General features: G+C 72.1%; 95 protein-coding genes and 2 pseudogenes (2 of these 97 running past the window's edge). 55 read left to right on the top strand and 42 right to left on the bottom strand.

The annotated features are described in order from the left end of the window. Positions 1 to 1,953 carry the 3' portion of an MGH1-like glycoside hydrolase domain-containing protein gene (locus tag NFU81_RS01345; protein WP_251483900.1) on the top strand. Its footprint begins 138 nt before the window's first position, so the window shows 1,953 of its 2,091 coding nt (coding positions 139–2,091); the start codon falls outside the window, past its left edge; its stop codon occupies positions 1,951 to 1,953. An 81-nt stretch (positions 1,954 to 2,034) separates the two neighbouring features. Here the strand turns inward: NFU81_RS01345 and NFU81_RS01340 are convergent, their stop codons facing one another. Then, positions 2,035 to 3,240, bottom strand: coding sequence for an ROK family protein (locus tag NFU81_RS01340; protein WP_251483899.1), 1,206 nt, complete (start codon positions 3,238 to 3,240; stop codon positions 2,035 to 2,037). Between the two features lie 144 nt (positions 3,241 to 3,384). Between NFU81_RS01340 and NFU81_RS01335 the strand changes: the two genes are divergently transcribed. After that, a complete protein-coding gene (locus tag NFU81_RS01335; protein WP_251483898.1) occupies positions 3,385 to 6,852 on the top strand; it encodes a glycoside hydrolase family 3 C-terminal domain-containing protein in 3,468 nt (1,155 codons plus the stop codon). A gap of 76 nt (positions 6,853 to 6,928) precedes the next feature. Beyond that, positions 6,929 to 7,300, top strand: a complete 372-nt coding sequence (locus NFU81_RS01330) for a VOC family protein (RefSeq protein WP_251483897.1) — start codon at positions 6,929 to 6,931, stop codon at positions 7,298 to 7,300. Between the two features lie 67 nt (positions 7,301 to 7,367). Here NFU81_RS01330 and NFU81_RS01325 read toward each other — a convergent pair whose 3' ends face one another. Further along, entirely contained in the window at positions 7,368 to 8,198 is an 831-nt protein-coding gene (locus NFU81_RS01325) for a glycoside hydrolase domain-containing protein (protein ID WP_251483896.1), read from the bottom strand. Positions 8,199 to 8,247: 49 nt separating this feature from the next. Further along, complete coding sequence (locus tag NFU81_RS01320) at positions 8,248 to 8,730, bottom strand: hypothetical protein (RefSeq protein WP_251483895.1); 483 nt, start codon at positions 8,728 to 8,730, stop codon at positions 8,248 to 8,250. Between the two features lie 319 nt (positions 8,731 to 9,049). Between NFU81_RS01320 and NFU81_RS01315 the strand changes: the two genes are divergently transcribed. Beyond that, entirely contained in the window at positions 9,050 to 10,066 is a 1,017-nt protein-coding gene (locus NFU81_RS01315) for a thaumatin family protein (protein WP_274037433.1), read from the top strand. 255 nt (positions 10,067 to 10,321) lie between these two features. On the opposite strand, the gene NFU81_RS01310 is transcribed toward NFU81_RS01315, so the two are convergent. The 7 genes from NFU81_RS01310 to NFU81_RS01280 all read right to left on the bottom strand — a co-directional run bounded on the left by NFU81_RS01310 (position 10,322) and on the right by NFU81_RS01280 (position 17,249). Continuing rightward, complete coding sequence (locus NFU81_RS01310; RefSeq protein ID WP_251483893.1) at positions 10,322 to 10,777, bottom strand: protein kilB; 456 nt, start codon at positions 10,775 to 10,777, stop codon at positions 10,322 to 10,324. A 173-nt stretch (positions 10,778 to 10,950) separates the two neighbouring features. Next, positions 10,951 to 11,970 (bottom strand): LLM class F420-dependent oxidoreductase, encoded by a 1,020-nt coding sequence (locus tag NFU81_RS01305; protein WP_251483891.1) that lies wholly within the window; start codon positions 11,968 to 11,970, stop codon positions 10,951 to 10,953. Between the two features lie 122 nt (positions 11,971 to 12,092). Then, positions 12,093 to 13,712, bottom strand: a complete 1,620-nt coding sequence (locus tag NFU81_RS01300) for an ABC transporter substrate-binding protein (RefSeq protein WP_251483889.1) — start codon at positions 13,710 to 13,712, stop codon at positions 12,093 to 12,095. Positions 13,713 to 13,766: 54 nt separating this feature from the next. Beyond that, entirely contained in the window at positions 13,767 to 14,627 is an 861-nt protein-coding gene (locus tag NFU81_RS01295; RefSeq protein WP_251483887.1) for an ABC transporter ATP-binding protein, read from the bottom strand. After that, complete coding sequence (locus NFU81_RS01290; RefSeq protein WP_251483886.1) at positions 14,624 to 15,424, bottom strand: ABC transporter ATP-binding protein; 801 nt, start codon at positions 15,422 to 15,424, stop codon at positions 14,624 to 14,626. Before NFU81_RS01290 ends, NFU81_RS01295 begins: the two co-directional genes overlap by 4 nt. Next, positions 15,421 to 16,305 (bottom strand): ABC transporter permease, encoded by an 885-nt coding sequence (locus tag NFU81_RS01285; protein ID WP_251483883.1) that lies wholly within the window; start codon positions 16,303 to 16,305, stop codon positions 15,421 to 15,423. The genes NFU81_RS01290 and NFU81_RS01285 overlap by 4 nt, the downstream gene beginning before the upstream one ends. Next, a complete protein-coding gene (locus tag NFU81_RS01280; RefSeq protein ID WP_251483880.1) occupies positions 16,302 to 17,249 on the bottom strand; it encodes an ABC transporter permease in 948 nt (315 codons plus the stop codon). The genes NFU81_RS01285 and NFU81_RS01280 overlap by 4 nt, the downstream gene beginning before the upstream one ends. 582 nt (positions 17,250 to 17,831) lie before the next feature. Between NFU81_RS01280 and NFU81_RS01275 the strand changes: the two genes are divergently transcribed. Further along, the gene (locus tag NFU81_RS01275) at positions 17,832 to 18,707 is read left to right on the top strand and encodes a helix-turn-helix transcriptional regulator (protein WP_251483877.1); all 876 of its coding nucleotides are present in this window, start codon (positions 17,832 to 17,834) and stop codon (positions 18,705 to 18,707) included. 71 nt (positions 18,708 to 18,778) lie between these two features. Here NFU81_RS01275 and NFU81_RS01270 read toward each other — a convergent pair whose 3' ends face one another. Both NFU81_RS01270 and NFU81_RS01265 read right to left on the bottom strand, forming a co-directional pair. Continuing rightward, entirely contained in the window at positions 18,779 to 19,588 is an 810-nt protein-coding gene (locus NFU81_RS01270; RefSeq protein ID WP_251483876.1) for an alpha/beta fold hydrolase, read from the bottom strand. Between the two features lie 32 nt (positions 19,589 to 19,620). Beyond that, positions 19,621 to 20,493, bottom strand: coding sequence for an SGNH/GDSL hydrolase family protein (locus NFU81_RS01265; RefSeq protein WP_251483873.1), 873 nt, complete (start codon positions 20,491 to 20,493; stop codon positions 19,621 to 19,623). Between the two features lie 464 nt (positions 20,494 to 20,957). On the opposite strand from NFU81_RS01265, the gene NFU81_RS01260 reads away from it, so the two are divergent. The 5 genes from NFU81_RS01260 to NFU81_RS01240 all read left to right on the top strand — a co-directional run bounded on the left by NFU81_RS01260 (position 20,958) and on the right by NFU81_RS01240 (position 32,440). Continuing rightward, on the top strand, positions 20,958 to 22,217 hold the full coding sequence (locus NFU81_RS01260) for a glycosyltransferase (RefSeq protein ID WP_251483870.1): 1,260 nt from the start codon (positions 20,958 to 20,960) through the stop codon (positions 22,215 to 22,217). 211 nt (positions 22,218 to 22,428) lie between these two features. Continuing rightward, the gene (locus NFU81_RS01255) at positions 22,429 to 25,785 is read left to right on the top strand and encodes a GH92 family glycosyl hydrolase (protein WP_251483868.1); all 3,357 of its coding nucleotides are present in this window, start codon (positions 22,429 to 22,431) and stop codon (positions 25,783 to 25,785) included. Between the two features lie 417 nt (positions 25,786 to 26,202). Continuing rightward, the gene (locus tag NFU81_RS01250) at positions 26,203 to 28,590 is read left to right on the top strand and encodes an ATP-binding SpoIIE family protein phosphatase (RefSeq protein ID WP_251483866.1); all 2,388 of its coding nucleotides are present in this window, start codon (positions 26,203 to 26,205) and stop codon (positions 28,588 to 28,590) included. A gap of 43 nt (positions 28,591 to 28,633) precedes the next feature. Continuing rightward, on the top strand, positions 28,634 to 29,557 hold the full coding sequence (locus NFU81_RS01245; protein WP_251483864.1) for a site-specific integrase: 924 nt from the start codon (positions 28,634 to 28,636) through the stop codon (positions 29,555 to 29,557). A 300-nt stretch (positions 29,558 to 29,857) separates the two neighbouring features. Then, a complete protein-coding gene (locus tag NFU81_RS01240; protein ID WP_251483862.1) occupies positions 29,858 to 32,440 on the top strand; it encodes a glycoside hydrolase family 9 protein in 2,583 nt (860 codons plus the stop codon). 78 nt (positions 32,441 to 32,518) lie between these two features. On the opposite strand, the gene NFU81_RS01235 is transcribed toward NFU81_RS01240, so the two are convergent. After that, complete coding sequence (locus NFU81_RS01235) at positions 32,519 to 32,758, bottom strand: hypothetical protein (protein ID WP_251484092.1); 240 nt, start codon at positions 32,756 to 32,758, stop codon at positions 32,519 to 32,521. 80 nt (positions 32,759 to 32,838) lie between these two features. Then, positions 32,839 to 34,674, bottom strand: coding sequence for a hydroxysqualene dehydroxylase (locus NFU81_RS01230; RefSeq protein WP_251483860.1), 1,836 nt, complete (start codon positions 34,672 to 34,674; stop codon positions 32,839 to 32,841). A gap of 143 nt (positions 34,675 to 34,817) precedes the next feature. Here NFU81_RS01230 and NFU81_RS01225 point away from each other — a divergent pair, with 143 nt between their 5' ends. Beyond that, a complete protein-coding gene (locus NFU81_RS01225; protein ID WP_251483858.1) occupies positions 34,818 to 35,549 on the top strand; it encodes a maleylpyruvate isomerase family mycothiol-dependent enzyme in 732 nt (243 codons plus the stop codon). A gap of 81 nt (positions 35,550 to 35,630) precedes the next feature. Here NFU81_RS01225 and NFU81_RS01220 read toward each other — a convergent pair whose 3' ends face one another. Together NFU81_RS01220 and NFU81_RS01215 are read right to left on the bottom strand one after the other, a co-directional pair. Then, positions 35,631 to 36,482 (bottom strand): alpha/beta fold hydrolase, encoded by an 852-nt coding sequence (locus NFU81_RS01220; protein WP_251483856.1) that lies wholly within the window; start codon positions 36,480 to 36,482, stop codon positions 35,631 to 35,633. A gap of 187 nt (positions 36,483 to 36,669) precedes the next feature. Beyond that, a complete protein-coding gene (locus tag NFU81_RS01215; RefSeq protein WP_251483854.1) occupies positions 36,670 to 37,728 on the bottom strand; it encodes an alpha/beta fold hydrolase in 1,059 nt (352 codons plus the stop codon). 532 nt (positions 37,729 to 38,260) lie between these two features. Between NFU81_RS01215 and NFU81_RS01210 the strand changes: the two genes are divergently transcribed. Then, positions 38,261 to 38,752: an SRPBCC family protein gene (locus NFU81_RS01210; RefSeq protein ID WP_251483851.1), complete on the top strand. Its 492-nt coding sequence runs from the start codon at positions 38,261 to 38,263 to the stop codon at positions 38,750 to 38,752. Between the two features lie 40 nt (positions 38,753 to 38,792). Here NFU81_RS01210 and NFU81_RS01205 read toward each other — a convergent pair whose 3' ends face one another. Continuing rightward, complete coding sequence (locus NFU81_RS01205) at positions 38,793 to 39,239, bottom strand: VOC family protein (protein WP_251483848.1); 447 nt, start codon at positions 39,237 to 39,239, stop codon at positions 38,793 to 38,795. A gap of 453 nt (positions 39,240 to 39,692) precedes the next feature. On the opposite strand from NFU81_RS01205, the gene NFU81_RS01200 reads away from it, so the two are divergent. Further along, positions 39,693 to 40,160 (top strand): SsgA family sporulation/cell division regulator, encoded by a 468-nt coding sequence (locus NFU81_RS01200; RefSeq protein WP_251483845.1) that lies wholly within the window; start codon positions 39,693 to 39,695, stop codon positions 40,158 to 40,160. 46 nt (positions 40,161 to 40,206) lie between these two features. Here the strand turns inward: NFU81_RS01200 and NFU81_RS01195 are convergent, their stop codons facing one another. Then, entirely contained in the window at positions 40,207 to 41,193 is a 987-nt protein-coding gene (locus tag NFU81_RS01195; RefSeq protein WP_251483842.1) for a class I SAM-dependent methyltransferase, read from the bottom strand. 343 nt (positions 41,194 to 41,536) lie between these two features. Between NFU81_RS01195 and NFU81_RS01190 the strand changes: the two genes are divergently transcribed. Then, positions 41,537 to 42,094 carry a hypothetical protein gene (locus NFU81_RS01190; protein ID WP_251483839.1) on the top strand — a complete coding sequence of 186 codons (558 nt, stop codon included), beginning with the start codon at positions 41,537 to 41,539 and terminating at the stop codon, positions 42,092 to 42,094. Between the two features lie 46 nt (positions 42,095 to 42,140). Here NFU81_RS01190 and NFU81_RS01185 read toward each other — a convergent pair whose 3' ends face one another. Continuing rightward, complete coding sequence (locus tag NFU81_RS01185; protein ID WP_251483836.1) at positions 42,141 to 43,580, bottom strand: dihydrolipoyl dehydrogenase family protein; 1,440 nt, start codon at positions 43,578 to 43,580, stop codon at positions 42,141 to 42,143. Between the two features lie 400 nt (positions 43,581 to 43,980). Here NFU81_RS01185 and NFU81_RS01180 point away from each other — a divergent pair, with 400 nt between their 5' ends. The 5 genes from NFU81_RS01180 (at position 43,981) to NFU81_RS01160 (ending at position 48,802) form a co-directional block, all read left to right on the top strand. Continuing rightward, on the top strand, positions 43,981 to 44,649 hold the full coding sequence (locus NFU81_RS01180) for a molybdopterin-dependent oxidoreductase (protein WP_251484091.1): 669 nt from the start codon (positions 43,981 to 43,983) through the stop codon (positions 44,647 to 44,649). Further along, on the top strand, positions 44,597 to 45,298 hold the full coding sequence (locus tag NFU81_RS01175; RefSeq protein ID WP_251483833.1) for a cytochrome b/b6 domain-containing protein: 702 nt from the start codon (positions 44,597 to 44,599) through the stop codon (positions 45,296 to 45,298). Before NFU81_RS01180 ends, NFU81_RS01175 begins: the two co-directional genes overlap by 53 nt. Before the next feature lie 223 nt (positions 45,299 to 45,521). Beyond that, positions 45,522 to 47,144, top strand: a complete 1,623-nt coding sequence (locus NFU81_RS01170) for a tannase/feruloyl esterase family alpha/beta hydrolase (protein ID WP_251483830.1) — start codon at positions 45,522 to 45,524, stop codon at positions 47,142 to 47,144. A gap of 44 nt (positions 47,145 to 47,188) precedes the next feature. Next, a complete protein-coding gene (locus NFU81_RS01165; protein WP_251483829.1) occupies positions 47,189 to 47,779 on the top strand; it encodes a DUF308 domain-containing protein in 591 nt (196 codons plus the stop codon). A gap of 96 nt (positions 47,780 to 47,875) precedes the next feature. Then, positions 47,876 to 48,802, top strand: a complete 927-nt coding sequence (locus NFU81_RS01160; protein WP_251483827.1) for an alpha/beta hydrolase — start codon at positions 47,876 to 47,878, stop codon at positions 48,800 to 48,802. Between the two features lie 73 nt (positions 48,803 to 48,875). Here the strand turns inward: NFU81_RS01160 and NFU81_RS01155 are convergent, their stop codons facing one another. The 3 genes and pseudogenes from NFU81_RS01155 to NFU81_RS01145 all read right to left on the bottom strand — a co-directional run bounded on the left by NFU81_RS01155 (position 48,876) and on the right by NFU81_RS01145 (position 52,991). Then, entirely contained in the window at positions 48,876 to 49,358 is a 483-nt protein-coding gene (locus NFU81_RS01155) for an SRPBCC family protein (RefSeq protein WP_251483825.1), read from the bottom strand. Positions 49,359 to 49,511: 153 nt separating this feature from the next. Then, positions 49,512 to 52,310, bottom strand: a pseudogene (locus NFU81_RS01150) (AAA family ATPase). A 225-nt stretch (positions 52,311 to 52,535) separates the two neighbouring features. Further along, entirely contained in the window at positions 52,536 to 52,991 is a 456-nt protein-coding gene (locus NFU81_RS01145; RefSeq protein ID WP_251483822.1) for a VOC family protein, read from the bottom strand. A gap of 93 nt (positions 52,992 to 53,084) precedes the next feature. Here NFU81_RS01145 and NFU81_RS01140 point away from each other — a divergent pair, with 93 nt between their 5' ends. After that, complete coding sequence (locus tag NFU81_RS01140; RefSeq protein WP_251483819.1) at positions 53,085 to 53,480, top strand: VOC family protein; 396 nt, start codon at positions 53,085 to 53,087, stop codon at positions 53,478 to 53,480. Positions 53,481 to 53,575: 95 nt separating this feature from the next. Here the strand turns inward: NFU81_RS01140 and NFU81_RS01135 are convergent, their stop codons facing one another. Beyond that, positions 53,576 to 57,418, bottom strand: coding sequence for a carboxypeptidase regulatory-like domain-containing protein (locus NFU81_RS01135; RefSeq protein ID WP_422665123.1), 3,843 nt, complete (start codon positions 57,416 to 57,418; stop codon positions 53,576 to 53,578). A 342-nt stretch (positions 57,419 to 57,760) separates the two neighbouring features. Between NFU81_RS01135 and NFU81_RS01130 the strand changes: the two genes are divergently transcribed. From NFU81_RS01130 to NFU81_RS01120, 3 genes are all read left to right on the top strand, one after another. After that, on the top strand, positions 57,761 to 58,729 hold the full coding sequence (locus tag NFU81_RS01130; protein WP_251483813.1) for a winged helix-turn-helix transcriptional regulator: 969 nt from the start codon (positions 57,761 to 57,763) through the stop codon (positions 58,727 to 58,729). A 116-nt stretch (positions 58,730 to 58,845) separates the two neighbouring features. Further along, complete coding sequence (locus NFU81_RS01125) at positions 58,846 to 59,850, top strand: YdcF family protein (RefSeq protein WP_251483811.1); 1,005 nt, start codon at positions 58,846 to 58,848, stop codon at positions 59,848 to 59,850. Positions 59,851 to 60,326: 476 nt separating this feature from the next. Then, positions 60,327 to 61,253: a hypothetical protein gene (locus tag NFU81_RS01120; RefSeq protein ID WP_308208250.1), complete on the top strand. Its 927-nt coding sequence runs from the start codon at positions 60,327 to 60,329 to the stop codon at positions 61,251 to 61,253. 117 nt (positions 61,254 to 61,370) lie between these two features. Here the strand turns inward: NFU81_RS01120 and NFU81_RS01115 are convergent, their stop codons facing one another. Continuing rightward, positions 61,371 to 61,928, bottom strand: a complete 558-nt coding sequence (locus NFU81_RS01115; protein ID WP_251483807.1) for an RICIN domain-containing protein — start codon at positions 61,926 to 61,928, stop codon at positions 61,371 to 61,373. A 258-nt stretch (positions 61,929 to 62,186) separates the two neighbouring features. Between NFU81_RS01115 and NFU81_RS01110 the strand changes: the two genes are divergently transcribed. Together NFU81_RS01110 and NFU81_RS01105 are read left to right on the top strand one after the other, a co-directional pair. After that, the gene (locus NFU81_RS01110) at positions 62,187 to 62,753 is read left to right on the top strand and encodes a fascin domain-containing protein (RefSeq protein ID WP_251483805.1); all 567 of its coding nucleotides are present in this window, start codon (positions 62,187 to 62,189) and stop codon (positions 62,751 to 62,753) included. Between the two features lie 388 nt (positions 62,754 to 63,141). Beyond that, the gene (locus tag NFU81_RS01105) at positions 63,142 to 66,432 is read left to right on the top strand and encodes a S8 family peptidase (RefSeq protein WP_251483803.1); all 3,291 of its coding nucleotides are present in this window, start codon (positions 63,142 to 63,144) and stop codon (positions 66,430 to 66,432) included. 112 nt (positions 66,433 to 66,544) lie between these two features. Here NFU81_RS01105 and NFU81_RS01100 read toward each other — a convergent pair whose 3' ends face one another. Further along, positions 66,545 to 67,150 carry a hypothetical protein gene (locus NFU81_RS01100; protein ID WP_251483801.1) on the bottom strand — a complete coding sequence of 202 codons (606 nt, stop codon included), beginning with the start codon at positions 67,148 to 67,150 and terminating at the stop codon, positions 66,545 to 66,547. A gap of 236 nt (positions 67,151 to 67,386) precedes the next feature. Between NFU81_RS01100 and NFU81_RS01095 the strand changes: the two genes are divergently transcribed. Then, a complete protein-coding gene (locus tag NFU81_RS01095; protein ID WP_251484105.1) occupies positions 67,387 to 68,304 on the top strand; it encodes a hypothetical protein in 918 nt (305 codons plus the stop codon). A 225-nt stretch (positions 68,305 to 68,529) separates the two neighbouring features. Further along, positions 68,530 to 69,186: a class F sortase gene (locus NFU81_RS01090; protein WP_422665122.1), complete on the top strand. Its 657-nt coding sequence runs from the start codon at positions 68,530 to 68,532 to the stop codon at positions 69,184 to 69,186. Between the two features lie 76 nt (positions 69,187 to 69,262). Here the strand turns inward: NFU81_RS01090 and NFU81_RS01085 are convergent, their stop codons facing one another. Beyond that, on the bottom strand, positions 69,263 to 69,472 hold the full coding sequence (locus tag NFU81_RS01085; protein ID WP_251483795.1) for a PASTA domain-containing protein: 210 nt from the start codon (positions 69,470 to 69,472) through the stop codon (positions 69,263 to 69,265). Positions 69,473 to 69,684: 212 nt separating this feature from the next. On the opposite strand from NFU81_RS01085, the gene NFU81_RS01080 reads away from it, so the two are divergent. Beyond that, entirely contained in the window at positions 69,685 to 70,044 is a 360-nt protein-coding gene (locus NFU81_RS01080) for an LppX_LprAFG lipoprotein (protein WP_251483792.1), read from the top strand. Between the two features lie 95 nt (positions 70,045 to 70,139). Here the strand turns inward: NFU81_RS01080 and NFU81_RS01075 are convergent, their stop codons facing one another. From NFU81_RS01075 to NFU81_RS01055, 5 genes are all read right to left on the bottom strand, one after another. Next, a complete protein-coding gene (locus NFU81_RS01075; protein ID WP_251483789.1) occupies positions 70,140 to 71,048 on the bottom strand; it encodes a class I SAM-dependent methyltransferase in 909 nt (302 codons plus the stop codon). A gap of 83 nt (positions 71,049 to 71,131) precedes the next feature. Continuing rightward, positions 71,132 to 72,235 (bottom strand): NAD(P)-dependent alcohol dehydrogenase, encoded by a 1,104-nt coding sequence (locus NFU81_RS01070; protein ID WP_251484090.1) that lies wholly within the window; start codon positions 72,233 to 72,235, stop codon positions 71,132 to 71,134. Beyond that, positions 72,232 to 73,794, bottom strand: a complete 1,563-nt coding sequence (locus NFU81_RS01065) for an aldehyde dehydrogenase family protein (protein ID WP_251483787.1) — start codon at positions 73,792 to 73,794, stop codon at positions 72,232 to 72,234. Before NFU81_RS01065 ends, NFU81_RS01070 begins: the two co-directional genes overlap by 4 nt. Positions 73,795 to 73,801: 7 nt before the next feature. Beyond that, positions 73,802 to 74,557, bottom strand: a complete 756-nt coding sequence (locus tag NFU81_RS01060; protein ID WP_251483786.1) for a (5-formylfuran-3-yl)methyl phosphate synthase — start codon at positions 74,555 to 74,557, stop codon at positions 73,802 to 73,804. A 202-nt stretch (positions 74,558 to 74,759) separates the two neighbouring features. Further along, positions 74,760 to 76,004, bottom strand: a complete 1,245-nt coding sequence (locus tag NFU81_RS01055; RefSeq protein WP_251483785.1) for an MFS transporter — start codon at positions 76,002 to 76,004, stop codon at positions 74,760 to 74,762. Between the two features lie 101 nt (positions 76,005 to 76,105). On the opposite strand from NFU81_RS01055, the gene NFU81_RS01050 reads away from it, so the two are divergent. The 3 genes from NFU81_RS01050 (at position 76,106) to NFU81_RS01035 (ending at position 84,364) form a co-directional block, all read left to right on the top strand. Beyond that, positions 76,106 to 77,191: a DUF5937 family protein gene (locus NFU81_RS01050; RefSeq protein ID WP_251483784.1), complete on the top strand. Its 1,086-nt coding sequence runs from the start codon at positions 76,106 to 76,108 to the stop codon at positions 77,189 to 77,191. Positions 77,192 to 77,395: 204 nt separating this feature from the next. After that, the gene (locus tag NFU81_RS01045) at positions 77,396 to 83,575 is read left to right on the top strand and encodes a S1 RNA-binding domain-containing protein (RefSeq protein ID WP_251483783.1); all 6,180 of its coding nucleotides are present in this window, start codon (positions 77,396 to 77,398) and stop codon (positions 83,573 to 83,575) included. 357 nt (positions 83,576 to 83,932) lie between these two features. Further along, positions 83,933 to 84,364, top strand: coding sequence for a hypothetical protein (locus tag NFU81_RS01035; protein ID WP_251483781.1), 432 nt, complete (start codon positions 83,933 to 83,935; stop codon positions 84,362 to 84,364). Here NFU81_RS01035 and NFU81_RS01030 read toward each other — a convergent pair. Next, positions 84,354 to 84,650 (bottom strand): hypothetical protein, encoded by a 297-nt coding sequence (locus tag NFU81_RS01030; RefSeq protein ID WP_251483780.1) that lies wholly within the window; start codon positions 84,648 to 84,650, stop codon positions 84,354 to 84,356. The genes NFU81_RS01035 and NFU81_RS01030 overlap by 11 nt on opposite strands. A gap of 215 nt (positions 84,651 to 84,865) precedes the next feature. Here NFU81_RS01030 and NFU81_RS40970 point away from each other — a divergent pair, with 215 nt between their 5' ends. Continuing rightward, positions 84,866 to 85,063 carry a hypothetical protein gene (locus NFU81_RS40970; protein ID WP_308208249.1) on the top strand — a complete coding sequence of 66 codons (198 nt, stop codon included), beginning with the start codon at positions 84,866 to 84,868 and terminating at the stop codon, positions 85,061 to 85,063. A gap of 281 nt (positions 85,064 to 85,344) precedes the next feature. Then, a complete protein-coding gene (locus tag NFU81_RS01025) occupies positions 85,345 to 86,235 on the top strand; it encodes an NsdA family TPR-like regulatory protein (protein ID WP_308208248.1) in 891 nt (296 codons plus the stop codon). 18 nt (positions 86,236 to 86,253) lie between these two features. Here NFU81_RS01025 and NFU81_RS01020 read toward each other — a convergent pair whose 3' ends face one another. Then, complete coding sequence (locus NFU81_RS01020; protein ID WP_308208256.1) at positions 86,254 to 87,093, bottom strand: aminoglycoside phosphotransferase family protein; 840 nt, start codon at positions 87,091 to 87,093, stop codon at positions 86,254 to 86,256. A 199-nt stretch (positions 87,094 to 87,292) separates the two neighbouring features. Between NFU81_RS01020 and NFU81_RS40715 the strand changes: the two genes are divergently transcribed. Together NFU81_RS40715 and NFU81_RS01015 are read left to right on the top strand one after the other, a co-directional pair. Next, a complete protein-coding gene (locus NFU81_RS40715; protein ID WP_274037418.1) occupies positions 87,293 to 87,427 on the top strand; it encodes a hypothetical protein in 135 nt (44 codons plus the stop codon). Then, a complete protein-coding gene (locus NFU81_RS01015; RefSeq protein ID WP_251483778.1) occupies positions 87,394 to 88,374 on the top strand; it encodes an alpha/beta hydrolase in 981 nt (326 codons plus the stop codon). The genes NFU81_RS40715 and NFU81_RS01015 overlap by 34 nt, the downstream gene beginning before the upstream one ends. A 238-nt stretch (positions 88,375 to 88,612) precedes the next feature. On the opposite strand, the gene NFU81_RS01010 is transcribed toward NFU81_RS01015, so the two are convergent. Beyond that, positions 88,613 to 89,614 carry a LacI family DNA-binding transcriptional regulator gene (locus tag NFU81_RS01010; protein WP_251483777.1) on the bottom strand — a complete coding sequence of 334 codons (1,002 nt, stop codon included), beginning with the start codon at positions 89,612 to 89,614 and terminating at the stop codon, positions 88,613 to 88,615. A gap of 188 nt (positions 89,615 to 89,802) precedes the next feature. Here NFU81_RS01010 and NFU81_RS01005 point away from each other — a divergent pair. Both NFU81_RS01005 and NFU81_RS01000 read left to right on the top strand, forming a co-directional pair. Then, positions 89,803 to 90,460 (top strand): annotated as a pseudogene (locus NFU81_RS01005) (ThuA domain-containing protein). Next, complete coding sequence (locus NFU81_RS01000; protein WP_251483776.1) at positions 90,445 to 91,533, top strand: Gfo/Idh/MocA family protein; 1,089 nt, start codon at positions 90,445 to 90,447, stop codon at positions 91,531 to 91,533. The pseudogene NFU81_RS01005 and the gene NFU81_RS01000 overlap by 16 nt, the downstream one beginning before the upstream one ends. Positions 91,534 to 91,743: 210 nt before the next feature. Here NFU81_RS01000 and NFU81_RS00995 read toward each other — a convergent pair whose 3' ends face one another. Next, a complete protein-coding gene (locus NFU81_RS00995) occupies positions 91,744 to 93,144 on the bottom strand; it encodes a hypothetical protein (RefSeq protein WP_251483775.1) in 1,401 nt (466 codons plus the stop codon). Positions 93,145 to 93,379: 235 nt separating this feature from the next. Here NFU81_RS00995 and NFU81_RS00990 point away from each other — a divergent pair, with 235 nt between their 5' ends. After that, entirely contained in the window at positions 93,380 to 93,940 is a 561-nt protein-coding gene (locus tag NFU81_RS00990; protein WP_251483774.1) for a nitroreductase family protein, read from the top strand. Between the two features lie 56 nt (positions 93,941 to 93,996). Here NFU81_RS00990 and NFU81_RS00985 read toward each other — a convergent pair whose 3' ends face one another. Further along, positions 93,997 to 94,701, bottom strand: coding sequence for a TetR/AcrR family transcriptional regulator (locus NFU81_RS00985; protein ID WP_251483773.1), 705 nt, complete (start codon positions 94,699 to 94,701; stop codon positions 93,997 to 93,999). 131 nt (positions 94,702 to 94,832) lie between these two features. On the opposite strand from NFU81_RS00985, the gene NFU81_RS00980 reads away from it, so the two are divergent. The 6 genes from NFU81_RS00980 (at position 94,833) to NFU81_RS00955 (ending at position 99,149) form a co-directional block, all read left to right on the top strand. After that, the gene (locus NFU81_RS00980) at positions 94,833 to 96,398 is read left to right on the top strand and encodes an alpha/beta fold hydrolase (protein WP_251483772.1); all 1,566 of its coding nucleotides are present in this window, start codon (positions 94,833 to 94,835) and stop codon (positions 96,396 to 96,398) included. 63 nt (positions 96,399 to 96,461) lie between these two features. Continuing rightward, complete coding sequence (locus tag NFU81_RS00975) at positions 96,462 to 96,971, top strand: carboxymuconolactone decarboxylase family protein (RefSeq protein WP_251484088.1); 510 nt, start codon at positions 96,462 to 96,464, stop codon at positions 96,969 to 96,971. Beyond that, the gene (locus NFU81_RS00970) at positions 96,968 to 97,180 is read left to right on the top strand and encodes a hypothetical protein (RefSeq protein WP_251483771.1); all 213 of its coding nucleotides are present in this window, start codon (positions 96,968 to 96,970) and stop codon (positions 97,178 to 97,180) included. Before NFU81_RS00975 ends, NFU81_RS00970 begins: the two co-directional genes overlap by 4 nt. A gap of 173 nt (positions 97,181 to 97,353) precedes the next feature. After that, entirely contained in the window at positions 97,354 to 97,923 is a 570-nt protein-coding gene (locus tag NFU81_RS00965) for a matrixin family metalloprotease (protein ID WP_251483769.1), read from the top strand. 16 nt (positions 97,924 to 97,939) lie between these two features. Beyond that, positions 97,940 to 98,473, top strand: coding sequence for a hypothetical protein (locus tag NFU81_RS00960; RefSeq protein ID WP_251483768.1), 534 nt, complete (start codon positions 97,940 to 97,942; stop codon positions 98,471 to 98,473). A gap of 322 nt (positions 98,474 to 98,795) precedes the next feature. Beyond that, entirely contained in the window at positions 98,796 to 99,149 is a 354-nt protein-coding gene (locus NFU81_RS00955) for a hypothetical protein (RefSeq protein ID WP_251483764.1), read from the top strand. A gap of 118 nt (positions 99,150 to 99,267) precedes the next feature. Here NFU81_RS00955 and NFU81_RS00950 read toward each other — a convergent pair whose 3' ends face one another. Next, positions 99,268 to 100,068 carry an SDR family NAD(P)-dependent oxidoreductase gene (locus tag NFU81_RS00950; protein ID WP_251483757.1) on the bottom strand — a complete coding sequence of 267 codons (801 nt, stop codon included), beginning with the start codon at positions 100,066 to 100,068 and terminating at the stop codon, positions 99,268 to 99,270. A 412-nt stretch (positions 100,069 to 100,480) separates the two neighbouring features. Between NFU81_RS00950 and NFU81_RS00945 the strand changes: the two genes are divergently transcribed. From NFU81_RS00945 to NFU81_RS00935, 3 genes are all read left to right on the top strand, one after another. After that, positions 100,481 to 101,233 carry an SDR family NAD(P)-dependent oxidoreductase gene (locus NFU81_RS00945; RefSeq protein ID WP_251483754.1) on the top strand — a complete coding sequence of 251 codons (753 nt, stop codon included), beginning with the start codon at positions 100,481 to 100,483 and terminating at the stop codon, positions 101,231 to 101,233. 68 nt (positions 101,234 to 101,301) lie between these two features. Further along, positions 101,302 to 101,715: a hypothetical protein gene (locus NFU81_RS00940; protein WP_251483751.1), complete on the top strand. Its 414-nt coding sequence runs from the start codon at positions 101,302 to 101,304 to the stop codon at positions 101,713 to 101,715. Continuing rightward, the gene (locus tag NFU81_RS00935) at positions 101,601 to 102,347 is read left to right on the top strand and encodes an MFS transporter (protein WP_251484087.1); all 747 of its coding nucleotides are present in this window, start codon (positions 101,601 to 101,603) and stop codon (positions 102,345 to 102,347) included. Before NFU81_RS00940 ends, NFU81_RS00935 begins: the two co-directional genes overlap by 115 nt. A 15-nt stretch (positions 102,348 to 102,362) precedes the next feature. Here NFU81_RS00935 and NFU81_RS00930 read toward each other — a convergent pair whose 3' ends face one another. Both NFU81_RS00930 and NFU81_RS00925 read right to left on the bottom strand, forming a co-directional pair. Beyond that, entirely contained in the window at positions 102,363 to 102,977 is a 615-nt protein-coding gene (locus NFU81_RS00930) for a TetR/AcrR family transcriptional regulator (RefSeq protein ID WP_251483748.1), read from the bottom strand. Between the two features lie 131 nt (positions 102,978 to 103,108). After that, the gene (locus NFU81_RS00925; RefSeq protein WP_251483745.1) at positions 103,109 to 103,654 is read right to left on the bottom strand and encodes an RICIN domain-containing protein; all 546 of its coding nucleotides are present in this window, start codon (positions 103,652 to 103,654) and stop codon (positions 103,109 to 103,111) included. Positions 103,655 to 103,996: 342 nt separating this feature from the next. Here NFU81_RS00925 and NFU81_RS00920 point away from each other — a divergent pair, with 342 nt between their 5' ends. After that, positions 103,997 to 104,332, top strand: a complete 336-nt coding sequence (locus NFU81_RS00920) for a hypothetical protein (RefSeq protein WP_251483743.1) — start codon at positions 103,997 to 103,999, stop codon at positions 104,330 to 104,332. 117 nt (positions 104,333 to 104,449) lie between these two features. On the opposite strand, the gene NFU81_RS00915 is transcribed toward NFU81_RS00920, so the two are convergent. Together NFU81_RS00915 and NFU81_RS00910 are read right to left on the bottom strand one after the other, a co-directional pair. Next, positions 104,450 to 104,992, bottom strand: a complete 543-nt coding sequence (locus tag NFU81_RS00915) for an RICIN domain-containing protein (protein ID WP_251483741.1) — start codon at positions 104,990 to 104,992, stop codon at positions 104,450 to 104,452. Between the two features lie 436 nt (positions 104,993 to 105,428). Then, positions 105,429 to 106,364: an aldo/keto reductase gene (locus NFU81_RS00910; RefSeq protein WP_251483739.1), complete on the bottom strand. Its 936-nt coding sequence runs from the start codon at positions 106,362 to 106,364 to the stop codon at positions 105,429 to 105,431. An 85-nt stretch (positions 106,365 to 106,449) separates the two neighbouring features. Here NFU81_RS00910 and NFU81_RS00905 point away from each other — a divergent pair, with 85 nt between their 5' ends. Further along, positions 106,450 to 107,073 carry a TetR/AcrR family transcriptional regulator gene (locus NFU81_RS00905; RefSeq protein WP_251483737.1) on the top strand — a complete coding sequence of 208 codons (624 nt, stop codon included), beginning with the start codon at positions 106,450 to 106,452 and terminating at the stop codon, positions 107,071 to 107,073. A 136-nt stretch (positions 107,074 to 107,209) separates the two neighbouring features. Here NFU81_RS00905 and NFU81_RS00900 read toward each other — a convergent pair whose 3' ends face one another. After that, positions 107,210 to 107,506: a ricin-type beta-trefoil lectin domain protein gene (locus NFU81_RS00900; protein ID WP_251483735.1), complete on the bottom strand. Its 297-nt coding sequence runs from the start codon at positions 107,504 to 107,506 to the stop codon at positions 107,210 to 107,212. Positions 107,507 to 107,711: 205 nt separating this feature from the next. Here NFU81_RS00900 and NFU81_RS00895 point away from each other — a divergent pair, with 205 nt between their 5' ends. The 6 genes from NFU81_RS00895 to NFU81_RS00870 all read left to right on the top strand — a co-directional run. Next, entirely contained in the window at positions 107,712 to 108,791 is a 1,080-nt protein-coding gene (locus NFU81_RS00895) for an MBL fold metallo-hydrolase (RefSeq protein ID WP_251483733.1), read from the top strand. 71 nt (positions 108,792 to 108,862) lie between these two features. Beyond that, positions 108,863 to 109,654 (top strand): SDR family NAD(P)-dependent oxidoreductase, encoded by a 792-nt coding sequence (locus tag NFU81_RS00890; RefSeq protein WP_251483730.1) that lies wholly within the window; start codon positions 108,863 to 108,865, stop codon positions 109,652 to 109,654. Positions 109,655 to 109,866: 212 nt separating this feature from the next. Next, complete coding sequence (locus NFU81_RS00885) at positions 109,867 to 110,859, top strand: alpha/beta fold hydrolase (protein WP_251483728.1); 993 nt, start codon at positions 109,867 to 109,869, stop codon at positions 110,857 to 110,859. Then, on the top strand, positions 110,856 to 111,335 hold the full coding sequence (locus NFU81_RS00880; protein ID WP_251483726.1) for a cupin domain-containing protein: 480 nt from the start codon (positions 110,856 to 110,858) through the stop codon (positions 111,333 to 111,335). The genes NFU81_RS00885 and NFU81_RS00880 overlap by 4 nt, the downstream gene beginning before the upstream one ends. 60 nt (positions 111,336 to 111,395) lie before the next feature. Continuing rightward, a complete protein-coding gene (locus tag NFU81_RS00875; protein ID WP_251483724.1) occupies positions 111,396 to 112,229 on the top strand; it encodes an alpha/beta fold hydrolase in 834 nt (277 codons plus the stop codon). 548 nt (positions 112,230 to 112,777) lie between these two features. Beyond that, positions 112,778 to 115,343, top strand: partial view of a LuxR C-terminal-related transcriptional regulator gene (locus NFU81_RS00870; RefSeq protein ID WP_251483722.1) — the 5' portion only. It continues 203 nt past the right edge of the window; the window shows 2,566 of its 2,769 coding nt (coding positions 1–2,566); it begins with the start codon at positions 112,778 to 112,780; its stop codon lies beyond the right edge, outside the window.

Raw genomic sequence — 115,343 nt, 5'->3', positions numbered from 1 at the left:
TCGCTTCCCTCGCTGGAGTTCGCCAATCCCAACAGCCAGGCGCTCTACGGCACCGCCTACCAGGCGGCGCTGAAGAACCTGCTGCAGACGAACACGATCACCTGGGACCCCGCCGTCTACGACAAGAGCGGGCTGATGGACCAGGACGTCGGCATCGTGCGCGCCGGCGGCGGCTATCCGCAGCCGTGGACCCGCGACGCCTCGGTGAACAGCTGGAACGCCGCGAGCCTGCTCGACCCGGCGCTGGCACGCAACACGCTCTGGTCGGCCGTCGACAAGGACGCGTCCGGCAACCTGCAGCTCCAGCAGGACGACCAGCAGTGGGACCAGGTCATCTGGGTCACCGCCGCGTGGAACCACTACCAGGTCACCGGGGACAAGACCTTCCTGAGCGAGGCCTACACGACCGCCGCGGACACCCTGGCGATCCGCGAGCACGCCGGCACGGCGGGCTATAACTCCACCTACGGCCTGTTCACCGGCGCCTCCTTCTTCAACGACGGCATCGCCGGCTACCCCGCGCCCCCCGCCGACGCCACCGAGTCGGTCAGCACCGGGTCCATGCCGTGGCCCGGCGTCTCGACCGGCATGTTCCTGAGCACGAACGAGGTCTACTACGCCGCCTACACCAACGCCGCCAACATGGCGGCGCGGATCGGCCGCCCCGCCGGGGAGGTCGCCGGGTACCGCGCCAAGGCCGCGGCGCTGAAGTCGGCGATCAACAAGCGCTTCTGGAACCCCGCGACGGGCTCGTACAACTACATGCTGCTCGCCGACGGCACCACCGGCGCGTACCAGGAGGGAACGGGGCTCGCCTTCGCGCTGATCTTCGGCATCGCCAACCCCGCACAGGCCAGGTCGATCCTCGCGCACGCCGACGAGATGACCTGGGGTATGCCTGACACCTACCCCAACTGGTCGCGCTACTCCGACGACCAGCCCGGCCGGCACAACGCCATCGTCTGGCCGGTGGTGCAGGGGCTGTGGGCCAAGGCCCTGGCACAGCAGGGGGCGCAGGAGGGCTTCGCCACGGAGACCGCGCACCTGGCGGCACTGGCCGACGGCAACAGCGGGTTCTGGGAGATCTACAACGGCAACACCGGCGTGGTCGACGGCGGCTACCAGCGCCTGGGCGACACGGTGAAGTTCCACTGGGGCTCGCAGCCCGACCAGACCTGGTCGGCCACCGCCTACCTCAACATGATCGACTCAGGGCTCTTCGGGCTCGGCTTCGGCGACCACGGCCTGACCGTCGCGCCCACCCTCCCCGCGGGCTGGGGCGACGCCACCCTGCGCGGACTGCACTACCGCGACGCCACCTTGACGATCGCGCTGCACGGCGCGGGAACGAAGATCCGCTCGCTCACGCTCGACGGCAGGCGGCTGCACGGTGACACCGTCCCGGCCTCCCTGAAGGGCGAGCACACCATCGAGGTGACCCTGACCGGCGCCGTCGACAAGGACCGCGACGCCGACGGCATCCGCGACTCCCACGACCTGTGCGCCGACACCGCCGGCACCGCCACGCTGCACGGCTGCCCCGACCCCGCCCGCATCGAGGCGGAGGACGCCCTCAACACCGGTGGCGCCAAGACGAACGTGAACCACACCGGCTACAGCGGCCGGGCTTTCATCGACGGCCTGTGGTCCCAGGGCACCGCCTCGTCCTACACCGTGCACCGCACCACGTCCGCCGCCGGGACGGAGAGCCTCACCCTGCGCTACGCCAACGCCAACAGCGACACCCGCACGATGACGCTGTCGGTCGACGGCCGCAAGGTCGGGCAGGTGAACTTCCCCCGGGTGTCCGACAGCTGGGACAGCTGGGGCACGGTGACGGTCGACGGCATCCCCGTCAGCGGCCGCGACCCGGTGGTCACCGTCTCCTACGAGGCCGGTGACAACGGCTCGATCAACCTGGACTGGGCGCAGTTCGGCAGCGGCGGCGCCTGACGCCACCGGCCGGGTCGCGGTGGCAGGTCCCCCGGGTCGCAGGTAGCGGATCCCCGATCGAGAGGAACGAGGCGCCTCGTGTCAGGAAACGGCGGTGAGCCGCTGCCGGGTGGCGGCGACGGCGGCCGCGACGGCGCCTCGTACCTCGGCCTCGGCTCCGAGCTGCCCGGTGATCACCTCGGCGGCCTGCGCGCTGGCCGGCTGGGCGTAGCGGGCGACGGACTCGCGGATGCCGGCGGCGAACGGCTCGCCGGCGGAGCCGAGTTCGCCGCCCAGCACCAGGGCGGCCGGGTTGAGGCAGTTGACCAGGTCGGCGAGAACGCGGCCGACCGTCCGCCCCGCCTCGGTGAGGACGCGGGCGGCGGCGGGGTTGTCGCTCAGCTCGAAGAGCGGGGGGATCGCGCTCTCGTCGAGCGCCGTCTGGTGCGTGGCCAGCACGTGGGCGAGCTGCCGGCGCACCGTGGTGATGGACACCACCGTCTCCAGGCAGCCGCGGCTGCCGCACCGGCACCAGTTCACCGCGTCGGGGATCTGGGTGTGCCCGATCTCCCCGGCGATCCCGGTCGCCCCGCGGTAGGGGCGGCCGCCGATGACGATGCCGGCGCCTATGCCGTGGGAGGCCTTGATGTAGAGGAAGTCCTCGAGACCACGTGCGGCGCCGTACGCCTGCTCGCCGCGCGCGCCCATGTCCGCGTCGTTCCCGATCGTCACCGGATGCCCGAGCCTGCGGGCGAGTTCGGCCGCGGGGGCCAGCCCCACCCAGTCGGACAGGATCGTCGGCGGGCGGACGACCTGGGTGCGGATGTCCAGCGGACCGGGAATGCCGGCGGCGATGCCCAGCACGTCGTCCATGGTGTGCCCGCTGCGCTCGACGCAGCTGCGGGCGAGTTCGGCGGCCACGTCCATCACCGGGCCCGGGCGGTGGTCGACGTCGAGGACGTCGGCGCGCCTCTCGAGCAGCTCGCCGGTGGTGGTGGCCACGGCGGCGGTCACATGGGCGTGCCCGAAGTCGATGCCGACGACCACGCCTTCGTCGTTCACCAGGCTGATGACCGTCGCGCGGCGGCCCCTGCCGGTGGCGCCGCCGGTCCCGGCAGCGGACTCCGCCACCAGGCCGCTCGACCGCAGCGACGCGACGCAGTCGCTGATCGCGCTGGCCGACAGGCCCGTCATCCGGCTCAGGCCGGCCCGGGTCAGGCCGCTGCTGTGCTGCGCGAGTATCGCCAGAACCTGGTCGCGCGTGCGCTTGCGCCGTGCCGAGAGTGATGCCGAGTCGTTGCCGTCCACGCCGGAGAGTCTACGGGTTTCCTGCGGTAGGCGGCCGATGTCTCACATCCTTCGACCGCTGACCGCGCTGGACGCGGATGCCGCGGGTCGATTCAGCAAGAAGACAACGATGTCCAACATCCCTGCCCTGTCTGAGGAGTACGAGTGACCAGTAGCTCGACCAGACGGTTCCGCCGCCGGCGGAATTCTGCGCTGACCGTCGCCGTCGCGTCGGTTCTCTTCCTTTCGCTGGCCGGTGCCTCGAACGCGGCACCGCCTTCCGCCCAGGAGTCCGCCTGCCCCTGGGTCACCTCGTCCGCCCCGGTGGACCAGCGGGTCGACCAGTTGCTGGGCCGGATGACCCTGGACGAGAAGCTGGGCGAACTGCACGGCGACAACAGCAGCGCGTACGCCGGAACCGTGCCGGCCGTCCCGCGGCTGTGCATCCCGAAGCTCACCCTCGACGACTCGCCCGCCGGCGTCGGCCACCAGATGACCGGTGTCACCCAGCTGCCCGCCCCGGTGGCCGACGCCGCGACCTGGGACTCCGACCTGGCCCGGCAGTACGGCCAGGTCGTCGGCAGCGAGCAGTGGGGCAAGGGCAACGACGTCGACCTCGGGCCGACGGTGAACATCGTCCGCGACCCGCGGTGGGGCCGCGCGTTCGAGAGCTACGGCGAGGACCCTTACCTGGCCGGACAGATCGGCTCCGCCGACGTCTCGGGCATCCAGGGCACAGGCGAGATGGCCCAGCTCAAGCACTGGGCCGTCTACAACCAGGAGGCCAACCGCAACAACTCCGCCGACGACGCGATCATCGACCAGCGCGTCGAGCAGGAGATCTACCTCTCGCAGTTCGCGACGGTCGTCAAGCAGGCCAAGCCCGCCTCGCTGATGTGCTCCTACAGCTTCATCAACGGCCAACCCGCCTGCCAGGACCCGTACATCATGAAGCAGGTGCTGCGCGACCAGTGGAGCTACCAGGGCTTCGTCACCTCCGACTGGGGCGCCACCCACTCCACCGTCGCCTCCGCCGACGCCCGGATGAACATGGAGATGCCCGACGGGCACTACTACGGGGCACCGCTGAAGCAGGCCGTCGCGGACGGGCAGGTCTCGCTCGCGACCGTCGACGACCTGGTGCGGCCGATCCTCACCGAGATGTTCAGGTTCCACCTGTTCACCAGTCCGCCGACCGGCGACCCGAGTTCGGTGGTGACCACGCCTGCGCACGTCGCGGTCGCCAGGAAGGTCGCCGAGGACGGCAGCGTGCTGCTGAAGAACGCGGACAACCTGCTGCCGCTGTCCCCGGACGCCGACTCCTCGATCGCGGTGATCGGGCGCGGCGCGGGCAGCGGCGCGCTCACCGCGGGCGGCGGCTCGGCCGCCGTCACCGCCGACTCGATCGTCACCCCCTACCAGGGGATCACGGCGCGGGCCGGCAAGCACACCACCGTCCGGTACGCCGCCGGTGACAGCCCCTACGGCGGGCTGCCCACGGTGCCGTCCTCGGCCCTCACCCCCAGCACGGGGACCGGCGCGGGCCTGACCGGCACCTACTACAGGGGCATGACGCTGTCCGGCGACCCGATCACCACCGCGAACACCGGTGAGGTGGACTTCAACTGGAACGGGAGCCCCCCGGCGCCCTCGGTGCCGCCGAGCCAGTGGTCCGCGAAGTACACCGGCACGATCACCCCGCCGGCCACCGGCACGTACACCTTCTCGGTGACCAGTGACGACGGCAGCCGGCTCCTCGTCGACGGCAAGCGGATCATCGACAACTGGCGGGACCAGGGCGGCACCACACAGACCGGTACGGTCGAGCTGACCGCCGGGCAGCCGGTGAGCATCGAGGTCGACTACTACCAGGACGGCGGCGGTTCGCTGCTCAACCTGGGCTGGCAGCCGCCGGGCGGCCCGAGCAGCCCGCTCCAGGCGGCCGTGGACCTGGCCAAGTCCTCGGACGTGGCAGTGGTCTTCGCCGGCGACTTCGAGGCCGAGGGCAGCGACCTGCCCGACATCGACCTCCCGGCCGACCAGGACGCGCTGATCAAGGCGGTCGCCGCGGTCAACCCGCACACCGTCGTCGTGCTGAACACCGGCTCCGCGGTCACCATGCCGTGGCTGGACTCGGTGAAGGGCGTGTTCGAGGCCTGGTACCCGGGCCAGGAGGACGGCAACGCGATCGCGTCGCTGCTGTTCGGCGACGTGAACCCCTCCGGCAAGCTCCCGGTGACCTTCCCCAAGAGCCTGCAGGACGTACCGGCCTCGACACCGGCCCAGTGGCCGGGCGCGGACGGCAAGGTGCAGTACTCCGAGGGCCTGGACGTCGGCTACCGCTGGTACGACGCGAAGGACATCGACCCGCTGTTCGCGTTCGGGTACGGCCTGTCCTACACCTCGTTCCACTTCGGCCGTCTCAAGGTCTCCGCGCCCACCACGACCTCGCTCGGCACCGTGAAGGCCAGCGTGGACATCACCAACACCGGGCTCAGGGCCGGCTCCGACGTCGTACAGCTCTACGTCAGCGACCCCGCGGTGACGGGCGAACCGCCCGCGCAGCTCAAGGCGTTCCAGAAGGTCGCCCTCGCACCGGGGCAGACCCGCAAGGTCACCTTCGACGTGCCCGCCTCCGACTTCAGGACCTGGAACGAGACCACCCAGAACTGGCAGGTCGCCGACGGCGGTTACGGCCTCAGGGTCGGCGACTCCTCGCAGAACCTGCCCGCCGTGGGCTCGGTGCGGGTCGTGCGCTCCTACGACTCGCAGGGCGTCACGATGACGGCCCCGTCCATCATGCCGGCCCAACCGGTCGCGGTGACGGGCACGTTCGTCAACAACGCCGACGTTCCCGTCCGGAACGTCCGCGTCACCCCGGGCGTGCCGGCCGGATGGACCGTCAGCCCGAACGTGGTCCGGCTGCCGAAGGCCGCCGCGCACAGCACCGCCAAGCTGTCGTTCACCGTGACCCCGCCGGCGACCGCCGCACCCGGGTCGCGCCACCTCACCCTCGACGCAGCCTTCGACGAGGAGAAGGTCGGCCACGCGAAGGTCACCCAGGCCGTCCGCAACGTCACCACCCCGTACACCAGCTGGTCCAGCGCCTTCAACAACACCGGCGTCAGCGACGACTCGGCCCCGCAGTCGGCGGACTTCGACGGCTCCGGCTACAGCTTCTCGGCGCAGCAGCTCGCCTCGGTGGGCATCAGCCCCGGCCGGCCCGTCACCGCGGGCCCTGCCACCTTCACCTGGCCGGACGTGCCGTCCGGGCAGCCCGACAACGTCGCCACCCAGGGGCAGGTGATCAGCCTGTCCGGCAGCGGCACCCGGCTCGACCTGCTCGGTGCGGGAGCCCCGGGCACCCAGAGCGGTGACGTCACCCTCACCTACACCGACGGCAGCACCTCGACGTCGAGGGTCACGCTGGCCGACTGGTGGGCCAACTCACCGGCGGACACCGACACCCTGGTCGCCACCGCGGCCGACTGGAACCAGCCGCCGACGGGTTCAGGACCCCACAAGGTGAGCCTGTACGCCACATCCGTGCCCGTCACCGCGGGCAAGACGGTCGCCTACCTCAGCCTCCCGAGCCTTCCGGGCATGCACCTGTTCGACGCCGCCATCCACTAGGGCACGCCGCACACCGGGCGGGCCGCGCATCGTCGCGGCCCGCCCCCGGCGTCGGGATACGGGCACACTGGTCGGCATGCCCGTATCGCTGCACCACATCGTCATCGACGCCCACGACCTGCCCGCCCTGGCCCGGTTCTGGTCCCAGGTGCTGGGCTGGCGCATCCTGTCCGAGCGAGAGCGCGAGGTCGTGATCGGCCCGGACGAGACCGCGCCGGTGGGCATCTGCTTCATGCCGGTGACGGATCGCAAGGTCGTCAAGAACCGTCTGCACCTCGACCTGACGTCCACCCCGCACGACCGGGACGCCGAGATCGAGCGCATCCTCGCCCTCGGCGCCCGCCGGGCGGACGTCGGCCAGAGCGGCGGCGAGTCGTGGACGGTGCTCGCCGACCCGGAGGGGAACGAGTTCTGCGTCGTCCGCCCGAAGAAGACCCTCGTCGACTAGGAACCGTACGGCCTGTCACCGAGCCCGCCCGGGGGTGCCGGGCGGGCTCGGAGGCGGGTCGTACGGGTCAGCCGACGATGGCGACCGGACCGTCCCAGGCGTCGCGGTCCACCGTGATGGTGTACCCCTGACGGGTCTCCTTGCTGTTGACCGTGTACTGGTGGCCACGGCTGTGGTCGGTGTACAGGCCGGCGGCCCACGGCCAGTCCGTGGTCGTGGTGGCCTTGCCGTCGTACAGGGCGTACCAGAGGTTGCCCGGCAGGTCCGTCCTGTTCGTCGCGGTCGCGATCGCCTTGGCGCTGGACGTCGCGAAGCCGTAGTAGCCGGCCCGGTAGGTCTTGGCGCGCAGCGCCTTGGTGAAGGACCGCACGTACGTCAGCACGGCGTTGTTGCACGACGTGTTCGTGATGGCGTACGACTCCATGTCGAGGTAGATCGCGGAGCCGGCCTTCATCTTCAGCGCCGCGGCCTTGGCGACCGCGTCATTGCCGTCGCTCGTGCCGAGCGCGGCAGCCGTCGCCGCGGTGATCACCTCCTTGCTGGCGCCGGTCTGGCACGGCGGCTGCGCGCCGACGTAGATCGGGACGAGCTTCCACCCCGACGCGTTGACCGACGTCACCCAGGACGCCGTGAGGTTGGCCTGCGTGCAACCCCGGTTCTTGCCGCCGATGTAGACGGCGGCGCCGCCGTAGTAGCCGTCGGCCTTCCACGCCTTCATCGCCGAGAGCGACGGCGCCGAGCAGGCGTCGAAGGCCCGCCCGGTGAAGGTCTTCTGTGCGGGCCAGGTGGTCGCGGCCATGGACGTCTGCGCCATGACCACACCCCCTGCCACGACCGCCGCGCCTGCGGTGCTCCAGGCGATGTAGCGGCCCTTTCTGGACAGTCTGTGCTTGGACAATCCCCACCCTCACTCGTTCGATCAGCAGCTCTGCGCCGCTGACGTTTGTTCAGGCCCAGCCGAGCCGAGTGCAGATCGTACGGGCGCCGGGTTTCCTATCGGCGGCCGGGGTGTGGCCGCCGCACGAAGCGCCGCTGCAGGCCGCGTCACCGCAGCAGAGCGCCCCGATCGGTGAGATGACCGTCTCGTCGACCGGACACTCCCACACCGCGGCACCGCCGCGCGCCGCCGCGCTCATCGGATGGCTGTCCGGATGCGGAGGGCACGGTGGCCAGTTGGTCGGCGCCTGCCCCCACAACTCCTCGATCGCCCACTCCTGGACCTGGTCGGCCATCGCGGCCACGCGCTCGAACCCGGGCGCCAGACGCGACACGTACACCCCCCTACCGCTGCCGTCGGGACTCCGCAGCATCGCCGACGCCGAGTCCGGGTCGCCCGTCCAGTCGTCGTCCTCGATACGCGGCGGGGCCACCCCCGCACCCCGGAGATCGCGGAGGACCGGCTCCATCGCCTGCTGCAGCACCTCGTCCACGGACAGGGAGCGTAGCCCGGCCGGGCTCCCGGTGCGCGGGCCGCCCCGCGTCTCCGGGCCTCGATGACGGTTCTGGGCTTCGCCGGGCGCCGGATCGATCCGCACGCTCGCCTTCGAGCCTTCGAGCCTTCGAGCCCGCGCACCGGGAGCCCGCCCGCGCACCAGGGAACCCCCTGGACCACACCCTGGTGCCGCAGCTGCTCTTCGTGCCCCCGGCGGACGACCCGTTTGCGTTATCCCGCACGCGGTGTCCCGGTCTCCCTTACGGAAGCAGCAGCCGCCGGAGCAGACAGGAGTGCTCGCCGTGCCAGGAAGCCGGATGTCCCGCCACCGTGGGCAGCGCAGACGCGGGAGGGCTGCCGCGGTGGCCGCCGCCACCGTCCTCGTCACCTGCCTGGCCGTGGTGGCAGCCGTCCTGCTGGCCCGCAGCGGCTCGACCTCCCCGGCAGCGGAGCGTCGGTCGCCCTCCTCCCCCGCTGCCTCCGCCGTCACCACCACGTTCCGCCCCTCCCCCTCGCCGCCGCCGGCATCGCCGACGAAGTCGCCCGCGCCTTCGGTCACGCCCACCCCGCGTCCGTCGCCCACCGCCCGACCCACGTCCAAGCCCACCCCCACCGGCACCGCCACCGCCCCGGGTAAGCGGACGATCACGCTGGTCAACCGTCTCTCCCAGACCATCTGGCCGGCCATCGCCGCGGACCCCGCGCACCCCGTCGAAGCCACCGGCTGGGTCCTGAAGCCCGGCGCGAGCCTGAGCTTCCGCATCCCCGACCACTGGGACGTCAGAATCTGGGCACGCACCGGCTGCTCCTTCGACGCGGCGGGCAACGGCCACTGCCTGACCGGAGACTGCGGGCACTTCCAGTGCGGCTCCACCTGGGGCGAGTTCCCCTCCACCCTCGGCGAGTTCAACCTCAACGCCTGGAACGGCATGGACTTCTACGACGTGAGCCTGGTCGAGGGCAACAACCTGCCGATGTGGATCAACAGTTACGGCGGGTCGTCCAAGGACCGGATCGACGCCAAGGGCTGTTCCGCCGCGGGCTGCACGCGAGACGCCAACGCCACCTGCCCCGCCAAGCTCCAGCGGATCCGCAACGGCCACGTCGTGGCGTGCCTGAGCGCGTGCCTGGTGTTCAGGTCCGACCGGACCTGCTGCACCGGCGCCTACGCCGCCCGCCCCGCATGCGTACCCTCCTCCTGGCCGGTCGACTCCGCCGCCGTCTTCAAGAGGGCCGAGCCCTTCGCCTACTCCTACGTCAACGACGACGCGACCAGCGTCCTGACCTGCTCAGGAGAGTGCGGCTACCGCGTCACCTGGGGAGTGAGCCCATAGCGCCGGCGGATGAGGGCGACCGGCCGGAGCACGCCGAGGTCCAGCGGCTTGTCGCGATCATCCAGGAACGGGAGGCGGCCCGCGAGCCCCTCGGCCCGGAGTGGCCCGCCCTCCGGGAGGTCATAGCGTCACAACTCGTACCCGACCGGCAGACCGCCCTGGACGCACTCCAGAAACCGGACTCGGTCAGCGACGGCATGCCCGGCGCCCCGCGAACCTGGCCCCGACCTGCTCGAAGGCGGCCTCGAACCCCGGCTATTCCCTGAGGATGCGGCCGGCGGCCGCGACCAGGTCGTCGGTGGCGGTGATGGCGTGCTCGCGCATCGCGGCCAGAGCGTCCAGGTCTGCGGCACCGCGCATGTCGAAGGCGCCCCGGACGGCTCGGCGGGCGACCGGTTCGAGATCGGGTTCGAGGATGGAGACGGCGACCAGGGGGGCGGTGACGGCGGAACGGGTGACGTGGCTGGCGGCCCGGGCGGTGTCGTGGTCGTGCTCCGCCGCGCCGGCCAGGCGCAGTTGCTCGCGATGCCACATGGCGCGGCGGTGGTCGCCTATCGCGGCGACCAGCGAGCCGAGCGCGGCACGCAGGTCGGCCGCGCGGCGTTCGGCGCGGTCGTCGCGGCGGGCGGCACGGGACTGGCGGGACTGCAGGAGCGCGGTCAGCAGCCCGCCGAGCAGGGTGCCGGCCACCGCGACGATGGTGTCGCCCACCGGCTACTCCCCACCGTCGCGGGCGTCGTCGCCCTTGATGTGCCGGGCACGGTCGTCGGGCGCGCTGATGAATGGGTGAAGGTCCACCGGGGTGACGCTACCGAGCCGAGCCGCGCTGGATCAGGCCCGGGCCGAACTGGCCTCGCCCGCAGGCCCGGACGGGCATGCGGGGGTCAAGAGGCCGCGGGTCCCAGCCGGGTGAGGGTGTCGAGGAGGCGGGGCGGGCTGGCGAGGACTTCCGGGGGGAGGGAGACGTAGAGCTGGATGGTGGTGACGCCCGGGCGGTGGTAGCGGCGGATGCGCTCGCGGCACTCCTCGGGCGAGCCGTTGACGAAGAGGGCGTCCACCACCTCGTCGGGCAGCGCGCGTTGGGCGCCGGCCACGTCGCCGGCCGCCCACCGCTCGTGGGCCGGGCCGAGCAACTCGCCATGGCCGAGCCACTCGTGGAAGCGGCGGTAGGGCTCGCGGTTGAGGATCCACGCGAGGAACGGGCGGGCCGTGCGGCGGGCGAAGTCGGTGTCCTCGGTCGGGCAGACGAAGACCTTGACGACGAGCTCCTTGCCGGGCGGCTGCGGCCCGACGGCGTCCAGGACGGCGGGGACGTCCTCGGGGAAGAGCAGGTTGGTGATCGCGCCGTCCCCTTCGGTGAAGCCGAGCCGCAGCATGCCGGGGCGCAGCGCGCCGAGGATCACCTTGACGGGGTCGGACGGCGGGTGGGGCAGCTGGTAGCCGGTGATCGAGAAGGTGTCGAAGTCGCCGGAGACGTACTCGCCGCGCAGCGCGCGGGTGACGAAGCGCAGCACGTCGCGGGTGCGCTTGTACGGCTCGTCGAAGGGGATGCCGTTGATGTCCGTGACGTGGGCGGGCACCGACGCGCCCAGCCCCAGCAGCAGCCTGCCGGGGGCGAGTTGGGCCAGGGTGGCGGCGGTCTGGGCGAGGACGGCGGGACCCCGGGTCTGCACGGGGACGATACCGGTGGCGATCCGCACGTCCTGCGACCAGGCGGCGGCCGCGGCCAGCGGGGTGAAGGCGTCGGTACCGCCGCCTTCCGCGGTCCACACGTCGGTGTAGCCGAGGTCGGGCAGCCGCTCGACGACGAAGCGGTGCCGGTCGAGGGGCAGCCCCGGCAGCGGCAGGGTGACGCCCCAGCGGGGGGCGGGGGCGCCGGGCGCCGGGTGGGTCGGGGAGGTCATGGCATGCCGTTCTGTGGAATGTAGGGGGCGGTTCGGCCGGGCGCTGAGGCCCGGCGCTGAGACCCGGCGCTGAGACCCGGCGCTGAGACCCGGCGCTGAGACCCGGCGGCTGGGGGCGGCGGCTACTTGCCGACCCACACCGAGGTGAGGTCGACGAACCAGGACTGCGGCTGGACGAAGCCGTGCACGTCGGGCGCGAGAGCCCGCGGGTTGCGGTCGTTGACGACGAACAGCCAGGGCGCGTCGCGCGTCACCCGGTCCAGCGCCTGCCGGTAGTCGCGCTGCCGTACGGCCGGGTCGACGGACGCGGACGCCTCCTTGATCAGCCCGTCCACCGCCGGGTCGGAGTAGTGGCCGGTCCAGAAGGGGCTGCCGGTGCCGAGAAAGAGCGGCAGCAGCGACTCGGACTGGAAGAGCGTGGTGGACTGGGCCAGCGCCTGGGAGCCGAGCGGGACCTGTCCCTTGGCCTCGCTGCTGAGCAGCGAGGACCAGTCGGTGGTGCGGATGGCGGCCTTGATGCCCACGGCGGCGAGGTCGCGCTGGACGGCCTCGGCGATCGGCACCGGCAGCAGGTTGCCCGAGCCGGCGGTCGGCACGGTCACCGTGGTGGAGAAGCCGTGGGGGTACCCGGCCTCCGCGAGCAGCCTTCTGGCCTTCGCGGGGTCGTAGGAGTAGACGTCGCCGTGCGGGTCGTGGGCGAGGGTGCCGGGCGGGGCGGCCTGGTAGGCGGGACCCGCCGTGCCGCCGAGCAGGTCGCCGGCGATGGCCTTGCGGTCGATGGCGTAGTTGGCGGCCTGCCGTACCTGCGGCTTGCTCCAGGGCGCGGTGGACTGGTCGAGGATCCAGTACCAGAGGTGGTCGTAGCTGTTGGTCGCGATACGGGCGCCGGCGGACCTGAGCCTGGGGAGGTCGTCGGGGTTGGGGTAGTCGATCAGGCCGGCGCCGCCGGACAGCAGCGCGGCGGAGCGGGCCGCCGGATCGGGCAGCGCCTTGACGACGAGCCGGTCGAGCTTGGGGGCGCCGCGCCAGTAGCGGGGGTTGGCGGCCATGTCGATCTCCTGGCCCGCGGCCTGCGACACGAAGGAGAACGGCCCGGTGCCCACCGGGTGGTTGCGGAATCCGTCCGGGCCGTACCGGCGCACGGCGGCCGGGCTCGCGATCAGCAGGTGGGTGAGGTCGTCGGTGAAGTGGCCGTTGGCGGTGGTCGTCACGAGCTGGACGCGGCCGTCGCCCAGTGTGCGATAGCTCGCGATGTCGCTGCCGTACTCCTGGGCGGCGGCGCCGAGTGCGGCGGTGTAGTGGGGGCTGCCCTTCTTCAGGTAGCGGTCCAGGTTGAAGACGACCGCGGCGGCGTCGAAGGGCGTGCCGTCCTGGAAGGTCACGCCCTTGCGCAGGGTGAAGGTCCACGTCTTCCCGTCCTCGGCCACCTGCCAGGAGGTGGCCAGGGCCGGGGCGACGGGCGCGGGGGCGTCGGCCTTGGACAGGTCGTAGCGGGTCAGGCCCTCGTATATCTGGAAGCCGACCAGGGCGGTGCCCTCGTACCCGGCGCCGCCGAGGATGGTGTCGGGGTTGGGCAGCGACCCGGTGGCGCCGACCACCAGGGTGCCGCCGCGGCCGGTGTGCGCGGCGCGGGCGCCGTCGGAGCCGCCGCCGCAGCCGGTCGCGGCCGTGAGCAGCAGCGCGCACGACGCGGCGACGGCTCCGGCGCGGATACGGCGGCGGGCGGGTCTGGGGCTGGGCATGGCGGTTCTCCTCGGGAGTGGGCGGCGTGCGGGCGCACGCCGGGTGGTACGGGGTCAGGTGGTGGGCGTGGTGCCGGCGTTGTGCGCCGCAGCGAGCAGTGCCCGGGTGTACGGGTGGCGGGGCGCGTCCCACAGCTCGCCGGTGGCGCCCTCCTCGACGACCCGGCCCTGGCGCAGCACCGTCACGCGGTCGGCCAGTTCGCGGACGACGGCGAGGTCGTGGGAGATGAACAGGAAGCCCAGGCCGCTCTCCGCCTGCAGCCCGACCAGCAGGTCGAGCACCTGCGTCTGCGTCCTGCGGTCCAGGGCGCTGGTCGGTTCGTCGCAGACCAGCAGCCGCGGCCGGGTGGCCAGAGCGCGGGCGACGGCGATCCGCTGGAGCTGGCCGCCGGACAGCTCGCGCGGGTATCGGCGGGCCAGCGCGGGGTCGAGCCCGACCTGGCAGAAGAGCGCGGCGACCGCGTCCCGCCGCTCCCGGCGCGGCGTCCCGTGTGCGGCGAGGGCGAGCGCGACCGCGGTGCCTGCACGCAGCGCGGGGTTGAGCGAACGGCCGGGGTGCTGCGGGACGAACTGCAGTCCGGCCCGGACCGCCCGTCCCGAACGGCCGCGCAGCCGGTACGGGTCGTGGCCGTCGAAGCGGACCGTGCCGCCGTCCGGGGCGAGCAGGCCCAGCGCCAGCCGGGCCAGCGTGGACTTGCCGGAGCCGGACTCCCCCACCAGGCCCGTCGTACGGCCGGGCGGTACGCGGAGGGTGACGCGGTCCAGGGCCAGGACGCCGGGCCGGTAGCGCTTGCCGACCTCCTCCAGGGCGAGCAGCGGCTCGGCGTCGGTGCGGGCCGCGGAGGCGGTCGGCCGCGGTGCGGTCGTCGGATCGGACGTCGGATCGGACGTCGGATCGGTGATCGGCTCGGTCATCTGCGCTCGCTCGGCCGGGCGGTGACGAGCCCGACGGTCAGGGGGTGTTCGGGGCGGCTGAGCACCGTGTCCACGGGACCCGTCTCGACGATCCGGCCGCCGCTCATCACGGCGACGGCGCCGCCGGTCCTGCGGGCGGCCCACAGGTCGTCCGTGACCAGCAGCAGCGCCACCCCGAGATCGGCGCGCAGCGCCGCGAACAGGTCGAGGACCTGCGCGCGCACGAGTGCGTCGAGCGCGGTGGTGGGTTCGTCGGCGACCAGCAACTCGGGGCCGCAGCACACCGCGAGGGCGATCGCGGCCCGCTGCCGCTGGCCGCCGGACAGCTCGTGCGGGTAGCTGCGGGCGGCGCGGCCGGGCTCGCTGATCCCGGCGCGCTCCAGCAGCCCGGGGACGGCGGTGCGGGCCGCCGCGCGGCCGTCCGCCACCCGGTGGCTGAGCAGCACCTCGGCGATCTGCGCGCCGATCCTGCGCAACGGGTCGAGGGAGCCGGCGGGATCCTGCGGGACGTACCCGACGCGCCGGCCGCGTATCGGGCGCAGGGCGCGTTCGTCCAGCGCCAGCAGGTCCTGCCCGGCGAGTTCGACACGACCGGTGACGCGGGCGGCGCGGCCGGAGAGCCGCAGCACCGCCCGGGCGAGGGTGGTCTTGCCGCTGCCGGACTCGCCCAGCAGGACGAGGGCGCCGCCGGGCTCCAGGGTGAGCGAGACCCCATCCACTGCCCGGGTCGGCGGGTTCCCGCGGCCGGCATGGTCGACCGTCAGATCGCGGACGGCGAGCGCCGGCACCCCCGTCACCGGGTCACCTCCGCGAGTTCCCCGCCGGCGCGGCGGCGCAGCGCCTCGCCGAGGCAGTTGAAGAGCACGGAGACGGCGAGGATGACCAGCGCGGGCAGCATCGCGATGCCCGGGTGGGTCAGCAGGCTCGGCCACGACTCCTGGAGCATCGCGCCCCATTCGGCGTGCGGCGGGGTGACGCCGAGGCCGAGGAAGGACAGGCCGGCCGCGTAGACGATGGACAGGCCCACCAGGGACGAGCAGTAGACCAGCACGACAGGCGCGATGACCGGCAGGACCTGCCGTACGGCGACCGCGAGCCGCCCGGCGCCGCTCACCCGGGCGGCCTCCAGGTATTCGGCGGTGCGGATGCGGCGTACTTCGGTGTGGACGACCCGGGTCACCGCGGGCGTCAGCACCACCGACAGCGAGATGACGACGGCGCCGAGACCGGTGTGCAGCACGGTCGCGACCGCGAGGGCCATCAGGATGCCGGGGAAGGCGTAGAGGACGTCGAGGGTGCGCAGCAGCGCCTGCTCGGTGACGCGTCCGCCGAGACCCGCGGTGACGCCCGCGGCGGTGCCGAGGACCGCGGCGACGCCGACCGGTGCGAATCCGCCGATCAGCGAGGGCCGGGCGCCCCACAGCAGCCGGCTGAGCATGTCCCGGCCCTGCCCGTCGGTGCCCAGCAGGTGCCCGGGGCTGCCGGCCGCGAGCAGGCGGTCACGCAGGCTGCCGTCGAGCGGGCCGTGCGTGGCGAGCAGCGGGGCGGCGAGCGCCGCGGCGAGCAGCAGCACGCCGAGCGCGGCCGGCACCAGCAGCCCGGCGCCGGGCCGCGGCCTGCGGGGCGCGGCGGGCGGTTCTGCCAGGTCGGCGGCGGCTGTGCCAGGAAGGTGTGTCATCTGCTGCTCCGTACCCGGGGGTCGACGGCGGCGTGGGCGGTGTCGACCAGGATGTTGACGCCGACGAAGAAGACCGCGGTGAGCAGGACGCCGCCTTCGACGAGGGGCAGGTCGCGGGCGGTCAGCGCGTTGTAGAGCAGCTGTCCCAGGCCCGGCCAGGAGAACAGGGTCTCCACGAAGACCACGCCTTCCAGGAGGTAGGCCAGTTGCAGGCCGCCGATGGTCAGCAGCGCGGGAGAGGCGTTGTGCAGGCAGTGCCGCAGCACGGCGGTGCGGCTCAGGCCGCGGGCGCGCAGCGCGTCGGGCAGCTCGCTCGCCAGGACCGAGCCGAGAGCGGCCCTGAACACCCGGGCGGTCAGGCCGAGCGGCACCAGCGCCGAGGCGACCGCGGGCAGGACGAGGTGGCGCGGCACGTCGAAGGGGCCGCCGCCGAAGGGGGTGTGGGTGCCGCCGGACGGCAGCAGGTGCCAGTGCACGGCGAAGACGGCGATCAGCAGCAGCGCCACCGAATACTGCGGCGCCGACAACGACAGCGTGCTCAGGGCGCCGGACAGCCGGTCGGTCAGCCCGCGCGGGCGCAGCGCCCCGATCGCGCCGAGCACCGTGCCGCCGGTGATCACCAGCGCGAACGCGGCGCCGGCCAGCAGCAGCGTCTGCCCGCAGGCCGGCAGCAGCAGCTGCGTCACCGGGCGCTGGGCGGAGATCGACGCGCCCAGGTCGCCGTGCAGGGCGTGCCACAGCCAGTCGCCGTAGCGCTCGGGCAGCGGCCGGTCCAGGCCCAGCCGCCCGGCGAGTTCGTGGCGGGCGGCCGGCGAGGCGCCAGGACCGAGGAAGGCCAGCACCGGGTCGCCGGGCACCAGGGCGACGGTGGCGAAGACCACTGCGGTGACGCCGAAGAGTGTCGGCACCGCCAGCAGCAGCCGTTTGAGCACGAACCGTCTCATCGCGGCGCGTCCGGTGCGGCGGGCGGGGCGGGGGCGGGCATGGCGGGTCCTTCCGGGAACGGCGGGGCGGGTGGCGGCGTGAGGTGGTCGCGGCGCCCGGGGCACAGGGGCGGGGGCCGGCGCCTGGACGGCGCGGGCTGCGGTCAGCGACAGCGGCAACAGGTGCGGCAGGTGCGGCACAGCTCGCGGCGGGAGGCGTACGCGGAGGGCCGCGGCGTGCGGTGCGGCCGGGCCGCCGGGCGGCTCCCGTCTGCTGTCCGCATGGCGATCCCCTCGAACACGTACGTCGCGCCGGGGGCTTCCGGCCGCTGGGGACAGCCTGCCGCCGGGCCGGGGCGGCAGCCAGGGAGGCGTTGATACGGTGAGTTCCGGTCATAGGATCGACCTCGGGCGGTGCACTGTTGTTCCCGGGAGGCGGGCGCGCGCGTACAGTTGCTCACGGTGCTGGACCATTACGGTGACCGCGCCCGCGCCGGTCGTTCGCCTCGCCGACCGCCTCAGCCCTCGCCCCGCACCCGCCCGCCCCGGCCCGCATCCGCCCGCGCTCAGCCGCGCGGGGCCGCCGATCGAGGAGTACCCGCGATGTCCGCGCCGCCCGCAGCCCCCCTCACCTCGGCAAACCAGGAGCTGGGCGCGTTCTTGCGCGCTCACCGGGAAGCGCTCAAGCCCGCCGACCTGGGCCTGAGTTCGACCGCGCGGCGGCGTACCCCCGGTCTGCGGCGCGAGGAGGTGGCGTCGCTGTCAGGGGTGGGGCTGGCCTGGTACACCTGGCTGGAGCAGGGCCGGGTGGCCGCCTCGCGGCAGGTGCTGGAGTCGGTGGCGCGTGCGCTGCGGCTGGACCCGGCCGCGGTACGGCACACGATGCGGCTCGCGGGCTTCCACGAACCGGCCGGCCCGGCAGGGCAGGAGGCGATCGGTGGGCTCGGCCCCGCGGTGCAGCCGGTGCTCGACTCGTGGCCGGTCAGCCCGGCGGTGCTGGTGGACCGGCACTTCGACCTGCTGGCCTGGAACGCGCCCTGGCGGGTGCTGCTGGGGGCGCCGGAGTCGGTGCCGGCGGAGCGGCGCAACCTCATGTGGCTGCTGGTCGCCGACCCGCGGGCGCGCGCGGTGCTCGGGGCGGACTGGGAGCCGCTGGCGATGAACGTCTTCCAGCACTTCCGCGCGCAGGCCGGGCGGGCGCTGTCGGACACCAGGACCGCCGAGGTCCACCGGCTGCTGGGCGAGGACACGCCGCAGCTCGCCCACTGGTGGGGGTGCCGCTCGGTGGCGGACCTGACGGCCCGTACGGTCACCGCGCGGCTGCCCGGGTCCGGGCCGCTCCGGCTCTCGCTGACCTCGTTCCACCCGGTGGACGACGCGTCGGCGCTGGTGCTGCTCTTCACTCCCTGCGAGGCCGAGGACGGTGCGCGGATGGCGGAACTCGTCGCCGCGGCGGCGGACGGCACGACGGCGGGATGACCACCGCCGCCCGCCGGAACGTCCGCACCCGGCGGGGCGGAGTACCCCCGTCCGACGCCGTCGGTGCGCTCTCATCCGCGGCGCCCGCCCGCGAACTCCTCGACCATCGCGGCGACCGACGCGGGGTCCTCCAGGGGCAGGGCGTGGCCGGCGCCCGGCACCACCCGGGTCTGGGAGTCCGGTAGCCATGACGCCAGTTGGGCGGCGCGCGCCCGGTAGGCCGTACCGAGCCGCTCCCCCTCGCCGCCCACGGCCAGCAGCACCGGGGCGGTGACGGCAGCCGCCTGCGTACGCCCGAAGTCCCAGGCGCGCAGTGCGGGTCCCTCGACGGTGAAGAAGTACCGGCTGCCCGCAACGGCCTCCCGCAGCCCGTCCGCACCGAGTTCGCGCACGAACACCTCGCGGAAGCCCGGGCCGCCCACACCGCCGAGGAAGACGTCGAAGGCCCGCTCGTAGTCCCCCTCGGCCGCCGCCTCGACGGCGTGCGGCATGGCCGGATGCTTCGGCTCGTCGGGCGCGTAGGGGAAGGCGGCGTCCAGGAGGACGAGCGTGGCCGCCATGTCGGGCCGGGTGCTCGCGAGTTGGAGGGCGACGGCGGCGCCGGAGGAGTGGCCCACGAGGTGGGCGCGCCGCACGCCCGCGTCCTCCAGCACCCGTGCCGCGTGGTCGGCGTGCGCCGCCACCGAGGCACCGCCCGCAAGGTCCTCGCTCCCGCCGTATCCGGCGCGGCGCACGTTCAGGACGCGGTGGCCGGCGGCGAGGCGGCGGCCCGCCGGGGTGAACCAGTCCGCGGTGAACGACCCGTGCAGCAGCAGTACCGCGTCGCCCTCGCCTTCGTCCGTGTACGCGATCCGCGCGTCGCCGACGTCCAGCCTCTTCATCACGTCTCCCTCGTGCGCTCCCGGCCGGCGTCTCAGGCCGGGAGCGGGCTCAGTGCCTGCTGGACGGCCGCGGCGAGGGCGGCGCCGACAGCGGCGGAACCCTTGGCGTTGGGGTGCAGGGGCGCAGCCGGGGACGCGGGCACGAATCCTTCGATGTACCGGTCGGCGGGGGCGGCGCAGATGTCGTGGCCGGCGGTGGGGGGTGTGGCGCTGACGAAGGTGTCACCGTGCGCGCCGGTGGTCTGCCGGACGGCCGTGGCGAGGTGGTCGATCTTGCTCTGCAGGTAGGTGGCGTCCCTGCCCCAGACGGGCTGGACGGGGAAGCAGCCACCGGCGCGGATGTAGCTGCCTCCGCTCACGACGAACACCTGCGCGTGCGGCGCCCGCTGGTGGATCGCGTCCAGCACGGCTGCGAACTTCGGCACCCACGCGTCGATCCTCGCGTCGATGGCGTCGGTGCCGCCTTGGGTGTTCCTGTCGGCGCAACTGGCCCCCAGGGGCTCGGGGAGAGGGTTGGTGCAGCCCAGCGCCGCGGTGAACAGACCGGTGTCGTTGCCGCCGATGGTGAGGCTGACGATGTCGGTGTCGGGCCTGAGCGCCGCGTACTGGGCGGGAGTGCCGACAGCCTGGGGGGCGCTGAGGTCCTCGACGGTCGCGCCGGCGCAACTGACGTCGGTGAGCGCGGCGCCCAGGGCCTTGGCCGCGGTGTGCGGGTAGTCGGCCAAGGAGCGCAGGCAGGCGGGGTTGCCGGGGTCGGCGGGAGGGACGAGGGGCGCGGAGGCGAAGGAGTCGCCCAGTGCCACGTAGGTCACCGGGTCGCTCGCCGCCGAAGCGGAGGGAAGGACGAGGAACAGTGCGCCGAGCGTGAGGGCAGTGGCCAGGGTCGTACGCACGCCGTGCTTCACGATGAATCTCCGATCAGTCCTGCACGTGTTGGTATGCCCGCCCCGTAGCCTCGCCCCGTTCCAGGGCGCCGGTGTCCGGCGATGCCGGCATTCCCGGGACGGTCGGGTTTCTGGGTGAGTTCCTACCGTTGTTTCCGCGGTACGGGGGGTGTCCGTCGGGGGTGTCACGCACGAAGCCCGGATTGCCCGAGCGGTTGTCACCGATCTGGGGGATCGGAGCGGCGGGATGCCGACGGCGCGGTTCTGGACGGGGGCCTGAGGTCAGGCCCTCCCGAGGGTGTCGGGCGGGCTCGCGTACTGCCGTCGTGTCGAGGCGATTTGCCAGTTTTGGCCGATACCGTGAGGGCCGGACAGATGCGGGGGGACCCTGCCGCCGTTCCCGGGCCGGCTCCGGTACCGCCGGCGGCAGCGTTCCACCGCGGGCGCACAGCCCGCCGCGTCCTGGTTGGAAGGAGAGCCGCTCGATGCGGATCCAGGTCATCACCGTGGGTACGACCGGCTCGGTCGCCCCCTACACCGGCCTCGCCCACCGGCTCATGGCCGAGGGCCACGAGGTCGAACTCGTCACCCACGCCAAGTTCGCGAAGACGGCGGGATGCTGCGGCCTGAGCATGCGACCGCTGGAGGCCGATCCCTTCGCAGCGCTCCTCGGCGCCCGCGCCTCCCTCGACGCCGCCGGCCGGCGGGTGGACGCGTTCCGCACGCTCCGTGCCGTCGGCTCATTCGTCCGGTCCGCCGAACAAGGCATGCTGTCCCTGGCCGACAGCATCCTCGCCGCGGTGGACCCGAAGGCCGACCTCCTGCTGCTGTCGAGCATCGCGGCCCCCATCGGCTCGGTCATCGCGCGGTACCACGGCATCGCGAGCATGGGCGTCTTCCTGCAACCCGACGTGCCCACGGCTGAGTTCTCCCACTGCACGCTGGCCCCACGCCACGAAGGGCGCGGCAACATCGTCCGCGCGCGGGCGGCGAACGCCCTGATGGACACCGTGTACCGCACTGCGAACCGGGAGTTGCACGCCCGCCTCGGGCTCACCCACCGCAGCGGCCACCGGCTGCGCGGCGACCGGGAGCGCAGCCGGTGGCCGATCTGGCACGGCTACAGCCCCTGGGTCGTACCGCACCCGGCGGACTGGCGGCCCGGCCTGCACGAGGCGGGATACTGGTGGCCCCACGAGTGTCCGAACTGGCAACCACCCGCGCTGGTGGCGGACTTCCTGGCAGCCGGACCGGCCCCGGTGCTCATCGGCTTCGGCAGCATGATGCCCGGCGACCCGCAGCAGCTCGGCGAGTCCGCGGCCCAGGCCCTGCGGCGGGCCGGGCTGCGGGGGATCATCCAGTCCGGCTGGGCCGGGCTCTCCGTGGTCGACGACGACGTCATCACCGTCGACGCCCTTCCGCACGGCTGGCTGATGCCGCGCACGGCCGCAGTGGTCCACCACGGGGGCGCAGGCACCACCGCGGCCGGCCTGCGGGCCGGGGTACCTGCCGTACCGGTCCCCGTCATGACCGACCAGCCCTGGTGGGCCGCCCGCCTCGTAGACCTCGGTGTCGCCGCCGAAGCGATCCCCTACGCGGAACTGACGTCGGCACGACTGGCCGACGCACTCACCCGGGCGACCCGGGACCCCGAACTGGGCCGCCGCGCCGCAGCGGCGGCCGGGCGGCTGGCCCAGGAGGACGGGGCCGGAGCGGTCGCCCGCGCCGTCGCCGAGATCGCCTGATCACTTCGCCGCATTCCACCGCGACCTGGATGACACCCGCGCCTTCAGCAGGGGCACCGCGGAAACTCCTCCAGGTCAAGGGTCTTGACAGCGTTGTAAAGCCCGGAGGAGCATCGCTTGCTGTTGCGATGACAACGTTGTCCATCTCGGCGGGCACCCCACACCCAGTGCTGGGGCGCCTCTCCTCCCCGTACGTCCGAAGGGCAGGAAAGTGTCAGTCAGATCCTCCTCAACCGGCGGAAGAACCCGCCTGCGCCACCGGGTCGCCACCGCGGCCACCGCGGCCACCGCGCTGCTCGGCCTCGGCCTCGGCGCGCAGAGCGCCGGCGCGGCCTCCCCGGGTGCCGCGCCGGCCGACCCGGCCTCGTACGTCAACCCGCTGATCGGCAGCTCGAACGCCGGGAACACCTACCCGGGCGCCGTCGTCCCGTTCGGCATGCTCGCCTGGAGCCCGCAGACCTCGACGGGCAACCAGTTCTCCACCCCGGCCCCGGGCGGCTACCGCTACGACGCCACCAGGATCCGCGGCTTCAGCCTCACCCACCTCAACGGCGTGGGCTGCTCGGGTGCCAACGGCGACATCCCGATCATGCCGTTCGTCGGCGACGTGACCTCCTCGCCGAGCTCCGACACCAAGGACGCGGTGTACGCGAGCACCTTCTCGCACGCCAACGAGACGGCGCAGGCCGGCTTGTACAAGGTCGGCCTCGACAGCGGCGCCACCGCGCAGCTGACCACCACCGCACGCACCGGCACGGGCGAGTTCGGATTTCCCGCGGACAAGCCGGCCAGCATGCTGCTGCGCACCTCCAACTCCGAGAGCGGCAGCAGCGCGGCCACGGTGAACGTCGACGCCGCCACCCGTACGGTGACCGGCTCGGTCGACGCGGGCAACTTCTGCGGTCCGCAGAGCGCCAACAACCGGCACGACGTCTACACCCTGCATTTCACGGCCCACTTCGACCAGCCGTTCGCGAAGGTCGGCACCTGGACCGACGGCGCACTCGCCCCCGGATCCACCTCCGCCACGGGCGGCACCGGCTACAACGGCAGCGGCAACCCGACCGCCGGCAAGGGCTCCGGCGCGTACATCACCTTCCCGGCCGGCACCCGCGACGTGCAGGTGAAGGTCGCGATCTCCTACGTGAGCGCCGACGGCGCCGAGGCCAACCTCGCGGCGGAGAACCCGCCGTCGCGCTCCTTCGACTCCGTGCGCGCGAGCGCGGCCGCCGACTGGAACGCGGCGCTGCGGCGTATCGCGGTCTCCGGCGGCAGCCCCGAGCAGTTCAGCACCTTCTACACCGCGCTCTACCACTCGATGCTGGAGCCCACCCTCACCAGCGACGTGGACGGGCGCTACCTCGGCGGCGACCGCGCGGTCCACACGCTCGCGAAGGGCCAGCACGCCCAGTACGGCACCTTCTCCGGCTGGGACCAGTACCGCGCCCAGGTGCAGTTGCTGGCGCTCCTGCAGCCGCGGGTCGGCAGCGACTACGCCCAGTCGCTCTTCAACTACGCCGCCCAGCGCGGCGGCGAGTGGGACCGCTGGCTGCTGGAGAACGGCAAGACCAGCATCATGTCCGGTGACCCCTCCGACGCGGCCCTCGCCGGCATCTACGCTTTCGGCGGCCGGGACTTCGACGTCAAGGGCGCGCTCGCCTCGCTGGTCAAGGCAGCCACCGTGCCCACCGCCAACGACTCCGACAGCGCGGGCTGCAACGTCGAATGCGTGGGCCAGCGACCGGCGTTGGACCAGTACCTGAAGCTCGGTTACGTGCCGTCCGACAACTGCCACTGCTGGGGCGGCGCCGCCGAGACGCTGGAGGACGCGGCCGCCGACTTCGGCCTGTCCGAACTCGCGGGCGCCGTCGGCGACAAGCCGGCGCAGAAGGCCTTCGCCGAGCGCAGCGGCAACTGGACCAACGTCTTCGACCCGAACGCGACCGCGCAGGGCGGTTACATGCGCGACCGCAACTCCGACGGCTCGTGGGCCGGCGCCACCTTCAGCCCGAGCACCGGCAACGGCTTCGTCGAGGGCAGCAGCGCCCGCTACAACTGGATGGTCTACTCCGACGTCGCCGGGCTCGCCCAGGCGATGGGCGGCGACGCGACCGCGATCCAGCGGCTCGACGCCTTCTTCCGCGCCCCCGACGGCACCTTCGACTTCTCGGCGAAGGACCAGACCCGCTACGACCCCACCAACGAGCCGGACATCAACGCGCCCTACCTGTACGACTACTTCGGCGCGCCCTACAAGACGCAGGAGACCGTCCGCGCCGAGACCGACCGGCTGTGGACCGACACCCCCGGCGGCATCCCCGGCAACGACGACGCCGGCACCATGTCCTCCTGGTACGTCTTCTCCGCGCTTGGCCTCTACCCGCAGGTGCCCAGCCGCGCCGACCTGGTGCTCAGCACGCCGATCTTCCCCAAGGCCGTGATCCGCACCGGCTCCGGCCGCACCATCACCGTCAACGCCCCCCAGGCGTCGGCGGACAACATCTACATCCAGGGCCTGAGCGTCGACGGCAAGAAGACCGACCGGCCCTGGGTTCCGGCCTCCTTCACCACCCGCGGCGGCACCCTCGACTACACCCTCGGCGCCACCCCCGACACCCGCTGGGGCAGCGCCGCCAAGGACGCACCGCCCTCCTTCCGCACCGGTGAGGCCCCGTTCTTCGCGGCCGCCTCACCGACGTCGGTGAAGGTCGAGCCCGGCAGCTCCGCGACGACCTCGCTGAAGCTGTCGACCATCCAGGGCAAGAAGACCACGGTGTCCTGGAGCGCCGACGCCCCGGCCGGCATCACCCTGTCGCCCTCGCACGGCACGGTCACCGTGCCCGGGAACGGCGCCGCCGCCGCCGAGCTGGCGGTCCGCGTCGCCGCCGACACCAAGTCCGGTGTCTACCGGGTGCCGTTCACCCTCACCGGTCAGCAGGGCGCCAAGGCCCCGACCGTGTGGCTGAGCGTGACCGTCGGCGTCAACGGTTCCGTCACGTGGTACGTCAACAGCAACGGCATCTCGTACGACGACGCCAACCCGACCGCCAACTTCGACGGCGGCGGCTGGAGTTACTCCGCGAAGGCGCTCGCCGCCGCGGGGGCCGCCCCGGGCGGTACCGTCTCGGCCGACGGCTTCGACTTCACCTGGCCCGACGTCGCGCCCGGCGCACCCGACAACATCGTCGTAGGCGGCGGCGACCAGGTCCTCGACGTGTCGAAGACCTCGGCCGGCGCCACGAAGCTGAGCCTGCTCGGCAGCGCCGCCTTCGGCGACACCACCGGCACCGTCACGCTCACCTACACCGACGGGACCACCCAGCAGGCCGCGATCGGCTTCAGCGACTGGACGCTCGGCGGCGGCGGGGACACCCCCTCCTTCGGCAACACCATCGCCGTGCACACCGCCTACCGCGACGTCATGGGCGGCTCCACCGACCCGGTCGGCACGGACGTGTTCGCCACCGCGCCGATCGCCCTGCAGTCCGGCAAGCAGCTCGCATCCGTGACGCTGCCGGCCACCACCCAGGGCGGCGACATGCACGTCTTCGGCATCGCCACCGCATAACGGCTCCGCCGCCCCGTTCCACACACCTGCCGCCCCGGCCCGTCCTCGGCCCGGGGCGGCAGTCTGTCACGGCACCACGCCCGCCGGCCGCGCGGCGGAAGCGCCGGGGCCGGCCGCCCCTTGCTGCGGGGCCGCCACGTCGCGCCGGCGGGCCAGGACGACGCCGCCGCCGACGATGGAGCCGAGTAAAGGCCCACTCCAACGCGTCCTGACGAGGCCCTCCGGCGTCACCGATCGGCGGCCCCCGGCGGCCGCACGCAGGAAAGGCGCTCGCCGCCCCGCCCCGCGGCGGGCGCCTCCCCGTGCGACCAGCCGTTCGGCGATCTGCACTGGTCAGGTCCGGCCCCAGGCCTCAGGCTGGGGTGATGATGCCTCGCATAGCATGAAAAAGGGGTTCCGGACCAAGGGAGAGCCGGCATGGCTTCACCGGGCGCGCTCAGCGGCGACGAAGTCCTCGCTGACGTCGTGGCGGCCCTGGTCGACGATGCGGAAACGGTGCGGGTCTGGTCCCCCACCGCGACCGAATGCCTCGGGTGGACCTCCGGCGAGGTGTGCGGCCGCCCGCTCGCCGACCTCGTGGCCGAGCCCCAGCCCGGCGACCTGCGCGGGGCCGGAGTGGCGCGGCTGCGGACCCGGGGCGGCGACACGGTCACTCTTCGTTACCATTCCATTGCGTTCGGGGACGCCGGATCACGCCTCTTCCTCGCCGTCCGCGCCGACCAGGCCTTGAACAGAGCACAGGGCGGAGCGATGCTGGACGCCCTCATGGCCCAGGACCGCATCAGTTTCGTGCTGCGCGGCACCGACCTCGCCGTGCAGCGGACCAACGTCACGTCGGTGGGGATGCCGCGGCTCACCGTGGGCACCCGGCTCGCGGACGTGATGGACGCGCGGGACGCCGAGAAAGCCGAGGCGTCACTGCGCACCGTCCTGGACACCGGCGTCCCCGTGGTCGGCCGCGAGCAGCGAGTCCGCTCCCTGGCCGACCCCACCCAGGAATGGTCGTTCACGGTCACCGCCCTCAGGCTCGACAGCCCCAAGGGCGACCCGGCGGCCGTCGCCGTGTTCCTCACCGACGCCACCCCGCAATGGCAGGCCGGCCGGCGCCTGCAACTGCGCCACCGTGCGGCCGCCCGCATCGGAGCCTCGCTCGACGTCAAGCGCACCGCCCAGGACATCGTCGACGTCCTCGTACCCGACTTCGCGGAATTCGCGGCGGTCGACCTCGCCATGCCGGTCCTGACCGGTGACGAGCCGGAGATGGCGCTGGACAGGGACGATCTGCGACTGGAGCGCGCGGCCGTACGCTCGCCGGACGGCATCTGGCCGCCGAAACTCCTCCAGGTGGGCATGCCCCTCCCGGCGCTCCCGCCCATGCCCCAGGTCCGCAGGCTCCAGCAGGGGCAAACGGTCCTCGTCGACCGAGCCGTCCTGGACAGCCGACTCGTGGAGAGCGACGCGCTCAGCACGCTGATCCCGGAAGACGGCCGCTGGCTCGTCCTTGCCCCCATGTTCGCCCGCGGCATCGTCCTCGGCCTGATCGCCGGCTGGCGTACCAGCAAAGCGGAGGCCTTCACCGCCCAGGACGCGGACCTCCTGACCGAGATCGCCGCGCACTCCGCGCTCAGCGTGGACAACGCCCGCCGCTACACCCGTGAGCACCTGGCCGCCGTCGCACTCCAGCAGCGCCTGCTCCCCCGGCCCACCACGGTCACCCCCGCCATCGAAACAGCCGGCCACTACCTGCCCGCGGCAGCCGGCGGAAGCGAGATCGGCGGCGACTGGTTCGACACCATCGCCCTGCCCTCCCTGCGGGTCGCCCTGATCGTCGGCGACGTGATCGGACACGGGCTGCCCGCCACCGCCACGATGGGACGGCTGAGGACCGCGGTGCAGACCCTGGCCGACCTGGAGCTGGCTCCCGACGAGCTGCTCACCCACCTCGACGAGCTGGTCGCCAGGCTCGCCGCAGAAGCGGGCCCGCAGCACCGTGACACGATCGGCGGAACGTGCCTGGTCGGCGTGTACGACCCCATCGCGGGACAGTGCACCTTCGCCAGCGCCGGCCATCCTCCCCCCGTCGTCGTCGCCCCGGACGGAACGGCCCGTCTCGTCGACCTCCCCCCCGGGCCGCCCCTGGGCGTCGGAGGCCTGCCGTTCGAGACGACGACATGCGCGCTGGAACCGGGATCCGTCCTCGCCCTGTACACCGACGGCCTCCTCCTGCGCCAGGACGCCGACACCGACACGGCCATGACCCACCTCGTCCAGCGGCTCTCCGACCTCGTCAGCAGCGGCGAAGAGCTCGCGGCCATCGGGCCCGCCCTGACCGCCGGCGCCGACGGGCCTCCGGTACGGGACGACACCGCACTGCTCCTGGCCCGGGTGCGAGCGCTCCGCCCGGACCACGTCGCGTACTGGCAGTACCCCGCGGACCCCGCCACGGTCGCCACCGCGAGAAACGCCGTCGCCCGCAAACTCACCGAGTGGGGCCTGGAAGAGCTGGTCTTCACCACGGAACTGATCGTCAGCGAGCTGGTCACCAACGCCATCCGGTACGCGGGAGGACCGCTCGGCCTGCGCCTCATCCGCGACTCCGTCCTCGTGTGCGAGGTCCGCGACCCCAGCAACACCCAGCCCCGGCTGCGCCGCGCCCGCACCATGGACGAGGGAGGCCGCGGACTGTTCCTCGTCGCCCAGGTCAGCCACCGCTGGGGCAGCCGCTACGGGCAGTCCGGCAAGACCATCTGGGCCGAGCAGCTCCTGCCGGACGCGACGCCCGACACCCCGGCCGAACGCCGTTGACCACGCTCGACGTCGTCCTGCGGCGGTGCGGGACAATCGCCCGGTGTACGCCTCGATCCGCGCACTCGACGATCTGCTCGACTCGCTGCCGGCGGTCAGCCCCTCCCGGCTGCGCCAACTGCGCGCGTTCCGCGGCGAGCTGGCCCGAGCACTGGTCGACGACGGCTTCCGCCCGGCCCGCCGCAGCCTGACCGCCCTGCTCGACGCCCCGGTGCTCCAGCGGTACTTCGAGGTCGCCGAGACCGGGGCACTCAGAGACCGGCTGGTGGGCGGAGCCAGGCCACCGACCAGCCGGGCGACCAACCAGGCCCGGCGCGACTGCCTCGACCTCCTGCTCTCGGCCGCCGGCCGACCCCGGCTCCAGCCGGCCACACGGCCCTGGAACCGCGAGCCGGACACCCGCCCGGCCGTCATCCTGCGGCCCACACCCACCCCCGGTGATCTGGCAGAGCTGCGCCGGCGACTGGCCCACGCGCTGAACGCCCGACTCGACCCCGGCCAGGCCCGGTTCACCGCCATGGTCGCCATGGTCCTCGATACCGCGGCCCGCGCCGGCGAACTGGCCGCCATGCGACTCGACGACCTCGACGAGGACCTCACCACCGTGGAAGTACGCCGGAGCCCCCAGCACGGCACGGCCCCGGCACGCCCCGCCCGGACCGACCTGCTGCAGCTGTCCGCCCTGACCACCGCGGCGCTGCGGCAATGGCTCCCCGCCCGCGGGCAACTGACGGCCCCTCTCCAGGGCGCGGCAACCGCACTGTGGGTGAGCCTCCGCTCCAACCACAGCGGCCGGCTCGACGCCCACGGCCACGCCACCATGCGCCCACCCGGCCTCCCGCTCCAGGACAGAGGCCTCGCCCGCGCCTACGCCACCGGCCGCCACCGCTCCGCGGTCGGCGACCTCCTCCCGCCCAAGATGGAACAGCTCCGCCGAGCCCTCACCACCAGCCCCTCCGTTCCCTGACAGAACCCCCTCGCCTCGCCGCTGTTGTTTTTCCGCCGTCACCCGGCGGCAAGGCCATAGGCCTGTTATTAGTCACCGGGGAAATATCGGCGCCTTCAGCGGGCCGCCGCACGCCCGGTCCGGCATCTTGACGGCGCTCCCGGCACCCTCGAAGCTTTCGTGGGAGCGCTCCCATGTCCGCTGATGTCACTTCCCTGCCGGAAGGAACGATCCGTGATCCCCCACTCACCCCGATCCCACCGCCCGAGGTCTCCGGGACGAACCGGACGGTTCCGCCCCCGGGTCCTGGGCACGCTGGCCGTGGCCGGCCTCTTCGGCGCCGCGCTGGTCGCCCCGGCCGGTGCCGCCTCGAACGCCGTTGACGACCCGCCGGAGCAGATCGTCAACGGCGACTTCTCAGGCGGCAGCACCGCGCCCTGGTGGTGGACGGCGAACAATCCGGCCGCCGTGCTGGACGGCCGGCTCTGCGCCGACATCCCGGGGGGCACCACCAACCCGTGGGACGCCATCATCGGGCAGAACGACCTGCCCCTCATCGCCGGCGAGAGCTACACGCTCGGCTACACCGCGACCGCCTCGGTGCCGGTCACCATCACCACCAACGTGCAGATGGCGACCGAGCCTTACACCACCGAGCTGTCCGAGCACGACCAGCTCGGCGACACGGCGGTGCCGATCACCCACACCTTCACCGCCCAGGCGGACAACGACGCCGCCCAGCTCTCCTTCCAGGTCGGCGGCAGCTCCGCGCCGTACACGTTGTGCCTGGACGACGTCTCGCTGCGCGGCGGCGCCGCGCCGCCGGTCTACACGCCCGACACCGGCTCCCCGGTCCGGGTCGACCAGGTCGGCTACCTGCCCCACGGGCCGAAGGACGGCACCTTCGTCACCGACGCCACCGACGCGCAGACCTGGACGCTGAAGAACGCGGCAGGCACCGCCGTCGCCACCGGCGCCACCGAGCCCGGCGGTGTCGACCCGACCTCCGGGCAGAACGTCCAGACCTTCGACTTCAGCGGCTACACCACCGCGGGCGACGGCTACACCGTCGCCATCGGCGACGAGACCAGCGAGCCGTTCGCCATCGCCGACGACGTCTACTCCGCGCTGCGGACCGACTCGCTCGCCTACTACTACGACCAGCGCAGCGGCATCGCCATCGACGGCGCGATAGCCGGCGCCGCGTACGCCCGCCCCGCCGGGCACCTCAACGTCGCCCCCAACACCGGTGACAACGACGTGCCCTGCCAGCCGGGCGTGTGCGACTACACCCTGGACGCCGCGGGCGGCTGGTACGACGCCGGCGACCAGGGCAAGTACGTGGTCAACGGCGGCATCGCGGTCTCCGAGCTGATGAACACCTACGAGCGCACGCTGACCGCCAAGGGCGCGAACGGCGCGGCACTCGGCGACGGCAGGCTGAAGGTGCCCGAGACGGGCAACGGCGTGCCGGACATCCTCGACGAGGCGCGCTGGGAACTGAACTTCCTGATGGAGATGCAGGTCCCCGACGGCCGGCCGCTGGCCGGCATGGCCCACCACAAGCTGCACGACCAGGCGTGGACCGGCCTCCCGCAGGCACCGGACCAGGACTCCCAACCGCGCCGGCTGCACCCGCCGTCCACCGCGGCGACGCTCAACCTGGCGGCGGCAGGCGCCCAGTGCGCCCGGCTGTTCAGGCCCTACGACGCGGCCTTCGCCGACCGCTGCCTGGCCGCGTCCCAGAAGGCGTGGACCGCGGCCAAGGCCCACCCGGCCGTCTACGCCGATCCCGACGACGCCATCGGCGGCGGCGCCTACAGCGACGACAACGTCACCGACGAGTTCTACTGGGCCGCCTCGGAGCTGTTCATCACCACCGGTGACGACACCTACCGCCAGGCGGTGCTCACCTCCCCGCTGCACGGCGACACCGCGGCGGTCTTCCCGCCCGACGGGTTCTCCTGGGGCTCCACCGCGGCACTCGGCGCGCTGGACCTGGCGACCGTGCCCAACAAGCTGACCGGCGACCAACTCACCACCGTGCGCGCCATGGTGACGGGCGCGGCGGACGGCTACGCCGCGGACTCGCAGAACGCCCTCTACGGGCTGCCCTATTCTCCGTCCGGCAACCACTACGTGTGGGGCTCCAACAGCCAGGTGCTCAACAACGCCGTCGTGCTGGGCATCGCCAACGACCTGACCGGCGAGACGAAGTACCGGGACGCGGTGCTGCACGCCCTGGACTACATCCTGGGCCGCAACCCGCTGAACCAGTCCTACGTCACCGGCTTCGGCGAGCGGAACTCGCACAACCAGCACAGCCGCATCTGGGCGCACCAGCTCGACGCCGCCCTGCCCAACCCGCCCGCGGGCACCCTGGCCGGCGGCCCGGACAACCAGCTGGAGGACCCGACCGCGCAGAAGAAGCTGACCGGTTGCGCACCGGCCATGTGCTACATCGACGACATCCAGTCGTACTCCACCAACGAGAGCGCCATCAACTGGAACGCGCCGCTGGCCTGGGTCGCCTCCTACGTGGACGACCTCGGCTCAGGCGCGGGCGACAACGGCGGCGGCAAGGCGGCCTGCCAGGTCACCTACACCTCCTACCGGTGGAGCGGCGGCTTCACCACCCAGGTGGCCCTGAAGAACACCGGCACCGCAGCGGTCACCCCCTGGGAGCTGACGTGGTCCTTCGCCGACAACCAGAAGGTCACCGACCGCTGGCAGGCCGAGATCACCCAGAGCGGGCAGAACGTCAGTGCCAAGCCGGTCAGTTGGAACGGCGTCATCCCACCCGGCGCCACCGTCGGCTTCGGTTTCAACGGCACGTCGAGCGGCCAGGTGAGCGATCCGAAGGCGTTCACCCTGAACGGCGGCACCTGCGACACGGCCAGGTGACAGGCCGCCCTCGCTGAGTCGGCGAGCGGCCGGAGCACCCCCGGGAGGGGCGGCTCCGGCCGCTGGCCGGTCTGCGCCCTACACCGGTGTGCGCGCGTACAGGTCCAGATGACCGCACGCCAGGCAGCGGAACGCCTCGACCTGCCAGCGCTGCTTGCCCATGCGCCGCGCACCGCCGAAGATGCCACGCTCCAGGGGGCCGGCGATCCAGCGGGCGTAGCCGCGCGCGCCCTCGCCGGCGTCCTCGATGAATCCGGGCTCCAGTCCGTCTCTCCCGCAACTGCTGCATGCCGCGAGCTTTGCCGACGCCCCCGGCATGCCTACTGCTCCTACGTCGTCCATGGCCCGATGGTCGCGGACCGGCGGCCGCCGGGCAACCCGCCGGCGCAGGGCCGGCGTCACCCCAGGTCGAAGGTGTTGGGCAGCCCGAGCCGGTAGCGCAGCTCGTCGACCCGCTTGAGGGGCTCCATCTCCGGCGGCCGGAACAGCTCCCAGACGTGACACCGCTCGGCGCCTGAACCGTCCGCGTCCAGCAGGGCGTTGACGGCGCGCCGTGCCGACTCGTTGGCGCCCTCCATGGTCGCCAGGTCCACATCCGTGTGGACGTAGTCGCCCGCGAGGAAGAAGTTCGGCACCGCGGTGCTCGCCGACGGGCGGTTGTAGAGGGTGCCGGTGGGGTGGATGAGGAGCTGTTCGCGGTTCTGCGGGTCGGAGCCGCCGAGGCCCGTGACCGCCGGGTCCATGAACCAGCCGAGCCGGTCCTCGTCCCTGAGCGTGGTCTTGCCGGAGTCGTTGAGCCCGTCCTTGAGCTGTGCCCACAGTTCGGCGACGACCTCGTCCTTGGTGCACTCGCGCGCCGTCTTCCCGTACAGGATGCCGGGCTTGTCCCACTCGGAGATGATCGCGGACAGGCACTCGTGGGCCTGCCCGTCCCCGTAGTCGCGCGCGAAGTCGCGACCGTCCCAGAACTGCGTCTGGCCGATTCCGGTGACCGCCCACGGCGAGTCGAGGCAGTTGATGTGGCCGTGCACGACGGGGGTGGGAGTGCGCAGGTAGAACATCACGCCGGTCATCCAGTCCGTCTTCAGCGCGTCGCACCGCCCGAGCTGCGGGTCGGCGGCGCGCAGGGCGGCCCCCCAGGTCCTGCGCGCGTGCTCGACGGGGAGGGCGGAGACGTAGTGGTCGGCGGTGACGGTGCGCTGCCCGCTGCCGTCGCGCGCCGCCACCTGTACGCCGGTCACCCGGCCGCCGCCGTACACCACCTCCTGGACCTCCGTGCCGAGCACGAACTCGACTCCCTGCGAGCGCAGATGCGTCTCCCACGGGTCGATCCACGCCTCGCTGGTCGGGGCGTTCAGCACCCGGTCGATGTCCGCGTCGCCGTCCATGCCGCGGCCCAGCAGGCCCCACAGGATGAGGGCCTCGATGATGACGCGGCCGACGGTGCGGGTGGAGGCGGTCTCGGCGCGGGTGGCGACGAGGTTGCGGGTCTGGCCGATGCCGAGGAGCACCTGGTACTCGCGGCTCATCTCACCGGCCCGGATGAAGTCCCACCACGCGACCTTCTCCCACTGCCCCTCGCGGCGGGCGTCGCAGCTGGTGAGGTGGACCAGGAGCCGGTCGGCGAAGTACGCGGCCTCGTACGCGGGCAGGTGGGTGGCCAGGTCGAGCACCGACAGGACCTGGTCGCGGATCCAGGACGTGGTGAGGTCGCCGGGAGCGGGCGGGGTGGTGACCCGGCGGAGCGGGAAGTGCAGGTCCGGGCGGCCCGCGCCGAGCGCGAACAGCTCCTCCGTACCGCTGCGGAGATTGCCGTGGACTCCGTCGGCGTTGCCGGGGAAGGGGATGCGGCGCATCGTGTCCGGCAGGTTCCGGTAGAAGCCGGGGAAGAAGCGGAAGCCGTGCTCGCCGGGAAGCGGCCTGCGGCCGCCCGTTCCGGTCCCGGGCACGTCCATCGAGCGGGCCTTGCCGCCGAGGACGTCGTAGTACTCGTAGACCGTGACCTCGTAGCCCCGTTCGGCGAGTTCATGGGCGGCGCTGAGCCCGGAGACCCCGCCGCCCAGGACGGCGACGCGCTTGCCGGACGAGGCCGCGGCCGCGCTCCCGGCCGACCCCAGGACCCCGACCGCTCCCCCGCCGACGACCCCGGCGACCGCTCCCCCGGTGGCCGTCAGAAAACGTCTGCGGCTGTGCCGGCCCTGCCCCTCGGACTGCTGCGCATGTTCTGTCGTCATGAGTACTGGAGGGTAGAGAGGGGTGCCGTACGCCGGAACCCCTTTCCCCAGTCACCCACAGCATCCTCACACGCACGAAGAGGCACCGGGTGAGCCGGTCCGCGCGTGGCCCCTGCCCGCGTCCGGAGCGCGAAGATGGCAGCGTGACGACTGACGCAGACTTCCAACCCGCGGACGTGCTCCGCCAGATCGATGCCGCGACCGAGCAACTCCTGCGGACGGCGAGCCGGTTCACCGACGCCGACGTGCGCGCACCCTCGCTGCTGCCGGACTGGTCACGCGGGCATGTCCTGACGCACCTGGCCCGCAACGCCGATGGCGGCCGCCATCTGCTGATCTGGGCCAGGACCGGGGTGGAGACACCGGAGTACCCGAGCATGGCGGCCCGGGAGGAGCAGATCGAGGCGGGAGCGGGTCGCAGCGCCCACGCGCTCGTGGCCGATCTGCGCGACAGTGCCGCCCGGTTCGCGGCGGAGTACCGGCGGATGGAGACCGCGGCATGGAGCCGGACGGTCCGCTGGACGGGGGGTCAGGAGCGTCCTGCGGCCCGGGCCGCCGATTCCCGGCTGAGCGAGGTGCTGGTCCACCACGTGGACCTCGACGCCGGGTACGCACCCGCGCAGTGGCCGGCCGACTTCGTCCGGGCGATGCTCGGCCGGGTCGTCGCGTCGTTCGGCGCACGCAGCGACGCCCCCGCCCTGCGGTTGCACGCCGATGACACCGGCACCCGGTACGACGTCGGCACCGCCGGGCCGGCCACATCGGTCCACGGCACCGAGGCTTCGCTGCTGGCCTGGCTGATGGGACGCTCCCCGGGCACCGACCTGACCGTGCCGGACGGCGCGGCACTGCCCGAACTCCCGTTCCTCTACTGACCGCCGGTGCAGTGGTCCCGCCGGCCCGGCCGGCACACGGAGGGCGGCGGGACGGTGTGTCCCGCCGCCCTCCGGGGAGTGTCAGCGGACGGTGGCGTGGGCGGCGCGTTCGATGACGTCGGCCACCAGGTGGGGGTGGGAGACGGCGACGGAGTGGGACGCGGCGACCTCGGTGGTGTGGGCGTGGGCGCGCTCGGCCATGAAGCGCTGGACGGCCGGGGGGATGTTGAGGTCGCGGGTGGTGACGATGTCCCAGCTCGGGATGGTCCGCCAGGCGGCGGTGGTGGCCGTCTCCTCCAGTGCGGCCTGGGCGATGGGGCGTTGTTCCGCCGCCATGAGGGCGGCCTGGCCGGCGGGGACGTCGGCGGCGAACTGGTGGTGGAACTTGTCCTGCTGGATGTAGAGCTCGGTGGCGCTGGTGCCGTCGGCCTGCTGGTAGGTGACCGGGTCGAGGGCGTCGGGGAGCGTGGAGCCCGGGTACTTGTTGGTCAGCTCCAGGGCGCTCTCGCCGGGGGCGGGCAGGAAGGCCGCGACGTAGACCAGGGCCTTGACCTCGGGATCGCCGGCGGCGGCTTCGCTGATGACGTTGCCGCCGTAGGAGTGTCCGACGAGGATCTTGGGACCCTTGACGTGGTCGAGGACGGTGCGCAGGGCGGCGGCGTCGGAGGCCGGGCCGCGCAGCGGGTTGGCGGCCGCGACGACGGGGTAGCCGTCGGCCTGCAGGTCGGCGACGACGCTGTTCCAGCTCGATCCGTCGGCGAAGGCGCCGTGTTCCAGGACGATGGTCGGCTTGACGTGTCCGTCCGCCTTGGCGGCGCTCGTCGCGCCGCTGGCGGTGCCGCTGAGGGCGAACGCGCCGAGCGCGACTCCGGCCGCGACCGTCGAGACCACTCCGGTCAGCAGCCGCTTGCGTCCGGCCTTGATGCTCACCACGACAGATTCCCCTCACATGTTTCTGCAGATGTTCCGAAGCAGGCAGGACGGGCGGTCCGGCAGACTCGCGTCACCGCCCTGACTGGTGATTAATGTGCCACCTCATTCGTCACCTGTCAAAGTGGTGACGAATGACGGGCTCTCACATGGCGCTCCGAGAGCCCGATAAACAGCGGTACCGCGGACCTCAGAGGTGGTCGGCGTCGACGACGGCCTGGGCGAAGATGCTGGGCGCTTCCTGCGGCAGGTTGTGGCCGATGTTCGCGATGGTGCGGTGCTCGTACGGACCGGTGAAGTGGTTGCGGTAGCCGGTGCCGTCGCCTGCCGGGGTGAAGGGGTCGAGGGCGGGGTCGAGGGTGATAGTGGGGACGCCGACCGTCGGGACTGCGGCGAGCTGCTTCTCGTAGCGCTCGTAGTGGCGTTCGCCGTCGATGAGGCCGATGCGCCAGCGGTAGTTGTAGAGGACGATGGCCGCGTAGTCGGGGTTCTTGAACGCCTCGGCGGTGCGCTGGAAGGTGGCGTCGTCGAAGTTCCAGTTCGGGGAGACGAGGGTCCACACGTAGCGGCACAGGGCGATGCGCTTGTCCTCGTTCTCCATGGTCTTCTTGCCGCGGTCGCTGGCGAAGTACCACTGGTACCACCAGTTGTGCTCGACGGCGGGGGCGGCGGGCTCCAGCTGCGATGCGACGTTGGTGATGACGTAGCCGCTGGTGGAGACCAGGGACGTGACGCGCTCCGGCCACAGCGCGGCGATGATGTCGGCGGTGCGCGAGCCCCAGTCGAAGCCGGCGAAGACGGCCTTGGGGATCTTGAGCGCGTCCATCAGGGCGATGATGTCCAGCGCGATGGCGGACTGTTCGGCGTTGCGGGGGGTGTGGCGCGACAGGAAGGTGGTGGTGCCGTGGCCGCGGAGGTAGGGAACGATGACGCGGTAGCCCTGGTCGGCGAGGAGCGGGGCGACGTCGACGAAGCTGTGGATGTCGTAGGGCCAGCCGTGCAGGCACATCACGACCGGGCCGTCGGCGGGGCCGACCTCGGCGTATCCGATGTCCAGGACGCCCGCCTTGACGTGCTTGAGCGTGCTGAACTCCGTGTGGGTGCCCGGGGTGATGACGGGCACGGTGGGAGCAGCCGTCCCGCCCGACGGGGACGCGGCGGACGCGGTGCCCGGCAGTCCTGCCATGGTGACGGCGGCTGCGCCGGTTCCCAGGCCGACAGCCTTGCTGAAAGTACGCCTGTTGATCATGTGAGGTCCTCTCATATGTCGCGGTGACCGGCCCCCGCACCCGGGAGAGCGGGTGGGACGGGCAGGTCCGGGGTCGTCCCCCTGCTCGGGGACGGCTCCAGTGGTGCACACTCTTGTCGGCGGGGCGACCGGACACATCAGTCATTTGACGGTCGGGTGTGAACAGTGGAAGCAGGTGTGCGCGCCACCCCGGATCTCCGCTCGGTTCCGCAACGCGCACACGTGTTCCGATAGGCGGCCCGTCGGAGCGGGCGCCCGCGAGCCGCCCCCGCAGACATCGGCCGTACCCTGGGGCGAGCGGGCCGGAACTCGACTCAGGGCATCGGCTCCCGGGCGGCCCTGCGGAACGCCCTCGCCGCCCTCGGGCCGGAGGGCATCGGCCGAGGGCGGCACCGATCGCCAGTTGGATGACGTATACGCTCGCGCGGGGCAGCCCGCACACTGGACTAGGAGCACCCTGGACTGTCGTCGCCTCGCCGACACCGTCGCCGGTCCGCCCGAAAGCCGAACAGCAGCACGAAAGAGAACTCGGATGTACGACACCTCAGACAGCCATCCGGACATCCACTGGCCGTCCGGTTTCTCGCCCGCGGACGCGCACAGCTTCCACCGGGCGCAGGCTGTCGTACCCGGGCCGCCGCAGCGGGCCTTCACCCTGCTCACCGACGTGGCGAGCTGGCCGAGCTGGGTGCCGGGGTGCGAGGAGGTGAGCGCCGTCACCCTGACGCAGACCTTCGAGGTGTTCTGGGCGGGGCACCGCTTCGAGGTCTTCGTGGGCGAGAGCGTGCCGCCCCGCCGGATCGGCTGGCTGGGCATCGGCGGCGGCGTGACGCTCTACCAGGCCTGGCTGCTCACCGAGATCGAGGGCGGCACCGAGGTCGTGGTGGAGAACGCCGTCCGCGCCGACGTCCCCAAGGCTCTCGACACCCTGTCCCGCGCCTGGGCCGAGCAGCTGAACGAGCTGTGGCTCGCCCAGCTGGGCAAGCTGTCGGAGCAGCCGCCGAGCCGGGACACGACCGCCTGAGCGCGAATCACCGGCTCGCACCGGGAACCCTCGCCGGGCCTCAGCGGCCGGGCGCGCGCTCGGTGATCTCCTGGAGGAACCACTCGTTGCCGTCGGGGTCCGCGAACGCGGCGAACGTGCCGTAGCTGGCCCGCTCGGGGTGCAGGCCGGGCACCCGGTGGGAGGAGCCGGCGTGGTGGAAGGCGCCGGTCTCGTCGCGGAAGGGGCCGGAGACCTCCACCCCGCGGGATTCCAGCTCCTCCTGGGCCTTGACGATGTCGGTGACGGTCAGCTGGAGGCCATGGAGGGTGCCGGGCTGCTGCGCGCTGAGGCCCTCGCCGAAGATGATCGAGGCCTCGGAGCCGGGCGGGGTCACCTGCACGATGCGGTATCCGTCGTCGATCGGGAAGTCGGCGTCGAGGCGCCAGCCGAGCCTTCCCACGTAGAAGCCCTTGGCGCGGTCCACGTCGGAGACGGGCAGGACGACTACTTCGAGCTTCATGTCCATGAGTGTTCTCGCTTTCCGTGCTGGGAGTGCGGCCCGATCGGCGACACTTCCGTCACCGGTTCAAGCGGTGACCGGATTATGGCAGTCGAGCGCGTCACCGGTCAAGGGGGTGACCTACGACGGAGGCCCGCCGGTGGGACCGGCGGGCCGTCGCGAGCCTTCTCGCACCCGGCGTCAGGAGCGGAACGCCGGACCCGGCCGCGCACACGTGTGAGCAGGGGCAATGACATGCGACCGGGACTCCCCTGGCGGGCTCCGGGGGCGGACTCCCGTTCCGCACCGGGCCACCGGTGTCGGCAGGAGCGCGCCGCTGGACCACCTCGACGGCGCCTGTCGCGCCTTTCACCGTCGACGACGGTGATGCGGGACGGTCAAGTGACTTATGTACGTCGATTCCGCGAGGACCAGAGTGAGTCGGGCCAGCATCCGCCACAGGAAATGGACCAACACGTCATGAGCGGTAACCGACCGGACGTACGGGCCCGCCGGGCGTCGTACGACAGCCTTGAACTGACCTTGGACATCGAGCGGGTGCTGGACGTCTCCGCCCGGCAGCCCGTCCGGGCGCGGTTCCGCTTCGACGCGGAGTCGCCGCTGGTCGTGTGCGTGGAGTTCCTCATAGCGGGCGGTCCGCGTGTCCTGTGGCGGATGGGCCGCGACCTCCTGCAGCAGGGGCTGTACTCGGTGAGCGGCCTCGGGGACGTCCAGATCTGGCCGTCGCACCCGGACGTCGGGGCCACCGCGCGGCTCCGGCTGGCCTCGCGGGACATGGCGGCCCTGTTCGAGCTGCCCGTGCCCGCGCTGGCCGAGTGGCTGCAGCGCACCTACGAGCTGGTGCCCGCCGGTCACGAGCTCGCCGGGATCGACTGGGACGTGGCCACCACGGACCTGCTCCGAAACCCCGGGACCCGGTCCGACTGATCGCGGGGTTTCCCTTCGCCGTCCGGGGCGGGCGAGGCCGCCGGGCTCAGCGCACGGGGCGCCGTGCCGCGACGAGGACGGGACCGCCGGGAACGGTCGGGAAGGTGCTCGCCTCCACCAGTCCCAGGGACTCCAGCTCCTCGGACATGTGCGCCGTGTCGAAGGAGTTGCCGCCGCCGCGCACCGCGGTCCACCGGCCGACCGAGCGGCGCAGCGCGTCCTGGGCGACCGGGTTGGTCCCCGCCACCAGCCACGCCCCCGGCGCCAGGGCCTCGGCGAGGCGGGGCAGGGCCGCCCGCAGGGCCTCCTCCGGCAGGAACGGCGCCGGCAGCCAGACCAGTTGGTAGGCCGCCCGCTCCGACACGTCCACCGCGTCCTGAAGGCGCAGCGACACCCGCGCGGCCACGGCCGGTTCCGCGGCGGCAAGTTCGTCCCGTCCGAGGTTCAGTGCCCGCTCCAGTACGTCGATGCCCTCCACCCGCGCCCGCGGGAAGCCCTCGGCCAGCGCCAGGGCCAGCGCGCCGACGCCGGTACCCACGTCGAGGATGCGGCTGCCCTCGGCCGCCAGCCGCTCGGCGCATCCGGCCAGGCGCGGCACGATCCTCCCGGCGAGCGCGCGGCCGGTCGCCGCGGAGGCCCGTCCCTGGTTGAGCAGCACCGCGTCGGCCTGCGCGCCCCAGCCGCCCTCCGGGGTGCCCGCCTCGTCGCCTGCGGCGGCCGCGACGGCCTGCCGCAGCGAGCTGAGCTTCGCCTCCACCGCGCTGCGCGCCGTCGCCTCGTCCGGCCCGTCGAGCGAGGGGTGGACGACGAGGCCGTGCGCGCCCCGGCGGACCAGGCCCACGCTCTCCAGGACCGCGGTCCGCTGCGGATCACGCAGGAGCGCGTCCGCGAGGGGCTCGGAAAGAGCCTGCCGCCGAGTGCTCACGACCGCGGCCATGGCCCATACGGCGGCCTCCAGAACGGCCACGGGGTCCTCACCGAGCGGCAGGGCGAGATCCGCGGAAGGCGTGGCGGATTCGGGCGATACGGACATGAGGCCTCCGGAGGAGTGCTGCCGCGACACATGTGTCGCGCGTGTACGCGGACATGCTGCCACGCGGCGCGGCCGAACATCCGCGCGGCCACCTACAGCGTGCCGGGCGGCCGGCAGGCACACTTACCAGGCGGTACGTTGGGGGGAAAGCAGGTCGGGGTGACGCCGTCAGACCGCGAAAGCCGGAAGAAAAGCCCGCATCCCCTGCATACGCAGGCACACCAGCGCCTATCGTGAAGGTGAACATGTCCGACGAGCCGTCCGGCGTCGACACCTTTCCGCACGGGACCCTCCCCGTGGGTACCATGCGCAGCGTCATCCATATCGAGGGAGTGAACCGCTTGTGACCAGCGAGTCAGCCGCCACGCTCCGATCGCGGTACGTGGAACAGGCCGCATCGGACCTGGAGAAGAACCGCCGACGGCAACAGGAGCTGGCGGAGCAGATCGCGGTGTTGAAGCAGGAGGAATCCCTCCTGGCGGAGATCATCAAACTCGCCGAGCGGTACGAGGGCTTCGCCGACGCGTCGCGCCTGCCCGAGCAGCTGCAGGACGAGCCCGTCGTCGCGAAGGCGAAGCGGGCTCCCGACCGGGCCGCCGCGCGGCGCCCGTCAACGGCCGGGAAGACCCGGGGCACTTCGGCGAAGGCGGGCGCGAAGGCGACGTCGCCTCAGGCGCTGCTCGGTGACGTTCTGGCGGACCTGCTCGGGAAGTACGAGGAGCCGCGGCTGGCGAAGGAGCTGCGGGACGAGCTCCTGGAGAGGTTCCCTGACCGCAACCCCACACCGCAGGTGGTGCGCAACACCCTTGAGTCACTGGTCGCCAAGGGACGTGTCCAGCGGCACAAGCAGCAGCGCTCCGTCATGTACACCCTGGTCGAGCCGGGTTCCGCCGCCCGTTGATCCGTATGCCCGTCCCGCGGGCAGGCGTCGCCGCCCGCGGGCCCGGTCACGAGTCGCGCCGCGTCTCCAGCAGGCGCAGCCACACCTCGCTGATGGTGGGGAAGGCCGGTACGGCGTGCCACAGCCGGTCGACCGGCACTTCGCCCGTGATGGCGACGGTCGCCGAGTACAGCAGTTCGCCGACCCCGGGACCGGCGAAGGTGGCGCCGACGACGACCTGGCGCTCGCGGTCGACGAGGATCCGTGCCCTGCCCCGGTAGTCGGGACGGTATTGCAGGGCGCCCGCGAGAAGGCCGATCTCGTGGTCGACGACCTCGACGGCGCGGCCGGTGCGTTCGGCCTCGGCGGCGGTCAGTCCGACGGCGGCGACCTCGGGATCGGTGAAGACGACGCCGGGGACGGCCTCGACGTCGGCCGTGCTGCTGTGCGGTGCCCAGCGACCGGTGCCGAGTTGTTCGCCGCGGGCGCGGGCGGTGATCACGGCTCCGGCGACGCGGGCCTGGTACTTGCCCTGATGGGTGTAGAGCGCCCGGCGGTTGACGTCGCCGACGGCGTACAGCCAGTTCCCCGGGACCCCGGTGACGGTCAGGTTGTCGTCCACGGCGATCCAGTCCCCCGGGGCCAGCCCCACGGTGTCCAGCCCTATGTCCTGCGAGCGCGGCGCCCGGCCGACGGCGAACAGGATCTCGTCGACGGTGAGTTCACCGCCCTCCGACAGCGTGACGCGGACCGCGCCGTCGCTCAGCCGCTCGGCTGCGACGACCGAGACGCCGAACCGCACGTCCGCGCCGGCCTCCCGCAGCCGCTCGGTGACCAGTTCGCCCGCGAAGGGCTCCATCCGCGGTAGCAGCCCGGCCCCGCGGGCGAGCAAGGTCACCTGGCTGCCCAGGGCCTGCCAGGCGGTGGCCATCTCGACGCCCACCACGCCGGCGCCGACGACCGCCAGACGCGGCGGCGCCTCCTGGGCGGAGGTCGCCTCCCGGCTGGTCCAGGGCCGCAGCTCGTCGACCCCGGGCAGCGCGGGGAGCGCAGCCCGGCTGCCGGTGCACACGGCCACGGCGTGCCGTGCCCGCAGGCGTACGGTGCCGCCCTCGGGGGTCGACACGGTCACCTCGCGCTCCCCCGCCAGGCGTCCGTGGCCGCGGAGCAGTTCGATTCCGGCAGACGCGAGCCACTCGACCTGGCCGTCGTCCTTCCAGTCCGCCGACATGCGGTCGCGGTGCGCCAGGACGGCCTTGGTGTCCAGCGGGCTCCCGACAGCGGGATCAAGGCCGGGCATGTGCATGGCGTCGGCGCGGAGCAGGGCGGGGCGCAGCAGTGCCTTGCTGGGCTCGCAGGCCCAGTACGAGCACTCGCCGCCGACCAGTTCGCTCTCCACGATGACGGTGCTCAGGCCCGCGGCGGCGGTGCGGTCCGCCACGTTCTCACCGACGGGGCCGGCCCCGATCACGATGACGTCGTAGGTGCGGGTGTTCTCGGTCGTCATGAGTCCTCCGGTGAACGGACTCCGGCCGGACGGCCGGTGCCGTCTCCCAGCCTCGACCGGCAAGGGGGCGTCCCGCATCAGTCACCTGACGGTGTCCTTCCTGACCGGCCCGGTGTCCGGGTGCTCGCCGCCAGCTTCGGGGACGGCCGGCGGGCCACGTGTTGACAGGGCGAGGACGCCCATGCCACGATCGTCACCGGTTTAAGCGGTGACGATGACGAGCGAGCGGCTCACCCGTGTTCACACGTGTGGACCCGCCCGGCACCGGCCGGGATCGTTGCCGCCGCGAAGGAGCACACTGACCATGGCAAGAAAGCCGAAGCCGGGGCCGGAGCCTGAGCCGAACTCGGACACTGAGCCCGAGCCGGAGGCCGAGGGCGCGCCGGTGGGCCGGCGGGCGATGCTGGGCATGCTCGGCGCGGGCGCGGCGGGACTCGCCACAGCGCCCTACCTCCAGCGCAAGTGGGAGGACTTCCTCGCCGCCGCCTCCCAGGTCGACGCATCCGGCCTGACCGGCCTGCTGCCCAACCCGGGCGGCTTCCGGTACTACAGCGTCGTCGGCTCGGTGCCGCACAAGGACGAGACGAACTACCAGCTGCGGGTCACCGGACTCGTGGAGCGGCCCCGGCACTACACCCTCGACCACCTGCGCGCGATGCCGCAGGCCAGGGTCGTCCACGACGTCGTGTGCACCGACGGCTGGCGGGTGGAGAAGGTGCCCTTCGACGGCGTGCGGCTGGCGGACATCCTCGACGACGCCGGGGTGCGCTCCCCGGGCGCGGCGATCCGGTTCACCTGCTTCGACGGCGCCTACAGCGAGAGCCTCACGCTGGAACAGGCCCGCCGCTCGGACGTCCTGGTGGCGCTGAACATGCAGGACAGGCCCATCTCGCACGCGCACGGCGGCCCCGTCCGCCTCTACGTGGCGCCCATGTACTTCTACAAGTCGGCCAAGTGGCTGTCCGGTATCTCGGTCATCGACAAGGTCGTCCCCGGCTACTGGGAGGAGCGCGGCTATGCCGTCGACGGCTGGCTCAACGACGCCGACCGGCGCGGCAATGCGGCCTGAGGCGGCCGGCAGGGTCCGCCGCTTCAGCCCCGCGGAACGCTGGGTCCACCGGGCCACCGGCCTCCTCATGCTGGTGTGCCTGTCCACCGCCGCCTGCCTGTACTTCGGGCCGCTGGCCCAGCTCGTCGGGCGGCGGTACCTGATGGTCACGCTCCACGAGTGGTCCGGCATCCTGCTGCCGCTGCCCTTCGTGCTGGGGCTCGGCTCCCCCGCCTTCCGCGCGGACCTGCGCCGGATCAACCGCTTCTCGGCCTACGACCGGCAGTGGCTGCGCGCCGCCCGCAGGCGCCGCAACCGGCACGCGGCCCGCCCGGCCGGCAAGTTCAACGCGGGCCAGAAGCTCTACGCGGGCTGGATCGCCGGCGCCGTGCTGGTGATGATGTTCACCGGCCTGCTGATGTGGTTCATGGGGCTGCTGCCCTCCATCTCCCGCACCAGTGCGATCTTCGTCCACGACATCCTGGCCTGGGCGATCGCCATCGTCCTGCTCGGGCACATGCGCAGGGCCCTCGAGGACCCGGAGGCGAGGCTCGGCATGCGGACCGGCTACGTCAGCAGGTCCTGGGCACAGCGGCACCACTCGCAGTGGCTGGGCAAGGACCGTACGACGACCGCAACGACCACGCCGACCGAAGCGGACAAGGTGTGACCCCCGTCGTATGACCTCACACCTCCTGCGGGCGACGGTCCGAGCCCCCGGTGCGCCGACCGTCAACTGACTGATGCGGCCGCGCATCGCGTGCCGCCAGAGTGGGACCTGGCCGGCGTAGCGGACGAACGAACCCGCCGGCCCACCCGATGTTCTTCTGATGTGACGTGCAACATGTGTCGCCGCAGTCAGGCGCACACCTCCTTCTCAGATTGGGAAAGCAATGAAGAAAGCTCTCGCTGTCCTCGCGGCCGGTGTGCCGCTGGCCGCCGTCGCGGTGTATCTGCCGAACGCGTCGGCGGAGCCCACGAGCACCCCCGTCTCCGCGCCGCCGGCCTGTGCGGCGCCGTCCCTGCAGGCCCCGGCCGGCACCGCGGTGGAGTCCGTGACGGCGGTCCGCCAGCCGGGCGGCACCGTCCACGGCACCGGCATCCTGGGCGGCACCGCGGAGAACGTCCCGGCCTACTGCGATGTGACGGTCACCCTCACGCACCCGGGCGACAACGACCACGCCAAGGTGCGGACCTGGCTGCCCCTGGAGCAGTGGAACGGCCGCTTCCAGGCCCTCGGCGGCAGCGCCTACAGCGCCGGGGACAACGGCGTCGGCCTGGCCAACGCCGTCAAGAGCGGCTACGCGGCGACCACCACCGACGCCGGCGTCGGCGACGTCGTCGACACCGGCTGGGTGCTGGACGGCAAGGGCCAGGTCAACGCCGCGCTGCTGAAGAACTTCGCCTCCCGCTCCGCACACGAGGCAACGGTCGTCGGCAAGGCCGTGGTGGCCGGGGTCTACGGCAAGCGCGCCGCCTTCTCCTACTTCACCGGCTGCTCCACCGGCGGACGCCAGGGCTACATGGAGGCCCAGCGCTACCCCGGCGACTACGACGGCATCCTCGCCGACGCACCCGCCGTCAACTGGGACGAGTTCGAGGTCGCCACCCTGTGGCCGCAGGTGGTCATGAACAACGAGAAGACCTACCCGACCGACTGCGAGTTCAAGGCCTTCACCAGCGCCGCCGTCCAGTCCTGCGACGCGCTCGACGGCGTCAAGGACGGCCTGGTCAACGACCCGTCCCGGTGCGACTTCGACCCGCGCCGGCTGGTCGGCACCACGGTCGTGTGCGAGGGCAAGGAGCTGACCATCACGGCGGCCGACGCCACCGTCGTCCGCAAGATCTGGGACGGCCCGCGCACCACGTCGGGCAGGAAGCTGTGGTCCGGCGTCCCGATCGGCGCCGACCTGAGCGGTCTTGCCGGCATCACGAAGGACACCGACGGCCCGGTCAAGGGCGCGCCCTTCCAGGTGCCCGCCCTGTGGGTCCAGCTCTTCCTGGAGAAGGACCCCTCCTTCGACGTCTCGACGATCACCTACAGCGACTTCACCACGCTGTTCAAGCAGTCCGAGGCCGAGTACGACAAGGTCATCGGCACCGACGACCCGGACCTGTCCGCCTTCCGCAAGTCCGGCGGCAAGCTGATCACCTGGCACGGCAGCGCCGACCAGTTCATCCCCACCGCCGGCACCGTGCAGTACCACGACCAGGTCGAGCGGGAGATCGGCAGCGCCGAGAGGACCGACGACTTCTACCGTCTCTTCCTCGCCCCGAACACCGCCCACTGCGGCCTCAACGGCGCCGACGGCTCGGCCGACGGGCTCGGCGCGCTGACCTCCTGGGTCGAGCACGGCAAGGCGCCCGCGACCCTGCCCGCCACCCTGATCAACGCCGACGGCCAGGCCGTCACCCGCGACCTGTGCAGCTACCCGCAGGTGTCCCGCTACAAGGGGGACAACGCGGACCCGGCTCTGGCCTCCAGCTTCCGCTGCGTCTCCCCGTCCCGGCACTGACCGGGCCGACCACCAACCCCTGATCTGAGAAAGGCCGAACCAACATGAGCACGCAGACATCGGCGCCGTCGAGCACGGCGGGCGCGGGCGAACGCTCCTCCCTGCGGAGGCTGTACCTGGGCCGCGGTGTCCTGGCCGTGGTGTGGGCACTGGCGTTCGCCAAGGCCCACGGGGACCTCGACGCGGCGGCGATCACGCTGCTGGTCGCCTACCCGCTGATCGACGCGGTGTCCTCGCTGATCGACCACCGCGCCACCCCCGACGGCTCGGAGCGCCGCGTCATCGCGTTCAACGGGGTGCTCAGCACGCTGGCCGCCGTCGCGCTCGGTTTCGCCGGCGCCGGCGGCGTGGCGCCGGTGCTGCATGTGTTCGGCGCCTGGGCGCTCGTCTCCGGTGCCGCCCAGGTGGTCGTGGGAGTGCGGCGGCGCGGCCCCGAGCTGGGCAAGCAGTGGCCGACCCTGATCTCGGGCGCGCTGTCCTTCCTGGTCGGCATCACCTACAACATCCAGGCGGCGGGCGACAACCCCTCGCTCGACGTGCTGTCGGTGTACGCCACGGGCGGCGGGGTGTGGTTCATCCTCCAGGCCCTGCTGCTGGGCTGGAAGTCCCGCCAGCTACGCACCAGCACCGCCTGACAGCAGCACCGCCGCCGTCCGTCCGTCCGCGGCACGGAGCCCACCGAGCGGTGTGGCGGCCACCGATTTCAGCGTGATCTTCAGGAGAGTGCCCTCATGGCCAGAACCAGTGTCACCTTCGACAGCGCCGGCATCGAGCTGGCCGGTCACCTCTACGTCCCCGACGCACCGGCGGCGGGGCCGCGGCCCGCGGTCGTCGTCGGCCACCCCGGCACCGGGGTCAAGGAGCAGGCGGCCGGCCTGTACGCGGGCCGGCTGGCCGAGCAGGGCTTCGTCGCGCTCGCCTTCGACTCCGCCTTCCAGGGCGAGTCCGGTGGTCTGCCGCGCGGTCTTGAGGACCCCGCTCACCGGGTGGAGGACCTCAAGGCCGCGGTCACCTTCCTCACCACCCGCGGTGAGGTCGACGCCGACCGCATCGGCGCCCTGGGCATCTGCGCCTCGGGCGGTTACGTGCTGAGCGCCACCGGAGGTGACCACCGGATCAAGGCGGTGGCCACCGTCAGCGGCGTCGACATCGCCCGCCAGTTCCGATTCGGCGCCGACGGCGCCCAGGACCTCGCCGTCTTCCAGGGGATGCTGGACGCCGCCGCCCAGGCCCGCACCGCGGCCGCCCTCGGAGTGGAGCCCGCGGTGCTGCCGATCTTCCCGGAGACGGCCGAGCAGGCCGGCGCACTCGGCGGGGAGCACGGCGTGGAGGGCTTCGAGTACTACTGCACCCCCCGCGGGGCGCACGAGCGGTCGGCGAAGTTCTTCGTCTGGGAGAGCGTCGACAAGATGGCGGCCTTCGACGCCTTCCACGCCGTTCCGCTGATCGGCGACCGCCCGCTGCTGCAGATCGTCGGCACCCGGGCCGTCACCTCGTGGATGGCGGTCGAGGTCCACCAGCGTGCCGTCGGCCCCAAGGAGCTGCACTGGATCGAGGGCGCGAGCCACGTCGACCTCTACGACAAGCGGGAGTGCGTCGACCCCGCGGTCGCCAGGCTCACCGGCTTCTACACCGCCCGCCTGGGCGCCGCGGGCTGACCCCGCCGCACAGCGGCGCGCGAAGGGGCCGGCAGCGGAGGCTGCCGGCCCCTTCGTGCGGGCACGACGCCCGTCAGGCGCCGCCGTCCGCCTTCCCCAGCCGTCTCCTGAGCTGCGCGAGCCACAGGACGTTCAGGCGCTCCGTCCACACCGGGGCCAGCGCGTCGATGGACCTGGCGACGGGGCCGCGGACCACGTTCTCGGTCACCACAAGGGTGCCGTCCGCGACCGGGGTGAGCAGCCAGGCCTGGTACAGCTGCACACCGCTGCCGATGCCCGACCAGCCGAGCCGGCTGTGCGGCACGTGTTCTCCCAGGCAGATCTCGAACGGGTGGTCGTGGAACCGCACCGCGAAGGCGCCGGCGACCGCCCCGGTGCGCGCCTCGGTGACGCCCGGGACCCATTCCGGCCATCGCGCCACGTCCGTGAGCAGGGCGAAGGCCGTACTGGGCGGAGCGTGCACGACGGCCTGCGCGCGGCAGAAGCCATGTGCCTGGTCCGGCGAGAAGCCGGCCGGCCAGTGGATGTCCGGATGGCTGTCCGACGCGCCGACCATCCGGTTCCCCTCTCGTGGTGCCGGGTGGCATCCCACGCGGCCACCGGGGGTCCGTCCATGCCGTCCCGGCGTCCACTGTGCGCGCAGGCGCGGGGCACGGCATACGTCGAATGACTGAGCGGGGCCGAACCCGTCGGTCCGCGTCCGCCGCGCTCAGCCCTCGCCGTTCCCGGAGGCCCCTTCGAGCCGGGAGAGCGCGTCGCGCAGCGCGGCCCGCGAGCTGATGCCCAGCTTGGGATAGATCTGGTACAGATGCGTGCCGATGGTCCGATGGGACAGGAAGAGCTGTTCGGCGATCTGCTTGTTGGTCAGTCCGGTCGCCGCGAGCGTGGCGATCTGCAGCTCCTGGGCGGTCAGCGCCGCGGCTCCCAGGCGGGCGCCGGCCGCCGACTGGCCGCTGGCGCGCAGCTCGGCCGCGGCGCGCTCCGCCCAGGGCCTGGCCCCCAGGCGCTGGAACCCGTCCAGCGCCTGCGTCAGTTGTTCGCGGGCCTGCGCCGTGGCACGCAGCCGCCGCAGCCGCTCACCGTGGAAGAGCCGCACGCGCGCGACGTCGAAGGGCCGGCGCTCCTGGTCGGGCAGGGACAGTGCCCGCTCGAAGAGCGCGACGGCCTCCTCCCCCGGCGTGGTCATCGCCTCGCAGGCCAGCACCAGGAGCTCCAGCCGGGGCGAGAGACCGGCCATCTCGGAGTCGCGCATGGCGGCGGCGTGGGCGGCTGCCTCCTTCTCCCGGCCGGTCCTGATGGCCGCCTCGACCAGATCCATCGTGCCCCACATGGCGATCGGGATGTAGGGGGCGACGGTTCCCGGCGGGCTGAGAGCGCTGCCGTGCTGGTACGCGGTCTCGAAGTCGCCGCTGCCGAGGGCGGCCAGCGTCCGGGCGTGGCAGGCGAAGTAGCGCGCGCCGTGGGTCCCGCGCGGTGTCGCCCAGCGGATGATCTCCTCGGTCAGCGCGGCACTGGTCTCCCCGTCGCCCCGCACACCGGCCACCGCCGCCTGGATGTACTGGAAGTACCAGGCGTAGAACCGGTAGTCGTGGTCCTCGCACAGCCGCAGCCCCTCGGCCGCCAGCTCCGCGGCGTCGTCCCACCTGCCCAGGTGGAAGTAGTCCAGGCCGAGGTGCATCAGCGCGCCCAGGTACCTGCGGACGGGCGCGGTGCCCGCGCGGCCCTGCTCCACCAGCCGGCGGGTGGCCCACCGGAATTCCCCGAGGCGGTCCGCGAAGACCGCGGCGGTGCCGACGCGCACCACCTGGGTGGGGTCGTCGCCGAGGGCGGCGATCAGCTTCGTCAGCCGGGGCAGGGCCTCGGGTCCGGTGCGCGCCGGGTCGCCGAAGGTCCTGATGATCACCCAGAGCAGTTCGGGCGGTGCGGGGGTGAGCCGGTCCATGAACGCGAGCAGCGGCTGCCACAACGTCGCGTCACCGCCGTACCAGCACAGCAGCACCAGCAGATGCAGAGCCTCGACGAGGGCCGCGTCCGAGGCGTCGTAGCCGTGGTCCCCGGCTTCGATCGCGCCGACCAGGAGCCGGTACGCGGTGTCGATGTCGCCGTCCCTGTTGATCAGGAGGAACGCGGACGCGGCCGCCGCGTGCAGCGACTCGCGCCCCGTGGCGGGGTGGGCCAGCTGGGCGCCGGCGAGCAGCCGCGAGGCGTCCTCCAGCTCGCCGCCGGAGTCCACGCCGACGTAGGCCGCCTCGGCCAGCCGGCGGCTCTCGTCGGCCGCCGCGGGGCTGAGCCCGGCGGCCCGGGTGAGCGCGGACACCGCACCGAGCGCGTCGCCGCGCCGCAGCCGGCGCCGCGCGGCCTCCTCCAGCAGCGCGGCGACCGTCTCGTCCCGGCCCACGGCGGCCTCTCCCAGGTGCCAGGCCCGGCGCTCCAGCTGGTCGCCGAGTACGCCGGCGAGCGCCTGGTGGGCTCTTCTGCGCTCCGAGGCGGTCGCCAGATCCACCACGGTGGAGCCGATCAGCGGATGCCGGAAGGACAGCCGCTGGTTGTCCGCGGAGACCGTCACCAGCCGGCTCCGCTCCGCGGGGGCGAGGTCGTCCACGGAGCCGCGGCCGGCCGTGGCGGCCTCGACGCAGGCCAGGTCGCCGGTTCCGTCGAGGGCGGCGATCAGCAGCATCTCGCGGCTGCGGTCGGGCAGGCCGGCCACCCGCTCGGCGAATATGGCCTGCAGCCGTTCGCTCAGGGGCAGCACGCCGGGCACGGCCGCCAGGGCCGCGCGCTGCTCGGTGGAGAGCGCGGTGGGCAGCTCCACCAGCGCGAGCGGGTTGCCGCGGGCCTCGGCCGCGATGCGGCGCCGTACTGCGGGCGAGACATCGGGGTGGGCCAGGGCCAGCAACTCGGCCGACGAGGCGTCGTCCAGCGGCTCCAGCAGGCGGGTGCTCAGGCCGCTGGGCTCGAAGAAGCTGACGGCGCCCGCGCGGGAGGCGGCCAGGAAGCCGATACGGCTGCCGATGAGCCGGCGGGCCACGAAGCCGAGGACGGCGTTGGTCGCCCGGTCCAGCCACGGCAGGTCGTCGACCACGATCAGCAGCGGGGTGCGGACGGAGATCATCCGGAGCAGCAGCAGCGCCGCGGTGGAGGTCAGGAGGCGGTCGGGCGGCGGCCCGCTGCCGATGCCGACCGCGACCCGCAGGGCGTCGCGGTGGACGTCGTCCAGGATGTCGAAGTCGTCGAACAGCGGGACGAGCAGCTGGTTGAGTCCGGCCTAGCTGATGTCGGCCTCGAACTGCACGCCGGCCGCGCGCAGGACCCGGGCGCCGCCCCGCGCCGCGCCGGCCGCCACGGCGTCGAGCACGGCGGTCTTCCCCACGCCCGCCTCGCCGGAGAGCAGCAGAGCCGCTCCCTGGACCTCGGAGTTGCCGAAGAAGGACTGGATGAACGAGAGGTCCCCGTCGCGACCGACCAGCCGCGTGGAGGCAGGGCAGCCCCCCGGGTCCATGTCGTTCATCGGGCTGCCTCCAACGGCCGGCTCATCGCAGCCCGGGTCCGCTGCCGACCTGGCTGCGACAGCGCCAGGGCCCGAGTCTAGAGGATGTCCGGATTGCGCCTCTGACCTCGGCCGACCTCATCGAGCCGCACCGGGACGGCGGCAGCTCCGACCTGCCGGCGGCATCCGCGCGGGAGGACACCGGAAGAAGCGGTGTCCGTGGCAGCGAGCCGAGGCGGGTGGCCTCTACACGACGTCGAATTCGTTGCCCTCGGGGTCCTGCATGGCGGCGGCGTAGAGCCCCGTGTCCGGCTCATCCTTGATCCGCAGCACGGTGGCACCAGCCTTGACGAGGCGCTCCACCGCGGCATCGACCCGCTGCGTGCGGACGTCCAGCGGGACGTCACGGCCCCCGCCGACCTTCAGGTCGAAGTGCCAGCGGTTCTTGGCGACCTTCGGCTCAGGGACCTGCTGGAACCACACCCTTGGTCCCCCTCCGGCGGGGTCGATGATCGACTCCGGAATGTCCCCGGCACCGTCGGGCAACTCCGCCTCGGGCACCCCCACCGCCGCCCAGTAGGCACGCCACGTCGCGTGCCCGCCGGGCGGAGGCTCAGGTACGTAGCCCAGGGCCTCGGCCCAGAAAGCCACCATTCGCTGCGGATCGGAGCAGTCGATCGTCACCTGCACTGTCATCTCCATGCTCGGAGCGTCCCAGACAGGTCTGACAGACGATCCCCGGATCCGCCGGCCCGCGTCCTACGCTGAGCCCCGTCCGAACTACCGGGGAGAAGCATGACAAGCAGGTTCACCGAGCTGACCGTCGACTGCCACGATCCGGAGAGGCTCGCGGCCTTCTGGTGCGAGGTCTTGGACTTCGAGGTGATCGACCGGAGCGGGGACAAGGTCGAGATCGGCTCCTGGGTGCCGACCGTGGAGGAGGTCCGTGCCCGCCAGATGCCGCCCACCCTGGTGTTCATCCGCGTGCCCGAGGGCAAGACCGTCAAGAACCGGCTCCATCTCGACGTCAGTCCGATCGACGGCAGCACCGAGGACGAGGTGACCAGACTGCTCGGCCTCGGCGCCACCACGACGGACGTGGGCCAGGGCCCGGACCGGAACTGGGTCGTCATGGCCGACCCCGAGGGCAACGAGTTCGACGTCCTGCGCACCCTGGCACCGCAGGACTAGGCCGCGGTTCTGGTCCGCATCTGGCCGGCGGTGCCGCAGCGACGGCGGGCGGGCCGGTTCCGAGGAACCGGCCCGCCCTTTCCGTGGTGCCGGAACTACCAGCGCTCGGCGACGTGGAGGGCCACGGCGACCGGCGGCACCACATAGGGGGTGTCGCTGCTGAACACCAGTTGGGCGTCGTACTCACCGGGCTGCATGATCTCCGGGACGTCGGAGTCCAGCGTGACGGTGACGGTCACGCTCGCACCGGGCTGCAGGGTGATCCGGCTCCTGGACTCGCTGAGCCAGCTGACCTCGGCCCGGTCCTGCTGGTCGTATCCGGGGAGGTGCTCCACCGTGTTCGCCACCCCGTTGTCGCTGTCCGGGCCGCCGAACTTGTACAGGCCCAGGGCGCTGCCGCTGCGATAGGTCGCGGTGGGGGCGTTGGGCAGCACGCTCCAGCCGCCGGTCTGCGGGTCGAACGCGAAGCCCTGGTTGGTGACGAGGGTTCCGCTGACGCCGCTGGAGACGACCAGCAGGCCGTTGGCGGACGTGTAGCTCGAACCCCACAGCGGGATCGGCATGTCGGGAAGCCGGGACCAGCTGTCGGCGTCGGGGTCGTAGACGTAGGCGTGCTTGATCGGCTGGTTCCCCGGCACCCCGTCGGTCTGTGCCACGCCCCCGGCGCAGTAGAGGTTGCCGTCGATGCCCGCGCACGACTCCCAGGCGACCTTCTCCGGGTACGAGGCGATCGCCGACCAGCTGTCGGTGGCCGGATCGTAGACGCTGGCGTCGGTGGTGTGGCAGATGTACGCCTCGCAGCCGCCGACCGTGTACAGCTTGCCGTCGAGCGTCGCGGTGCCCGCTCCGCCGTAGGGCCGGGGTGCGGGTGCGCCGGTGGTCCAGGTGTTGGCGGCGGGGTCGTAGATCTCCGTCTTGGGGTCGGGGTCGCCGAAGAGCCCGAAGCCGCCCGCGACGTAGAACCTGCCGTTGATGAAGCCGTGGGCGGGGGCGGTCCTGCGGTCCTGCGCGCCGGCCAGCTGGGTCCAGCTGCCGGTGGACGGGTCCAGGGCGTAGAGGTCGCTGCTCGGCCCGTTGTCCATGTACCCGTCGGCCGAGTAGATCTTGCCGCCGTACGCGCCGGCCGCGTTGTCTGCGACGCTCTGCGGGAAGGCGGGTGCGCTCTCCCAGACGCCACCGGACGGCACGGCGTTCGCCGCGGCCTTCGGTGCGGCGGGACCGGCCGTCAGGGGCAGCGGGGAGAAGTCCCCCTTGGTGCGCTGCAGCGGTGCGCCCTGGACGGCGGCGGCGTGCGGGGCGCCGGACCTCTCTCCCACCCGCAGGGTCGCCGGAGCGCCGCCGGTGTTCCTGACCGTCAGTTTCCGGGTGGTCCGTCCGCCCCAGCCGACCGATGCGCTGATCGGGTCCGACGTGACCTGCAGCCGGCCGGCCTTGAGCTTGTAGGACGCGGAGACCGTGCTGTCGGCCGCCACCTTCACCTTCTCGGACAGCGCGGTGTAGGGGCGCTTCGCCACCGCGAGGTCGCGCTTGCCCGTCTCAGGGGAGAAGAGGGAGTAGTAGCCGTCCCCGAGCTTCGGGTCGTCCGGGGTGGCGACCGTCGTCGCGGTCACGGCGGGGTCGTCCTGGCTGGTGACCGTGGCGCCGATCAGGCCGCTGCCGGTGTTGACGTCCGCCACCGTGCCCACGACCAGGCCGCCCGGGGTGGGGGTGTAGTCGCGCTGGCCGACGAAGACGTTGTCGACTCCCCAGAACTCGCCCCAGGAGGCGGTGTAGTGGAAGCGCAGTCGCACACCCGGCTTGCCGGCGTAGTCGGTGAGCGGCACCTCGATCCGGCCGGGGCCGACCGTCCCGATGGTCGTGGACCAGACGTTCTTCCAGGTGGCGCCGCCGTCGTCGGTGGCGTCCACCTCGATCGTCTGCTCGGGGTAGTTCTGGTACATGGTGTTGAAGGCGAGCTCGGGGACCGATGCGTGGCTCAGGTCGTACACCGGGCTGATCAGCTGGGTGTCCTGGAAGGCGCCGTAGCCGAAGTGGCCGCTGTCGGCGATGGCGAACGCACCGTCACCGCCGGTCCTGTTGCCCCGCGCGTGGGGGTCGTCGAACTCCCAGCCGCCGGTGGTGCCGTCGGCGTTGACGACGCTCCAGCCCGTCGGTGCGGCGGTGCTGGAGGTGAAGCCCTCGGTGGGACCGGCCAGATGCACGGCGTAGCCGGCGGCCGTGGCCTGCCAGGGGTCCGTCGGCACGGACAGGTTCACGGTCCTGCGGACGTCGCCGAAGGTGACGGTCTTGTCGACCCCCTGGTATCCGGGCAGGGAGGCCGTGACGTGCAGGGTGTAGTCGTGCCCCCGGGGCAGGGTCATGGTGTACGCGCCGGTGGCCGGGTCGGTCCACACCGGGCCGCCGGGCACGCCGTCGGCGGTGATCCTGGCGTAGAGCGGCCAGCCGTGGCCGGAACCGTCGGTCACCTTGCCGGAGATCGTCTGGCTGGGCAGCGGCGACAGCGCGAAGTTCCTCGTCAGCGTGGCGCCGTCCGCGACCGCCACGGACTTGGCGGTGCCGGTGGCGTAGGCGAAGGCGTCGACGGCGACGTCATAGCTGCCGACCGGCAGCGTCAGCGAGTACGCGCCCTTGGCGTCGGTCCGGACGGCCGAGTCGCCGACCGTGACGGCCGCTCCCGCCACCGGCCTGCCGGTGGCCCGGTCGGTGACGGTGCCGGACAGGTCGCCGTGCGGGCCGCTGCGGAACGCCGCCAGGCCCTTGGGGGTGCCCAGGCCGGTCGGGCCGTCGTAGCCGGCGGTGCCGTTGCACAGGTAGGCCGGATCGCAACTGCCGTTGCTGCCGCCGGTCACGTCGTTGAGCCCGGCCCCGGAGGTCGCGTAGGGATAGGAGTTGGGGTACGTACCGGGGACCGGAGTGCCCGCGACGGCGTAGACGCCGGCGATGATGGGCGCCGAGACGCTGGTGCCGCCGTAGACCTGCCAGCCGCTGGTTCCGTAGGTCTGGTAGACCGCGACACCGGTGTCCTGGTCGGCGACGGCGGAGACGTCGGCGACGGAGCGGTTCGGGCAGCCGGTGTCCTTCTGGAACGCCGGCTTGGGCTCATAGGCCGAGCAGCCGGAACCGGCGCTGTTCCAGGCGGCCTCGGACCAGCCGCGGGCGGTGCCCGGGGCACGGACCAGCGAGGTGCCGCCGACCGACGTCACGTACTGCGAGGAGGCGGGGTAGGCCACCCCCATGCCGTAGTCACCCGACGAGGCGACCACGGCCACACCGGGGTGGTTGTAGTGGGGGTCGTACGCCGTCGCCTCTGCGGGGTCCTCACCGCTGCCCTGCGTGTAGTCCGAACCGTAGGAGTTGGAGACGTACTTGGCGCCGAGCGCGACCGCCTCGTCGACCGCCGCGCCGAGGCTGTCGAGGCCGTTGTCGTCGGCCTCGACCAGCAGGATGCGCGCGTTGGGCGCGACCGCGGAGACCATGTCCAGGTCCAGCGATATCTCGCCGGCCCAATCGGTGTTCGGTTCCGGGTAGTCGGTGCCGCCGCGCTGGTCGACCTTGCGGAAGCAGCCGGTGTCCGACGTGCACGCCGGCAGCCCGTACTGCTCGCGGTACACGGCGAGGTCGGCTTCCGCGGCGGGGTCGTCGAAGGCGTCGACGATGGCCACGGTCTGTCCGGTGCCGCCGCCTTCGGGCAGCGCGTAGGCGTCCTGCAGGTCGGCGGGTCCGTAGCCGACAGGGGTGTCCACGGCGGACCGCAGCCCCTCGACGGGCTTGACGTCGGTGCGGCGGAGGGCGTAGCACGCGGCGTCGCCCTTCGCGGGCGTGGCACAGGCCGGTTCGAAGGGGAGGCGCTGGTCCGCGGAGGCGGAAGCGGGGGCGGCGGGCGCCGTGGCCGTGGAAGGCGCCGCGCGAGCGGGTGACTGGAGGCCCAGCACGGCGATCACGGCCGCGCTGGACACGGCGATCAACAGATCGAGGGCGCGGGTTCCGCCGTCCCTCTTCCTGGGTTGGAACACGTTCGACTCCCTGTGTTGGGGGCGCGGCACGGTTTTCGTTGCGGACACGTCGGATGAGGGGACGGATCGGCGTGGGACCGGGTGGGCGACGGTGTGGACCGTTCGCGGGGTTCCGGGACGGCGCAACCGCCTGGCGTCAACGATCAGAGTTAAGGCTTGTGGCCAGCAGATGTATAGATCAAACTCGTGTCTGGTATCGCCACTTGGCGGATCGCGCCATGACGGGGCCGCCGGCCTGCCGGCCGGTGACGAGCAGGAGGACGACCGGTGCTCGGTGCCCTGGGGATCAGCGAGTTCGACGAACGGGTCTACCGCGCGTATCTCGCCAAGCCGGACCGGTCGGCGCGGGAGATCGCCGAACACCTAGGCACCACGTCCAGCCGGATCCGGCACGCGGTGGCCCGGCTGGTCGAACTGGGCGTGCTACGCAGGGAAGGGCAGGGCCAGTACCGGCCGGTCAGCCCGCGGACCGCGTTGAGCGCGCTGGTCGCCAGGCGGCGAGCCGATACCGAGGCGGCGTTCACCTCGGTGTGGGACGCGGTCGACGACCTGGCGAGCGAGTACCGCGCCACCCGGCTGCAGGGGGATCCGAGCGAGCTGGTGGAGGTGATCACCGGCGAGGAGGCGGTCACCCTGCGGGTGGCCGAGCTGACGCAGTCGATGCGCACCCACTTCGACGTCCTCGACCGGCCCCCGTACCTCGGCCCGTACACCGTGGAGTTGGAGGAGGACTTCACCAGGGACCTGCTGGGCCGCGGCATCGAGATACGGTCCGTCTACACCCCGGAGGCACTGGAGCTGCCCGGCAGGTTCCAGCTCATCACCCGCCTCGCCGGCCTCGGCGAGCAGGCCCGGTTCCTGCCCGCCCTGCCGTTCAGGCTGCGGATCATGGACCGCCGTGTCGCGCTGCTCGCGCTGATCGGAGGGCGGTACGACCGGATCGCCGTCGTCCACCAGTCGGGCCTGCTCGACGCGATCCTGGAGCTGTTCGACACCTACTGGCAGCGGGCGCAGCCCGTCATCTCGACGGCCCCGGAGACCACCGACCAGCCGGGCGCGGACGACCTCCTGCTGCTGAAGATGCTGCAGGCGGGCTACAAGGACCAGGCGATCGCCCGCCAGTTGGGCACGAGCACCCGCACCGTGACCCGCCGCATCGCCGCGATCGCCTCCCGCCTCGGCCTCGACACCCGCTTCCAGATGGGCACGGAAGCCGCCAAGCGCGGCTGGATCTGACGCTCGGGCCGAGACCCCCAACTCCTTCCCGTGCACCCCCGCATCCCGTCGCCCGCCCCTGCCTGCCCGGCGTCACCCGCGGCCGGCGCCCGGCGGCGTCTGCCTACTATGTGCACATGTTGGCCTACGCTCCGGCGCTCTTGTGTCTCCTGATGTTCTGCGCCGGCGTCGTCCACGAGCGCCGCCGGTTCAGCAACGCCGTTCTCCTGGGGCTGACCTTCCTCTTCGCCGGCAGCGCGTGGCTCTTCGAACTCCACCGGACGCACCCGGTGCTGGGCAGGAACCTGGCCATCGCGCTGCTGCTCGTCGTGGCGCTCGGCATCGTCACCCTGGCGTGGTTCCTGATCTCCAACGGCACCGTCATGGTGCGCAAGGAGGGCACGCGCCCCGCCAACCTGCTGTCCCTGCTCGCGGGTGTCGCCCTGGTGGCGCTGCTCGTCCTGCTGGTCGCCACGCTGATCCTGCGCAACCGCACCCTGGCGGCAGTGACCGGAACTGCCGTCGCCCTGACCGGCTACGTGGCCTTCCTGTTTCTCTGCTTCGTCGTCTACGCATTTCTCTACGGCCGCCTGAATCCGCCCCGAAGGGCCGACTACGTGGTGGTACTCGGCTCGGGCCTCGCCGGCGGAGCCACGGTGCCACCGCTGCTGGCCAGCCGGCTGGAACGTGCCCGCGCCGTCCACGCCCGGCAGTCACGGCGCGGCCGGCAGCCGGTGCTCCTCACCTCCGGCGGGCAGGGGCCTGACGAGAAGGTCCCCGAGTCGCACGCGATGGCGGACTACCTCGTCGAACGCGGCGTCCCGGCCGAGTTGATCGAGCGCGAGGACCGCTCCACCACCACGGAGGAGAACCTGCGGTTCAGCAGGAGGATCATGGAGAGCGCGAACCCCGACTACCGCTGCGTGATCGTGACGAACAACTACCACGCCTTCCGCGCGGCGCTGGCCGCTCGCAGGGCGGGAGTCAGGGGCTACGTGGTCGGTTCCCCCACGGCCGCGTACTTCTGGCCCAGCGCAATGATCCGCGAGTTCGCCGCGATCTTCCTCACCTACCGCCGCACCAACCTCGCCTTCTGCCTCCTGTTCTTCCTCGGCGGAGGAGCGATCTGGTGGCTCGGCTGACCGCCGGCGGATCGGCGGTATCGGGTACGCCGCGCAGGGCTGCCCTTCCAGCCGTCCCCACGACCGCGGGTGCGGTCGGCGCCGCCACGGCCGGCGCCGGCAGGCGCGGTGAGCCTCCGCGCTGCTCAGGCGCCGTGCGGCAGCCGCTGCTCCATGCGGTAATGTCTGCCGACTTCCCGTGAGATCAAGGGCATCAAATGACAACTGCACCTCCGCCTCCGCGTGAGGAAGACGACGAGCCGCCCAGCCTTCCTGACGCCGTGTGGGAAGAGTTCACCAAGGACACCGCCGGCAGGATCCGGGCGAGTGCGCCCAAGGAACCCTCGGCCCGCGCCCGCATGGTGACCGAGAGGTTGCGGCGCGAGGATGCGGAGAGAGCGGAACGCGCGCGGCGCTCGAAGCCGCGGTGGAGGGGCGGCAAGGGGCGCCGGCCCCAGGAGCCGGAAGGGTGGCGGACCGGACCTGCCTGGCAGGACATGCAGCGGGGCCGGCGAGGGCCGTGGCGGGACCGAATACGCACCCTGCTGATCGTCGCGGCGGTGGCGGCGCTGGCGCTGGTCGCGATCAACCCGTCGGGCGCACGCTCCCTGGTCCTCGGTCATGGGAACTCGTCCGGCAGCCACGAGGACTCCTCCGACAGCACGCCGCTCACACCCGAGACCGCGCAGCCGACCGCCGCACCGGATGCCGCCGCTGACCCCGACATCCCCACCACGAGTCACCCCTTCGCGGGGTCCCCTGCCCTCAACTGGGCCGCCGGCGCGGACGCCATCGTGCTGCCGCACGCCGAGAAGGTCGGCGATGTGACAGCGCGGCAGGTCGACGCCGCCCTGCGCGCGACGAAGGCATACCTGGTGGGCACGAACCTCGACCCGGCGGAACTGCGCGGCGGCTATCCGGACGCGGCCCTGCACGTGGTCGACCCGATCAACGGCGGACCCGCCCGGGTGAAGGCCGCCCTGAGCTCACCGAGCGCCAAGACCGATCCGACCGTGTGGTTGACCCGCTACGACCCCCACGAGGTCCGGCTCGTGGGCGACGTGATCAAGGTCCGCGGGCGGATGACGTTCACCAAGTCCGACCACGAGTCCGTACGGGTGCACACCGACTACACCTACGTCTACGCCTTCACGAAGGCCGGAAACGGTGACGGGACGGTGCAGCGGCTCATCGCGCGGCGCGTGGTGGACACGCAGTGGTACCCGCGGGGGGCGCCAGGAAAGGTGCAGCTCGTCAGGATCGACGCCTACTTCGGCGGCTCGGGCTGCGAGCACGACGGCTACCTGCATCCCTCGCCGTCCGAGAACTCGGGCGTGAACCCCTCCGGGCCTGTCACGGACCCGTACGACCGCAGCAAGCCGTTGGACAAGCCCGGCACCTGCGGAGTAGCCAGCCGTACGTGAGCCTCAGGCCCGCCCGGGCCGGCTGCGGAAGCCCGACGGCGCGGGACCGGCGACCACGGCGCCCCGAAGGCCATGTGAGCCTCCGGGGTGCCGTCACGCCGAGGTACCGGGCGCGCCTCAGGAGTCGAAGTGCCAGAGCTTCGCGCTACTGGTGCTGCAGGCGCTGATCACGACCTTGGTGCCGTTCTGGGACGTGTTGGGGCTCAGTGCGAGGCATTCGCCCGCGAACCCGGAGGCCAGCTGAAGGTGGCCGGCGAGGCCGGAGGCCTGCAGCTTCCATAACTGGCCGGGCTTGGAGGAGTCGCAGTTCTGCTGGTCGATGAGCGCTCCGTCGAATGCCACGCCGTTCTTGACGTTCATGCAGAAGCCGCTCCCCCTGTTCGTCAACGTGAAGAAGCCGTCGGAACCGACGCTCGTCGGCGCCCACCACTGGTTGTCCTCTCCGTCGCAGGACCACTCGTGGATGAGCGTGCCGAGCGCACCGGCCCCGTTGCCGTCCACCTCCGCACACTTGCCCGCGTGGTCGTTGACGATCTCGAAGAACCCGGCGGCGGCCGGCCGCACCGCGACCGGGGCCTTGGCGTCGGCGGCCTGCGCCGTGCCGGCGAACCCGCCGCAGCCAACGGCCAGGCCGACGACGGCCACGACGGTGCCCCACATGGTTCGACTCTTCATAGTTCTCTCCCGAACTCCGATGCGCAGTCTCGGCGCTCCGTTGTGGAGCACCTGCACGTACCGTGCCGCGCCGGGATTCGCCGGTCGAGCGCTGTTCCGCTCAGCGGATCAGCGAGGTGACGACCCCTCAACCCGTTCCGCTCGCTTTGTACATAAGGGTCCGCCTCACCGGGGCTGGCTTTATCCCAAAGTTCTCCCAACATCTCCGTCACCGGGGAACTTCGGTCTTGACTTACGCCTAGAGCCAGCTGAACATGCGTGCTGCGCCACACGGAAACACCGCCGGTCGCTGCTCGTCGAGCAGCAACCGGCGACCTCCGACCGCGCCCGGCGAAGGGCTTCCCGACCGACGCGACCGAGAACGCCGTGCAGGCCGGCATCACCGCGTCCGGCTACACGAACAACACCACCACGTTCCCGCCGCCCACCGAGTCCGTGATCAGCCTCAAGGCCCACGCCAACGGCAAGTACGTCGACGCGGCGAACAGCACCACCTCGCTCATCGCCGACGCCACCTCGGTCGGCACGAGCGAGACCTTCACCATGGTCGCCAACAACAACGGCACCGTGAACCTGAAGGCGCGTTCCGACAACCAGTGGGTCACCGCCGACGAGGACAAGGGGAACTCACCGCTGATCGCGAACCGCGGTGGCCCCGGCCCGTGGGAGACGTTCTACCTCCTCCACAACCCCGACGGCAGCGTCAGCTTCCGCACCTACAACAACCAGCACCTCGTCACAGCCGAGAACGCCGGCGCGGCGGCGCTGATCGCCAACCGGACCGCGATCGGCCCCTGGGAGGAGTTCGACCTCATCGCCGGCTGACACCGAACCGCGAGGAACACCGCGGCTGTCCCTACCCAGGCAACGGGGCAGGGACAGGCCGCCCGGCCGGCAGCCGAGCGAGGTTCCTGATCCGCGACCGGACCCCGAAGCACCCGGAAACCGGAGTCGAGCCGGGGTCGGGCTGAAGCGCATGTTCCGTATGTGGCTCTTGCGAACCTTGAGATAGCCCTCACATACTGCGTAGACGAACGGGGGGTTCTGTGGGGGGATGGTTCGTGGGGGGAACATCACGGATGCTCGGTGCCTCGACAGCGACTCCCATGTGTCCAGATCACGGCACAAGGGGACTCAGTTGCACAAGAGTTGGCGAAAGACGCGGGCTGCAGCGCTCGCGGTAGGGGCGGCGGCGGCGCTGACCGCAGGGGCCGTGGCGCCCGCGGGAGCCACCGGTGAGCGTCCGGCGCAGAGCGCCAGGGCGTCGGCGCCGGAGAAGGCCGAGGGGGCCGGGGCGAAGAGCTGGGTCACCCTCATCACCGGTGACCGGGTCGGCGTGAGCGCCGACGGCAAGCCGGTCGCGCTGCAGCACGGCAAGGGACGCGAGCACATCCCCGTCGAGTTACGGACCGCGCAGGGGCACGCGTACGCGCTGCCGCTGGACGCGGTGCGGCTGATCGACCAGGGGCGCGTCGACCGGCGGCTGTTCGACGTCACGACACTGAACCGGCCGGAGTACCGCAAGGCGCAGGCGCACGGCCTCCGGTACATCGTCAGCTACCAGGGCGCGGGTTCCGCCGCGAAGGCCGATCTGCACCGGGCCGACGGGGCCAGGGTCACGCGCACGTACGGCACGCTCGACGCCGAGGCCGTGACGGCGCCGGCGGGCCGCACCGCCGATGTCTGGCAGGCGCTGACGAACGCGCCGGCCAAGGGCACGCCGTACGCGGCCGCGGAGCCGGGCCTGAAGAAGGTCTGGCTGGACGCGGTGCAGAAGGCGTCGAGCCTCGACTGGAGCCGTCAGCAGATCGGCGCGCCGAGCGCGTGGAACGCCGGCTACGACGGCACCGGCGTGAAGATCGCCGTGCTCGACACCGGTGTCGACAAGGACCACCGGGACCTGGCGGGCCAGGTGACCGACGTGCAGAACTTCTCCACCGCCGACAATCCGGACGACCACTTCGGGCACGGCACGCACGTCGCGTCCATAGCGGCGGGCACCGGCGCGCAGTCCGGCGGCACGTACAAGGGCGTCGCACCCGGCGCGAAGATCATCTCGGGCAAGGTGCTGGACGACGACGGCTTCGGCGACGACTCCAACATCCTGGCGGGCCTGGAGTGGGCCGCCGAGTCCGGGGCGAAGATCGCCAATCTAAGCCTCGGCGGCACCGACACCCCCGGCACCGACGTGCTGGAGTCGGCCGTCGACACCCTGTCCGCGGACTACGGCACGCTGTTCGTCATCGCGGCCGGCAACGACGGCTCCGCCGCCGGGACGGTCGGCTCGCCGGGCAGCGCGGACGCCGCCCTGACCGTCGGCGCGGTCGACAAGGACAGCGCACTGGCCGACTTCTCCTCGCGCGGCCCGCGCGTCGGCGACGACGCCGTCAAGCCGGATGTGACCGCGCCAGGCGTCGACATCACCGCGGCCGCCGCTCCCGGCTCGGTCATCGACCAGGAGGTCGGCGAGAACCCGCCGGGCTATCTGACGATCTCGGGTACGTCGATGGCCACCCCGCATGTCGCGGGCGCCGCCGCCGACCTGGCGCAGGAGCACCCGGACTGGACCGGCCAGCAGATCAAGGCCGCGCTGGTCGCCGCGACCACCGACAGCGGCGCCGGATACTCGCCGTTCGAGCAGGGCACCGGCCAGGTCGACCTGGGCAAGGCCGTCAAGCAGACCGTCACGGCGAAGTCCGGCTCCACCAGCCTGAGTTACGCCACGGCCGTCTGGCCGCACGGAGACGACCCCAAGCAGACCAGGACGCTCACCTACACCAACACCGGCAGCCAGGCCGTCGCCCTCGCGCTCGCGGTGAAGGGCACGGACCCGCGGCAACAGACCGCGCCCGCCGGTTTCTTCACCCTCTCCGCCGATTCGGTGACGGTGCCCGCCGGGGGTTCGGCGAGCGTCGACGTCACCGTGGACACCACGCTCGGCGGCAGCGTCGACGGCGCCTACACCGCGTTCATCACCGCCACCTCGGCCGACGGCCAGACCGTCCGCACCGCGGCGGGCGTGACACGCGAGGTCGAGTCGTACGACGTCACGGTCAAGCACCTGGACCGGCTGGGGAAGGCCACCGGCGCCTACGACACCGCGCTGTTCCCGATGTCCGGTGACCTGGCAGGCCAGTTCATCCCGGTGTACGGCGCCGACGGCACCGCCACGATCCGCGTGCCCAAGGGCCGTTACATGCTCAGCAGCACCGTCTACGTCGGTGACGGCACCACGTGGGAGGGCGGCGACTGGATCAACCAGCCGGACCTGACCGTCGACCACACCACCGAGGTCACGGTCGACGCACGCACCGCGCGGCCGGTCGACCTCACCGTCCCGGACTACGCGGCCGTCGCCAGGTTCGCGGCGCCCGACTTCTCCGTCGAGACCCCGGACTTCACCCTCGACATCGGGATGTGGCTGGACAGTTACGCCAACTTCCGCACCGCGCACCTCGGCCCCGCCGTCGCCGCCGGCACCCTGCACGAGTCGTTCGCGGGCACCTGGACGAACGGCCACAAGCGCTACGACCTCGCGTACGGCGCCGGCAGGACCACGCTGGCGACCGGCTACGTCAGACACGCCAAGGCCGCAGAACTGGCCAGGATCAAGGTCGCGGTCGGCACCTCGGTGAAGGGCAAGAAGGGCGTGCTCCTGGTCTTCGGCACGGCAACGGGCGGCGCGGGCTCCAACGCGGTCGGCTTCACGGAGGGCCTGCCGGTCACCACCACCGCGTACGTCAACGGCGGCCCTTCGGTGCGGTGGGCCTTCGAGTTCGACCAGCTCGACAGCGCCGGTGAGCAGTTCGAGGCGGAGTACAGGACCGCCGACAGTACGTACACGGCGGGCAGGAGCTACGCCAAGACCTTCAACGTCGGCGTCTTCGGCCCGAAGATCGACGGCACCACCGGTCTGTACCGGCGCGGGAACGAGATCTACGGCTACCTCCCGCTGTTCGCGGACGGCACGGGCCAGATCGGCGCCTCCGCCTACGACACGGTGGTGACCACCCTCTACCGCAACGGCAAGAAGGTCGGCAGCAACGAGGACCCGCTGACCGGCGAGCCGTTCACCGTGCCCGCGGCGGCCGCGAGGTACAAGCTCACCACGTCGGTGACCCGCAGTGGTGTCGCGGCGGTCAGCACCAAGGTCACGGCGACGTGGACCTTCTCTTCCAGGAAGACCGCGGACGAGGCCCGACTGCCCGCCTCCGCGGTGAAGTTCAGCCCGGCGCTGAGCACCGCGAGCACTTCCAGGGCCGGGGCGAGCGTCAAGGTGCCGGTCTCCGTCCAGGGTTCGGCCGCGGGAAGGAACCTCACGTCGCTGAAGGTGTGGGTCTCCTTCGACGGCGGCAGGCACTGGAAGCACCTCACGGTCAAGAACGGCCAGGTGACGGTGGCGAACCCCAAGGCCGGCAAGGGAGTCTCCCTCAGGGCCGACGTCACCGACAAGAAGGGCAACACCCTCTCCCAGGCGATCTACAACGCGTATCTGACCAAGTAGCCCGGGGGCGTCCGGAAACCGGCAGCGGTGAGCCGGGTGTGAGTCATCGCGCGCCGGCCGCCAGGACCCGTTCGTGGTCCTGGCGGCCGGTGCACGTCGCACGGGCCGTGGGTCAGGCCGGGGCGGGCGAGCCGCCGAGTGCCCGGCGGACCACGTGCAGGCAGACGACGGAGCACACGACGAGCTCCCTCTGGGCCGGCCCGAGTTCGTCGCCGAGTTCCACGACGTAGCGCTGGAAGGCGCGGAGCGGGCCGAAGGACGAGGACGTCACCCGGCCGAGGGCGGGAGACGTTCTGGGTTCGCCCTCGCCGACGGTCCACCGCGGGCTCGCGGGAGCGGTCCGTGACAGCAGGAGCCCGGCTCCGTCCGCCGACCGCAGCTCCAGCGCGAACGCACGCGGGAGCACCTTCCGCGACTGCACCGTCCCCACGGCGGCGCCCTGGGCGTCGGTGAGCCGGAAGTGGGGGCGTCCGAAGCGCAACAGCCTGGTGTCCACCTCGATCCGCAGGACGATGCCGCCGCCCCGGGTCACCACCGTGTACCGGCGGCTCGGCGTCCCGATCTCGACGTAGGCCAGCGGCGTACCGCCGGAGTCGCACAGTTCCAGCCACGGACCCTTGTACGTACCGAAGAGGCACCGCCGGGGCTCTGCCACGACGACCGTCGACAGGCCGAACAGCTCCGCGCCCGGACCGTTCACCGCATCGGCTCCACTCATGACCGCCCCTCCCCCGCGTCTTTACGTGTGCGACGCGGCAGGGTCCGACGCGGTTGCGGGCCGGGCCGCCGGCCGGGTGTTACGCGGCGGTGACGGTTCCCGGACCGGTACGGGGTCATCGGGCTGACACACTTCAGTCATCGCAAGCCCGCAGGACCGGTCGGGGGGCCGGGAGCGGTGAACTTGCGGTTCAACCATCCATGTACGTATCCCTGGGGGGGATTCCTGTGTCTGTCATGCTTCCGCACCGCCGTACCGCACTGCGTGCCGCCACCACCACCGCCGCGCTGGCCGGCGCGCTCCTTCTGCCGTCCGCCGCCGCCTTCGCGGACACCGGGAGCACCGCCGCTCCCGCCGCGGGAACCACTTCCGACAGCTGCACCGCGACGAAGACGATGTCGATCTTCGGGGAGATGACGGTCGACCTGAGTATCGGCCCCGCGGGGCCGAAGGCCGTACTGAAGAACTCCAAGGGCAAGGCGGTGTCGACGGTGGACCGGGCACACCCGGTGGACGGCCCGAACGGGATGATGATCAAGTACCCCAACATCGCGGGTTCGCTCTTCCTCTACCGCAACGAGGGCGGGTCGACGCCGTGGCGCAGCACCCCCTTCCCCAGGCTTCCCAAGGGGTGCACGGACAGCGGCGCGGGGACCGGCAAGGAGACCCGCAACGGCTGCACGGTGACCCAGACGATCGGCTCGGTCTTCGGGGAGATGACGGTCGACCTGAGCATGAGCCCCGCGGGGCCGAAGGCCGTACTGAAGAACTCCAAGGGCAAGGCGGTGTCGACGGTGGACCGGGCACACCCGGTGGACGGCCCGAACGGGATGATGATCAAGCACCCCGACAGCACGGCTCCGCTCTTCCTCGACGTCAGCGAGGGCGGGTCGGCCCTGTGGCGCAGCAACCCCTTCCCGAAGCTTCCCGAGGACTGCGCGAACACCGCGAAGCCGGCACCGGTCGCGACGACCGGGAGCGCGGCCCCGCAGACCTCGGCCGTTCCCGCCGGCGCCGTTGCGGCCGGCGCCACGGGCGTCGGGCACGGCAACACCTCGCTGGTGGCCGGGGGCGGGGCTCTCGCGGTGGCGTCCGCGGCCGCGCTGGGCTTCGTGGTGACGCGGCGCCGGCGCGCGGCTGACGCGGGCAGGTGACAGCCGGCAGCTGCCGGTGTACGAGGCGGGCCGCCCCCGGCAAGGGGCGGCCCGCACCCGCTCGTCCGCGGGTCCCGAATCCGTGTCCAGCAAGACAACACCCAGGAAGCAACCATGAACACGCCTTCCCAGGCCGACCCGGACGGCCCGACCGGCCCGGCGGGTCCGCCCGGCGTCCCGGACACCTTCACCGATCCCGCCGCCCGGTCGTTCCGGCGCCGCGTCATGTGGGCGGCACCGCCGGCCCTGGTCGCGGCGGCCGCGGGCATCTGGATGGCCGTCAGCGGCCTGGGGGCCGGCGCGGACGAGGTGGCACGGCACGACCGGGGGGCGAACATCGCGGCCTCCACCCCAGCGCCCGCCCCCGCTTCTGCGGCCCCCGCCACCAGCGCCCCGCCACCCGCGGCCATGCCGCGCTCGCTGCCCGTCCGGGTGCAGATACCGTCCGCCGGCGTGGACGCCGGCCCGGTGCTGCGGCTGGGCCTGGCCCCCGACGGGACGGTGCAGGTGCCGTCCGTGGCGCAGGCCGACCGCATCGGCTGGTACCGCGGCGGTGTCACGCCCGGCGAGACCGGACCGGCCGTGCTGATCGGGCACTTCGACACCGTCGAGGGACCCGCGGTCCTGAGGAACGTGGCGAAGGTGCACCCGGGCGACACGATCACCGTCACCCGCGCCGACGGCTCCGTCGCCCACTTCACCGTGCGCTCCTTGCAGCAGGTCAGCAAGGAGCACTTCCCCACACAGCAGGTCTACGGCGACACCGCCGACCCCGAACTGCGGGTCATCACCTGCGGCGGCGACCTGCAGTCCGGACATCACCCCGACAACATCATCATCTACGCCACCCTGAGCGACGCCGCCCCGCCACCGACACGCTGACCGCCTGTCCTTGGACGGTGTTACGCCGAGCACGCCAACGTCCACGACGTCCCGGCCTTCCTGCCTCCGGCCCGGGCTACGGGCAGTCCTCGCAGGTGCCGATCGCCCTGAGCGTCACCGGCTGACCGGACATCTCCGCCCCAGGCTTCGGGGACCGGCCGCACACCTTGTAGGCGGAGTAGAGCAGTGCGGGCCGGCCCGTGGCGAGGTCGACGACGCTGACGTGGTCCGCGGCCCGCGGAGCCGTGCGGGCGATATCGGCGTTCCTGCCCACGAGATCGGGCATCGGGGAGTCCACCGCCTCGGGCGCGCCCTCGTCTTGCGCCGGGCACGCTTCGCCGAAGGCGACCGCCCCGATGCCGGCGCTCGGCTTGGCCTTCGAGGTCGTGACGGGTCACACCGAGCCCGGCTCCGGCGGCGGACTCCGTACTCGACGAAGTCCGCGCCGAGGCACAGGCGCACTACCTGCTGCGCGCGCCGCTCATCGACCCGGAGTTCGTGCTCCAGCAGATCGCCATGCTGGACCAGGTGTCGATGGGGACCCCGGCCAGGATCGACGGCACCTCCACCACGCACTACTCGGGCTCGCTCGGTCGCGACGCGCTGACGCTGCGGATGGCGGCGAACATTCGACAGCAGGTGACCGCGATGAGCAACGGCCTCGGAGGGCTGGACGCGGACGTCTGGGTGGATCGGGCCGGCCGCGTCGTCCATACCCGTACGACCTGCAACCTGGAGAACCAGAGCGCGACCGTCACGATGACCCTGTCCGACCTGGGACGCCCGGTGACGGTGGCCGCACCGACAGCCGTGGCCGTCGCACCCGCCACGACGATCAGCGGCATCCTCCCGGGCTGACACACGGCGGCATCGCCCACCGCGCGGCTGCTCGTCGGCGTCCTGCCGGGGCCTCTCGCCGTCGCCGGAGCCGCGCCGCCGCGAGGTCCGTGGCGTCACGGGCGGGGCTTGTGTGCGAACACCCAGCGGTTGCCCTCCAGCGCGTCGTTGTGCTCGGGCAGCGGGCCGCGGCCGTGCAGGCGGGTGAACTCGAAGGGGGTGCGGACCGAGGTGGACCAGCCCTTGACCGACAGGGCGCCCGCGGAGTCGGGCCGGGGCTGCCGGTCGAACAGGGTGAGCAGGTCGATGCCGATCTGCCGGTGCGTCGAGACGTAGAGCGGGCTGTCGCGGTACTCCAGCAGGTCCCTCTCGAGCTTGACCTCGAACGCCAGGGCGCCGCCCGCCGTGGTCAACCGGTCCACCATGTCGATCAGGTACGTCTCGGCGGCGTGCGGCAGGTAGAACAGCAGGCCCTCGGCGAGCCAGACGCTCGGTGCGGCCGCGTCGAAGCCGGCGCCGGTCAGCGCCCCGACCCAGTCGTCGCGCAGATCGACCGGGACCGGCACGCGCGCCGCCTTCGGGGCGGCGGCCAGTCCGGTGAGGACCCGGTGCTTGAACGCCAGCACCCCGTCCCTGTCGATCTCGAAGACCACGCAGCCGTCCGGCCAGTCGAGCCGGTACGCCCGCGTGTCCAGCCCCGCCCCGAGCAGGACCACCTGGCGTGCCCCGGCGTCGCGCACCGAGCGGTACAGGAAGTCGTCGAGGACTCTCGTCCGCAGCCCGAAGTAGCGGGCGAACCGTCCCCACAGCGGGTTCGTGTCGCCGTCCGGGACCTGCTCGATGCGCAGCGGCCAGTCCGCGCACGCCGGTGCGGCCCGCACGAAGTGTTCCGCATAGGGGTCCTGGGCCAGGGTGTCGGTCCGGTAGGTCTCGATCGCCCGTGCGGCGGCGACCAGGAGCGCGGTCAGGCCGACGCCTCCCTGTACGTCCTCCACACCGGTGTTCTGCTGTGTCGTGCCGACCATGTGTGCTCCTTTGGTACGAGTGAGACCCGCCTGTCGGATGGCCCGCGGACCGCGGGGGACGGCACGGCCCGCGCCCTGCCCCCTCACCGCCCCCTCCCCTGCGGGATGAGCACGGGCTTGACCACCCGGCCCGCGTCGCAGTCGCGTTCGGCCTCGTTGATGCCGTCGAGCGGATACGTGCGGATCAGCTCGTCGAACGGAAACCGCCCGGCCCGCCACAGGCCGATCAGCCGCGGGATGAGCAGCCCCGGCACCGCGTCCCCCTCGCAGATGTGGGAGATCCGCCGCCCCCGGTCCAGCGTCCCCGCCTCCAGCGGCAGCGTGCCGTGCAGCCGCGCCACCAGCCCGAGGTGGCCGCGCGGGCGCAGTGCCCGCAGCGCGTCGTTGATCAGCCGGTCCGAGCCGGTGGTGTCCAGCGCGAACTGCGCGCCGCCGTCGGTCAGTTGCCGGACGCGGTCGGGCAGTCCCGCCGGGTCGGCGTGCAGCGCGGTCGCACCCAGCCGCTCGGCGAGGGCCAGCCGTTCGGGGTACCGGTCGACGGCCACGGTCACCGCCCCGGCGGCGGTGGCCGCCATCACCGCCGCCAGGCCCACCGCGCCCGCTCCGAAGACCGCGACGGTGTCGCCCGCACCCACGCCGAAGGAGTGGAAGACCGCGCCCGCACCGGTGAGGAACCCGCAGCCGAGCGGCCCGAGCAGTTCCAGGGGCAGCGACGGGTCGACCCGGACGGCGTTGCGGGCCGGGACCATCGCGTAGTCGGCGAACGAGGACTGCCCGAACCACCGGGGCGCCAGCTCGCCCCCTGCCGCGTCGGTGAACCGCGCCGCGTTCTCCGTGCGGCCGCCGAAGAGGTTGAGCGACGCGAAGGAGTCGCAGTACGCGGGGGCCGCGGCCGTGCAGTTCCGGCAGCGCCCGCAGGAGTCGAAGCTCAGCACGACGTGGTCACCGGCGCTCAGCCCGGTGTCCGGCCCGCCCGTCTCCACGACGACCCCGGCCCCCTCGTGCCCGAGCACCGCGGGCAGCGGCGAGCGGCCCGCCGAACGCCGCACCGCGAGATCGGTCCTGCACATCCCGCTGCCCGCGACCCGCACCAGGACCTCGCCGTCGGCCGGTCCCGAGTCCAGCACCACCTCCTCGACGGCGAACCGGCTCTCGTACGAGCGCAGCACCGCCGCCTCGAACCTCAGCGCCACGCCACCACCTCGGCCTCGGCCTCCGCCGCTTCCAGCGGGCGGTGCAGGACGAACGGCTGGAGGTTCCCGTACAGCCCCCACGGCCCGCCCGCGACACCGACGCCGCTCTCCTTGGTGCCCGCGAAGGGCTGGGCGAGGGACAGTTCGGCGTGGTGGTTGATCCAGGCCGTGCCGCACTCCAGCCGGCCGGCCACCGCCTCGGCCCGGTCCAGGTCGGTCGCCCAGACCGAGCCGCCCAGCCCGAAGCCGGTGCCGTTGGCGGCCGCGACGGCCTCGTCGAGGTTCCCGTACGGCAGCACCGGCAGGACCGGCCCGAACTGCTCCTCGACCACCACCGGGCTGCCGGGGCGGACATCGGCGAGGACCGTCGGGGCGAAGAAGTAGCCAGGACGGTCGAGCCGGTGGCCCCCGGCCGCGGCCCTGGCACCGTCCGCGAGCGCGCCGGCGGTGCAGCTCTCCACCCGGGCCAGCTGGGGGGCGTTGTTCAGCGGCCCCAGCTGCGAGTCCGGGTCGAGCCCCGCGCCGACGACGACGGACTTCGCGCGCTGCGCGAGAGCCTCGACCACCTGGGAGTACAGCCGGGCCGGGGCGTAGACGCGTTTGACCGCCATGCAGACCTGCCCGCAGTTGCGGAACGCCGCCCAGAACAGCCGGTCCGCGATCCGCTCGACGTCCACGTCGTCCAGCAGGATGGCGGCGTCGTTGCCGCCCAGCTCCAGGGTGACCCGGGCGAGCGAGGCCGCCGCGCCGGCCGCGACGGCCCGCCCGGTGGGAATCGAACCGGTGAAGGTCACATGGCGGATGCCCGGGTGGGCCGCGAGGCGGGCGCCGAGGGGTTCGCGGCCGGTGACCACCGTCAGGACGTCCGCGGGCAGGGCGGCCGCGACGACCGACACCAGCAGCCGTGTGGCCAGCGGCGTGAACGGCGACGGTTTGAGCACCACCGTGTTCCCCGCGGCCAGCGCGGGCGCGAACTTCGCGGACGCGAGCTGCAGCGGGAAGTTCCACGGGACGATCCCCGCGACCGGCCCGAGCGGGCGCCAGCGGACCTCGCTGCGCACCGGCCGGCCGTCGGTGATCGGCACGCGCCCGGGGTCCAGTTCGGCGAAGTAGCGCAGGCGGGCCGCCACGCGGGCGATCTCCGCGTACGACTCGGCCAGGGGCTTGCCCTGCTCGCGGGTGAGCAGCGGCGCGAGGTCGGCACGGGCCGCCTCCACCGCGCCGGCCGCCGCGAGCAGCGCGGCGGTGCGGGCCGCGGGGTCGCTCCGCCAGCCGCGCCAGGCCGCGTGTGCCCGGTCGACGACGGCGTCCAGCTCGTCCGGCCGCTGGTCGGGAGCCTCGTCGAACGCCTCCCCCGTGGCGGGATCGACGACCGCGAAGCGCTCACCGCGGGCTTCGGGCGCGCGACGGGCCTCGGACGGGCCGACCGGTTCGGGTCCGCTCCGGGCTTCCGGCGCGCGACGGGCCTCGGGCGCCCCGCGGGCTTCCTGCGCGCCGCTGAACTCCTGCGCCCCGCGGGCTTCCTGCCCGGGCGGCGACTGATGACTCGGCATGCCGCGGTCAGCTCGCGGCGGCGACGCCGGCGGTGTGCTCCCGGGCGTGCCGGTCCATCTCCGCCCGGAAGGCGGCCACCAGGTGCGGCTGGATCCTGCCGGTGTTGCGGTCGCCGCCCTCGCAGACCGCGCCGCGCACCCCGACGATGTCCGTGCCGATCCGGGTCAGCGCGCCGAGATCCCCCACCTTGACGCTGCCGGCCAGGGCCGCGAGCAGGTCCGCCTCGTGGGCGAGCCGGACGAACTCGCCGCAGACGTCCGGCGGGACGTGGTCGAACAGCCCGCTGCCGTCCTTGATCGCGGTGTCGAGCATGGCCGCGTCGGAGCCGGAGCGCCGGGCGATGTCCGGCAGCGCGAGCGGGTTGACGCAGCCGATCCGGTGGGCGTCGGCGTAGCCCGAGGCCACCACGAACGCGTCAGGGCGGTGGTCCTTCACCGCCCTGACGACCCCGCGCATCACCTCGACGGCCTGCTCGGTCGTCGTGCACCCGTAGAGGCCGACCTTGATGTACGAGGCCCCGGACACCACCGCGCCGAGCGCGGCCTGGGCCACCGTGCCGGGCTTGTACGGTACGTCGCCCACGGTGGCGGAGACCGGCGTGTCCGCCGGGACCGCGCCGCGGATCTCCCTGATCACCCAAGGGAAGTTCGCGCCGAGCGATCCCTCGTCGGGCTTCTTGACGTCGACGATGTCGAGGTGCTCGGCGGCCTTCGCGCAGTCGAGGGCCTCCTCGACGCTGTCCGGGGAGATGAGAAGCAACAACGGGGACTCCTTTTCGCTCACCTGGTCCGCCCGGCACACGGCAGTGGCGCGGACGCCGCCCGGATCACGTGCGGTCTGCTCATCATCACGGCGGCCCCCCGCCCCCCGGCAGAGCGCACGGGTCCCGTACGGGTCACTGCCCTGACCGGTCCGCGCCCTCCCCGCGCGCCGTCCACGCCGGTCCGGGAACCGGCGGCGCGGCTCACACGCCCGCCCGCTCCCGGGGGCGGAAACCGCTGGTCCGCGTGCCGTGGTCCTTCTCGGTGGCGACGGCGGAGGCGGACAGGAGTGTCGCGCCGGCGAGGCTGCCCCACAGGGCGGCCGGGCCGTGCGGGGCGAGCGCGGTGATGACCGCAGGGGAGACGGCGAGGCCGAAGCCCGTGGAGAGCTGGAAGCGGGTGAGGGCGCGTCCCAGGACATGGGCCGGGGCGAGGGCGGTGACGAGCGCGGTGGCGCTGCCGGCGTAGATGATCTCGCCGATCGTGCAGACCACGGACACCGCGGCGACGGCCGGGACACTCCAGCCGTGTCCCAGCGGGGTGGCCGCGAGGAAGCCGAGGTAGGACGCGGCCAGCACCACGCCGGAGAGGGCCAGCACGGTCCGCCGGGAGAAGCGGGACATCAGGACGGTGACCGGTACCTGGAGGGTGACGACCAGCGCCGTGTTGGCCACGAAGACGGCTGCCGGCCACACCGGGGACGCGTGGAGCTGCGTCACCAGGACCAGCGGGAGCGCGATCTCGGGGACGTTGAGGCAGAAGACGTAGACCACGTTGGCGGCGAGCAGCGCGAGCATCCGGGGTGCGGGCTCGTCGTCCCGGTCCCCGGCCGGGGCGGCCTGCGCCGGATGTGCGTGCACGTGGACCGACCACGCCAGGGCCGCCGCGGCAACGTAGGCGAGCGCGGTGACAGCTGCCAGCCCCCGGAGTGCGGTGGTGCCGCCCGCCATGCACACGGTGGCGAGCAGTGCTCCGACGCCCAGGGCGGCGTTGCGCAGGGCTCGTGCCCCTGCGAGGGCGGTGTCGCGTTCCCTGCCGTGGGCGACCGTGGCCACGAGTGCGGCGTGGGCGGCCGGCCATGCCTGGTTGCCGATGCCGAGGAAGAGCGCCGCCGCCGCGAAGAGCCCGACGTGCCCCGCCGGGGCAGCCAGCAGCAGCGCCACGCCCAGCACCCGCACCAGCATCGACGCCGCCACGACCGTGCTGCGCGCGCCGCTGTCCAGCCATCGGCCCACCGCGGGCATGCACACCAGGCCCGAGACGATGCCGGCCGTCATGGCGGTGCCGGTGACCGGAGCGGACAGCCCCAGGACCGTCACGCCGTAGAGCAGCAGAAAGGGCCGCAGCAGGCCGGTGCCCAGCGCGTCCACCGCCAGGGCGACGGCGTAGCGGGGGCCTCCTGAGGCGCGGACGAGGGCGCGGGGCTGGATTCTGGTGAGGGTTGCCATGGGGTCAGACGGTGCGCTCGGCCGCAGGGGCGGGGCACGTCGGTTGACGCGCATCGTCAATCGACGCCGTCGCCGTGCTGCCGGGCGGTGATGATGGGGGGATGACGCTGAGGATCGCCATCAGCGGTCTGCCGTCCGAGCGCGTGCGGTTCGCCGCCTCCCCGCTGGCCGAGCTGACCGCGATGCTGCACGTGCTGGCAGAACCCGGTCACCATCCGCAGTTCGCGGGCTGGGCCGCGGACGTCTGGGCCGGGCTGCGGCCGGAGCTGGCCGAGCGGCTCAGGGAGGCGGAGTTCCTCTGGCGTTCCTCGCAGGCCGACTTCCTCATCCCCGCGCGGCCCCGGCCGACCCTCGCCGAGGAACTGGACGACGTGGACCGGATCGACGACGAGACGTACGTGACCGCCGCGCTCGTCACCACGTGCGGCAGCAACCGGGTCCATTTCCCCGGGGCGTCGCCGCTCACCGACACGGCGGCGCGCGAGCGCGCCCTGGACGTGGCCCAGGCCCGCGGCGCACTGCAGGAGGCCTTCGCGGAACGGCTGCTCGCGGACCCGGCCGCGGTACGGGCGCGGGTGCGCCACACCCTTGAGGAATGCGCCGGGGCCTTCTTCGACGGCGCCTGGGCGGGCGTCGCGGTGCAGCTCGCCGGCGATCTGCGGCTGAAGAACGACCTGCTCAGGCGCCAGGGTGTCGGGGCGGCACTCGCCTCGGTCTCCGGGGCGGTCACGCTGGCGCCGGACGGCGACTGCATCATCGTGGACAAGGTGCAGGACAAGGCGACCGCCGCCCGTGGCGCCGGGGTCACCTTCATCCCCAGCGTCTTCGGCCGCCCGCACCTGGTGGCGGTCCACGCGCCCGGGTGGCATCCGGTGGTGCAGTACCCCGTCGCCGAGCCGGGTCCGGCCGAGCCCGTCTCGCTGGAGACGGTCACCCTCCGGCTGGAGGCGCTCGCGCATCCGGTACGGCTGCGGCTGCTGCGCACGCTGGCCCGCGGCCCGCACACCACCGCGGAGCTGGCCAACTTCTGGGAGCTCTCGCCCCCTGAGGTGTCCCGCCACCTCGCCGTCCTGCGCCGGGCGGACCTGCTCACGACTCGACGGGACGGTCGTTACGTCCGCTACACCCTCAACCTGCCCGACCTGGCGGCGCTGGGCACCGACCTGCTGTCGGCCGTACTGCGCTGAGCGGCTTCCGCCCGATCAGAACGCGGGCGGTGTCAGGCCGGTTGTTCTGGGAGGCTACGACGGCTACGCCGCCAATGGGCCGGAGAGTACGCTATGCGCGGGAATGCCGACTGCTGAGTAGCCCGCGCGAGTTGGTGTGTGCGGTCTGGGTGGGGGGTCGTCGAGTTGACCGAGGTCGTCGCAGTACACGTACCGGATGATGCCGTGCTGGATGTGGTGTTCCTGCACGGCCTGGACGGGCATCCGAAGAAGTCCTGGACCGCGGGCAAGAAGGACTTCTGGCCGAGGTGGCTGGCCGAGGACGTGAGCGGTGTCGCGGTCTGGTCGGTGGGGTACGACGCCTGGTCGAGCGGCTGGCGCGGTCATGCGATACCGATGGAGGACCGCATGATCAATGTGCTGGCCTCGTTGCAGCTCAAACGAGTCGGTGAGCGGCCGCTGGTGTTCGTCACGCACAGCATGGGCGGCCTGATCGTCAAAGAGGCGCTGCTCTATGCGGCGTACGGCGGAACCGAGTTCGCGTCGTTCGCGGAGATGACCAGGGCCGTCGTGTTCCTCGGGACGCCCCACAACGGCTCGGGCCTGACGAAGACGGTCGACGCACTGGGCAAGATCTACCGCGGCACGGACGCCGTGAAGGACCTGCGGAGCAATGGCGCGCATCTGCGGCAGCTGTCGACGCGCTATCAGAACTGGGTCCACGACTCGACCACCGGGATCCAGCATCTGGTGTTCTTCGAGACCAGGCCGACCAAAGGGTTTCAGGTCGTTGACGCCGCGTCGGCGGACCCCGCGCTGCCGAAGGTGCAGCCTGTCGGCGTCGACGCCGACCATGTCGCCATCTGCAAGCCTTCCAGCCGCGACGCTCTTGTCTACGGCCGGACTCGCAACCTGGTCGCTCTCGTCGCGGCTGCCGCGGCGACAGCCACCGGCGACACCGAGGAGATCCCGAGCACACCCAGGAACCTCGCGAAGCTTCGGGACCGTTGGGCGTACGGGTCCCGGGAGGGGGCGGGCGGCGATCGCCAGACCACCGGTGACTTAGATTTCCAGCTGCACTCGGCGCTCCGGGACTCGATCGCGGCGTGGCTTCGTCAGCCCGGAAGCCGTGCCCCTCTCGCCGAGGCGCTGTCCGGCTTCGCCGCCACCGGCGGGGTGGAGGAACCGATCACCGTTCAGGCGAAACTGGTGGGGCCGGGGGATCCGGTGCGGGCCGCGCTCGAGGACCTGTGGTCGGTGTCTCGGACCGCCGAGGAGGTACTGGCCGACGGCGCGGCGAATCTGCGGTTCGAGATTCGCTGTCGGAGGCGGGCCGCGTCCACCGTCCGTACGGTGGTGGACCGGTGGCGTCCGGCCCAGGGCGGCGACGACGATGCGGTTGCCGACTTCACGGCACGGCTGAGTCTGACCACCGACCCGTCGCCCCGGTCGGAGGCGATGGAAATGCTCACCTCCGGGGTGCTGCGGGTCAGCAATCCGCTGGGTTGGATCGACCGCTGGACCGAGCGCCTCGCCTCGGCGGTCTCCGAGGGGCGGCGTCCGGCCGACCTTGCCGACGAGCTCTTCTCGGACCTGACGACGCTGCGGTTGAGCCCGCCGAAGGACTGCCTCTCCCAGGGCATCGTCGTACTCACCGACACCTTTGCCCCGCCGGCCGAGGTCACACCGGGCGACTACCTCGCCGGCGCCCAGCCGAAGCCGTCGCACGTCGTGGACGGCTTCTTCGCGGACCGGGACTGGCAGGTCGGACCGGCGGCCGAACATCTCGAACTGTGGCTCGACAGCGTCGAGAGCGCGGAGGCGGACATCGGCCGCAGGCTGCCGGTGTACTGGTTCGAGGGCCGCTCAGGGTGCGGAAAGAGCGTCCTGATGCTGCAGACCCTGGCCAGGATCCGCCAGACGAACCGCGGCATGATGCTGTGGCTGGGGAACGATGTCGAGGAGCTCCCCGAAGCCGTCTCGTTCGCGCTGACCAACGCCGAGCCGGGCGATCAGACGATCATCGTGATCGATGACGGGTTCTCCCCGGCGGCCCAGGGCCGATCGGGGGAGCATTGGCGGGACGCCGTCCGTGCCTTGAGCACGGCACGCAACCAGGGCAGGCAACTTCCGGTCATCGTCACCTGCGGACCGAGCGAGCAGAGGAGCGCGTTCCGGTCGGCGTTCCTCGACGACGTCGAGGTCACTGCCAGGCGTGTGAACGAACAACTCGACACCGACCACGCCGCTGAGCTCGAACGATGGTTCACCGCCCGGACGAGCCAGACCCTGCCGGCGCATCTGGCCTCCTCGAACGTCCTGATGGTGCAGCGGTTCTTCCAGTACGGGACGGGTGCGTCGCTCGAGAGCTTCGCGCGGAGGTTCAAGGCCCGGCTCGAAGGGATGGAGAGGTCGTCGCGGGTCCCGGCGTTCATCGCGAAGCTGCTGGCAGTCAACCGCCTGTATGCGGGCCTGCCGGCCGCGTCGCTGCGCGCCCTGACCGACGCCGAACGCGACGCCCTCACGCAGCTGACCGAGGGCGACAAGCACATCGCTGTGTCTGCCGACTCCGGGCGCGGCGGCGTGTGGCTGGCTCACCCGCACCTGGCAGACGCACTCTTCCAGGGATGGTTCGGCGAGCGGGACGCCCACCAGTCGGCGGGAGTCCTCCGCGACGCGATCATCGAGTGCGGGCTTGTCGGCGAGAGCCCCGCCGAGCGGGCCGCGCCGCTGACAGCACTCAGGCTCGCCGTGGCGAGGTCGCACACAGCCGCGTTCCAGGGCAGGCTCGACCCGGCACTTCTGCCGGTCGCCCTCGCGGCGGCCTACGAGACGCTCGCCCGCTCGGCCGTGGGTATCGGCCTCGAAGACCTGCCGGCCTGGATCCGTCTGGAACAGGCGTTGCCGGGGGTCGTGCTGTCGCCGACACCAAGGGCGCTGGGGTCGGCCGCGATCGCGGATCCGGCGCTGACCACCGACGCATGGATACCCACCGCACACGCGCTCGTGGGCACCCTGCACCCCGGTGACCAAGGCGCCGAGGAACTCCTCGACGCTCTGCGCCGCCGGATCGGCGCGGGTGGCGAGTCCTCCTCAGGCGCCGGTGCCGTCGCGGCCCGAGTCGCCGCGCTCACCGGCAGCCCGCTGGACCTCGACGCGCTGACGCGCTGGCTGGGCGACCCGGGGCACTGGACCGACTCAGGGTGGCCGTTCGCCTACCAGGCGCTCGGTTCCCTGACCCAGAGCGACACCGTGGCCCGCATCGCGCTGGCCTGGCTGCAGTCCGAGTCGACCGTCGCCAACCCCGGCTGGGGATACGTCCTGGAGCGCAAGCTCTTCTGGGTCGGGGACCGTGCCCGCGACCGGGTACTGGAAACGGCGGCGGCGTGGCTCGTGCACCCGGACGCAGCGACCAACCCGGCGTGGTGCCATGTGGCGCTGACCTTGCTGCGGGAGACTCGCGGCGAGCTGCTGGCCGAGGTCGAAAGAGCCTCCGTGGGATGGCTGAGCGACGAACGTTCGCATCGCACGCTCACCTGGCACTACCTGTACCGGCGGATGCACAACGAGGTGGCGCCCTCCTCGCGGCGCGAGCGCGCGCAGTTGATCAGTCTGGGCAAGGAGTGGCTGCAGTCACCCAACTCGTTCTCCACGGGTTGGCCGATCGTCTTCGACGCGCTGTACAGCACCCTCGGCGCGGAGGAGCGCGACGAACTGCTCAGGGCGGTCACGGACTGGGTTCTCGACGAGACCCACTTCTCGGACAGCAACTGGATCAACGTCTGCACCGGTCTGATGCGGCATTTGGGACCCCGGGAGCACGCCCTGGTCGTCGCTCTGGCCACGACCTGGGTCCGGGAACCGATGCATCAGTTCCTCAGGCGCTGGGACAAGTCCCTGGAACGCCTCATCAGTGTGGTCGGGTCCACCGGACGCGACGACCTCGTCGGTATCGGGATGCAGTGGCTACGCGAGTGGATCGACCAGGACGATCCCCGGTGGGGGTCGGTGGCGCAGACCTTGATGCGGGCCACCGACGGTACCGACCAGACCGAGCTGCTCGGCCTGGTGCGGCGGTGGATCGACACCGCATCCGCGCAGGAGGATCCGCTGTGGCCGGTGGTCGTCACGCATTTCGTCGAACGGACCCCGGGCGCCCACCAGGCACCCGTCTTCGAGACGGCCGGCCGATGGCTGAAAGCCTCGGTCCACCGATCCGGCCAGGGGTGGACCCGGCTCCTGGAACTCCTGGTGGATGCCGACCACGACCGCGAGGCAGTCGGGGAGTCCGCGGCGGACAGGCTCGTCGGGCACAGACGGTTCCGTGACGTCGACGACTGGGGCAACGTGTACGCCCTGGTCCTCGGCTCCGACCTGGCGTTCGACCGCGGCGAGCTGGTCGAGGCAGGACTGGAGTTCCTGCGGACCAGGTCGCTCGACGACAGGGTCGACAGGTCACAGGTCGTCGGTGGGCTCCTGTCGGTCCTGGACGGGAGCGGACGGGCCGAGCTGGTCAGGCTCGAGTTCCTGTGGCTGTGGAACCGCCACAACTGGCGGTACCCCTCCTGGAATCGCGTCTTCCAGATCATGATGGACGCGGCACCCGACGAGCGGGGCGAGCTACGGCAGCTGGGCCTGCAGTGGCTCAAGAACATCTCCGGGAACGGCGGGTGGGGATGGGTCCTCGAACACGTGCACCCGCTCACCACCGGCCAGGAGAGAGAGCAGCTCGCAGCGTTCCTCTGGAACTGGTTCGCGGATCCGGTCAACCGCGACAGCCCTGCGTCCTCCAAGGCCATCGAGTGCGCCGTCGCCCTGTCGGACACCGCGGCACTCGACGCGGACGAGGTCTACGCGCTCGGGCTCGACTGGCTCACCCGGAGACAGAACTTCGCGGGCCGCCGCTGGAGCTTCGTCTTCAGGGCGCTCGGCGAACGCCACAGCGCGGAGCACTCCCCGGAGCTGGCCGACCTGGCGGTGGCCTGGTTGAGCGACTCCCGCTCCCGCGCGGACGTGGGCTGGCCGTTCGTGCTGAGTTCCGCAGCGGATCTGGCGGACGACAGGCACCTCGCCGAGCTGCACCGGCTTGCCGAGTCCTGGCTGGCCGACCCGGTGAACTGGGGCGACCAGAACTGGGGCCACACCACCGGCACGGTGAGCCGGATACTCACCGGACTGTCGGACCCGGATGTCGCCGCCGCCGGCCGGTGGCTCGCGCTCCCGCTGACCAGGAGGTCCAGGACCTGGCGGTACTGCTGGAGGCCGGTGGCACCGCGACTCGAACCGGAGGTCAGGGATGCGGCGATCTCCGGGTCCCTGGACGATCCGTGGACGAGGTCCTCGCGGCAGTGGGGCTTCCGCTACCTGGACGCGGCCGAGTACCTGGACCTGTCGGCGACGCCGGTCGGCGAGCAGGTCGTCGAGTGGTGCTCTCGAAGGCGCTGGTCGAAGGACCCCGTCTGGCCGCACGTCATCACGCTGGGCCTGAGGGTCGCGGACCCTTCGGCGCGCGCCGCCCTGACCCGGCTGGCAGAGGCGTGGCTGCTGGAACCGGACAACACCATCGGCCGTGGCACCGTCGAGGCCGCCCTGCTCGAACCGATCGAGTTCGGCGACCTCGCTCCGTCGCAGACCCGGACGGCGGTCGTGTCGAACATCGTCGACTACGGGGCGTTCGTCAACCTCGGCGGGCACAACGGACTGATCCACAAGTCCGAGATGGCGTATGGGCCGGCAGACCACCGTAAAGTCCTGCAGATCGGGCAGCACGTGACCGTCCGTGTCCTGCGGGTCGACAGCGACACCGGGAAGATCGCGTTGTCGCTCCGGCTCCAGTCCCCCGTCGATCCGCACCTCGACGCAGCACGCGCGTCGCTCCCGCCGCTGGACCTGGCCACCTGCTCCCCCGGCACTCAGCTCGACGGAGTCGTCACCGGAGTCGTCGAGTACGGCGTGTTCGTGGACGTCGGCCGCGTCACGGGGCTGGCCCACATATCCCGGATCCCGGGCTCGGCCGATCCGCGGACACGTTTCACGGTCGGGCAGCATGTGCGGTGTCTGATCGTGTCTTTCGACCCGGCCAAGGAACGGCTCTCGCTGTCCCTGAACGCGCACGCCCCCGCCGCACGCGACCGCGCGGCGCCCAAGGGGGCACGCCCTCGGATATCACTCGGCGACTGCAGCGAGGGCGACCTCATGGAAGGGGTCGTGACCCGCGTCATGCCCTACGGGGTGTTCCTGGACGTCGGCGGTGTCAGCGGGCTGCTGCACAACAGGGAGATGGAGAGCGGCGGGCCTCGCAGCCGGGCGCAGGTGGCGCGACCAGGGCATCGCCTGCGCGTCCGAGTACGCCGCATCGATCAGGAGAAGGGCCGGCTGGACTTCTCGCTGCGTGGTGTGGCCTGAGGGGCTGCACAGCCGTCGCCCGACCGCACCCGAGATCTCAGGTCGAGTTCGCCGAAACTCTCCACGGCCGAGGCCCTGCGCGCCGCGACCGTCCTGCCCGCACGCGGCTTCGGGCTCCCCGACCCGGGGCGCCGTCGTGCCGGGCGCCCGGGCGGACCTGCTGCTCCTGGACGGCGACCCGATCGCCGACATCCGGGCGACCCGCGCCACCCGCCGGCCTCGTACATCACCCGCGGTACGCGTCCGCGCGATGTGGAACCGGGTGGGCGCTTCTGGCGTTTTGTACTCACGGAGTGCTGTGCGTCCATACGCTGGGTCACCCGTAGGGGTGGAGTGACGTGTCGTCAGGGGACGTGCGTGAGCGCGGAGATCGTTCAGCTGGTGGAGCAGGCGGGGCCGTATCTGTCGGCGGCGGTGGGCGCGTATGGAGCGCAGGTGTTCGCGCGGGCCGAGGACGCGGCGGTGGGCGCCGCGACCGACGCGACGGCGGGCCTGGGCCGGCGGATTCTTCAGGCGGTGTGGCACCGCCAGGACGAGCAGGGCCGTGCAACTTTGGCGTCGGCGGTGGAGGACGCCGCCCAGGAGCCGGACGACGCGGACGCGGCCGGTGCCCTGCGGCAGCAGATCAAGCGGGCGTTGCGTGAGGACGAGGAGTTGCGGCACGAACTGGTCGAGCTGTTCGCGCAGTTGCCGCAGTCTTCGGTGGTGGCCTCGGGGGAGCGTTCGATTGCCTCGGGTTCGAACAGCGGGGTGCAGATCACCGGCGACGACGCGCACGTCACGCGGTGACCGGAGCGGGGGAGGCGGCGGCGTCGGGGGCGCGGTCCGTCGCGTCGGTCGTCAACAGCGGCGTGCAGATCACCGGTGACCACGCCCGGGTGGTGATGCTGCCGGCGGAGGCCGTGGAGTGGGCGCGGACCGTCGAGGCTCCGGCCGGGAAGACCGACCCCGTGTCAGGCGCGTCAGCGTCGAGGGTCAGCGAGCGGAAGCGTTCCGAGCCAGCGAGAGCGCTGGGCTCCAGGGGATCGGGGTGCGCCGTCCGCAGGGGCCGGCGGTGGGTCTCTCGCGCATCCATCGCGTTGTCCTCTGTCCGTCGGCGGCCGGGTGCGCCGCCGTGTGCAGCAAGTCAACGGCGACACGGGTCCGAACGGCAGCGTTCACAGCGGGGTCCGCGTGACCACGGGGGTTCACGCGTCGCGAGGGGGGTTCGTTCGTGAACCCCATTGCAGTCGCGCATATGCGTGACAGGATGGGCACTTGCCGTCATCGTCTCTGGTGGCAGGAGAGATCATGAGCAGGGAGCCGAATCACCCGTTAGCCGCGGTGATGGCCGAGGCCGGCGCGAGCAATAAGGGACTGGCCCGCCGGGTGAGAGACGTCGCGCTGCGCCACGGGGCGCACGTCGGCGCCACGCACGTGGCCGTGCAGCGTTGGCTTGACGGCAGCGGCATCCAGGCGGCGACCGCTGCGTATGTGGCTAGGTCCTGAGCGGCAAGCTAGGACGCAGCATCACCCCCGCCGATATCGGCTTTGCCGGTGTGAGCCATCCACGCCGAATGCCGCCGAGTCCAGGCTACGCAGCCACCCTTGACGAAGCACTGGCAACCCTTGACGGGCTCACCCAACTCCGACCAGGTGATGGGGGCATCGTCGGCACCACGCTGCTGGAGGACAGGCAGGTCGACTCGGCCGTGCTGTCCTGGATGGTGTCGCGGCCGGACGGAGTCGCTGAAGTCCAAGGCGCGTGCCGAGCCGGCATGCGGGACGTCATGGCCATACGCACCGCCACCGCGATGTTCACCGGGCTCGACTTCCTTTACGGAGGCGGCCATGGGCACACGACCCTGCGGCACTACTTCCGCCACGAGGTTCTGCCTCTGCTGCGAGCCAGCTACAGCGAGAAGGTGGGCACGGCGCTCTTCGCCGCGGCCGCCGAGATCGCCGCAGTTCTCGGCTGGACCGCGTACGACATCGGTGACCACGCCCTTGCCCATCGGTACTTCGTCTCCGGACTGCGGCTGACGCAGGTCATCGATGACCGCCTCATGGGCTCGACCATCCTCGCCACCATGAGCCACCAAGCCAACTACCTCGGACAGACCGCCCGTGCCGCCCAACTCGCTCGTGCTGCCCTTGAAGGTGGCCGAGGCCAAGCCACTCCACGTGCCAACGCCATCTTTACCGCCCACGAAGCGCGTGCACTGTCCAGCGCGCAGGACGTGGCCGGCGCATCTCGCGCGATGAACGAGGCCGAGCGGTTCTTCGAGAAGGCCGCCTCGGCTGAGGACCCGGATTACCTCGCCTACGTGGACGAGGCCGAGATCATCGGCGAGATCTCCCACTGCTTCCGTGACCTCAAACGGCCCATCGAATCCATGCGGTTCGCCGAGCAGGCTGGTGCCCAGACCGGCCCGCAGTACGCCCGCACGCTCGGGTTCTGCCGGATGGTCCTGGCACAGAGCCAGTTCCTCAACGGCGACCTTGAGAACGCCGTTGCCACGGCGACCCTTGCGGTGGATGAAGGTGAGTCGTTGCAGTCCGCGCGCTTCGTCCGCTATGTCGAGGACTTCCAGCGCGAGGTCAGCGATCACTCATCCGCCCCTGCGGTCAGAGCGCTCAACGACAGGGTGACTCTGGCCCGCGCCGAGCTTGAGGAGTAATCCGCGAAACGGAAGGCGTCAGTAGGGCTGCCAGTGCCGCTGTGCGTCCTCGTCCCGGAGCGATGCGAGCCGTGCTCGTACCTCCTCGGCCACGTGCGGTCCCTCTGCGATGTTCTGCATGAGCCAGGTGGTCATCTTGAACTCCTGGATAGCGGACAGAACGCCGAAGCCAGGCCAGTCGCGCAGGTCCCGGCCGTACCCGTCGACGAACGCGCCGTACTCGTCCCGGCTCACCCAGCCCAGCCGGTCGTGTTCGTGGGCGGACACGACGAGATCCCACTCGGGATGGTCCAGGCAGAAGTTCTCCAGGTCGATCAGGTGCAACCGGCCCTGCTGATCGACCATCAGGTTGTCCGTGTGTGCGTCCCCGTGCACGGGCCCCTTGCCGGAGTCGAAGTCGAGCCCAGCCAGTCGGTCTGCCAGCTCCAGACGGCGTTTACGCAGGAACCCCCGGTCATCCTCCGATATCCCCTCGGCCACCTCGATACGGCGGTCGGACCGCCCGAACGTATCGAAGGGCGGTAGGCCGAGGTGAGGGGGAGGTGTCAGGGAGTGCAGATCCCGCAGGACGGCGCCCAGTTCGCCGTATGGCGCCGGCTGCCCAGCGTCCTCGATCAAGCGCCAGAAGGTCACAGGGTGGCCTTCGATCGTCAACGGCTGCTCGATGTCGTCCATGGTTCGGACCGCGGGGAAGCCTTCACTTGCGAGCCAGCGGGACACGGCCACCTCACGCCGAGCGGAGGGCAGGTAAGCCGGCCCCCGAGCGACCCGGACCACGACAGGTGCCGTGGCGAGCCGGTACAGGGCGTTCTCCCCGAAGCGGAGTTGTTCCGCGCCCGCGTCGCCCAAGCCCACCATCTGGCAGGCGGAGGCCATCACCCGTGCCGCGGTTGCCGACGTGAATCCCGCGCCCGAACCGAGGTCAGAGTCAGACGCCATGGCTGTCCGCGTTCCCCAATCGTGCCGCCGCTACCGTCGCGCGAGCACGGCTCACGTGACGCGCGCCGGACATGACGATAGTCCGTCCGTGCGAGGGCCGACATTCGCCCGAGGCGAGGTGAGTCCCCACGCCGTGGTCGTCGGCCACTCGGCGCTGGTCACCGGCTACACCGCCGCCACCTTCGACCTGGCCGCCGCGCCCAGCCGCTGCTCACCCCGGTGCCGGACGGCAAGGGCACCCGGTGGCTGCTGATCACCTTCAACAACGTGCAGTACCCGGGCTGCGACGGGTCGATGGGCGGGTTCCGGGTCCAGAGCGCGGGCCGGACCCCTGGCCGGGAGTTCGGCTCAGGCGCGGGGAGCGGCACATGGCCTGCCGGCCCGGCGGAAGCCTCGCGGGTCGCGCCGGCGGGCGCCCGAAGGGCCGTGGCCTGCACCCCGGTACGTTGGAGCGGTATCCGCACCCAGGAGGCGAACCTCGTGACCGAACTGCTCGACGGCCGGCTCAGCCTGCATCCCGCGCCGGAGTCCTCCGAGCCCGCGCCGGTGGTGCTCGTGCTGCCCGGCGGCGGCTACTGCGGCCACGCGCCCCATGAGGCCGAGGTGGTGGCCGACTGGCTGGGCGGCCTGGGGCTGAACGCCGCCGTGCTGCGCTACCGGCTCCGGCCCCAGGGCGGCACCGGCCCGCTGGACGACGCGCGCGCCGCCATGCGGGCGCTGCGCGCCGGCGCCGCAGGACCCGGCGCCGACCCGAGGCGGGTGGGTGTGCTCGGCTTCTCCGCCGGGGGCCACCTGGCCGCCTGGCTGGCCGGCGGCCCGCATGCCCACGGCGGGGAGCGGCCGGACCTGGCGGTGCTCTGCTACCCGGTGGTCTCCTTCGCCCATCTGCCCCCTCCGGGTTCGCTCGACGCGCTGCTCGGCCCGGACCCGTCTCTGGCGGACCGGCGGGCGGTGTCCCTGGAGTACGCGGTGCACCCGGCGACGCCCCCGGTGTTCTGCTGGCACACCGCCGACGACGGGGCCGTGGACGTCGAGCACAGCCTGCGCTACGCCACCGCGCTGCGGCGCGCGGGCGTCCCTGTGGAGTTGCACGTGCTGCCGCACGGCGAGCACGGGCTCGGCCTCGCACCGCAGGACCCCTACGTGGGCCGGTGGGCACGGTGGTGCGCGGAGTGGTTCGCGGAACAGGGCTGGCGCTGACCAGTCTTGGTGCCCGGCGCCGGCTACCAGCGCCCCGTCGTCCCGGCGGCCGCCGGCCGGCGCCGGCCCGCCGGGTCGTGCGATGCCCCCAGCCGCTGGAAGGTCCCGCTCGGCCATCCACCGCTGCCTCGCCGGCAAGGACGGCGACGGGGCCGCGGCGGCGATGCGGGAGCACCTGAGCCGGTCGTACGACCGGCTGCTCGGCTCGTGGGAGTGCCCGCGGCACAGGGGTCGCCGGTCACCGGGGTGGGGCCGTGCTGTTGCGCACCACCAGGCTGGTGGACAGTTCGACGCGCTCGGCTCCGCCCAGCTCCCCGTTGCGCAACCGCAGCAGCAGGCGTACCGCCTCGGCTGCCATCTCCCGTACGGGCTGGTGGACGGTCGTCAGGTCCGGGGTCAGCCAGCGGGCCTCGGGCAGGTCGTCGAAGCCGACGACGCTCAGGTCGCCGGGGATGTCCAGGCCGAGGTCGGCTGCGACCCGGTAGACGGCGCGCGCCAGGTGGTCCGAGCAGGCGAAGACGGCGGTCGGCCGGTCGCGCTGCCTGAGCAGGGCGGTGGCCTGCCGGACGCCGCCTGCGTTGCTCCAGTCCGAATACCTGATCAGGGAGTTGCGCGCCCGGATGTTCGCCGCGGCCAGCGCGGACCGGTAACCGTCGAGCCGCGCACGGCTGTTGATCTGGTCCTCACGGCCGCCGAGCGCCGCGATCCTGGTGTGGCCGAGCCGGGTCAGGTGGTGCACGGCCGCGTATCCGCCGGCCCAGTTGGTGGCCCCCACGCTGGGCAGCCCGGACGACGGCTCCACACCGGGGTCGAGCGCGACCAGGGCCACGCCCGCCGCCGCGAGCCGTTCCCGCTCGGCGGGCGCCGGGTCGACCAGCGCCAGGACCGCACCGGCCGACCCGCGGGAGACCAGCCGGTCCACCCAGTCCCGGCCGGCCCGCGCCTCGCGGGCCGAGAGCACCACGACGTCGCAGCCGGCCTCGGCGGCCGCCTGCTCGGCGCCGCCGAGCACCCGGGTCGCCCACGATCCCTCGACGCCGTCCATGACGAGGTCGACCAGCCCCACCGCCCCTGCGGGCACCGCCGGGCCGCGGCGCTCGTATCCGGCCGCGGCCAGCATCTCCCACACCCGGGCACGGGTCTGCTCCGAGACGTCGCTGCGCCCGTTCAGGACCTTGGAGACGGTGGGCACGGTGACCTCGGCAGCGGCCGCGATATCGGCCAGCTTCGCTCGCTTCACCTCTTTACCATGCACCGGCCCAGATAATTGCGCAACTTTCGGAGTCCGATAGTCTTCCCCGTGGAGCTCTGCAGAGTCGGTTCGGCACGGCATCCCGCACGTCGCCTCGCCATTCGGCGCTCCTTGAAGTTGCGCAACTCTTTCGAGCCCCCGACACCCCTGAACGCGATCTCCCGGAGGATCTCTTCGTGACATCACGCAACGCATTGGTCGTCCGTGGCGGTTGGCCGGGACATTCCCCTGTCGAAGCCACCGACCGCTTCCTGCCCTTCCTGGAGGAGTCCGGTTTCCGCGTGACGGTCTCCGACTCGCTGGACGTCTACACCGACGCCGATCTGATGGCCGGCACCGACCTCATAGTCCAGTGCTGGACGATGGGCACCATCACCGCGGAACAGGTCGCGGGGCTGCGCGGTGCCGTGCAGGCCGGCGGGACTGGCCGGCTGGCACGGCGGCATCGCCGACTCCTTCCGCGACAACAGCGACTACCTGCACCTGGTGGGGGGCCAGTTCGCCTGCCACCCGGGCGGCTTCGTCGACCACACCGTCGAGGTCGTCCCCGAGCGCGCGGCTCACCCGATCGTGGCGGGGCTGACCTCCGTCGCCCTGCACACCGAGCAGTACTGGGTGCTCGCCGACGGCCACAACCAGGTGCTGGCGACCACCACCCTGCCCTCGCGGCAGGGCGACCCGTGGGCCGAGCCGGTGATGTCCCCCGCGGTGTGGACCAGGCAGTGGGGCGAGGGCAGGATCTTCGTGTGCACGGTCGGCCACCAGCCGCAGGACCTGGACGTACCCGCTGTCCGCAGCGTCGTGGAGCGGGGGCTGACATGGGCGAGCCGCTGAAGGTCGGGGTCGTCGGGCTCGGGGCGATCAGCCGGGCCTACCTGTCGACCTTCGCCTCCATACCGCACGTCGAGGTGACGGCGCTGGCGGACCTGGACCACGCACGGGCCGCGGCCGCCGCGGCCGAGGTGCCCGGCGCCCGGGCCGTCCCGGTCGCCGAGCTCATGGCGGCGCCGGACGTCGACCTCGTCCTCAACCTCACCATTCCGGCCGCCCATGCCGAAGTCGCCGCCGCGGCACTGGCGGCGGGCAAGCACGTGTACGGCGAGAAGCCGCTGGCGCTGGACGTCGCCCAGGCGGACAAGGTGCTGGCGGACGCGGGCGGCCTGCGGATCGGCTGCGCCCCTGACACGGTGCTCGGCACCGGCACGCAGACCGCCCGGCAGGCGATCGCCGGCGGGCTGATCGGCACGCCCGTCGCGGCGAACGCGGCCTTCGTCTCGCCCGGCCACGAGTCCTGGCACCCCGACCCGGAGTTCTACTACCGGCCGGGCGGCGGCCCGCTGCTCGACATGGGGCCCTACTACCTGTCCGCGCTGGTGCACCTCCTCGGCCCGGTGAGACGGGTGGTCGGTGCCGCGAGCCGCTCCCGTACGACCCGCACGATCGGCTCGGGGCCGCGGGCGGGAACGGTCTTCGACGTGGAGGTCGACACCCATGTGGCAGGCATCCTGGTGCATGCCTCCGGTGCGCTGACCACGCTGGTCACCAGCTTCGACGTGGTGGCCTCGGCCCAGCCGCGCATCGAGGTGCACGGCAGCGAGGGGTCGCTGTCGGTCCCCGACCCCAACAGCTTCGACGGCGACGTGCGGGTGCGGCGGTTCGGCGGCGACGACTGGACGACGCTGCCGCCGTCGGCCGGTTACGCCGGTGCCGCGCGCGGCGCGGGCGTGGCGGACCTCGCGGTGAACCTCGCCGCCGGCCGGCCGCACCGGGCGTCGGCGGATCTCGCGCTGCACGTACTCGACGTCATGCAGACGGTTCTGGCGGCCGGCCGCAGCCGCACCGGCCGGGACGTCGCCACGACCTGCGAGGTGCCCGAGCCGGTGCCCCTGAGCCGGCTGCAGCAGTAGCGGCCGGCCTGTCCTCGCGCGGACAGCGGAAAGGCCCGGCGGAATCCCCGCCGGGCACACCCCGCGGCAACGTCAGGGCGCGACGTCGGCGCCCCGGCCGCCGGACAGCGACCGCACCACGCCGACGGCCACGGTCACGGTCACCTGCCGACGACGCCGGACCCCGGACCCCGCCCCTTCCTCCACGGAGATCCGCGAGACAGCGCCCGGCTAGAGGGATATGAAGTAGATCATGCGCCGGTTCTTCCACTCGGTGACCGTGAAGAGCAGGGTCTGGTTCGTCTGCTGCCAGACCGAGAGGTCCTCGATACCGATGGCCTGCTTGAGGCTGGTCGAGTAGGCCAGCGTCCCGGTACTGCCGCTGGGCTGGGTGGCGACCAGGTAATGGCCCAGGTCGGCGGTCCCGCCTGATCCGTCGCCGTTGCTCTGGCTCAGGTACCACTTGCCGTTGACCACGGCCGCGCCCTGGATGTTCCCGCTGACTTGGCCGCTGCCCAGGTACGGGATGCGGTAGGCCGCGTCGGCCCGCCAGTACCCGTTCGCGTCGGTCTGCGGCACACCGCCGTCGGTCTCCATCGGCCAGCGGACGACCCGCCCGGTCGTGAAGGCGTCGTCGGCGTCCGCCTTCGCGCAGAACTCACCGGAGATGATGTGCCGCACGGATCCGGTGCGGTCCAGGCTGGCGAAGCTGGTCGTCGGCGTGATGTCCTGCGCCGTGCACTTCTTGGCGCCGTCCTGCATGTCGCACTCGGGCTTCCCGGCCGCGTTGGTCAGGTCGTCGCAGGCGGTGTTGGTCCAGCCGCCGCTCTCGGGGAGGATGTACTGGTAACCGTGGGCGTAGAAAGTGCCGCTCTGGCGGCCGATCGCGCTCTTGTCCGTCAGGTCGGCGTCGGCACCGGCAGCTTTCAGGTCCATGATGTCGTGCAGGTCGAACACCCGGAAGCCGCGGTCCGTGTCGGCCACGTACAGCTTGTAGCCGTACCAGACGATGCCGCCGGCGTGCAGTGAGGCCGCGCCGAGGTGCTCGGAGGTCCGCAGGCTCATGTAGCTTGCGTTGCCCGAGGCGTTGACGAACGGGTAGACCAGCAGGACATGCGCGTACTTGCCGGTGGCCGTGTCCAGGATGCTGATCCGGGCGCCCTTGATCTCGGTGTACGCGCCGCTGCCGTCCGGGGCGTCGTCTGCGTCCATGTGGTACCAGGAGACCATGACCGGCCTGTGCTGCGCCGGGTCCCAACTGCCGCTGGGGTCACCCCATGTCTGGTCCTGGTCCGCGTCGGCGACGCCCGTGACGCCCTGGGGCTCCCACTCCGGGGTCCCGTTCTTGCCGGCGTCGTCGTCGTCGAAGCAGATGCTGCTGTTGAAGTGGTCGGGAGTGGTGCCCGCGGTGGCGTTCTCGTTGCACACCAGGGGTGTGAACTGGCCTGTCCTGGGGGCGTTCTGCAGGATCTCGTTGACTCCGGCGGACGGCAGCTCCTGCTTGAGTGCGGCGATCGTCGACTGGAGCGACGAGGCGTTGCTCACCGGCCGCAGCACGAAGTCGTTCAGGTCGAGACCGGGGTCACCCGCCGCCTGCGCCGCCCCTCCGTTCGCACCGAGCAGCGCCAGCATGGCGACAGCGATGCCCGCGGACAGCGCCCTCCACGTTTCTTCACTCGTTCCCCATCCGCCGCGGCAGCCCGGGATGCCGGATGCCGGATGCCGGTGATCTCAACACAGCGGCGTTCGCCGCCCGTTGCCGCGGGGACCTTACAAGGGCGAAGTCGGTGTTGCGAACAGCCATTTCGCCGGGAGAGACCTTCGCACCAGCCGGAATACGCGCTCGCGGTCGCCGGTTGCAGCGGAAATGCATCACCCCCAGGAGCCGCCCAGCGGCATACACCCGCTGCTGGCCGGGCGCTTCAGCCCCTACCGGTTCGATCCGTCGGCGGTCGTCGGCGACCACGCCCTCGGGCTGCTGCTGGAAGCCGCGCGGTGGGCACCGTCGGCGGGGAACTCCCAGCCGTGGGGCTTCTTCGTCGGTAGGCCCGGTGAGCCGGAGCACGACCGCGTGCTCCCCCACCTCGCGCCGAGCTCGGCCCGCTGGGCCGAGGACGCGGGTCTGCTCGTCGTCACGCTGGCGCGCCGGCACGTCGATGACACCCCGCTGCTCTACTCCGAGTTCGCCGACTACGACCTGGGACAGGCCGTCGCCCACATGACCCTTCAGGCCCAGGCCATGGGACTGGCCGCGCACCAGTTCCGGGCCTTCGACCACGAAGGGCTCACCAAGGAGCTGGACCCGGACCCGGGCTGGGCGATCGTCACCATGGTCGCGGTGGGCAAGGCGGCCGGCGGGCCCCGCGAGGGCCGCGACCGGCGCAGCGTCGCGGACCTGCGCTCCGCTCCCTGGTCACCGGCGGAGTAGCAGCCGGGTCCTGGTCATCGAGCGCGAGCGTGAGCAAGGTGTGAGGGCCGTCGGCTTCATGCGTCCCGGTCGTCCGGGCCGGGGGCCGGTGCGGGGCGCGGGAGCAGGCCGGCGCGGACGGCGTTGGCGACCATGCGGGCGGCGCGCAGGGGCAGGGTCTCGTCGAGGGGGTCGCCGCTGATGTACATCCGGTAGTAGAAGGGCGCCGCGACCATGCGGATGGCCTCGTGGGCGTCGGTGTCCGCAGGGGCCTCGCCGCGATCGACGGCCGCTGTCACCGCCGCGGCGGCCCGCTCGATGCGGGAGCCGATGACGGTGGCGAGCATGGCCCGGGTTTCCGGGTCGTGCACGGCGGCGGCCACCATGGCGTCCATCCACGAGCGGTGCACGGGGTCGCGCTGCAGGTGCAGGATGGCCTCGCCGACGACGGCCAGGTCGCCTTCCAGGGTGCCGGTGGCCGGTTCCCGCAGCTCGACGGTCAGTTCCTGCACCAGGTCATGGACCAGCCGCTGGAGGGTGCCCCAGCGGCGGTAGACCGTGGACGCCGACACCCCGGCCCGGGCCGCGACCTTCTCGATGCCGGTACCGGCGAAGCCGTGGTCGGCCAGTTCCGCGGTGGCCGCGTCGAAGACCGCCGCCCGGGTCCTGGCGGTGCGGCCGCCGGGGCGCTGCGTACCGGGCCGGGGCGCCCCGGACGTCGGGGCGCCGGCGCCCGTCGGTGCGGTCTGCGCGCGGTCCGGTCGCGGGCTCGCCTCGTCCATCAAATGAGAATCCCCTTGCATTAACGACGGATCGACTGTCATGCTCCACGTTAACGCAAGGCTCCTCCGATTAGTGCGCGTATCGAGCGCGCCGGGGGCCTTCACGCAGTGATTCCACGGGGGGTGGCTCCTTGAGCCGGCACGACCAGCACGCCCAGCACGATGACCACGGCCGGCACGACCATGGCCGGCACGACCACGGCCTGCCCGCCGTCGCCCGCATCACCCACCGCTTCGCCCAGGTCGGCGACGTCCGGGTGTTCTACCGGGAAGCCGGTCCCCGCGACCGGCCCACCCTGCTGCTGCTGCACGGCTTCCCCTCGGGGTCGCACCAGTTCCGCCGCCTGTTCGACGTCCTGGGCACGCGCTTCCACCTCATCGCCCCCGACTACCCCGGATTCGGCCACACCGAGGTGCCGGACGGCTTCCCGTACTCCTTCGACGCACTGGCCGACACCGTCGAGGGCTTCGTCGACGCCGTCGGCCTGACCCGGTTCGTGCTGTACGCCTTCGACTTCGGCGGACCGGTCGGCTTCCGGCTGGCCGCCCGCCGCCCGGAAGCGGTGGCCGGCCTGGTCGTCCAGAACGCCAACGCATACGACGAGGGCCTCTCCGAGATGGCCCGCGGCATGGTCGCCGCCCGGCCCGGCGTGCCCGGTGCGAGGGAGCAAGTGCAGAGGATCCTGACCCTGGCCGCGACCCGCGGCCAGTACGAGGGCGGGACCGCGGACCCGGCGTCCGTCGCCCCGGACGGCTGGACTCTGGACCAGCACTTCCTCGACCTGCCCGGCCGCAAGGAAGCCCAGATCGACCTGGCGCTGGACTACCACACCAACGTCGAGCAGTACCCGCGGTGGCAGGAGTGGATGCGTACCCACCGGCCGCCCGCGCTCGTCCTGTGGGGCCGCAACGACGCCTTCTTCCCGCCGGCCGGCGCCGAGGCGTACCTGCGCGACCTGCCCGACGCCGAACTGCACCTGCTCGACACCGGCCACTTCGCGCTGGAGGAACGGCTGCCGGAGATCGCACCCCTGCTGGACCGCTTCCTGGACCGGATCGGCCGGAACCCCGCACCGCAGCCGGCCGGCGCCGCCGTCGCGCCCTTGCGGATCGCGGTCATCGGGGCCTCCGGCGATCTCGGCGGCGCCGCCGCCCGCGAGGCCGCCGACCGCGGCCACCATGTCACCGCGCTGACCTCGAAGGACCTCGACGCCGCCGACCCCGCCATGGTCGAACAGGCGGTCGCCGGGCACGACGCCGTCGTCGTGGCCGTCAAGGGACCGGACGGCCTGGTGCCCCGCACCGCGCAGGCCCTGCTCACGGCGCTGCCTCGGGCCGGAGTCGACCGGCTCGTCTTCCTCGGCGGCGGAGGCACCCTGGAGTACGAGCCGGGGCGGCGCTTCGTGGACGCCCCCGACTTCCCTGCCGCGTACCTCGAGACCGCCCGCGACCAGGCGGCGGCGCTGGACATCCTGCGCGGCTCGGACAGCCCGCTCAAGTGGACCTACGTCAGTCCGCCCCCGGTCCACCTGGAGCCGGGACCGAAGACCGGCCGCTACCGGACCGAGGCCCGCGACACACCGCTCACCGACTCCGAGGGCCGGAGCCGGATCAGCACCGGCGACTACGCCGCCGCCGTCCTCGACGCGGTGGAGCAGCCGGTGTTCGTCCACCAGCGGTTCACCGCGGCGTACTGACCCGGCGCTCCCCTTCCCCGGCCCCCGTGACACCCACGTACACAAGGAGCAGCAGTGCCACGCATGCCCCAGCTCGCCGAGGACCCCGGCGGCCTCCTGGAGGAGACCCGCCGCCAGCTCGGCCGGGTGCCCAACCTGTACGCAGCGCTCGCCAACAGCCCGGCCGCGCTGGCCGGTTACCTGGCGATGCGCGACAAGCTGGCCCACGGCGCACTGCGCGCCCGGGTCAGGGAGCAACTGGCCCTGCTCGTCGCCCAGGAGAACCACTGCACCTACTGCGTCAGTGCCCACACCCTGCGCGGCGGCAAGCTCGGCATGTCGCCGGAGGAACTGCGCCGCACCCGGGACGCCGACGACGCCGACCCGCACACCGCGGCCCTTCTCGGTATCGCCCGGTCGATCCTGCGCGACCGCGGCGACATCGGTGACGACGAGTTGGCCGCCGCCCGCGCGGCCGGCGTCACGGACGAGGAACTCGGTGAGGTCACGGCGCACGTGGCGCTCAACATGCTGTCCAACTACTTCAACCACCTGGCCCGCCCCGACCTGGACTTCCCGGAGGTTCCCGCATGACCGGCCCGACCGAATACCACGGCAGCGTCGAACTCCTCGGCGGCTATTTCCTCATCGGCGCCGACGGGAATCCCACGACGCTCGTGGCCGAGGCGGACTACCGGATCGAGGGCGGTTTCGTGCACGTGCGGATCGCCGGCTCCGGCCAGGTCCAGGTGGTCTCCGCCCCAGCCGTGCGGCGGCTGACCCACGCCGGCCTGCCCGGCTGAGGCACCGCGCGGCGGGGGAGGCACCCTCCCCGCCGCGTGACCGGCCCGACGGCCGAGTGGCCGGAAAATTGTGGTCCTGCGGCCTGAACTCGCCTACTGAACGCGGCACTCCAATCCTACGGTTCTCATACCTTCGCAATGCCGAGAATGAATGGGACCACTCAGGAGACAGCATGTCGGTGTTGTCGCGTCTGCATGGAACGACGCGTTCGTATTCCCTGTTCCTCCTGGTCGCCGTGATGGCGATCGCAACGGTCGTACTACGTGCGCCGGCGGCCCACGCCTACGTGAAAGAGGGCTGTCGCTGGTCATCGGCCAACATCTACTTCTCGAACGATCTCAAATCCACCAGCGCGTACTACCCGTTGGTGACCACCGCCGCACACGACTGGACCGCGACAGCCAGCCCGATCTATCTCTATCCGGGCGGTACCCAATGGGACATCGCCGCCTACGACGACGGGAACACCGGGTACGACGGCATGACGAGCTACACCTGCAGCAGCGGCAAGTTCTCCCAGAGCCTGTCCTACTGGAACACCTCGTACACGAACGGCTACTCCTCGACCGGCCGGGTGCAGGTGATGGTTCACGAGATGGGGCACGGTCTGGGCCTGGACCACGCCGGGAGCAGCAGCTGCTCGGGCCAGCCGATCATGTATTCCAGCAGTAACCGCTACTTCAACTGCGGTCACGTGACGCCGCAGAGCGACGACATCAACGGCATCAACGCTATCTACTGAGCGGGGAAGTGCAGCAGTGACGAAGAGAATCGCTTCCATCGCAACCGTCGTGGCGTGCATCACCGTGCTCGCCGCGTGTTCCGCGTCATCGACCACGAACACCCGTACCACGCACCGCGTGGAGGGAAATCTGGCCAAGCACTACGCCGATATCGGCAGCCTGAGCAACGATTCGACCGCGGTCGTCATCGCCCGGCCCTCCGGAAAGTCCGTGCAGGAGCCGGCTGACGCCGCGGGAAAGTCCGGTGTGAGCGCCACCGTTACTCCGGTCGACGTCGTGAAGACCCTCAAGGGGTCGACACCGTCGTCGACACTGCGCATCCGTCAGGTGCTCGTCGGCGACGACACTGCGCTGGTGTCCGGTCGGACGTACGTCCTGTTCGTCACGCCCTTCCATTTCGACACCGCGCCGGACAACGGTGAATGGGTGGTCACGGGCGCGGTGGGCAAGTACGTCGTGAACGGTGCGAACGTGTCGGTGCCCGCAGGCACTCCCGCCGGACCGCCTCAGCAGTTGACGCTTTCGGCACTGACCGCGCAGGTCGGCTGAGTGCCGTCCTGCGGTCCCCGGCGAGCAGCGGCCCGCCGGGGACCGCAGGACACCGCACGGAGTCGGGCGACAGCCGATAGCATCCATAGCCCGCCGAAACGGCCTCGTCAGGAACGGTGGAACGGAGACCGACCCCATGCGCGCAGTCACACGCATCGCGTCATCACACCCGGGGCTGCGGCCGGCTGACGGCCCGAGCGGCAGGATCCCGCCTCGTGCGCGCACTGCGGCCGCCCTCCTGATGTGTGCGGTGACGGCGGCCGGCGGGGTGGTCGCGTGCGGAGACACGGGGTCGGACGGTGGTCAGGGGAAGGCCTCCTGCGTGTCGCCGTTCATCCGCTCCGACACCAGGCGCTCGCCCCCCGATCCCGACTCCCCCACCTCGTTCGGTGAGGTCCGCCCGGGTCAGCACCTCAGCGTCCGCGGCTGGTACTACTACGGCGGCCCGTGCGACGACACCGGTTCCGGAGCGGCCCGGCCGACTTCGGCCGGGCCCGTCAACCTCTCACTCACCACGTCGGACCACCGGACGGCCGCGCTGGGGACCGCACACCCGACCGGCAGCAACGCCTCGTTCGTCCTCAGCGTCGCCGTCCCCGCCCGGGCACCTGCCGGTCCCGCCTCGATCGGGGACGGCCAGGGGCACGTCATCAGACTCGACATCACCGCCCCGTGACGACCAGCCCGCACGAACTCGCCGTCACCGCCGGGTGCGGCACTCTTCGGGGCGGCGGTGGAGTACACCGCTACGGCGGTGTCGGACGGCCCGGTCAGCGGCGGGGACGGTTCGGCCGTCAGAAGGCGGATCGGATGAGTCCGCCGTCCACGCGGATCGTTGCTCCGCTGACGTACTGGGCGTAGGTGCTGCACAGGTACGCCACCGCTGCCGCGATCTCGTCGGGTTCACCGAATCGCTCCTGGTCGTTGGGGATGAGGGCCTCTACGGCGTTCGGCTGGATCTCGTCCCAGGTCCGGCCCCAGCCGCGGGCGGGTCCGATCTGCGTGACGAGCTCCCGCGTCGCGTCGACGAGGATCGCGCCGGGGGAGACCACGTTCGACGTGACGCCGGTGCCCTTGAGGTCGCGGGCGAGTGACACCGCGAGGTTGTGCCGGGCGGCCAGGGTGGCGTTGTACTGGGGGTGGGTGTTCATCGGCTGGGAGGCCAGGCCGCCGCCGATGGTCACGACCCGGCCCCAGCCGCGTCCCCGCATGGCGGGCACCAGGTGCTGGATCATCCGCACGCCCGAGACGACGTTGACGTTGTAGGTGTCGTTCCACTCCGTCGGTGTCGCCTCCGCCCACGACACGTGGCGGTAGAAGCCGGCGTTGTTGACGAGGATGTCCACGGCGCCGTCCGCGGTCGCCGCCCTGGCGACATCCGCGGCGCCCTCGTCGGTGGCCAGGTCGCCGAGGGCGGTGTCGGCCGTTCCGCCGGCCTCGCGGATCGATGCTGCGACCGCTTCCACGCGGTCCTTGCTGCGCCCGTGGATGACCACGGCCGCCCCCTCCGCCGCCAGCAGCCTGGCGGTGGCCTCGCCGAGTCCGGCACTCGAGCCGGTGATCAACGCGCGCTTGCCGAGGAGATCGAGATTCATGTGCTGCTTCCCTTCAAGTACCGGCCCCGCGTCCTTCTGACACGGCGGAACGGCCTCCGGTCCCAAAGTCTACACCTGTAGACTAAGCACCGCGCGGCAGCACCCGCGGGCCACCGGAGGCCGGGCAGAAAAGGTAGGCAACCTGCGTAGGTTGCCTGCATGGTCTGCCGCGAGGCCGGCTCGGCCGACCCGTGGCCACGGGCGCCGCGTCCGCCCCGCATGCGCAGAGCAACGCGCAGAGCAGTGCGCGGTGAAGCCCTGTGAACCGCTCGCCCCCGAGGGCTGTGCCGCAGCCGCGGACCCCGGCCACGGACCTGGTGGCCCCCCGGACCGCGTCCACAGCGACCTCGCGGGGAGGGCGCGGGTCCCGATCGACCAGTAACGACATGAATGAGATTGGTGGAAACACATCATGAGTTCTTCTGACTCCCCGGCCCTGATCCAGCGCCGCGCCGTGGTGACGGGGGCCGCGCAAGGCCTGGGATTCACGCTCGCCCAGCTGCTGGCCGAGCAGGGGTGGGAGGTGTGGGCCGCGGACGTGCGTCCGGTGCCGGACAGCTTGCAGGTGGCGCGCAGGGTCGTCCTGGACGTCGCGTCGGAGGAGTCCGTGGACGCCCTGTTCGCCGAGGTGGAGCAGGCCGGCGGGCTGGACGGCCTGGTGAACAACGCGGCCGTCTTCCCGCTGTCCCCGTGGGACGAGTTGGACCCGCAGACCTGGCGCAGGACGATCGACGTCAACCTCACCGGCAGCTTCCTGTGCGCACGGGCCGCGGGTGAGTCGATGCGCCGGCACGGGCGGGGCGGCTCGATCGTCAACCTGACGAGCCTGACGTTCTTCAAGGGCATCGCCTCGGGCGCGGACTACGCCGCGTCGAAGGGCGGGGTCGTCGGCCTGACCCGGTCCTTCGCCAAGGCGTTCGGGCCGTTCGGCGTCCGCGTCAACGCGGTGGGCCCCGGCCTCATGGCGACGGAGGGCGTGCGCGAGCAGGCTCGGCTGGGCCAGTTCCCCTCCGACCGGCTCGGCGAGACCGACGAGGACCGCTGCCTGCCGGGCCGCACCAGCACTGAAGGGGTGGCGTCGACGATCGCCTTCCTCCTCGGCGACCAGGCCCGTGAAATCACCGGCCAGGTCCTCGTCGCAGACGGCGGCACGATCTTCATCTGATCCTTCCCGGGCCTGCAGCCGCTCGACGCGGCGCCCGGCCCGGCCGAACCGGAGAACAGGGATACGGCATGAGTGATCTCAACCGTCGGGAGTTCCGGCGCCGCGTGGAGGCCGGGGGTCCGCTGATGATCCCCTACGTCCCCGACGCCCTGACCGCCCGGCTGTGCGAACAACTCGGCTTCGACGGCGGCTACCTGGGCGGCGGAGGCCTGGGCTACTCGCTGGCGATATCCGAGGCGCTGCTGACGGTCGGCGAACTCGCGTCCGCCGCGGCCGCCGTCCGGCGGCGCTCGTCGCTGCCGCTGGTGGTGGACGGCGGTGTCGGCTTCGGCGATGCATCGCGTTGTTCGGCGGCGCGATCACCTGCCTGCTGTTCGTCCTCAACGACCTTCACCACGCCCACTGGGTCCTCGTCGGGTGGGAAAGCCACGTCGGCGCCCCCTTCATCGATGTGCGCATGCTGGTCCGCAACCGTGCCCTGACGGCCACCTACATCCGCGTGTCGGTGACCTTCCTGCTGATCTACAGCATCTTCTACGGGGTGTCACAGTGGCTGCAGGAGGGGCGCGGGCTGTCCACGACGGGCGTCGGCCTGGTGATGCTGCCCATGTCCGTACTGGCCGCGCTGGTCTCGATACCCTTCGCCCGCCGCGAGAGCCTCGCCGTCCCCCTGCTGGCCACCGCCGCGGCAGCGCTCACCGGTTCGGCCGGGCTGCTGGTCTTCACCCACACCACCCCGGTGTGGATCCTGGTCCTGGTCATCATGGTCTTCGGCATCACCTCGGGGCTGGGCATGCTCGGCAACCAGGCCGCCCTCTACCGCCAGGCCCCGCCCGAGAGCATCGGCGTGGCCGCGGGACTGATGCGCACCTTCACCTATCTCGGAGCAATCCTCTCCTCGGGTCTGATCAGCCTGGCCTTCGGCCGGCGGGCCACCGACCACGGACTGCACACCGTCGTCTGGGTCCTGCTCGCGATCGGCGTACTCCTGGTCGGGCTCACCCTGGCCGCCGTCCGCGGCAGGCACGCCGCCGGGCCGGAAACCCATGGCGGCAACCTCCCTCCCGCATCCCGGGAACAGCCGCCGGCCGAACTGCCTGAAGCCGCCGGCTGATGGCGTCGGGGCCGGCTACTGCGCGGCGGCCCCGGAGCCCGGGGCGGGGTCGGCACCGGCTTCCCGGGTGACGGGTTCCAGCATGGCGGCCAGCAGCTCCGCGAGGCGGTCGTTGTCGGCCCCCGCCAGCGCGCGGGTGCCGACGACCGCGCGCAACAGCCAGGTCCCCGCGGTCAGGGCGAGCCCGAGCTGAGCGCGGAGCTCCGCCTCGGAGCCGCCGATCAGCCCCGCGAGGCGCGCGCCCGCGTGGGCCTCGATGCCGCGCCGGACGATGTCCGCCGCCTCGGGGTCGGACGCGGACCGCAGGGTGAGGAGAAACGGATCGAGGCGTTCGGTGCCGGGTGCCGTGTTCTCCGCGAGTGCGTGCGCTATGGTGCGCGTCAATCCGCTGCGTTCGGTGCCGACAACGGTCGGCGGCCCGAACGAGCGGTCCACCGCTTCGGCGAACAGGTTCTGCTTCGAGCCGAAGTAACGGTTGATCATCATCGCCGTCACCCCCGCCCGCTCGGCGATCTGCCGGACACCGGCTCCCGCGTATCCGTTCTCGGTGAACTCCACGACAGCGGCAGCCAGGATCGCTTCACGCGTCGCTGCGGCGTCACGCCGGCGAGAGGGCTGTGCGGCAGTCATGAAACGAGCATACGGTGCGTCGTCTACAGCCGTAGACGACGCACCGCGGCCGGGCCGTGGTGCGCCGGGGGCTGTCCGCGCATTCCTGAGCGCACGGACCGGGCCGGCCGAGCTGACCCGTGGAGGCCTGGTCAGCCCGAAAGGGACGTCGACCAGTAGTAGTAATCCAGAGCCACGGTCGTCGTGAACTCGTCGCTGTAGACGGATTCCGGCAGGCCGGGAGAGGTACGCAGAGCGGTGCCGTACCCGCTGTCGAACTGGCCGTAGGTGTCGATGCCGTTGTAGTCGAACCGCCAGCGCTGCCCCCTGGCGTCCGCGTCGCAGGTGAAGCTCGTCCAGACGGCGTTGGCCTGGTTCAGGCCGGACTTGATGTCGGTCGCCAGGCACCGGCCGCTCACCCGGCTCGCGAGCATGCGCCTTCCCTGGGAGTTCATGGAACCCGTCCAGTACCAGTCCTGTTGTACGTTGCCGCTGTCACAGGCACCCTCGAAAACCGTGCCCGAGGCGGTCGATTCGAGGCATCCGCGCTTGGCGTTGTCGAACGACCAGTACGTGGTCGCCGCGGACGCGGCCGGCGCGATCGGCAGGGCGAGCGTCGCTCCGAACAGTGCGGAGCACAGCGCGGCGGCAACGGCCGCAGGCCGCGAGACATTGCGTATTCCGGTCTTTCCCCACATCGACGGCATCCTTCTTTCGCAAGTTCGGCCCGTGTGGCCGTTTCCGCCGCTCACCGGTGGACCCGGGGCGGAAGCACAAAACCGCATTCCCGAACAGGGCTGGCGCACCACAAAAGTTCCGGCTACGTTTGGCGCGTGAAGAGAACTCTCCGCAAGAATCGTAGGAACCGCGCTGCTCTGCTCTTCGTAGCGGCCTCCGGAATGGCATTCCTGACGCCGCCCATCGCAGCACAGGCCGCTGCTCCCGAGCCCGTGTACTGGAGCTTCAGCAACAACACCTTTTATCCGAACCAATGCCTGACCGGGGGGAAGACAAACAGCGCGGGAACGGCCTCCGTGTTCATGGCGACCTGCACCGGAAGCTCCTACCAGAAGTGGGACTGGCGCGGCGAGGATCCCACGAACCCCAGCTTCCTTGAATTGCAGAACAAGGCCACCGGCCTGTGCCTGGCCACCGACTACAAGAACGAGGACAACAACGCCGTCTGGGCCAGCACCTGCGAATGGCGGCCGGGCATGCGTTTCCGGTACGTCTTCAACTCCGAGCCCAATTCCGGTGGAGAGCTCATGTCGGATTTCACCCACCCTCCCTACGGGGACTACGCCGAGCTGCGGCCCACGGCTGCGGGCGCCGTGTACAACGGGCAGTTCGACAACGAGTGGAACGGCACCTTCTAGGACGTCACGAACCGCACGAGCCGGCCACCAGGCAGATCCTGACCTGGTGGCCGGTTCTCTCGCAGCACTGGGCCGACAACCGGGACGGGCCGGCCTAAGCCGTCGCCCAGCACCGGGTCACGAGTGGCTGCCGATCCATGAGTCCATGGCCGAGTCACTGGTGTTGTTGGCGTAGACGGCGCCGTTTTCCCGCGGGGTCAGAAAGACGTTGGGAAGGTCCAGGTTGGCCATGAGGTAGTGATAGCCCCCGCCACTGCTCAACCACATGAACCGCCTGCCGTCGCTCCAGTCGCAGCTGCTCACCCAGACCGCATTTCCGTCCCAGCTCTTGTGATCGGTCGCCAGGCACAGCCCCGTGGCCTTGTTCTGGAGTTCAAGGGCGGGATACGTGGCTCCCGGGTCCGCGCCACGCCAGTCCCACTGCTGGAAGGAACTTCCGTTGCAGGTGGACATGAACGCGTGCGCCGTGCCGTTCGACTGGATTTGCCCCCCGGTCAGGCAGGTATTTCCATTGCCCACCCAGAGGTTCGAGAAAGTCCAGTACGTGGGGATCTGAGCCGCAGCCTCCGCGGGCGCGGGCACCAGGATCCCGAAGCATGCGGCCGCCACGAAGGCCGTGGCCACGGCACCGGCGCGCTTGAGGAACTCGGCTGATTTCATGGGGCAGAAGATATCGACAGGAGCCACGCTGCACCAGCGTCGACCCAAAAGACCAAGCGGATCATTTAGGTCAAGAATCGCCAAAGCAGCCGACATGATTCGAGCCCCCCGACACGGGTGGGAGAACGTTCCCCGGTGCGACACCTTGCATTCATCCAGAGACCAGCGACGCGTTGCCTCATGAGATGCGGCGCTGGGCGCGGACGGCCCGTCTACGCCTGGTTCTTCCTGCACGTGCCGCCCTCCGCCGCGACCACGATCGGCCCACGCCTCGGATCCCTCGGGCGCGAACGTCACCGTCCGGGCGACCCTCACCAAGGCCACCGGCGCCAACATCGACAGCCCGGCCGTGCGGTAGCCGCAGCCGCGCCACCGCCACGCGTCCCGCACCCCGGCCGTCCACGCCGGCCGCCCGCGGTGCGGGACGCGGCAGGTGTCATCGGGTCTCGATGTCGCCCGAGCGCGAGGGGACTGCGCCGAGCGCGGCGAGCGTCGCCTCGTCGAGGGTGACCGCACCCGCGTCGACGTTCGCCCGCAGGTGCTCGGCGTCGGCGGTGCCGGGGATCAGGAGCGTGTTGGGGGTGTGGTGGAGCAGCCAGGCCAGGCCGACCTGCGCGGCGGAGACGCCCAGTGTCCGCGCCGCCGCGACGACGGCGGGCTCCTCGGTGACCTTCGGCAGGCCGGCGTAGGCGCCGCCGAGCGGGAAGTACGGCACCCAGGCGATGCCCTCGGCGAGGCAGAGCCGCACCAGGTCCTCGTCGTCGCGTGAGACCAGGCTGTAGGCGTTCTGCACGCAGGCGATGCCCGCGGGGAGGGCATGCCGCAGTGCGTCCAGGGAGACGCTGCTGAGACCGATGGCGCCGATCTTGCCCTCGTCGCGCAGTTCGGTCATCACGGCGAGCTGGTCGTCGAGGTCGACGATCTGGTCGCCCTCGGCGCGCAGGCCCGGGCCGTGGTCGGCGCGGCGCAGGTTGACGAGGGGAATCCGGTCGAGCTCGAGGCTCCTGAGGTTGTCCTCGACGCCGGCCCGGAGCTGCTCGGGCCGCTGGGCCAGGCGCAGCGGGATGCGCCCGCCCGTGGCGGGTTCTGCGCCGACCTTGCTGACGACCAGGACGTCGTCCTCGGGGCGGAGCGCGGCGGCGATCACCTCGTTGGCGAAGCCGTTGCCGTAGAAGTGGGCGGTGTCGACGTGATCGACACCCAGGTCGGCAGCCTGCCTCAGCAGGGAGATCGCGGCATCGCGGTCCAGCCGCGGCAGCTGCATGGCGCCGTAGCCGACACGCGAGACGCTGCGGCCCGCGAGCGCGCCGGGCCCGCCGGGTCGTGCTGTTCCGAGGGCGGTGAGCTGGTCGGACCGGGCAGTGGACGCCATGGCAGTCCCACTCTCATGAGATGATGGAGGCAAACGGAGGGACTCCGTTTACGGCCACCGTAACACCAACCGGAGGGTCTCCGTTTTGGCTGCTCCCGACTCCCCCACCCCCGACCGGTCGGCGAAGGCGCCCGGACGTCCGGCCCGGGCCGACGCACAGCGCAACCGCGAACGGCTGCTCGCCGTCGCCCGCGACGCCTTCGCCGCGACCGACGGCAACGCCACCCTCGACGCCATCGCCCGCGAGGCCGGCGTCGGGATCGGCACGCTCTACCGCCACTTCCCCACCCGCGAAGCGCTCGTCGAGGCCATCTACGCGACCGAACTCGACGCCGTCGTCGCCAGCGCCCCCGCGCTGCTCCGCGAGCTGCCGCCCGAGGCGGCGCTGCGTGCGTGGATGGACCGCTATGCGGCGTTCACCGCGGTCAAGCGCGGCATCTCCGACACCCTGCGCGCGGGGTGGGCCTCGGGCACCATCGCGACACCTGCCACCCGGGAGCGGATCACCGCGGCGATCGCGGAGATCCTCGACGCCGGCGCGAAGACGGGCTCCCTGCGGGCGGACGTGGAACCGGAGGCGGTCACGATGATGCTCCTCGGAGTGTTCATGTCGACGACCGCAGGCAACAGCCCGCACCTGACCGGACGGCTGCTGGATCTCGTGGCAGACGCGCTGCGGCCCGCGACGGACGGGCCACCGCCGCACTGACCCTGCGGGGATCGCCGGCGGCGTTGCCGCCGCTGCGGCACGCGGAGTGCCCGGGCCTGAGCAGGTCCGGCCCGGGCTCGGAGCGCGCGACGGGAGTCGGTCGGGGATCAGTGCCGCCGCGCACTCGGCGCCGTGCTCAACTCGGCAGGTTCCACTGCTGAGCGGTGGTCCCGTTGCAGGTGTAGATGTCCAGCTGGGTGCCGGGCGTGGTGACGGCTGCCGGGACGTCGAGGCACTTGCCCGACGCCGGGTTGCGCAGCGCCTTGTCCGACGAGGTGTACGACCAGGTCTGGGCGCCGGTTCCGTTGCAGTCGTAGATCTGGACCTTGGCGCCGTCGGTGTTGTCGTCCGAGGCCAGGTCGAGGCACTTGCCGCCCTGACCGACGAGCGGGGTGACGGGCACGCCGGCGTCGGAGGGCGAGATCGTCCACACGAACGAGGGCGAATTCCACCAGTTGTCAACATGCGACAGGTGCGGCCCGCAGGGGCTCCCGCGCCGGTGCTCACCCCAGTACCCGGCAGCCGCCGGCAGGCGCGTCCCGCTGGGGTGGAGCCCCGGTGCGAACCGCCGCGCCCCGGTGCTGTCCTGTGCCCTGGCACGTCTCCCTGTCTTCGTACCGAAGGGCATACAGACCGTCATGTCTCGCGAACTCCCGTCCCCGACCGGCCGCCGTACGTTCCTCAGGGGCGCCGCCGGCGCCCTCGCCGTCCCGGCCGCCGCCGGCCTCGTCGGCGCGCTGGCCGCGCCCGCCCACGCCGACGACACCGGCCTGCCGGACTTCGCTCCGGTCCCGGCCGCCTCGGCCGGCCCCGCCCCGAACGCCGACGGCTACTACGTCGGCCGGATCTCAGGACACCTCTACTGGGTCACCGACACCTACTACCAGGCCATGTTCCTGACGACCAAGGTCGGCGTCGTCCTCGTCGACGCCCCGCCGACGATCGGGCACAACCTGCTGCGCGCGATCGACGACGTCACCCGGGCCAACGGCCGCCCCAGCAAGGTCACCCACCTCGTCTACTCCCACTCGCACGCCGACCACATCGGCGCCGCCGGCCTCTTCGGACCCGACGTCGAACGGATCTCCCACGCCGCCACGGCCCGCCTGCTGGCCCGTGCGGCCGACCGCAACCGGCCGCTGCCGACAACCACCTTCCACGACAGGTACCAGCTCAAGGTCGGCGGCGAGACCCTGCAGCTGGCCTACCACGGACCCAACCACTCCCCCGACAACATCTTCGTCTACGCACCCGAACACGCCACCCTGATGCTGGTCGACGTGCTCTACCCGGGCTGGGTGCCGTTCAAGAACCTCGCCGTCTCCCAGGACATCCCCGACTGGATCAAGGCGCAGAGCATCGCGATGGACTACCCCTGGGAGACGTTCGTCGGCGGCCACCTCGGTCGACTCGGCGTCCGCGCGGACGGCACCCGGCAGATCCAGTACATGAACGATCTCGAAGCCAGCACCCGCGCCGCCATCGACTCCGTCGACCCGAGCCCCTACTTCGCCAAATACAGCGCACAGGGCAACTCGTGGGCCATCTTCAAGACCTTCCTCGACGCCGTCGCGGACACCGCGGCCGCCCCGGTCGCCGCGAAGTACGCCGGGGTCCTGGCCGCCTCCGACGTCTTCACCAAGGACAACGCCTGGGCACTGCTGGAGTCCCTGCGCATCGACGCCGGCCTCCTCGGGCCGTTCGGCGTCCGGCCCTGAACCACCGGCAGCCTTCGCAACCGTCAAGTGAGGAAACCCGAATGACTCCCACCAGCCCAGGGGGCGCTCCCGTGAGCGCAGCGCCACGCCGCACCGTACTCGTCACCGGCTCCACCTCCGGCATCGGCGAGGCGATCGCCGCCGCCTTCGCCCGCGACGGAGCTGACGTCGTCGTCAACGGCCGTGACCCCGACCGCACCAAGGCCGCGGCGGAACGCATCCGCGCCGTCGGCGGACACGGTGAAGTCCGCGCCGTTGCCGCCGACGTCGGCTCCGCGGAGGGCGTCCGCATCCTGACGGACGCTGCGCCGGACGTGGATGTCCTCGTCAACAACGCCGGGATCTTCGGTGCGAGACCCGCGTTCGAGATCACCGACGAGGAATGGAACCTCTACTTCGCCACCAATGTTCTCAGCGGTGTCCGGCTCACCCGCCACTACGCCCCGCGCATGGTGGAGCGCGGGTGGGGCCGCGTCGTCTTCATCAGCAGCGAGTCGGCCATCAGCACTCCCAGGGAAATGATCCACTACGGCACCACGAAGACCGCGCAGCTGGCCGTCGCCCGCGGTTTCGCCCAGGAGGTCGCAGGTACCGGCGTGACGGTCAACACCGTCCTGCCCGGTCCCACCCTCACCCCTGGTGTCGAGGTGTTCATCGCCGACCGTTTCGGCGACGGCGTCCCCTTCGCCGAAGCCGAACGCCGCTTCATCGCCGAGGAGCGCCCCACCTCGCTCCTGGGACGGCTCATCCGCCCCGAAGAGGTCGCCAGCCTCGTCCACTACCTCGGCTCCGACGGTGCCTCCGCCACCACGGGCGCCGCACTACGCGTCGACGGCGGCGTGGTGAACGGCATCATCCCCTGACTGCGGCCCCCCGGTCCTGCGGGGGCGGTGCCCGGCCCTGAACCGCTGGGGTGCCACCCCGGTGCGAGAGCACCGGGATTCCCGGTTCCGTAAGCACATGCCAGGTCAGGCGACCCCTACGAGACAGGCACCGTCATGACCGCTCCGAACTGATCCGGACGACAGGCACCCTCACCACACCTCACTTCCCCTTCCATCCTTTGGAGCAACCCGTGCGATTCCAACTGCCCCGATCCCGCCGCCTGCTGGCCGCGGCCTGCGCCATGGCCGTCGCCCTCGGCACGACCACCCTCACCGCCGCCGCGGCCTCCGACCGGCCCGCGGCCACGCCCGCCGAGCAGATGCCCGCAGGCTTCAGCGAACACAAGACCCAGGTCGCCGGGACCGGCATCGACTACGTGATCGGCGGCCACGGACCCACCCTGGTCCTGATCCACGGCTACCCCCAGACGTGGTACGAGTGGCACGACATCATGCCCGCGCTGGCCCAGCACTACACGGTCATCGCACCCGACCTGCCCGGCGCGGGCCGCAGCGACGCGCCCGCGTCCGGCTACGACAAGAAGACCATGGCCGCGGAACTGCACGCGGTCCTGGTCTCCCTGGGCAAGGACCAGGACGTCGACATCGTCGGCCACGACATCGGCACGATGGTCGCCTACGCCTACGCCGCCCAGTACCCGCGCAGCGTCCGCAAGCTCGTGCTCAGCGAGGCGCCGATCCCCGACCCGGGCATCTACACCCTCCCCTCGCTCACGGCCCAGGGTCCTGGGGTGTGGAACTTCGGCTTCTTCGCCCTGCAGACCGGCCTGCCGGAAAGCCTCGTCCAGGGCCGCGAACTGACCTGGACGTCCGGCTTCATGCGCGGGATCGCCGTCAAGAAGGACGCCCTCGCCCCCGAGGATCTGCAGATCTTCGCCTCCTACCTGCGCGATCCCGCGCATCTGGAAGCCAGCTTCGCCTGGTTCCGCACCTTCCCCCAGGACATCGCCGACAACGCGCAGTTCCAGAAGAGGAAGCTGACCATGCCCGTCCTCGCCATCGGCGCCGACGGCAGCCTCGGCTCCTCGGTGCCCAAGCAGGTGCGCCGCTACGCCACCCACGTCACCCCGGTGGTCGTCCCCGACTCCGGCCACTGGATCTACGAGGAGCACCCGAAGGAGATGACCGACCTGCTGCTGAACTTCCTCGGCGGACGGCGATGACCGCGAGAGCGGAACCGGACGGGTCCTTCCCGACCTTCGCGCCGACGGCCGAGCGTGCACCCTTCTGGTTCCTCGGCGGCCAGGCCAGGGTCCTGCTCACCGGCGCGGAGACCGGCAACCGGCTCGCGCTGATGGAGTTCGTCGCCCCGGCCGGCCACGCGCCCCCGCACCACGTCCACGAGGACGAGGAGGAGGTCTGGTTCGTCCTCGACGGCGAGGTGACGTTCTTCGTCGGCGACCGGCGCCACGACCTGGCGCCCGGACAGGTCGCCCACGGACCGCGCGGAGTCCCGCACAGCTATCTGGTGCGCTCGGCCCAGGGGGCGCGGATAGCGGCTGTGTTCAGCCCGGCATGCATCGAGGAGTTCTTCAGGGCCAACGGCACGCCGGTGGCCGAGGCCGGCGACATGCCGCCGGAATTCGATCTCGCGGCGGTCGCGGCCTCAGCCAAGGCCTTTCGGCTGAGCGCGGCCTGACCGCCGCCGTCGCCGCCGTCACCCCCGCCGATCCACCACACCTTGCAAAGGGAAACCGCCATGCCCTACATCACCGTCGGCCAGGAGAACTCCACCGACATCGAGCTGTACTACGAGGACCACGGCAGCGGGCAGCCCGTCGTACTGATCCACGGCTACCCGCTGGACGGGCACTCCTGGGAGAAGCAGCTCCCCGCCCTGCTCGACGCCGGCCACCGGGTCATCACCTACGACCGGCGCGGCTTCGGCCGCTCGTCGCAGCCGACCACCGGGTACGACTACGACACCTTCGCCGCCGACCTCGACGCGGTGCTGACCGAGCTGGACCTCACCGACGCGGTGCTCGTCGGCTTCTCCATGGGCACCGGTGAGGTCGGCCGCTACCTGGGGACCCACGGCTCGCAGCGCGTCGCGAAGGCCGCCTTCCTGGCCTCCCTCGAACCCTTCCTCCTCAAGACCGACGACAACCCCGACGGTGTGGACCAGTCCGTCTTCGACGGCATCCTGGAAGCGGTCACGAAGGACCGCTACGCCTACTTCACCAGCTTCTACGAGGCGTTCTACAACCTCGACGAGACGCTCGGCGTCCGCATCAGCGAAGAGGCGGTACGGGCGAGCTGGACCGTCGCGGCGGGCGCCTCGGCCCACGCGTCCGCGGCCTGCGTGCCCACCTGGATCACCGACTTCCGCGCCGACGTCGCCAAGATCGACGTACCGGCGCTGATCCTGCACGGCTCGGGCGACCGCATCCTGCCGATCGACTCGACGGCACGGCCCTTCCGCGCGCTGCTGCCCTCGGCGGAGTACGTCGAGATCGAGGGCGCCCCGCACGGTCTGCTGTGGACGCACGCCGAGGAGGTCAACGCCGCGCTGCTGGCCTTCCTGGCCAAGTAGGCGCATACAACCGCCTGGAGAAGACCCCCGATCCCCGGCCCGGTGCAGGTACTCGCAGCTCCCCCGCCAGCGACCTGCACCGGGCCGGACCACCGTCGTCCGGCCGGTTCGCGGCCCGGAGCGACGGCCCTGGGCTGCCCCCGCCCGGCTGCCTGAACGGGCTGCCCACAGCCCGCACCTTCCCACCAGGACTGACGTTCCGTCATTTCCATGGACCGGCCGACCGCTTGCCGGCCGACGTGCCGGTGCGCGGCCCGCGCCGTCCCGCACCCGGATCTCCGGGGCGAGTGCATGATTCGCACAGCACCGGTACACGTTGGGCAAAGGCCCCCACCCTCCGGTTTCCTAGGCTGCGACGTGTCATCGCCCGACGCGCGGGGATCCGGAGAGGTTGCGCATTCCGTCGTACGCAGCATCGCGGGAACTCGTCGTCGAGCCGGTGGTCCAGGAGTCCGCGCGCACCGCCTCCCCCCTCGCGCGGGACGCCCGCCCAGCCGAGCGCGCCTTCGCCTGAGCCGGCAGAAACACGACGAACGAGGGAGAAGCCCATGGTGTGGACCGACGTTCACCCCCCGGCCGGGCCGCCGATGGTCGGTCGGCTCGCGGAGCGCGAGGCGATCGGCAGGGTCCTCGAAGCCGTCCGCGACGGATTCAGCGCAGTCCTGGTGCTCAACGGCGACGCGGGAGTCGGCAAATCCCGGCTGCTGGAGTACGCGGCCGAGTCCGCCCGGGACCTGTCGGTCGTCAGGCTGGTGGGTGTGGAGGCCGAGACACGGCTGGGCTACGCCGCGCTGCACCGGCTCCTTCGGCCCCACCTCGGCCGGGTGCCGGACCTGCCGCAGCGCCAGCGGGACGCCCTGAACGCCGTGTTCGGGCTGGACGACGCCCCGCCCTCCGACCGCCATCTGGTCGGACTGGCCACGCTGACCCTGCTCTCGGACGCGGCCATGGCGACCCCGATGCTCTTCCTGGTCGACGATGTGCAGTGGCTGGACCGCGAGTCGGCGGAGACCCTCGCCTTCGTCGGCCGGCGCCTGTACGCGGACTGCCTCGGGCTGCTGTTCGCCGGTCGTGAGGGGGCCGACGGCCTCGACGTCTTCGGTGACCTGCCCGCACTGCGGATCGAGGGTCTGGCGGACGTGGAGGCCAGGGCGCTGCTGGCCTCCTGCGTGACCGGGCACCTGGACCAGGCGGTCGCCGAGCGGCTGGTCGCCGGCACCGGAGGCAACGCACTGGCGCTGCGGGAACTGGCGGAGAACCTGAGCCCCGAGCAGCTGGCCGGGGTCACACCGCTGCCAGAACCACTGCCGGTCAACCGGGAGCTGGAGGCCCACTTCCAGCAGACGGCTGCGCTGCTGCCCGCCGACACCCGGACCCTGCTGCTACTCATGGCCATGACACCGACGGACGACCAGGCGGCGCTGTGGCGGGCCGCCGGAGCCCTGGGGCTGTCCATCCGGTCCGCCACGCCCGCGGTCACCGCCGGGATACTGAGCCGCGGGACCACCGCCGTCTTCCGCCACCCGCTGATCCGCTCCGCGGTCCACTCGGCAGCCTCCGCGCAGCAGCGGCGCAGCGTCCAGGCGGCACTCGCCGCCACCAGCGCCCCCGAGCGCCGGGCGTGGCATCTGGCCGAGGCCACCGAGGCGCCGGACGACGACGTGGCCGCGGAGCTCGAAGCCGCCTCCGAACTGGCCCAGGCGCGTGGCGGATACTCCGAACAGGCGCTGGTGCTCACCAGGGCGGCGGAGATGACCGCGCATCCCGGCCGGCGGGCCGAGCGGTATCTGGCGGCCGCGGCGGCACACCTCGCCTCCGGCAACCTCCCGGCGGTCCAGCCGCTCCTCGAACTCGCCACTCCCCTGCTGGAAGGACCTGTGGCGCAGGTGCGGGCGACGCGGCTGCGGGCGTCCGTGGAGATGTTCTGCTCCCGTCCCGGCGAGGTGCCGGCGATGCTGCTGGACGCCGTGGCCCGTCTCGGCGCCACCGACCCCGCGGCGAGCTGGGACCTGCTGCGCGAGGCGGTGCAGGCCGCTGTCATCGGCGGCCGGATGATCACCGGGACGACCCCCCGCGAGGTGGCGAGGGCCGCGGCGGAGGCCTGGCACGACAGGGCGCTGCCGGCCTGGAGCCCCGATCCGCTGATGGCGGCGCTGGCCCACTCGATGGCCTACGGCTACACGGCGGGAGCCCCGGCCCTGGCAGCGGCGCTGGCCCGCCTGCGCGACGCCGACGAGCTCCACGGGCAGGACGCGTTCAGCGTCATGATCAGCATCGCGGGCGACGAGTTGTGGGACATCGAGGCGAAGCGGGAGATCCTCGAGAAGCTGGTGAGGTCGGACCGCGACCGGGGCGCGCTCTACGGGCTCAGCCTGTCGTTGCTCACCCTCGCCAAGGTGGAGATCTGGAACGGGCGGTTCGCGGCCGCCGAGAGCTTCTACATCGAGTCGGACGACTACATGGCCGCGACGGGATACTTCAGGTCGGGCGACTTCCACAAGGCCCTGCTGTACGCCTGGACCGGCCGGGAGAAGGAGTTGCGGGCCGCGGTCGCGGCGATGCGCGCCCTGGCCGAGAGCCAGCGGACCGGAGTGACGAACCGGTGGGCCGCCCAGGCCCTGAGCATCTTCGAGATCGGCCGCGGGCACTACCGGGAGGCACTCGACGCCCAGCTCGCGATGTTCGACGACCACCCGGTGATCCTCGGCGACATCAACCTCGCCGGCATGGTCGAGGCAGGGCTGCGGGCCGGTGATCGCAAGGCGGCCATCATGGCCATGGACCGCCTGGAAGAGCGCGCTCCACTGGCCGGAACCCCGTGGGCACTGGGGCTGCTCGCCCGCTGCCGTGCCCTGATGGCCGACGGCGACGAGGCCGAGCTGCTGTACCAGGAATCGATCGCGCAGCTGGAGAAGGTCCCGGTGGCGGTGGAACTGGCGTGGTCGCAACTGCTGTTCGGGGAGTGGCTGCGCCGCCGCAAGCGCCGGGCCGACGCCAGGGTCCAGCTGCGCGTCGCGTACGAGTCCTTCGCGTCGTGGGGAGCCGCGCCCTTCGCCGAACGGGCGAGGGCCGAGCTGCTGGCCACCGGGGAGACCGCACGCAGACGAACGGCCG

Origin of the sequence: Actinacidiphila cocklensis (assembly GCF_907177275.1) — a bacterium.
GTDB lineage: Bacteria > Actinomycetota > Actinomycetes > Streptomycetales > Streptomycetaceae > Actinacidiphila > Actinacidiphila cocklensis.
This window is presented reverse-complemented; position numbering and strand designations above follow the sequence as displayed.

What these genes read in the sequence shown, in the direction of transcription:
- NFU81_RS01330 (WP_251483897.1), top strand. Translation starts at nt 6,929, where the DNA reads ATGCCCGTATCGCTGCACCACATCGTCATCGACGCCCACGACCTGCCC.
- NFU81_RS01315 (WP_274037433.1), top strand. Translation starts at nt 9,050, where the DNA reads ATGTCCCGCCACCGTGGGCAGCGCAGACGCGGGAGGGCTGCCGCGGTG.
- NFU81_RS01305 (WP_251483891.1), bottom strand. Translation starts at nt 11,970, where the DNA reads ATGACCTCCCCGACCCACCCGGCGCCCGGCGCCCCCGCCCCCCGCTGG.
- NFU81_RS01300 (WP_251483889.1), bottom strand. Translation starts at nt 13,712, where the DNA reads ATGCCCAGCCCCAGACCCGCCCGCCGCCGTATCCGCGCCGGAGCCGTC.
- NFU81_RS01295 (WP_251483887.1), bottom strand. Translation starts at nt 14,627, where the DNA reads ATGACCGAGCCGATCACCGATCCGACGTCCGATCCGACGTCCGATCCG.
- NFU81_RS01285 (WP_251483883.1), bottom strand. Translation starts at nt 16,305, where the DNA reads ATGACACACCTTCCTGGCACAGCCGCCGCCGACCTGGCAGAACCGCCC.
- NFU81_RS01280 (WP_251483880.1), bottom strand. Translation starts at nt 17,249, where the DNA reads ATGAGACGGTTCGTGCTCAAACGGCTGCTGCTGGCGGTGCCGACACTC.
- NFU81_RS01275 (WP_251483877.1), top strand. Translation starts at nt 17,832, where the DNA reads ATGTCCGCGCCGCCCGCAGCCCCCCTCACCTCGGCAAACCAGGAGCTG.
- NFU81_RS01270 (WP_251483876.1), bottom strand. Translation starts at nt 19,588, where the DNA reads ATGAAGAGGCTGGACGTCGGCGACGCGCGGATCGCGTACACGGACGAA.
- NFU81_RS01260 (WP_251483870.1), top strand. Translation starts at nt 20,958, where the DNA reads ATGCGGATCCAGGTCATCACCGTGGGTACGACCGGCTCGGTCGCCCCC.
- NFU81_RS01250 (WP_251483866.1), top strand. Translation starts at nt 26,203, where the DNA reads ATGGCTTCACCGGGCGCGCTCAGCGGCGACGAAGTCCTCGCTGACGTC.
- NFU81_RS01235 (WP_251484092.1), bottom strand. Translation starts at nt 32,758, where the DNA reads ATGCCGGGGGCGTCGGCAAAGCTCGCGGCATGCAGCAGTTGCGGGAGA.
- NFU81_RS01230 (WP_251483860.1), bottom strand. Translation starts at nt 34,674, where the DNA reads ATGACGACAGAACATGCGCAGCAGTCCGAGGGGCAGGGCCGGCACAGC.
- NFU81_RS01215 (WP_251483854.1), bottom strand. Translation starts at nt 37,728, where the DNA reads ATGATCAACAGGCGTACTTTCAGCAAGGCTGTCGGCCTGGGAACCGGC.
- NFU81_RS01210 (WP_251483851.1), top strand. Translation starts at nt 38,261, where the DNA reads ATGTACGACACCTCAGACAGCCATCCGGACATCCACTGGCCGTCCGGT.
- NFU81_RS01205 (WP_251483848.1), bottom strand. Translation starts at nt 39,239, where the DNA reads ATGGACATGAAGCTCGAAGTAGTCGTCCTGCCCGTCTCCGACGTGGAC.
- NFU81_RS01200 (WP_251483845.1), top strand. Translation starts at nt 39,693, where the DNA reads ATGAGCGGTAACCGACCGGACGTACGGGCCCGCCGGGCGTCGTACGAC.
- NFU81_RS01195 (WP_251483842.1), bottom strand. Translation starts at nt 41,193, where the DNA reads ATGTCCGTATCGCCCGAATCCGCCACGCCTTCCGCGGATCTCGCCCTG.
- NFU81_RS01185 (WP_251483836.1), bottom strand. Translation starts at nt 43,580, where the DNA reads ATGACGACCGAGAACACCCGCACCTACGACGTCATCGTGATCGGGGCC.
- NFU81_RS01180 (WP_251484091.1), top strand. Translation starts at nt 43,981, where the DNA reads ATGCTGGGCATGCTCGGCGCGGGCGCGGCGGGACTCGCCACAGCGCCC.
- NFU81_RS01175 (WP_251483833.1), top strand. Translation starts at nt 44,597, where the DNA reads ATGCCGTCGACGGCTGGCTCAACGACGCCGACCGGCGCGGCAATGCGG.
- NFU81_RS01170 (WP_251483830.1), top strand. Translation starts at nt 45,522, where the DNA reads ATGAAGAAAGCTCTCGCTGTCCTCGCGGCCGGTGTGCCGCTGGCCGCC.
- NFU81_RS01165 (WP_251483829.1), top strand. Translation starts at nt 47,189, where the DNA reads ATGAGCACGCAGACATCGGCGCCGTCGAGCACGGCGGGCGCGGGCGAA.
- NFU81_RS01160 (WP_251483827.1), top strand. Translation starts at nt 47,876, where the DNA reads ATGGCCAGAACCAGTGTCACCTTCGACAGCGCCGGCATCGAGCTGGCC.
- NFU81_RS01155 (WP_251483825.1), bottom strand. Translation starts at nt 49,358, where the DNA reads ATGGTCGGCGCGTCGGACAGCCATCCGGACATCCACTGGCCGGCCGGC.
- NFU81_RS01145 (WP_251483822.1), bottom strand. Translation starts at nt 52,991, where the DNA reads ATGGAGATGACAGTGCAGGTGACGATCGACTGCTCCGATCCGCAGCGA.
- NFU81_RS01140 (WP_251483819.1), top strand. Translation starts at nt 53,085, where the DNA reads ATGACAAGCAGGTTCACCGAGCTGACCGTCGACTGCCACGATCCGGAG.
- NFU81_RS01125 (WP_251483811.1), top strand. Translation starts at nt 58,846, where the DNA reads ATGTTGGCCTACGCTCCGGCGCTCTTGTGTCTCCTGATGTTCTGCGCC.
- NFU81_RS01120 (WP_308208250.1), top strand. Translation starts at nt 60,327, where the DNA reads ATGCAGCGGGGCCGGCGAGGGCCGTGGCGGGACCGAATACGCACCCTG.
- NFU81_RS01115 (WP_251483807.1), bottom strand. Translation starts at nt 61,928, where the DNA reads ATGAAGAGTCGAACCATGTGGGGCACCGTCGTGGCCGTCGTCGGCCTG.
- NFU81_RS01100 (WP_251483801.1), bottom strand. Translation starts at nt 67,150, where the DNA reads ATGAGTGGAGCCGATGCGGTGAACGGTCCGGGCGCGGAGCTGTTCGGC.
- NFU81_RS01095 (WP_251484105.1), top strand. Translation starts at nt 67,387, where the DNA reads ATGCTTCCGCACCGCCGTACCGCACTGCGTGCCGCCACCACCACCGCC.
- NFU81_RS01090 (WP_422665122.1), top strand. Translation starts at nt 68,530, where the DNA reads ATGTGGGCGGCACCGCCGGCCCTGGTCGCGGCGGCCGCGGGCATCTGG.
- NFU81_RS01085 (WP_251483795.1), bottom strand. Translation starts at nt 69,472, where the DNA reads ATGCCCGATCTCGTGGGCAGGAACGCCGATATCGCCCGCACGGCTCCG.
- NFU81_RS01075 (WP_251483789.1), bottom strand. Translation starts at nt 71,048, where the DNA reads ATGGTCGGCACGACACAGCAGAACACCGGTGTGGAGGACGTACAGGGA.
- NFU81_RS01065 (WP_251483787.1), bottom strand. Translation starts at nt 73,794, where the DNA reads ATGCCGAGTCATCAGTCGCCGCCCGGGCAGGAAGCCCGCGGGGCGCAG.
- NFU81_RS01055 (WP_251483785.1), bottom strand. Translation starts at nt 76,004, where the DNA reads ATGGCAACCCTCACCAGAATCCAGCCCCGCGCCCTCGTCCGCGCCTCA.
- NFU81_RS01050 (WP_251483784.1), top strand. Translation starts at nt 76,106, where the DNA reads ATGACGCTGAGGATCGCCATCAGCGGTCTGCCGTCCGAGCGCGTGCGG.
- NFU81_RS01030 (WP_251483780.1), bottom strand. Translation starts at nt 84,650, where the DNA reads ATGGATGCGCGAGAGACCCACCGCCGGCCCCTGCGGACGGCGCACCCC.
- NFU81_RS40970 (WP_308208249.1), top strand. Translation starts at nt 84,866, where the DNA reads ATGAGCAGGGAGCCGAATCACCCGTTAGCCGCGGTGATGGCCGAGGCC.
- NFU81_RS01025 (WP_308208248.1), top strand. Translation starts at nt 85,345, where the DNA reads ATGGCCATACGCACCGCCACCGCGATGTTCACCGGGCTCGACTTCCTT.
- NFU81_RS01020 (WP_308208256.1), bottom strand. Translation starts at nt 87,093, where the DNA reads ATGGTGGGCTTGGGCGACGCGGGCGCGGAACAACTCCGCTTCGGGGAG.
- NFU81_RS01000 (WP_251483776.1), top strand. Translation starts at nt 90,445, where the DNA reads ATGGGCGAGCCGCTGAAGGTCGGGGTCGTCGGGCTCGGGGCGATCAGC.
- NFU81_RS00995 (WP_251483775.1), bottom strand. Translation starts at nt 93,144, where the DNA reads ATGCTGGCGCTGCTCGGTGCGAACGGAGGGGCGGCGCAGGCGGCGGGT.
- NFU81_RS00990 (WP_251483774.1), top strand. Translation starts at nt 93,380, where the DNA reads ATGCATCACCCCCAGGAGCCGCCCAGCGGCATACACCCGCTGCTGGCC.
- NFU81_RS00985 (WP_251483773.1), bottom strand. Translation starts at nt 94,701, where the DNA reads ATGGACGAGGCGAGCCCGCGACCGGACCGCGCGCAGACCGCACCGACG.
- NFU81_RS00975 (WP_251484088.1), top strand. Translation starts at nt 96,462, where the DNA reads ATGCCCCAGCTCGCCGAGGACCCCGGCGGCCTCCTGGAGGAGACCCGC.
- NFU81_RS00970 (WP_251483771.1), top strand. Translation starts at nt 96,968, where the DNA reads ATGACCGGCCCGACCGAATACCACGGCAGCGTCGAACTCCTCGGCGGC.
- NFU81_RS00965 (WP_251483769.1), top strand. Translation starts at nt 97,354, where the DNA reads ATGTCGGTGTTGTCGCGTCTGCATGGAACGACGCGTTCGTATTCCCTG.
- NFU81_RS00950 (WP_251483757.1), bottom strand. Translation starts at nt 100,068, where the DNA reads ATGAATCTCGATCTCCTCGGCAAGCGCGCGTTGATCACCGGCTCGAGT.
- NFU81_RS00945 (WP_251483754.1), top strand. Translation starts at nt 100,481, where the DNA reads ATGAGTTCTTCTGACTCCCCGGCCCTGATCCAGCGCCGCGCCGTGGTG.
- NFU81_RS00940 (WP_251483751.1), top strand. Translation starts at nt 101,302, where the DNA reads ATGAGTGATCTCAACCGTCGGGAGTTCCGGCGCCGCGTGGAGGCCGGG.
- NFU81_RS00930 (WP_251483748.1), bottom strand. Translation starts at nt 102,977, where the DNA reads ATGACTGCCGCACAGCCCTCTCGCCGGCGTGACGCCGCAGCGACGCGT.
- NFU81_RS00925 (WP_251483745.1), bottom strand. Translation starts at nt 103,654, where the DNA reads ATGTGGGGAAAGACCGGAATACGCAATGTCTCGCGGCCTGCGGCCGTT.
- NFU81_RS00920 (WP_251483743.1), top strand. Translation starts at nt 103,997, where the DNA reads ATGGCGACCTGCACCGGAAGCTCCTACCAGAAGTGGGACTGGCGCGGC.
- NFU81_RS00915 (WP_251483741.1), bottom strand. Translation starts at nt 104,992, where the DNA reads ATGAAATCAGCCGAGTTCCTCAAGCGCGCCGGTGCCGTGGCCACGGCC.
- NFU81_RS00910 (WP_251483739.1), bottom strand. Translation starts at nt 106,364, where the DNA reads ATGGCGTCCACTGCCCGGTCCGACCAGCTCACCGCCCTCGGAACAGCA.
- NFU81_RS00895 (WP_251483733.1), top strand. Translation starts at nt 107,712, where the DNA reads ATGTCTCGCGAACTCCCGTCCCCGACCGGCCGCCGTACGTTCCTCAGG.
- NFU81_RS00880 (WP_251483726.1), top strand. Translation starts at nt 110,856, where the DNA reads ATGACCGCGAGAGCGGAACCGGACGGGTCCTTCCCGACCTTCGCGCCG.
- NFU81_RS00875 (WP_251483724.1), top strand. Translation starts at nt 111,396, where the DNA reads ATGCCCTACATCACCGTCGGCCAGGAGAACTCCACCGACATCGAGCTG.